General features: G+C 42.2%; 66 protein-coding genes and 1 pseudogene. 44 read left to right on the top strand and 23 right to left on the bottom strand.

Annotation, left to right across the window (positions count from 1 at the left end; translation table 11 throughout):
• Positions 1-129: 129 nt before the first annotated feature.
• From N473_RS14040 to N473_RS14030, 3 genes are all read right to left on the bottom strand, one after another.
• Positions 130-576: a hypothetical protein gene (locus tag N473_RS14040; RefSeq protein ID WP_063368463.1), complete on the bottom strand. Its 447-nt coding sequence runs from the start codon at positions 574-576 to the stop codon at positions 130-132.
• A 106-nt stretch (positions 577-682) separates the two neighbouring features.
• Entirely contained in the window at positions 683-1177 is a 495-nt protein-coding gene (locus N473_RS14035) for a hypothetical protein (protein WP_155735616.1), read from the bottom strand.
• Positions 1178-1522: 345 nt separating this feature from the next.
• The gene (locus N473_RS14030; protein ID WP_231099572.1) at positions 1523-2035 is read right to left on the bottom strand and encodes a M23 family metallopeptidase; all 513 of its coding nucleotides are present in this window, start codon (positions 2033-2035) and stop codon (positions 1523-1525) included.
• Between the two features lie 270 nt (positions 2036-2305).
• Here N473_RS14030 and N473_RS14025 point away from each other — a divergent pair, with 270 nt between their 5' ends.
• The 4 genes from N473_RS14025 to N473_RS26250 all read left to right on the top strand — a co-directional run bounded on the left by N473_RS14025 (position 2306) and on the right by N473_RS26250 (position 26919).
• Positions 2306-3793, top strand: coding sequence for a PfaD family polyunsaturated fatty acid/polyketide biosynthesis protein (locus N473_RS14025; protein WP_063368460.1), 1488 nt, complete (start codon positions 2306-2308; stop codon positions 3791-3793).
• Positions 3794-3808: 15 nt separating this feature from the next.
• Positions 3809-4921: an ACP S-malonyltransferase gene (gene fabD / locus N473_RS14020; RefSeq protein ID WP_063368459.1), complete on the top strand. Its 1113-nt coding sequence runs from the start codon at positions 3809-3811 to the stop codon at positions 4919-4921.
• A gap of 77 nt (positions 4922-4998) precedes the next feature.
• Positions 4999-6741 carry a carbamoyltransferase gene (locus N473_RS14015; protein ID WP_063368458.1) on the top strand — a complete coding sequence of 581 codons (1743 nt, stop codon included), beginning with the start codon at positions 4999-5001 and terminating at the stop codon, positions 6739-6741.
• Between the two features lie 81 nt (positions 6742-6822).
• Complete coding sequence (locus tag N473_RS26250) at positions 6823-26919, top strand: non-ribosomal peptide synthetase (protein WP_063368457.1); 20097 nt, start codon at positions 6823-6825, stop codon at positions 26917-26919.
• 145 nt (positions 26920-27064) lie between these two features.
• On the opposite strand, the gene N473_RS26525 is transcribed toward N473_RS26250, so the two are convergent.
• Positions 27065-27154, bottom strand: coding sequence for a ComC/BlpC family leader-containing pheromone/bacteriocin (locus N473_RS26525; protein ID WP_196766414.1), 90 nt, complete (start codon positions 27152-27154; stop codon positions 27065-27067).
• A 109-nt stretch (positions 27155-27263) separates the two neighbouring features.
• Positions 27264-27353 carry a bacteriocin gene (locus N473_RS27000; RefSeq protein WP_081221183.1) on the bottom strand — a complete coding sequence of 30 codons (90 nt, stop codon included), beginning with the start codon at positions 27351-27353 and terminating at the stop codon, positions 27264-27266.
• 358 nt (positions 27354-27711) lie between these two features.
• Here N473_RS27000 and N473_RS14005 point away from each other — a divergent pair, with 358 nt between their 5' ends.
• Together N473_RS14005 and N473_RS14000 are read left to right on the top strand one after the other, a co-directional pair.
• Positions 27712-28374: a DNA alkylation repair protein gene (locus N473_RS14005; protein ID WP_063368456.1), complete on the top strand. Its 663-nt coding sequence runs from the start codon at positions 27712-27714 to the stop codon at positions 28372-28374.
• A 79-nt stretch (positions 28375-28453) separates the two neighbouring features.
• Complete coding sequence (locus N473_RS14000; RefSeq protein ID WP_063368455.1) at positions 28454-28927, top strand: GNAT family N-acetyltransferase; 474 nt, start codon at positions 28454-28456, stop codon at positions 28925-28927.
• 90 nt (positions 28928-29017) lie between these two features.
• Here the strand turns inward: N473_RS14000 and N473_RS13995 are convergent, their stop codons facing one another.
• Positions 29018-29239: a hypothetical protein gene (locus tag N473_RS13995; RefSeq protein ID WP_063368454.1), complete on the bottom strand. Its 222-nt coding sequence runs from the start codon at positions 29237-29239 to the stop codon at positions 29018-29020.
• A gap of 538 nt (positions 29240-29777) precedes the next feature.
• On the opposite strand from N473_RS13995, the gene N473_RS13990 reads away from it, so the two are divergent.
• The 6 genes from N473_RS13990 to N473_RS13965 all read left to right on the top strand — a co-directional run bounded on the left by N473_RS13990 (position 29778) and on the right by N473_RS13965 (position 34866).
• The gene (locus tag N473_RS13990) at positions 29778-30431 is read left to right on the top strand and encodes a non-canonical purine NTP pyrophosphatase (RefSeq protein ID WP_063368453.1); all 654 of its coding nucleotides are present in this window, start codon (positions 29778-29780) and stop codon (positions 30429-30431) included.
• Positions 30418-31074, top strand: a complete 657-nt coding sequence (locus tag N473_RS13985) for a cupin domain-containing protein (RefSeq protein WP_063368452.1) — start codon at positions 30418-30420, stop codon at positions 31072-31074. The genes N473_RS13990 and N473_RS13985 overlap by 14 nt, the downstream gene beginning before the upstream one ends.
• Positions 31071-31793: an SDR family NAD(P)-dependent oxidoreductase gene (locus N473_RS13980; protein WP_063368451.1), complete on the top strand. Its 723-nt coding sequence runs from the start codon at positions 31071-31073 to the stop codon at positions 31791-31793. Before N473_RS13985 ends, N473_RS13980 begins: the two co-directional genes overlap by 4 nt.
• Positions 31794-31803: 10 nt before the next feature.
• Positions 31804-33054, top strand: coding sequence for a condensation domain-containing protein (locus tag N473_RS13975; protein WP_063368450.1), 1251 nt, complete (start codon positions 31804-31806; stop codon positions 33052-33054).
• Positions 33055-33060: 6 nt separating this feature from the next.
• A complete protein-coding gene (locus N473_RS13970; RefSeq protein WP_063368449.1) occupies positions 33061-34419 on the top strand; it encodes a cytochrome P450 in 1359 nt (452 codons plus the stop codon).
• 75 nt (positions 34420-34494) lie between these two features.
• The gene (locus N473_RS13965; protein ID WP_081221180.1) at positions 34495-34866 is read left to right on the top strand and encodes a hypothetical protein; all 372 of its coding nucleotides are present in this window, start codon (positions 34495-34497) and stop codon (positions 34864-34866) included.
• A 282-nt stretch (positions 34867-35148) separates the two neighbouring features.
• On the opposite strand, the pseudogene N473_RS13960 reads toward N473_RS13965, so the two are convergent.
• A pseudogene (locus N473_RS13960) lies at positions 35149-36051 on the bottom strand (IS5 family transposase).
• 328 nt (positions 36052-36379) lie between these two features.
• Here N473_RS13960 and N473_RS26245 point away from each other — a divergent pair.
• A complete protein-coding gene (locus tag N473_RS26245) occupies positions 36380-36544 on the top strand; it encodes a hypothetical protein (protein WP_155735615.1) in 165 nt (54 codons plus the stop codon).
• Between the two features lie 143 nt (positions 36545-36687).
• Here the strand turns inward: N473_RS26245 and N473_RS13955 are convergent, their stop codons facing one another.
• Positions 36688-37686 carry a sphingomyelin phosphodiesterase gene (locus N473_RS13955; protein WP_063368448.1) on the bottom strand — a complete coding sequence of 333 codons (999 nt, stop codon included), beginning with the start codon at positions 37684-37686 and terminating at the stop codon, positions 36688-36690.
• A 277-nt stretch (positions 37687-37963) separates the two neighbouring features.
• On the opposite strand from N473_RS13955, the gene N473_RS25875 reads away from it, so the two are divergent.
• Positions 37964-38320: a hypothetical protein gene (locus N473_RS25875; protein WP_081221179.1), complete on the top strand. Its 357-nt coding sequence runs from the start codon at positions 37964-37966 to the stop codon at positions 38318-38320.
• A 291-nt stretch (positions 38321-38611) separates the two neighbouring features.
• On the opposite strand, the gene N473_RS13950 is transcribed toward N473_RS25875, so the two are convergent.
• On the bottom strand, positions 38612-40828 hold the full coding sequence (locus N473_RS13950; protein WP_063368447.1) for a hypothetical protein: 2217 nt from the start codon (positions 40826-40828) through the stop codon (positions 38612-38614).
• A 303-nt stretch (positions 40829-41131) separates the two neighbouring features.
• Between N473_RS13950 and N473_RS13945 the strand changes: the two genes are divergently transcribed.
• From N473_RS13945 to N473_RS13925, 5 genes are all read left to right on the top strand, one after another.
• On the top strand, positions 41132-41743 hold the full coding sequence (locus tag N473_RS13945; RefSeq protein WP_063368466.1) for a LysE family translocator: 612 nt from the start codon (positions 41132-41134) through the stop codon (positions 41741-41743).
• 35 nt (positions 41744-41778) lie between these two features.
• Complete coding sequence (locus N473_RS13940; protein ID WP_063368446.1) at positions 41779-42495, top strand: sulfite exporter TauE/SafE family protein; 717 nt, start codon at positions 41779-41781, stop codon at positions 42493-42495.
• 138 nt (positions 42496-42633) lie between these two features.
• Positions 42634-44526 carry a hypothetical protein gene (locus tag N473_RS13935; protein WP_063368445.1) on the top strand — a complete coding sequence of 631 codons (1893 nt, stop codon included), beginning with the start codon at positions 42634-42636 and terminating at the stop codon, positions 44524-44526.
• Positions 44523-46226, top strand: coding sequence for a HEAT repeat domain-containing protein (locus N473_RS13930; protein WP_063368444.1), 1704 nt, complete (start codon positions 44523-44525; stop codon positions 46224-46226). Before N473_RS13935 ends, N473_RS13930 begins: the two co-directional genes overlap by 4 nt.
• A gap of 105 nt (positions 46227-46331) precedes the next feature.
• Complete coding sequence (locus N473_RS13925; protein ID WP_063368443.1) at positions 46332-46694, top strand: glyoxalase superfamily protein; 363 nt, start codon at positions 46332-46334, stop codon at positions 46692-46694.
• A 40-nt stretch (positions 46695-46734) separates the two neighbouring features.
• Here the strand turns inward: N473_RS13925 and N473_RS13920 are convergent, their stop codons facing one another.
• Complete coding sequence (locus tag N473_RS13920) at positions 46735-48093, bottom strand: hypothetical protein (protein ID WP_063368442.1); 1359 nt, start codon at positions 48091-48093, stop codon at positions 46735-46737.
• Between the two features lie 161 nt (positions 48094-48254).
• Here N473_RS13920 and N473_RS13915 point away from each other — a divergent pair, with 161 nt between their 5' ends.
• From N473_RS13915 to N473_RS13905, 3 genes are all read left to right on the top strand, one after another.
• Entirely contained in the window at positions 48255-48620 is a 366-nt protein-coding gene (locus N473_RS13915; protein WP_063368441.1) for a HopJ type III effector protein, read from the top strand.
• An 89-nt stretch (positions 48621-48709) separates the two neighbouring features.
• A complete protein-coding gene (locus N473_RS13910) occupies positions 48710-48955 on the top strand; it encodes a TIGR03643 family protein (protein ID WP_063368440.1) in 246 nt (81 codons plus the stop codon).
• A 227-nt stretch (positions 48956-49182) separates the two neighbouring features.
• The gene (locus N473_RS13905) at positions 49183-50814 is read left to right on the top strand and encodes a calcium-binding protein (protein ID WP_063368439.1); all 1632 of its coding nucleotides are present in this window, start codon (positions 49183-49185) and stop codon (positions 50812-50814) included.
• A gap of 72 nt (positions 50815-50886) precedes the next feature.
• On the opposite strand, the gene N473_RS13900 is transcribed toward N473_RS13905, so the two are convergent.
• A complete protein-coding gene (locus N473_RS13900) occupies positions 50887-51117 on the bottom strand; it encodes a hypothetical protein (protein ID WP_063368438.1) in 231 nt (76 codons plus the stop codon).
• Between the two features lie 247 nt (positions 51118-51364).
• Here N473_RS13900 and N473_RS13895 point away from each other — a divergent pair, with 247 nt between their 5' ends.
• The 4 genes from N473_RS13895 (at position 51365) to N473_RS13880 (ending at position 58881) form a co-directional block, all read left to right on the top strand.
• A complete protein-coding gene (locus N473_RS13895; RefSeq protein ID WP_063368465.1) occupies positions 51365-52540 on the top strand; it encodes an efflux RND transporter periplasmic adaptor subunit in 1176 nt (391 codons plus the stop codon).
• A gap of 6 nt (positions 52541-52546) precedes the next feature.
• A complete protein-coding gene (locus N473_RS13890) occupies positions 52547-55696 on the top strand; it encodes an efflux RND transporter permease subunit (protein ID WP_063368437.1) in 3150 nt (1049 codons plus the stop codon).
• A gap of 178 nt (positions 55697-55874) precedes the next feature.
• Positions 55875-58259: a hypothetical protein gene (locus N473_RS13885; RefSeq protein ID WP_063368436.1), complete on the top strand. Its 2385-nt coding sequence runs from the start codon at positions 55875-55877 to the stop codon at positions 58257-58259.
• A gap of 184 nt (positions 58260-58443) precedes the next feature.
• Positions 58444-58881: a hypothetical protein gene (locus N473_RS13880; protein WP_080760087.1), complete on the top strand. Its 438-nt coding sequence runs from the start codon at positions 58444-58446 to the stop codon at positions 58879-58881.
• Between the two features lie 5 nt (positions 58882-58886).
• On the opposite strand, the gene N473_RS13875 is transcribed toward N473_RS13880, so the two are convergent.
• Positions 58887-61157 (bottom strand): acyl-CoA dehydrogenase, encoded by a 2271-nt coding sequence (locus N473_RS13875; RefSeq protein WP_063368435.1) that lies wholly within the window; start codon positions 61155-61157, stop codon positions 58887-58889.
• Between the two features lie 200 nt (positions 61158-61357).
• Between N473_RS13875 and N473_RS13870 the strand changes: the two genes are divergently transcribed.
• From N473_RS13870 to N473_RS13845, 6 genes are all read left to right on the top strand, one after another.
• Positions 61358-63172, top strand: coding sequence for a M2 family metallopeptidase (locus N473_RS13870; protein WP_063368434.1), 1815 nt, complete (start codon positions 61358-61360; stop codon positions 63170-63172).
• A gap of 130 nt (positions 63173-63302) precedes the next feature.
• Positions 63303-64112 (top strand): ABC transporter permease, encoded by an 810-nt coding sequence (locus N473_RS13865; RefSeq protein ID WP_063368433.1) that lies wholly within the window; start codon positions 63303-63305, stop codon positions 64110-64112.
• On the top strand, positions 64109-65011 hold the full coding sequence (locus tag N473_RS13860) for an ABC transporter ATP-binding protein (RefSeq protein WP_063368432.1): 903 nt from the start codon (positions 64109-64111) through the stop codon (positions 65009-65011). Before N473_RS13865 ends, N473_RS13860 begins: the two co-directional genes overlap by 4 nt.
• 60 nt (positions 65012-65071) lie before the next feature.
• A complete protein-coding gene (locus tag N473_RS13855) occupies positions 65072-65548 on the top strand; it encodes a SixA phosphatase family protein (RefSeq protein WP_063368431.1) in 477 nt (158 codons plus the stop codon).
• 60 nt (positions 65549-65608) lie between these two features.
• Positions 65609-66061: a GNAT family N-acetyltransferase gene (locus N473_RS13850; RefSeq protein WP_063368430.1), complete on the top strand. Its 453-nt coding sequence runs from the start codon at positions 65609-65611 to the stop codon at positions 66059-66061.
• An 86-nt stretch (positions 66062-66147) separates the two neighbouring features.
• Positions 66148-66792, top strand: coding sequence for an NAD(P)H-binding protein (locus tag N473_RS13845; protein WP_063368429.1), 645 nt, complete (start codon positions 66148-66150; stop codon positions 66790-66792).
• A gap of 204 nt (positions 66793-66996) precedes the next feature.
• On the opposite strand, the gene N473_RS13840 is transcribed toward N473_RS13845, so the two are convergent.
• On the bottom strand, positions 66997-67407 hold the full coding sequence (locus N473_RS13840) for a hypothetical protein (protein WP_155735613.1): 411 nt from the start codon (positions 67405-67407) through the stop codon (positions 66997-66999).
• A gap of 200 nt (positions 67408-67607) precedes the next feature.
• Between N473_RS13840 and dld the strand changes: the two genes are divergently transcribed.
• Both dld and N473_RS13830 read left to right on the top strand, forming a co-directional pair.
• The gene (dld, locus tag N473_RS13835; RefSeq protein WP_063368427.1) at positions 67608-69323 is read left to right on the top strand and encodes a D-lactate dehydrogenase; all 1716 of its coding nucleotides are present in this window, start codon (positions 67608-67610) and stop codon (positions 69321-69323) included.
• A gap of 166 nt (positions 69324-69489) precedes the next feature.
• Complete coding sequence (locus N473_RS13830; protein WP_063368426.1) at positions 69490-70428, top strand: endonuclease/exonuclease/phosphatase family protein; 939 nt, start codon at positions 69490-69492, stop codon at positions 70426-70428.
• A 48-nt stretch (positions 70429-70476) separates the two neighbouring features.
• On the opposite strand, the gene N473_RS13825 is transcribed toward N473_RS13830, so the two are convergent.
• Positions 70477-71820, bottom strand: coding sequence for a serine hydrolase domain-containing protein (locus N473_RS13825; RefSeq protein ID WP_063368425.1), 1344 nt, complete (start codon positions 71818-71820; stop codon positions 70477-70479).
• A gap of 69 nt (positions 71821-71889) precedes the next feature.
• On the bottom strand, positions 71890-73326 hold the full coding sequence (locus tag N473_RS13820) for an MATE family efflux transporter (protein WP_063368424.1): 1437 nt from the start codon (positions 73324-73326) through the stop codon (positions 71890-71892).
• 265 nt (positions 73327-73591) lie between these two features.
• Here N473_RS13820 and N473_RS26940 point away from each other — a divergent pair, with 265 nt between their 5' ends.
• Positions 73592-73789, top strand: coding sequence for a DUF1289 domain-containing protein (locus tag N473_RS26940; RefSeq protein ID WP_081221177.1), 198 nt, complete (start codon positions 73592-73594; stop codon positions 73787-73789).
• A 462-nt stretch (positions 73790-74251) separates the two neighbouring features.
• Here the strand turns inward: N473_RS26940 and N473_RS13810 are convergent, their stop codons facing one another.
• Together N473_RS13810 and N473_RS13805 are read right to left on the bottom strand one after the other, a co-directional pair.
• On the bottom strand, positions 74252-75373 hold the full coding sequence (locus tag N473_RS13810; protein ID WP_063368422.1) for a response regulator: 1122 nt from the start codon (positions 75371-75373) through the stop codon (positions 74252-74254).
• A 17-nt stretch (positions 75374-75390) separates the two neighbouring features.
• Positions 75391-76470, bottom strand: a complete 1080-nt coding sequence (locus tag N473_RS13805) for an HD-GYP domain-containing protein (RefSeq protein WP_063368421.1) — start codon at positions 76468-76470, stop codon at positions 75391-75393.
• Positions 76471-76562: 92 nt separating this feature from the next.
• Here N473_RS13805 and N473_RS13800 point away from each other — a divergent pair, with 92 nt between their 5' ends.
• Positions 76563-80564 (top strand): PAS domain-containing hybrid sensor histidine kinase/response regulator, encoded by a 4002-nt coding sequence (locus tag N473_RS13800; protein ID WP_063368420.1) that lies wholly within the window; start codon positions 76563-76565, stop codon positions 80562-80564.
• A 113-nt stretch (positions 80565-80677) separates the two neighbouring features.
• Here the strand turns inward: N473_RS13800 and N473_RS13795 are convergent, their stop codons facing one another.
• From N473_RS13795 to N473_RS13780, 4 genes are all read right to left on the bottom strand, one after another.
• Positions 80678-81166, bottom strand: coding sequence for a GNAT family N-acetyltransferase (locus tag N473_RS13795; RefSeq protein ID WP_063368419.1), 489 nt, complete (start codon positions 81164-81166; stop codon positions 80678-80680).
• Positions 81167-81239: 73 nt separating this feature from the next.
• Positions 81240-81518 (bottom strand): hypothetical protein, encoded by a 279-nt coding sequence (locus tag N473_RS13790; RefSeq protein ID WP_155735612.1) that lies wholly within the window; start codon positions 81516-81518, stop codon positions 81240-81242.
• Positions 81519-81660: 142 nt separating this feature from the next.
• The gene (locus N473_RS13785) at positions 81661-82029 is read right to left on the bottom strand and encodes a hypothetical protein (protein ID WP_063368417.1); all 369 of its coding nucleotides are present in this window, start codon (positions 82027-82029) and stop codon (positions 81661-81663) included.
• A 49-nt stretch (positions 82030-82078) separates the two neighbouring features.
• Positions 82079-82363, bottom strand: coding sequence for a YciI family protein (locus N473_RS13780; RefSeq protein ID WP_039607989.1), 285 nt, complete (start codon positions 82361-82363; stop codon positions 82079-82081).
• Between the two features lie 268 nt (positions 82364-82631).
• Here N473_RS13780 and N473_RS13775 point away from each other — a divergent pair, with 268 nt between their 5' ends.
• The 4 genes from N473_RS13775 to N473_RS13760 all read left to right on the top strand — a co-directional run bounded on the left by N473_RS13775 (position 82632) and on the right by N473_RS13760 (position 94780).
• A complete protein-coding gene (locus N473_RS13775) occupies positions 82632-84071 on the top strand; it encodes a PepSY domain-containing protein (RefSeq protein WP_063368416.1) in 1440 nt (479 codons plus the stop codon).
• 12 nt (positions 84072-84083) lie between these two features.
• Complete coding sequence (locus N473_RS13770; RefSeq protein WP_063368415.1) at positions 84084-86180, top strand: TonB-dependent receptor; 2097 nt, start codon at positions 84084-84086, stop codon at positions 86178-86180.
• Between the two features lie 389 nt (positions 86181-86569).
• Positions 86570-92596, top strand: a complete 6027-nt coding sequence (locus tag N473_RS13765) for a carboxypeptidase-like regulatory domain-containing protein (RefSeq protein ID WP_063368414.1) — start codon at positions 86570-86572, stop codon at positions 92594-92596.
• 516 nt (positions 92597-93112) lie between these two features.
• Complete coding sequence (locus tag N473_RS13760) at positions 93113-94780, top strand: energy transducer TonB (RefSeq protein ID WP_063368413.1); 1668 nt, start codon at positions 93113-93115, stop codon at positions 94778-94780.
• 150 nt (positions 94781-94930) lie between these two features.
• On the opposite strand, the gene N473_RS13755 is transcribed toward N473_RS13760, so the two are convergent.
• Positions 94931-95800, bottom strand: coding sequence for a LysR family transcriptional regulator (locus tag N473_RS13755; RefSeq protein WP_063368412.1), 870 nt, complete (start codon positions 95798-95800; stop codon positions 94931-94933).
• A 176-nt stretch (positions 95801-95976) separates the two neighbouring features.
• Between N473_RS13755 and N473_RS13750 the strand changes: the two genes are divergently transcribed.
• On the top strand, positions 95977-96525 hold the full coding sequence (locus N473_RS13750; RefSeq protein WP_063368411.1) for a hypothetical protein: 549 nt from the start codon (positions 95977-95979) through the stop codon (positions 96523-96525).
• A gap of 9 nt (positions 96526-96534) precedes the next feature.
• Positions 96535-97164, top strand: coding sequence for a LysE family translocator (locus N473_RS13745; RefSeq protein WP_063368410.1), 630 nt, complete (start codon positions 96535-96537; stop codon positions 97162-97164).
• 279 nt (positions 97165-97443) lie between these two features.
• Here the strand turns inward: N473_RS13745 and N473_RS13740 are convergent, their stop codons facing one another.
• On the bottom strand, positions 97444-97887 hold the full coding sequence (locus tag N473_RS13740; protein WP_063368409.1) for a hypothetical protein: 444 nt from the start codon (positions 97885-97887) through the stop codon (positions 97444-97446).
• A gap of 209 nt (positions 97888-98096) precedes the next feature.
• On the opposite strand from N473_RS13740, the gene N473_RS13735 reads away from it, so the two are divergent.
• Together N473_RS13735 and N473_RS26240 are read left to right on the top strand one after the other, a co-directional pair.
• Positions 98097-98681, top strand: coding sequence for a DUF4879 domain-containing protein (locus N473_RS13735; RefSeq protein ID WP_081221175.1), 585 nt, complete (start codon positions 98097-98099; stop codon positions 98679-98681).
• 1033 nt (positions 98682-99714) lie between these two features.
• Positions 99715-99903 (top strand): hypothetical protein, encoded by a 189-nt coding sequence (locus tag N473_RS26240; RefSeq protein WP_155735611.1) that lies wholly within the window; start codon positions 99715-99717, stop codon positions 99901-99903.
• Positions 99904-100810: the final 907 nt, after the last annotated feature.

Genomic DNA, 100810 nt, shown 5'->3' with positions numbered 1-100810 from the left:
TATCTCATGTTCACCTAACGCTTGCCGTAAACGGCACAAAATAGCAGGCTAAAATTGGCGACGAAGGAGCACAGCCTGCTGTTTTGTGTCCTTGGTTTAACGGCCTTGTTAGCAACACATTTACTGCTACTAAAATTTAGTATCCTTTAATTCTTTTAACTTCATTGAACCGGAATTTAACCCTATTAAATTACCCGCCTCTCTTTCTTTCATCCCCTGTAACCAAGTTCCGATAAGCTTTCTCGTCACTTTTGGGTCATCATGCCCTATGCTAAGTGCAAAAGAAAATACCCATTCAATATACCCAGCGCCAGAAGTAAACTTTTGTTTAGCTGTAAAATGATAAAACCCTTTAGTGTGGGTTATGTTATCGCAAGGAAATTGAAGTACTTCAGACTTATCAAGTCGCTGCATTGTAACTGAACAAGATTTTGAGGTTATCTCAATTGTCATCTTACCCTGATGAATGTGGGAACCAAAATAAAACCCCTCCCAAGAGCCAGATAAGTCAGACCCACTGCTAGCAAAGCTGTGAAAAGTAGTTAGTGAAAATATAAAAATTAAAAAAGTCTTCATAATTCAAGTGTTGCTAACGCCTTAATAAACGGCGGAAAATAGCAGGCTAAAATTAGCGAAGAATGAGCGCAAGCCAACCTTTATGCGTCCGTTCTTGATTTATTTGTTAGGTGCACGGAGAAAGCCATAAATGATATCTATCATTGCCATCCAGCCCATCCTCCGATATGTCAGTAAGGTTTTTATAACCTATCTGAACAATGTACTTCCCAACTGAAATAGAAATTCGCGTTGCTTCAGGAAAGTAGTCTGTACAGCCTGCGATTACAAGTTTCCCTGTATTAGAAATGATTGTTGCTTCATTAACTAGATCATAGTCAGATTCATCAATAACTTGCTTCGATTCTTGAATATTAACGGTCACATGAACATCCATATTTCTTGCTGTTCCTATCCCGAGTGCTCCATCGGTTATAGCTAACTTTTTTTGGACTGCTTCTTCCGTCCAAGCTTCAGATAGATCTCCGACAGATTCATTATCATCTTGGATGTAGAACTGAAAATAGTCGGCAAATATTTCAAGTTCAAAACATTGCATAGTGCACCAAACATTTTTATCTACGACAAATGTCGCATAACAACAGCGTAATGTCTGCCGCATAACAACAGCTTTTCAAATACGCACTTTAATACCCTCAACAATAACAATAAGTTAAGCAAATGTCACCAAATTAGAAATGGTTAAAGTACGTCACTTGTCGTATAACAGTGATATTTGACAAACACTAAACACTGTATGTATACACATGCAAATAAATGAAAATGGAACAGCTTATGAAATCACCATTTTTATCCATGATTCAGGAACATATGTATACGCAAAAATATGCCAAAAGTGCTATTTCACATGAGCTCCGATGAATAACCGCCTTTGTCCAATTTCACAATTTATAGCACTCACAAACTCTCGATAAATAGACGAAAGAGCAAAATCAGTAACACACACTCACTCCACCAAAACCTTACTTGGATCTAAATAAAACATCTTTTTCCAGCCTTGGGTTTCAAGTGTTACAAGCCAAGGTAGTGGGATAAGAGACAAAATAGAATAATGTACGTGAGCGGGTTTTCCTTTGGCGTTGCCTGTATCGCCCAAAGTCCCAATGGGTTGACCCGAACTTAACCACTGACCAGAATGAGTTATAACACTCTCTAGGTGCGCATAATAATGAACCCGCCATTTAGGGCCGAGCACAATCATCACTTTGCCGCCTTTATTGAACTGTCCTGAAAATAAAACAACGCCGTCGGATGCCGACAGCACATCAATGCCTTTTTTCCCAAAAATATCTATGCCTTTGTGCACGCCCGAACTCCCCCACGGTTCATACCAAAAAGTCTCTTGATGCCAATCATGAACACTGGCACCACGTACCGGTATGTCTAACTTCTCGGGCAGTAATAAACCGATTAAAATGATGAAAGTCACAACAAAGAGTAAATACTTTAGATACCTCACACAGCAATCCTTAAATTTTTGCCAACCAATCCACATCAAAAACAGAACAATTTAGTTGCATAAAACGCACAAAAAAACACAACTTAGTAACTAACTAACCTCAAAAAGTAGATTAAATACTAAAACTCCTTAAAAAGTGCTGAATAACGCGCTGATTAAAATACAAACTAATAAACTAGTATTATAAAAATAAAATTTATTCCTCCATTTTGCTTTCATAATTATGTACCACCATGCGTTATAACTAAGATGATCCCGCTTGGAAATGGTATGCAGCACGCTATAGATCATGAAAATGTCCAGTTAACTGGTGTCGTTTGTGAACAAAAACATAACAACAAAAACCAACAAAGTACTAAAAGCACAAACAGCTTCGACTTAGCCAAGATTTCGCCAAACAACCTTGGCTGTGCAAATTTTCGCAAGGACTATGGTCTCAAATATGCTTATTTAGCAGGCGGTATGTATCGTGGTATTGCCTCTAAAGAGTTGGTCATCGCACTTGCAAACGCAGGCGTGATGGGCTTTTTAGGTACAGGCGGTAGGCAACTAAAAGACATTGAACAAGACATCATTCATATTAAAAGTAAGCTCACTCATGGCCAAGCATATGGGATGAATCTAGTCGCTAATTTAGACTCGCCAGATACCGAGCTTGCCACCGTAGCGCTCTATCTCCAACATGGGATAAAGTGTATTGAAGCCGCCGCGTTTATTCGCATTACACCCGCTCTGGTACTTTATCGCTTACAGGGTTTATACCAAGATGAACAAGGCAATGTGCGCTCTCGCAATAAACTGATCGCCAAACTCTCTCGCCCAGAAGTTGCCAATAGCTTTTTAAGCCCAGCACCTAAGCAAATCGTCCAACAACTGCTTGATGAGCACAGAATCACGGCTGAGCAAGCCAAATTAAGCCAATCCATTTTTATGTGTGACGACATCTGCGTTGAGGCTGACTCAGGCGGCCATACAGACAGAGGCCAGCCCGCAGTTTTACTGCCCGCCATCCAAAGCTTACGGGACCAAAAAGTCGCTGAGTTTGGCTTTTTGCATTCACCGCGAATTGGTCTTGGTGGCGGCATTGGCACGCCAAGTGCTGCCGCAGCCGCTTTTATGATGGGCGCAGACTTTATTCTCACGGGCTCTATCAACCAATGCACCGTCGAAGCAGGTACATCCGATACCGTCAAAAACATGCTGCAACACATCAATGTGCAAGACACTGAGTATGCGCCTGCTGGCGATATGTTTGAATCTGGCGCCAAAGTGCAGGTACTGAAAAAAGGCAGCTTTTTTGCGGCGCGTGCCAACAAGTTGTTTCAGCTCTATCAGCAATATGACTCGCTCGACGCCCTACCACAAAGAATACAAACGCAGCTACAAGATAAGTACTTCAACAAGAGCTTTGACGAGATCTGGCAACAAACCAAAGACTACTTGCTTGCATCTAAGCGCCCACACGATATCGAGCGCGCCGAAAAAGACGGCAAATATAAAATGGCCCGCGTGTTTCGCTGGTACTTTGCCCACAGCATCAAGCTGGCCTTTAGCGGCGATGAGCAAATGCGGGTGAACTTTCAAGTGCACACTGGCCCTGCTCTTGGTGCATTTAATCAGTGGGTCAAAGGCACAGAACTCGAACCATGGCAAAACCGTCACGTTGACAAAATTGCAAACAAACTGATGCAAGGCACCGCTGAATTGATGAATGCGAAAGTGCAACAACTGCTGGCTGCCAACCTCGCTTACAAATAAAAAAACGGAGTAGATATGAAAACATACATATTTCCGGGACAAGGTTCACAATACGTCGGTATGGGCAAACCGCTTTTTGCTGAGTTTCCTGCGTATGTTGAGCAAGCCAGTGACTTACTTGGCTATTCAATCAGCGAGCTGTGCTTGGCAGATCCCAACAAGCAGCTTAATCACACTCAATTTACTCAGCCTGCGCTTTATGTCGTCAGTGCCCTCGCCTTTTTACAACAGCAAAAACAACAAGGGCCTGCGGACTATTTGGCAGGTCACAGTTTGGGTGAGTACGCTGCATTATTTGCCGCAAGTGCAATCAGTTTTGAAACTGGGTTAAAGCTGGTACAAAAGCGCGGTGAGCTCATGAGCAAAGCCGCCCCCGGCGCCATGGCCGCTGTGCTGAATGTCAGCGAATTTGACTTAAATAACGCTTTGGCAGAGAACAACTTAAACACCATAGATATTGCCAATTTGAATGCGCCAGACCAAATCGTGATCTCAGGGCTTGCTGAAGACATTAACCAAAGCCAAGCTTGTATTGAGCAGCTAGGTGGTCGCTTTATCAAACTCAATACCAGTGGCGCATTTCATTCTCGCTATATGGCCCCTGCGCAAACAGAGTTTGCTGAATTTATTCAAGGCTTTGAGTTTAACACTTTGCAAACACCTGTGATTGCTAATGTCACAGCACAGCCTTATGACCATGCGGATATCGCTCAGCACTTAATAGCGCAAATTACCCAGCCTGTGCAGTGGACTAAAAGCGTTGAATACTTGCTCTCGCAAGGTGATATGGAGTTTTTAGAGCTTGGGCCAAAAAAAGTGCTGACTAAATTAGTGCAAAGTATTGAAAAGCAGTTTGTGAAGCCAGAGCAGTCCAGTGTCGTAAAAACCCCCTCAAATATTCAAGCAAATGTTACGCCGCAGCAGCAGGTTGCACACTGGAATAACACGTATCCAGTGGGTACCGAGGTGCTTATCAAAGGGCAAACAACGCCTTATAAGACCCGTACTCAAGCCACTCTACAGTTTGGCCACCGCCCTACACTTTATTTGCACGGTTTCGGCGGATACTTCCATTTAACTGATTTACGCCCTGCCCAGCAGCACGCGCGCATACCCGCAACGGCTTAAATCTACATGAATATAATCACTGGCCCAAGCAAGGCCATCAACAGAATAAAACTTAACCATAATATTGGACCACAGCGATGAAATATTACATTGGCTTAGCCACCTCATTTCACGACCCTGCAATTGCAATCGTTAACGCAAAAGGCGAACTCATTTTTGCCGAAGACGCAGAGCGCTTTTTAGGCTACAAACGTGGCCTATACTGCTTGCCAGACAACCCTTACTACATTGAAGAAGTACTGAAAACGCACTGCGCTGATTGCACCGAACTTGTGATTGCCAAAACATGGAGTAAAGGCCGCGAAAAAAGCACCAATATTTTAGAAAATGTGGTTTTAAGTATTTTAGAAACTTTCTCATTTAATATTGACGTCAACACCCGCGATATTAAAGATCAGTTCTACTTTGCTCGCGCTTCTCAGGCGGCGGCTGGCAGAACCCTATCTCGCTTTTTTGAAGCAGGTTGCCGCAACTTTATCGTTGGTAACTACCGAACCAAAAAACCAACGGATGTACGCTATCACGACCACCATTTAACTCACGCGGCAAATGCCTGTTTTAACAGCCCGTATGATGACGCGACCTGTATCGTAGTAGATGGCATGGGCGAAAAAAGCAGTATTGCTTATTACACCTACAAACATGGCAAAATTAAACCTGCGCCAATCAAGGTAAAACGCTCATTTAAGAGCTTAGGTTTGTTCTACACCATCATCTGTGAAAACCTCGGCTTTGACCCGCTCAAAGGTGAAGAGTGGAAAGTGATGGGCCTGGCCCCGTACGGTAAAAAAGACCAAAAGGTCTATGATTTACTGCGCTCATCTTTGCAGGTTAAAAACGGTAACTTTGCTGTTCCGAAAAACCTTAATGCCATCATGAAAGAAATCAAAAGCATGGCAAGAGAGCCAGGTGAGTCGGTTGAACGCTATAAAGACTTTGCTTACACAGGTCAGTTGGTGTTTGGTGAGATCTTCATGGATTTAATCAACGCTGCATACGAGTATGCGCCGTCTAAAAACCTATGTATTTCAGGTGGCTGTTCACTGAACTCCTCATTTATGGGCACCGCTCTTGAGCGCTCCAAATTTGACAACATCTTTGTGCCTTCAGCCCCTGCTGATGATGGCAATGCCATTGGTGCTGCGTTTTTAAGTTACCAGCAAGACAACCCAACTTGGCAGCCAAGTAAAACCGTGCAATCGCCCTACACAGGCTCGACAGTTAAAGAAAAATCACTGCAAAAGCTGGCGCAATATGGCCACTTAAAAGCCACAGATTATGGCGATGAGGTCTACAAAAAGACCGCAGAGTTTTTAGCACAAGGCAAAATCATCGGGTGGGCACAAGGTCGCGCCGAATTTGGTCCGCGCTCTTTAGGTAACCGCTCCATCCTCGCAAACCCATGTTTGCCAGATATGAAAGACACCATCAATGCCCGCGTTAAGTTCCGTGAAGAGTTCAGACCATTTGCACCATCTATCTTGCACGAGCACGGCGATGAGTACTTTGAAAACTACCAAGAGTCGCCTTACATGGAGCGTACTTTGGTCTTTAGAGAAGAAGTACGAAACAAGGTGCCTGCGGTTGTACATGTCGATAACACAGGTCGTTTGCAGTCAGTGAAAAAAGAGTGGAACGAACCTTACTATAACTTGATCAACAGCTTTAAAGAGATCACAGGTGTGCCTGTACTACTAAACACCAGCTTCAACATTATGGGTAAACCCATTGTGCATTCTGTTGAAGACATGCTCGCGGTGTTCCTGATGTCAGGCATCGACGTGTTGGTGATTAACAACACCATTTACGAAAAGAGCTAACAGTAAGCGCCCTAAATCAAGGGTGATTTAGGGCCTTTGCTTTGCACATTATTAGTTACACCCGTTTTACTGAGACAAACCATGAAAAACAAGCAAGATACTACGGCTAACAAACACACCTCAGCTCAACAAGAGATTGCCATTGTTGGTATATCGCTACGCTTTCCCGGCGCCAGCAGCAAAGAGCAGTTTTGGCACAACTTAGCAAACAAAGTAAGTAGTATCAGTGAGATCCCAGCGGCGCGCTTTCGATGGCAAGATGACTTTGACCCAGCTCCGAAAAAAGACGAACAAAAAATCGTGAGTAAATGGGGCGGATTTATCGACAATATTGACGGTTTTGATGCCGGATTTTTTGCCATATCCCCCAAAGAAGCGCAAAGCATGGACCCACAACAACGCCTGAGCATGGAGCTGGCGTGGCAATGTTTTGAAGATGCGGGTTTGTCTCCAAGCGCCTTCAAAAATACCAAAACGGGTGTGTACTTAGGTTGCAGTAATACCGACTATCAAGAGCTTGCCACGGGTAACATCGACCCGCATTTTTTAACGGGCATGTCGACCGGGGTTTTTGCCAATCGCATCTCCCATTATTTTAATTTCCAAGGCCCCAGCGAGACCGTCGATACCGCGTGTTCATCGTCTTTGGTTGCATTGCACAAAGCCATGAACGACTTTAATGCCGGAGAGATCAACGCAGCCTTAGTTGGCGGTGTTAACCTGCTTATCACCAAAAGTCGCTATGTGTCATTCAGTAAGCTCGGAGTATTATCACCAAATGGGCACTGCAAAACGCTAGATGCCAACGCCGATGGCTATGTGCGTGGCGAAGGCGTGGGCATGGTACTACTGATGCCATTAGAGCGCGCTGTAAAAGAAAACCTTACAGTGTATGGCGTGGTCAAAGGCAGCAGTGTCGGTCATTCAGGTCACACCAATACCCTCACCTCACCCAGTCCATTTTCGCAATCTCGTGTCATTCAAGAGGCCATCGACAATGCGGGGATCCATAGTGATGATTTATCTTACATTGAGCTACATGGGACAGGCACTCGACTTGGCGATCCAATCGAAATCCAAGGTCTAAAACGCGCTTTTCGTGCTACCAAATCTAAAAAGTCAGACGGAGACTCTACTTGTTATCTCAGCACAGTCAAAACCAATATCGGTCACTTGGAGTCCGCTGCGGGCATAGCAGGTATCATCAAAGTGCTTTTGAGTTTTAAACACCAGCAAGTACCGCCGCTACAAAACTTTGAAACATTGAACCCTAAAATCACGCTGGATAAATCCCCGTTTGCCTTGGCAACTGACTGTGTACCCTTAGAACAAAAGCATGTGCTTGCTGGTATTTCCTCATTTGGCTTTGCAGGCGTAAACGCCCATGTGATTTTGCAATCACCACCAGCCCAAATAGCAAATACCGCTAGTTTAGATATGCCAGCCGTGATTGTGCTCTCCGCCAAAAAACCTGAGGCCTTAATGGCGCGGGTCAAAGCGCTCAAGGCGTTTATTGAAGCGCAAAACTTAACCGATGATAGCTTGGCCGACTTGGCATTTACCCTACAAGTTGGCCGCGAAGACATGAGCCAACGCTTGGCTTTTAGTGCCAGCTCAATGGCTGAAGTAACAAAACAGCTTAATCTTTTTATTGAAGGCAAAAACGGCGCTTGGCAGCAAGGTAAAGCAGACAAAGACAACGCGAATACCTGTATAACAGCAGACAGTCAAAACGCCTCAGATGCACTAAGCCAATGGCTATCAGGTGCGATTGTTGAGTGGTCGGCACTTTATCATGATGCTAAACCACAGCGACTTGCCCTGCCCGGCTACCCGTTTAATCCAAAGCCATATTGGATAACCTCAAAAAAAGACGCGCCTAAAACCGAAGTTTTACACCCACTACTTCATAGAGCGTTACCTGCTTTTGATGAACTACTGTTTAGCTCGACTTTTACTGGTGACGAATTCTTTTTAGCTGACCACCAAGTCAATGGCAAGCGCCTGTTACCTGGGGTTTGCACGTTAGAAATGGTCCGTGCAGCCATCGCGTTATCCCACAATTTAGATGCGTCCCATGCCATTCAAATTGAAAACGTCAAATGGCTACGCCCTATCAGCATTGAGCAAGGGACACCCACTGAGCAAAACACCGTTTATGTGTCCCTTTGGCAGTCAGATAGTGCAATGCAATTTGAAGTGTGGCAAAAGCACGAAGGCGCCCAGCAAGTCTGTGCCTCAGGAGAGGTGCAAGTATCGCAGCAAAGCGCGCCCGTCACCTTATTTGAATTAACCACCGAGTCTGATCAGCTACTTACCCCGAGTGACGCTTACGCCACGTTTAAAAATATAGGCATAGACTACGGCACCCGCTTTCAAGGCCTACAACAGTTAAGCAAACAAGGTACGACAGCAACCGCCAAAGTGGCCGTACCTTCATCGTGTAGCCAAGGCTTTGGCCTATCACCGGCCCTTGTCGACGCGGCGCTGCAATCCTTAATCATATTTGCCGACCAATCACACGCAGCCCTGCCATTTGCCACCGAGCAAGTGTGTTTTTACAACGCACAGCAATTAAGTGCAGCACAGCACACTGAAGTCTGGGTCAAAGCAACGCAAACAAGCACCAACACAGATAACACACAAAAGTTTGATTTGGATATTTGTGACCTCGATGGCAATTTACTTGTGGGCATTAAAGGCTTTTCAACTCGAAAAATATCATTAGATGCTGTCAAACCAAGCACACAAGACTTGCTCACGCTCACACCTTGCTGGCAATCAGTCACACCCGACTTTGCAACGTCTCCTGAACTGCACGCAGCTTATTTTGGGCCACAGGCATTAAAACCAGGTTGGTTAACCGAGAGTAATGACACCAATCAGCTGGTTTGGCTGGCAACAGATGAGTACGCACAGCCGCTGGCTTTATTCCAACAACTCAAGCGCATGTTGGCAGACGGGTTTGATAGTAAGCCACTATCAATTACCTTAGTGACAAAACAAACACAAGCCGTTTTTGGCCAAAATGAACAAGTTAACTGCGAAGGTGCAGGCCTAATTGGCCTACTGCAAAGTGTTGCACAGGAATACCCAAGCTGGACGGTGCGCATCATAGATGCAGAGCAACTAGACTCAATCCCAAGTGAATTTACGTTGTTACCTGCGGGTTTGTATGCGCATCGCACCGGTCAATACTTGAGCTTTGAGCTGGCGCAGCACACCTTTCTAGATGCGACAGCTAACAAGGCGAGTCTGCAAAAACAAGGCACCTATCTCGTACTGGGCGGGGCTGGCGGTCTTGGCCAAGTATGGAGTGAGTGGATGATAAAGCACCACGATGCGCAAATCATCTGGCTTGGCCGCCGTGAACTAAACACCGACATTCAAAGCGATATTGATCGCTTAGCAAAGCTTGGTAAAGCCCCTGTATACATTCAATGTGATGCCAGTGACAAAGATGCGATGGAATGTGCATCTAAAAGCATCACCCGTCAATTTGGCGGTTTAAATGGTGTGGTGCATTCAATTTTACACCTAGAAGACCAAACGCTGGCAAACATGGATGAAGCGCAATTTAACCGCAGCTATCACGCTAAGCAGCAAACAGGTGAAGTTGCACTGGAGGTATTCAGCCAAGCAGATTTAGACTTTTTCTTGTTCTTTTCATCTATGCAGTCGTTTTCTCCTGCTGCGGGGCAAAGTAACTATGCCGCAGGGTGCGTATATCTAGATTCACTTGCTCGCACTTACCAGCATAAGTGCCCAGTTAAAATCATCAATTGGGGATACTGGGGCTCTGTGGGCGTAGTTCAAGATGAATACTACCAAAAGAAAATGATGGCTATGGGCATTGGCTCTATCGAGGCAGAGCAAGGCATGCAAGCTCTTGCGACCTTGATGGGCTCAAACTTAACGCAAGCGGGCGTGCTTAAAATCACACAAGCCGCACTAACCGATACCTTTAAGTTACAGAGCTTTAGTGCACAAGGCGCGCAGCATGCAATCGCCAAGCAAGGCTCTAAACATCAAACGCCTAAACAAGATAGCAAAGCGCAGGTTGACCTACACCAACTTTGCGCGGCGCTCCACCAAGCTGGCTGGCAACACCCAGCCCAGCGTGAACAAGCCCTTGCCATTTTGCCAGAGTACTTCCGTAAGTGGTGGACAGAGACCGAGCGCTATTTAGAGGCGCACCAGCTAATACAGAGTGGCGTTATTCAACCTGTTGAAGCAACCCATACTTCAACCCCATCAGAGAATCTACTAGATAATTGCTTGGCGAATTTGCCTGCCATTTTAAATGGCGAGATCAAAGCCACAGATGCGCTCTTTCCCAATGCATCCATGGCCTTAGTCGAAGCGGTTTATCAAAATAATCCGGTTGCAGATTATGCAAATGCGGTGTTGATTGAGCAGCTGCAAACCTACTTGACGACAGCCAGCTTGGAATCGATACGCGTACTTGAAATTGGCGCAGGTACCGGCGGCACGACCCGTTCAGTTTTACCAGCACTTAAGCCGTGGCAAGTTGAAGAATACGCTTATACTGATTTATCAAAAGCATTCTTTAACCATGCCAAGGCGCAGTATCAAACTGATTACCCATATGTTGACACCAAATACCTAGATATCAGCAAGCCTCTTGCAGGACAAAATATTAATATCGGTAGCTATGATGTGGTGATTGCCACTAACGTTCTACACGCCACACCGGACATTAAAAACACCCTGCAAAATGCCAAGGCTTGCTTAAAGCAAGGCGGTGTTTTACTTATCAATGAAGTGATACACACCTCCTTATTTACACATCTGACATTCGGCTTATTAGAAGGATGGTGGCTAAGCCAAGATAAGCACTTGCGCTTAGCAGGCTCGCCAATGTTGTCTATCGAAAACTGGCAACAAGCCCTTTTTGAAACTGGATTTGTAAACGCCTTTGCCGCTGGTGATGCAAGCTCTCCTCAGCAAGTTTTTTGCGCCCAGAGCGATGGCCTTTCTTTACAAAAAAGAACGCCCACACACACCAAGAACAAAGACAAAAAAGATAACCCCAAAGCAACACAGAGTATGAGCAGTACATCAAAACAACAGCCACAGCACAATGCAGATCCCTCTGCGCTGACTGAATTTGTCCACAATGCGCTATTTGACATTGCAAGTGCCGCCCTAGACATGGATCCTAACGAGCTAGACGCTGAAGAATCATTTGCAGACTATGGGGTAGACTCTATTTTAGCCATTCAAATGCTAGATGAGATCAACGCCAAGTTTAGCCTAAACTTGCCAGCAACCTTGCTATTTGATTACCCATCAATTGACACACTGAGTGCTTATATCATCGCAGAGCATAAAGAGCAGGTATTAGCGTTAATGCCAGTACAAAGCGACAGCAACGCATCTGAACAAGTGGGTGAAGCGCAGCTAAGCCCTGATAACACGCACAATTTGCGCAAGCACGGCTCACACAGCAAAACGGTGCAAGCAGAGCAAGAAAACTTAACAACGCAAGCACCTGTTCACAGTGGCAAAATCGCCATTGTGGGCATGAGCGGTCAATTTGGTGATGCGGACAATCTCGATGAATTTTGGACCATGCTGGCGGAAAAGCGCACCTCGGTCAAAGCACAAACACGGTGGGATTTATCACGCCTGAGCGCCAATCAGCAAAACTGGAGCAAATACGCCAGCTTACTGAATGACATCAGCTATTTCGATGCGCCCTTTTTCTCAATTACGCCGCAAGAAGCCATGTATATGGACCCACAGCAAAGGCTCTTTTTGCAACAAGCGTATAAAGCATTAGAAGACGCCAATATGATCACCAAAGTTGCTGGTCAAAATGTCGGCGTGTACTTGGGCTGTGCGCAAAGTGATTATGCTGGCTTGGCCGAAGAAGATGCGCCCGCACAAGTGTTTTGGGGCAATGCGGGATCGGTTATACCCGCTCGTGTCTCTTACTTTTTAAATTTAAAAGGCCCTGCTCTTGCCATAGACACCGCGTGTTCTTCCTCTTTGGTTGCCCTTCACAGTGCGTGCCAAGCTTTAAATAACAATGAGATCAGCAGCGCCCTCGTCGGCGGTGTTGCTACTTTATGCACGCCTAAATTTTCCATCCATGCGGGTAAAGCGGGCATGCTTAGCCCAGATGGTACCTGTTATACCTTTGACGATCGCGCCAATGGCTTTGTGCCCGGCGAAGGCGCAGGTGTGCTCGTACTGAAAAAACTTGAAGACGCCGAGCGCGATGGCGACCACATTTACGGTGTGATCCTAGGCTCTGCCACCAATCAAGACGGTACCACCAGCGGGATCACCGCGCCGAGTTCTTTATCACAAGAGCAATTGCACCGTGATATTTACACACGCTTTGATATCGCACCCGACTCAATTCAAATGATCGAAGCCCATGGTACAGGCACAAAACTGGGCGACCCCATTGAGTTTCAAGCGCTGACTCGGGCATTTAGAGCCCACACCGACAGCAACGAGTTTTGTGCGCTGGGCTCGGTCAAAACCAACATCGGCCACTGCCTAACCGCAGCAGGTGTTGCTGGGGTGATCAAAGCGCTACTTGCCATGAAGCACCGCACTATTCCTGCCTCGCTTCACTATGAGCAAGGCAACAGTCATATCAATTGGCATAACACGCCATTTTTTGTCAACCAAGAAGCCATCGCATGGCAAAGCGACAACGGACAAAAACGCCGTGCAGCGGTGAGCTCTTTTGGTTTTAGTGGCACCAACGCCCATGTTGTACTTGAAGAATATTTGACTCAGCCTATACAGCAGAAAAACACCGTTTCGCTGCCTGTGATCATCACGCTTAGCGCCAAAAGCAAAGAGTCACTCAATGACAAAGCGCACGCCTTGAAGTCATGGCTGACTCGTAAAAATATACAAGACAACGCCCTAACTAGCCTTGCCTTCACGCTACAAAGCGCCCGTGAAGAGATGGACTATCGCATGGCATTTACCGCAAGCACCATTGCAGATGTGCAAGATGGCCTGGCGCAATTTATAAACAAGGCGCGTGGTCACTACAAGCAAGGGGAAGTCAAACAAGGTAAAGAAATTTTAAGCGCACTGGATAACAGTGACTTTATACGTTGGATAGAGCAAGGCGACTTGAACAAGTTGCTGGCGCTTTGGGTTGTTGGTGCTGACATCGATTGGCCTTTATTGTACGCACAGCAAACGCCAGCGCTATTGCGTTTACCCACTTACCCGTTCGCTAAAACGTCATTTTGGCTACCAGAGAAAAGTACACATAAATCGGCTGAAAAATGCGAGCCAAGTGCTGCGTTCGACTTTAATGGTCCAAGCGCCAATGTGCAAAGCGCACAAGCTTTTGCACCTGTACCACACACACCAAGTGCACAAACATCCACTACACACTCCGCACTGCTGCATTACACCATAAACTGGGCGGATAAGCCGTTAACTTCTACTGAACCTGCAACATATCATCGTCAAGTTGTTCTGCTTGGTGATGACTTACCGGAAATATACTCGGTATCAAGCACGCGTCTAAGCTGCACAGCCATTGAAACTCAAGCGCAATTAGAAGCCTATACAAATGGTCTTATCAATTACTTTAAGCAGCTCGAACTGCAGCAAGGCACCATCACCAAAAAGACACCGAGCAAGTTACTTGTTCAAGTTGTGGTGAAAGACCAAACCGCGCTTTTATCTGCACTCAATGGTGTGCTGAAAACAGCCGCCATCGAATACAGCAACATTGAGACTCAGCTAATTGCCGTTGATGATGCAAATAATTTTGAACACCTTGTTGAGAATGAAGCGAAAAAACAAGACGCCTGCATACGCTACCAACAAGGACAGCGACAGGTTTTAACTTTTGACTTGCAAGCCTATCAGCAAGTTGACACCACCACTTTGCCTTGGAAAGAAAATGGTGTGTATGTAATAACAGGCGGCCTTGGCCAGCTTGGTCAAACCTTTGCCAAAGAAATCATCCAACATACTCAACAAGCACATATTGTGTTTGTTGGTCGCCGTGCACCTAACGATACGATTCAATCACACCTTGATGCACTTGGATGCGAGCCTTCAAGATTGAGCTATGTATCATTGGATATTGCCAATCATGATGACGTCAACGCACTTTTTACAAACCTCAAAGCCAAGCATAGTGGTATCACTGGCATAATTCACAGTGCCGGAGTGATCAAAGACCAACTGATAAGCAATAAAACGCCGCAAGAAGTCGCACAGGTGTTTGCACCAAAAGTGGCAGGCTTAATCGCTTTAGATGAAGCGAGTAAAACATGTGATTTAGACTTTTTTGTCTGCTTCTCTTCCATTGCAGGTGTATTTGGCAATATGGGACAGGCAGATTATGCCTGTGCTAACGCCTTCATGGACCGCTTTATGGCTGCTCGTCAAACGCTGGTATCACAAGGCATGCGCAGCGGTTTGAGCCTGTCGGTTAACTGGCCATTGTGGTCAGAAGGTGGCATGCAGGTTGACTCATTAACCACATCTATTTTGCAATCACAAGGCATTGAAGTCATGCCGAATGAGGCAGGTATCGACGCGTTTTATCGTATTTTTACCTTGCACAACATCCCTACTCAGCACTGTTTTTTATACGGCGATGCCAGCAAATTAACACAGCTTTGGCACAAACCTAGCACCACAACTCAGCGCATCAACACCGGCTCTGTAGAGGGTGGAAAAAGCCACGCCCAGATCCGTGACCACGTTAAATCAATTATTACCGACATCACTAAAATCGATGTGAAAGACTTAGACGATGAGGTTGATTTTAAAGACATGGGATTTGACTCCATCATGCTGATGTCTGTGGTGCAAAGGCTTGAGTCTGATACGTTTTTGAACATTGAAACTTTACCACCCGCACTGCTTTTTGAGATAAGCACCATCAATGAGTTATGTGACTATTTAGCTGCGCACCAACTGCCAACGCAAGTGGATGAGCCCGTGGTTCAAAGCACACCAGCGAGTGCAAATTTACATGGGCCTATGCCACTGTCAAAAGCCCAGCAAGGTCTGTGGTTACTACACAAGCAAAACCCGCAACTAAGCACTTACCACGTACCAATGGTTTTTGAAGTCAATGATTTGAATGTGGATTGCATGCAGGCTGCGCTTAACTGGCTCAGCCAAAAACACCCCATTTTGTCGGTGCAGCTTGCTGAAGTGGAAGGCTTGCCTCAGCAACAAATCACAGAGCTTACACCCACACTGGAGCAAAATCACACGCCAGTGTCGTCAAAATCAGCCTTGATTGATTTGATCCAAGCTGACATCAAGCAGCCATTCGCGATGACACAATCACACTCAGCACACAGCCCGCTGCTGTGGCGCGCAACACATTGGCAAATCAACGGCCAGCTCGATGTGGTGGTTTTAGTCTTCCATCACCTCATCATTGACGGTGTCTCTGCGACCCTATTGCTTGAACAATTATGGCAAACTTACCACGCTCTCGTCGCCAATGAACCGCTTGAGCAAGCTCAACCAGATACTGGCTTTTTCACCTACCTTGAGTGGGAAAAGAAGATGCTTAACAGCGAGCGAAGCACACAGCTAAAACACTATTGGCAAACACAGTTGCAAGGTGTTGAGTCTGAGCTGACATTAGCTGGCAAACAAGAAAAGCAAAGTGCGAACAAGCAAGCTAAGCGACTTGAGCTGGCGATGAATAACAATCAAGTGCAGCGTATTCAACAGTTTTGTAGTAGCAATAAAGTAAACCCTGCTGCGTTTTTCTTATCAGCGTTTCAAACTCTATTGAGTGCCAAAACGCAACGTGATGACATTACTTTGGGCGTGCCCGTGTTGCACCGCCCAACCAGTGATATGACCAAATCATTAGGCTTGTTTGTAAACCAACTGCCACTCAGAGGTTCAGTAAACCAAACGCACTCATTCTCGCAATTGGCACTACAAAACCAACACCAGCTTGGCGAGCTTATAAAACACAGCGGCTATCCATTTACTGAAATCGTCCGCGCAACGGGTGCGAAACGCGCGATGCACAGCCATCCTATTTTCCAAATCGGGTTTGCCTACCATAACTTCTTAAAACCAGATTGGGTTGAGTCTAATCAAGACTTAGTAAACGCCATTTGGCCTGAATGTGTGCAAGAACCTGAGCTAGATTTAAGCTTGGAAGTCACGCCTTTATCACACAGCTTTAAGGTTTCATTTAAATTTGATGAAGCCGTCTACCCATCCACTGTGATAGATGCATTAGCTAAAGACTATGCAAGTTTAATTGATGATGTGATGTTTGCAGGCGAGCAAGCACTTGGCAGCTTACCAGTCTTTGCTAACTTAAAAACCCTGCCTGCGGCTCAACCGACCCTAGTCGATTTGTTTGAAGCACAAGCCGCTATGCACCCAGAGCACATCGCCGTTTGCTTTGGTATGCAGTCAATCAATTACCGTCAGCTCAACGACAAAGCCAATCAATTCGCACACACGCTCTTAAATCACCCTGAATTTAAGCAAGGCACTGAAAACCTCATTGCGCTTTGTGCCAAACCTTCTATTGAGTTAATCGTCGCGATACTGGGGATATTAAAATCAGGTGCAGCCTATGTGCCACTTGATCCCAACTCACCTGCGGCGCGCATTCAACATATTTTAGAAGACGCCAAACCAAGTATTTTAGTACTTGGCGCAGAGATACAGCATGCAGGGGCCTACCAGCACCATCAAGTAATTAACTTGCAAGCTGCCCTTGCAACTACTATTCAAGTTGCCAATATCAATCGCGCATCTGCATCCAGTTTGGCGTACATCATTTATACATCGGGCTCAACAGGCAAGCCAAAAGGCGTTTTGGTTGAGCATCATAATGTATGCAGCTTGTTTAACAACACCCAATCGTTATTTGGTTTTAATGAACAAGATACTTGGTGCTTATTCCACTCTTATGCCTTTGACTTTTCGGTGTGGGAAATTTGGGGCGCGCTACTGCACGGTGGCAAGCTTTTGATCCCTGATGAGCTTACTCGTAAAGAGTCCGTGCGTTTCGCCAAGTTTGTCATCGATAACCAAGTGACTATTTTAAACCAAACGCCATCGGCATTTTACCCGCTGATGGACAACTTGCTGGCAAGCCCACACAATGCACTGCGTAAAGTGATATTTGGTGGTGAAGCACTCGATGTGAGCAAGCTGGCACCTTGGTTTGAGCAAGCACAGCCACAAGCAGAGCTTGTAAACATGTATGGCATCACTGAAACCACAGTGCATGTCACCGAAGTCACCATAGATTCGAACATGCTATATGGCGCACAAGCGCGCAGTATCATAGGCCGTGCCCTACCCGGCTACGAAGTGTTGTTGTTAGATGAACAATTTAACCCAGCTCAAGTAGGCCAAGTTGGTGAGATTTTTGTCGCAGGTTGTGGCGTGACTCGAGGCTATCACAATCAACCAGCTCTGACTGATGCACGCTTTATTACTCACAGTGATGGTAAACGCCTTTACCGCTCAGGTGATTTAGCCCGATTAAATGAGTCTGGCTTACTGGAATACATGGGCCGAGCCGATGACCAAGTTCAGATCCGTGGTCATCGCATTGAACTTGGCGAAGTCCAACATGCACTGCAATCACTGAGCTACATCACAGACGCCTATGTCACTAGCGCACAAAAGCAACGTGGACAAGTTTTGGTGGCCTATATCATTGCACCTGATGCGCCGTCTACAGCGCAAATACGTGCCGATCTACTGTTCAAGTTACCTGAATACATGGTACCTGCTTATTTTGTATTGGTGCCCCATTTCCCAATTACTTCAAACGGTAAGATTGATAAGCAGGCATTGTCGAAGCAGTTACCATTTGTGCCGTCACAAACGGCAATGCTAGAGGTAAAACCTAACGCCAGCACCCTCACTGCAACACCTAAACTAACTGAGCAATCAGAGCTCAAAGCAGCGGTTACGCAAATTTGGCAGCAAGTTTTAGAAGTCGACCACATCGCCTCCAACGTGCCTTTTTTTGAAGCTGGCGGTGATTCACTGCTGGCCAATGTGCTCACTGCTAAGTTCAAATCACAGTTAGATGTTGAGTTTCCGCTCACGCAGATTTTTCAATCCAGCACCATAGATGCGATGACAGACTTTATCGCCCAAGCGCAAAGTACGCATGCGCAAGCGCCTGTCCAAGAGATAACAAGCGATGCGGCTAATAGCAATTCTCACAATCAAGATAATCGCACTCAAGATATCGCATTGATCGGCCTGTCTTGCCAGTACCCTGATTCGCAGAACCACACAGAGTTTTGGCATAATTTGGTCAACGAAAAAGACTTTCTCAAACGACTCAGTGAGTCTACTGATCAAGGCGACATTACTTGGCTCGACTCTTGGGTTGAGGGCCAAGATCAATTTGACCCAGAGTTTTTCAATATCTCTGAAAAGAACGCCAAAACAATGAGCTACTCGCAACGCCAGTTGCTACTACATGCGTGGAAGGCCATTGAAGATGCAGGCTACTGCGCTGAAAACATGCCAAATACGGGGGTTTATGTGTCATCTTCTGGTGCGGATAACCCTGATTTAAATCTGCAAGACAAGTTTAAAGATGGTCAGTTTATTTTAAATGCACAAGACTATGTGGCTTCGACCATTAATCAACCCGGTACACTGCCAACCACCATTTCATATCACCTTGGTTTTACTGGCCCAAGTTTGTTTGTGCACTCAAACTGTTCATCATCTATGTCTGCCATCTCGTTGGCATGTAGTGCACTGAAAGCTGGCGAGATTGATTACGCCATTGTCGGCGCAGCTTGTCTTTACCCGCAACGTTACACCGGATATGAATACGAGAAAGGGCTCAACTTTGCAGGCGATGCGCGCTGTAAGGTGTTTGATGAACAAGCCGACGGCATGATTGGCGGCAGCGGCGTCTCTGTGATCGTATTAAAACGCGCCGATGGTGCAGTCAATGACGCTGATAACATCTACAGCCTCATTCGTGGTATCAAGGTAAATAACGACGGCAAAGACAAAGCAGGCTTTTTCGCTCCGGGCACCAAAGGCCAAATGCACGTCATAGAGCAAACTTTAAAAGCGTCAGACATCTCCCCTGCTTCAATCAGCTATGTGGAAGCCCATGGTACTGGCACTGCTCTTGGCGACCCCATTGAGTTTTCATCTTTGCAGCAGGTCTATCAGCAATATAGCGGCGACAAACAGTTTTGCGGCTTAGGTGCTGTTAAATCTAACTTAGGTCATACAGATACGTTGGCGGGCCTCACTGGCTTAATTAAAACATCATTGGCGCTTTATCACAAAAAGCTGCCAGCTTCACTGCATTTCAATAACGTTAATCCGCACATAGATTTAGCAAATTCACCCTTTTATGTGGTCGATAGCACGCGAGATTGGCACACGCCGTTGTTACCAAGGCGCGCAGCCGTGAGCTCTTTTGGTATTGGCGGCACCAATGCCCATGCCGTGTTGGAAGAAGCCTGTAATATCGAGCATCACGAGCTTGAAAACCAGCTGATACATTCACCGGCCATTATTGTGCTCTCTGCACACACGCAAGCAGTATTAGACAAGCAAGTCGCGCAATTACATGACTATTTGACTGCTAACAACTTAACTGAGCAAGACCTAACAAGACTCGCTTATACCTTGCAAATTGGCCGCACGGTGATGCCAATTCGCACAGGATTTGTCGTCAGTTCCATTGCTGAGCTGAAATCAAAACTCGCCGAGTACGTGCCAACAGCCACAACTAAGACAACGCACTCAATTGATTTAGCGCATGCGATAAGAGTTTTAGATCATCAAGAAATCTTAGCCCATTGGGTCGAAACCGGTTTCACAAACTGGGACTTTATCTATCAAGGTGCAAAGCTGCCAAAGCTCAGTTTGCCTACCTACCCGTTTGCACTCAAAACCATTGGTCTTGGCGATACACAAACCGTGCAAACACCTATAGTTGGTGATGATGAACAGGCTAAAGTGACGCTGAAAGCCCCTATTTGGGTCAAAAAAGCACAAACAGGCCAAGCTCATACGACAGCGACTGATACAAAGCATCACCTTGTTTTATGTGATTGCACTGCACACGCACAATTCAGTGAACTGCCAGATACGCAAGTACATTCATTGCACTCTGAACACTTCGCGATTGAGCAAAAAATTGCAGACTATGGCTTTCAACTGGTTGAGCTTATCAAGCACTTAGCAAAGACCAAAAAGCAGATAAAACTACAACTGGTCATTGGCGACAATGCATTCACCGATACTCAAGCGAACCTCTATACTTGCTTCCATGCGCTATTAAAAACAGCCAGCCTTGAGCACAAAACGCTGCAAACCCAATTGTTGGTATTAGACACAGAAGTAGTAGAAAGTAACGTTGCTAAGATACTCCGTGCAGAGCAAAGTGGCTTTGATGATAAATTTGTTCGTTACACCAAGGGTGAGCGTGAAGTATTGACCTATCAAGCAATTACATCAGCTGAACCAAAAATACCGTTTAAAGCCAATGGCGTTTACCTCATCACAGGTGGCTTTGGTGGCATAGGTCAGCACTTTATCAAGGCGATCAGTGCACAGCCATTTAATAAAACCATTATCGTGACAGGGCGTAAACCGCAAAGCCATCCTGAAGTGCAAAAGCAGTTAGTGGCACTGAGCACGTCAAATACCCAATTGCAGTACCAAAGCGTGGACGTTTCGCACAAAATGAATGTGCTTTTGATGGTCCGTGACATCCTTGCCAAATATGGTTCGCTGTGCGGTGTTATCCATGCGGCAGGCATTATTAAAGACACGCTTTTAAGCAAAAAAGATAAACACAGCTTTTCGCAAGTACTTGCCCCCAAAGTTTCGGGCGTGGTTGCATTGGATGAAGCCACTCAAGATTTAGCATTGGACTTTTTTGTCTGTTTTGCAGGGCTAAGCGGCGTAAATGGTGCTTTGACGCAAGTCGACTATGCCACTGCCAATGCCTTCTTAGATAGCTATATGCACTATCGCAGTGGACTGCAACAACGCGGTGAACGCCAAGGTATGAGCGCCAGTATCGACTGGCCGTATTGGCAAGACGGCGGCATGAAGATCAATCCTGATTTTAAAGACATGCTGGCACACACTGGTTTTACACCTATGCCTACACGCACAGGCATTGATGCATTTTACAGTGCACTACAATACCCTCAAACGCTCGTTGAATATACAAAAACGGCGCAGCCAGCCAATGTCAGCAGCACTCACAATGCACACCTATTTGACAGTATCGAGGCGCTCACTGCTGAGTTAAAAACGGGCCTGGTCGGCATTGCCGCTGACATTTTAGGGGTGGATGTCAACGAGCTTGACCCTGATACAGACTTAGGTGACTTTGGCGCAGACTCTATCGCTTTTATCACCTTTATCAACCAAGTGAATGCCAAATACCAACTAACGCTGTCGCCGAGCGTGCTGTTTATGCACTCTACTTTAAACAGTATTTTGACCCATATCTTGGACGAGCACAGCGATAAATTGGTTGGGAACAACTCAGATCATACTGAGCTTCAAAAGACCCAAGTTACTGAACAGACGAATGAAACGGATGATCGCATTGCGATCATTGGGATCAGCGCACAATTTCCACAAGCAAATAACATTGATGTATTTTGGCAAAACCTCGTCAATCAAACAGACTGTGTGACTGAATTTGACTGGGCAAGTGAAAATACTGATACCCGTTCACAACAACCATTACCAAAAGACATAAACTGGCTTGGTCGTCTTGAACGCAACCAACACTTTGATCCGCTGTTTTTCAATATTGCCCCAGCTGAAAGTGACCGTATTAAGCTCCAAGAAAGCTTGTTGATGTCACATGTTTGGCAATGTATTGAAGATGCAGGCTATGATCCAAAATCCTTAGCTGGCACCAACACTGGGTTATTCATTGGCTGTCAGGCTGGATATCACGAGGGCTTGATCACCTCCTCTGCTTATGCGCCAAATCGCATGAGTTACTTTTTAGATTTACACGGTCCTAGTGAAGGCGTTGATACTACCTGTTCGTCTTCTCTCGTTGCCATCCACAAGGCGGTACAAGCCATTCAAAATGGAGAATGTGATCAGGCCATCGTAGGCGGTGTGAATGTCATTGAGTCACCCAGTGCATCAATTGCCATGCATGACATTGGCGCGCTCTCACCCACAGGGCGTTGTCGCACTTTCTCGGCAGATGCCGATGGTATTGTGCGCGGCGAAGGCGTCGGCATGATCTTTATTAAAAAGCTAAATGAGTCAGAGCGTGATAAAGATCACATCTATGGGACGATTTTAGGCTCCGCCATTAATCACGGCGGCAAGTCTCAAGGCTTTACGGTCCCCAATGCAAAAGCGCAAACTCGCCTGCTCGACAAAGCTTGGCAAGATGCGGGCGTTGACCCAAGAACGCTAAGCTACATTGAGTGCCATGGTACCGGCACCTCGCTTGGCGATCCTGTTGAGCTCGATGCTCTCAAGGCCGCGTATAAAAAAATCAGCACGGCTACAGATAACGCGCAAACCTGTGCACTGGGATCTGTGAAAAGTAATATCGGTCACCTTGAAATTGCCGCAGGTATTGCTGGAGTGATCAAGGTATTGTTGCAGCTTAAACACGTAACTTTGGTGCCATCACTCCATGTGGATGAGCTCAACCCATATCTAGGCCTTGAGAACTCAACATTCAAAGTACAAACAGAGATGACACCTTGGCAAAGTGAGCAACCGCGCCGTGCCGGGGTAAGCTCATTTGGTATCAGTGGCGTAAACGCCCATATCGTACTTGAGGAATACAGCAAAAAAACTAATGTCGAGACCACAGCAGCAGATACTGAGTCTGCCATCGTGCTCTCAGCTACCAGCAAATCGGCGCTAGAAGCAAAAGTTAAAGCGCTCAATGCCTATCTTGAGCAGCAACCGACCGTGTCGTTCGAGTCCCTCGTTTATACGCTGCAAGTAGGCAGAACGGCGCATAAATACCGCACTGGCTGGACTGTTTCCTCTGTTGCGGCTTTAAAGCAAAAGCTCAGCGCTGAGCTTGAAAGCAATACTTTGATGATTAAAAAGGTACCAAGCACAAAAGCTGAGGCGATTGCAGATAACGATGTATTAAAGCTTGCCCACAATCCAGCTGCCCTGCTGCGCTTTTGGCTTGAAGGACACCCAATCAATTGGTCTGTGCTATACAAAAAACCGGTGCAAAAAATCAGCTTGCCAAGTACACCGTTTTTAACCACTGAGCCCCCTGCTACGCCTTGGCTACTGCTAGAGAATCAATGGCAAACGATGCCACTGATCTGCCCGCTAGATTGGCAAGCACAACTACAACCACTGCTTGCCAACAAAAAAGGGCTTATCGTCGCAAAAGATAAGCAAAGCGCTGAGCCACTGCGTGCTAAGCTCAACGGCTGTAACGTGGATATTGTACATTTTTCAGAGCTCGACACTTTGGTATTTAACCAAGATACGTTACCTAGCTTTGCCTACTTCATTGCCGAGCAAGCAGAAACAAAACCTGAGAATATAAAGCCTCTGTACGAATTTATACAGGCGATTTCCAAGTTTGATAAACACGCGATGCAGTTGTTTTGCGCTTTGCCAAATAGCCAAATTAACAGCAGCTATGAAGACATCAGCGCACTGCTCAGAAGCTACACCATGCGCAACCCTGCCCATGTTTGGAGTCTGGTTGAGTTTGCTGACAACGGTTCAGAGTGGGCTGACAAATTACTACAAGAGCTGGTTTGCCCGAGTTTAAACAGCGATGCCACTCAACCTAACCAAGTGAAGTATCAAGACCAATCTCGCTTTGGCTTAGCACTGAACAAAGCAGCTGTACCTGCAAATAATTCAGCCCTCAGTGGAAACAACTTTAAGCAACACGGGGTGTATTTGATTGCTGGTGCACTGGGCGAACTAGGCATGACATTGTGCGAGCAATTATTAACACAATTTAACGCCACCCTTATCTTGCTTGGCAGACGCAAAGAGGCACAATGTATTGACTCGCTCAATCAACTAAAAGCATCTAAACAAGGTCAAGTCCATTACTTGAGCGCAGATGTCGCTTGCGAGCAAAGCCTTGAAGAGGTTCACAAGTACATGGATGAACACAACTTGCAGCTAAATGGCATACTGCATTTAGGTACCGCCTTTAAAGAAGATGAAAACCACTGGGCTGACTTTGAACAAGGGATGCAAGTCAAAGTGCAAGGCTCAATCAATCTGGACAAGGTATTTGCACATACCGACCTTGATTTGTTTGTGATGTTCTCATCCATGGCAGTATTTGGCAGTTTAAATCACCTATCCTACTCATACGGTAATGGCTTTCAAAACGCATTTGCCCACGCCCGTCAACAACAAGTACTAGCAGGTGACAGGTATGGTAAAACGTTGGCCATTAATTGGGGATACTGGCATTCAAACGACCCTGTAAAAAGCATTGAAAATGGCTTTGCAGAAAAAAAAGGCTATCAGCTTATCACCATGCCTGAGGCGTTTAGCTTAATGCAAAGCTTATTAAGCAACGAAGTCACCAACATGGGCGCTTTGCTAAGCACATCGCCTGATAAAATCTATCACAATACTGTGCGCTTAATGAACCGAGAGGTTGCGCCCGCTGATACTGTCACACACTTATCAGATACACAGATTGAAGTAGAGAACAGCGCTGATATACGAGGTGCAGTGATCCAAATCGTCAGCAATGTGATTGGTATAGCAACAGATGAATTAGACCTAGATTGCGACCTATACGAATATGGCTTTGACTCTATCTCTTTACTGAAAACCTTTCAGCAATTAAAAGATCAGCTTCAAATTGAGCTGCAAGCAGACGCGTTTAAAAACATGAATACCATAGCGGCATTCATTGAAGACATTGAAAAGCTCTATGCTACGCAGCACACAGATAGCCAAAGTGAAGAAAGTCAGCAAAAACCTGACTTTATTTTAGACGCGGGCTTCACCCCTATCAATCAAACCACTGTTTTACCAAAGGCCTATGAAGGTGAAGTCAACTCGGTGCTACTCACTGGCGCAACGGGCTTTTTAGGCAGCCATATTCTTCAGCAATTAATGGATGAGACAGATGCCACCATCTACTGCATTGTCAGAGCGAGTTCGTTAAATGAGGCCAAGCAACGTATTGCGCACTCAGCCAAAAGCTACCAGCTCTCCCCTGATATGAGTCGTATTGTGCCCATACTTGGAGATATGGAAAAGCCCCAGCTTAGTTTGTCTGATAAAGATTGGCAAAGCTTGTGCGAACATGTGCAGCACATAGTTCACACGGCTTCTTACGTGAATCATATTCAGCCTTATTTTGCATTCAAAAAGTCAGTGGCGGGCACCAATCAGCTGTTACAAATGGCCACGACAAAATCGCTCAAAATGATGCACTTTGTCTCGAGCACGACAGCCAGTACACAAGTCAAAAATTCGCACTTTTCAGTGAACCCCATCGAAGACTTTATTGACGTCATTGATGCTGAGCTCATTTGTAGTGGCTACGGTCAATCTAAATGGGTGCAAGAGGAGAATATCCGCCAAGCTTCAGAGTGTGGAGTGCCCTACACCATTTATCGCTTTGCGCAGATCTCCGGGTCCTCACAAACTGGCATTGGCAACACCGATGATATTTTCCACCGAATTTTAAAAATGATGATGCGAGCGCCTGTACAGCCCGCAGATGTTCCGTATTTACTGGATATTATTCCGGTGGATAAAGCCGCTGCCGCCATCGTGCTCGGCATGAATGATGAGCAAAAACGCAATACTGTCTTTCATGTGGCAAACAAAACACCACTGCCTGTCACGCAGTTTTACGACATGGCAAAAAGCCAAGGCTTACACTTTGAGCAAGGTGAAAAGCATGCGTTTATTGAATCATGCAAACACTATATCGAACACGCAACGGAGGGTAATACCCAAGTCATTATGGATGGCTTACTCACGCAGCGACCAGGATATGATGAATATTTGTTTGAAGCGTACCTAATGCCAATGGCACCGTACGACAAAGACAATTATTTAGCGCTGGTCGAACAATACCAAGTTGGATTAGATAATTGGGAGGCGCTGTTTAATACCTATTTTAAACAGTGGCGAGAAGACTCACACTATCAGATAATTTGGTCCATCAACGAGAGCTGTTGATACAAAAAATGCTTGGCTAGGAATACTCGCCAAGCATTTTTATATAGGCAATCAATCAAACATTTGAGTGTAACTTTTTAATAAAGGCCACACTCTATTCAATGAAATGTCTTAAAATGATATTGAAGTATCATTAGATTTCTTTTTAACGAGGAGGTAATTCAACATTAGAAGAGCTAGAGCCTCCACTACCACCAGCCACTTTTTTTAATTCATCTGTTTTTAATTCTTTCATTTCAAATTCCAAATTTCTATAGCTTGATATTTCAACCAAATTTATTTATCCACCGATTAAGTAAACCAAGAGTAGCACCTTCATTGATTCTGACGTCGGTTTTCTGCATCTAGCGGGGAGGTAATTCCAAAGTGCCGGCTCCTGAACCACCTGTTCCACCGGTAACCTTTTTCAGCTCACTTGTATTTAGTTCTTTCATTTACGCCTCTTTATACAACCTATGGTAGCCGCTTTAATAAAATCAAGTATTCTACGCTAAAAGCAGCCTAACATTCTATTTTCACAAATCAATATACCATTTCACTGAAACAACCACAAAGCTCACATTCATTTTCAAAAAACCAGCGATAGTAAAAATAATTCATAAATTCAAGCAGGATTTGAATAAATATGAACTGTATATAAACTAAAGGTATTTAATTGGTGAGAGCTATTTCACCTTCCAAAAATAAAAATATAAACCTTTTCAAGCCTCACTTGTCATCTATTTATGCGTAACTTTGAGCTTTTCCTATAATTCAGCTACCGTGTTTTAAAACTACTTACTGAAATACACTATGCATATCAAAGACGCCGCACACCAAGCGCTTGCAAAGCTTGGCTACCCTGAACAAAAAATCAAAACAGCACAAGCTCGACAAATATCAGTAACTCTGTACCGTGCATTGCCTGATCATCATATCGATACAGTGTTTGAACACTGTGAACAGCTACTTGAGTCAAGAGAATGGATGATCAGTTTAATCGCCTTTGACTGGGCATTTAGAGTTAAAAAACAATATACCCCAAGCACATTTGAGGTGTTTGAACGCTGGCTATTCGAGTACGTGGCCGATTGGTATGACTGTGACGATTTTTGCACGCATGCTTTTGGTGAGTTGATTGTGCAGTACCCACAGTTAATAGATAAAACCCATGCTTGGGCTAAACATGACAATTTTGCTGTTAGAAGAGCCGTTGCCGTGATCTTAATCTACCCGTTAAATAAAGGAAAATATCCGCAAAGTGCGCCTTTAAACGCTGCCGACCTCTTGTTCAATGATGAGCATGATTTAGTGCAAAAAGGCTATGGCTGGTTACTCAAAGTGTTCTCTAAAACCTCACCCAATGAAGTCTTTGACTATCTCAAAACACATCACAAAGAGATGCCGCGTGTGGCATTTCGATACGCACTTGAGAAACTAGATAAGCAAGCCAAAGCTGAGTTGATGTCACTGTAAAGCCAAGCTGTTCCCGTTATGGTAATTTTCGCCGTTATCATTTATGATTTTGTTACTTTATAACAATTAAGAGCATCCCATGATAACGATAACAAAGCTCTGTGATAGATACCTTGAGCAGGTAAAACGCGTCCAAATCGAACAGGATCAAATTGAATTTGCAGGCACTGCGTCAGAGTTTTTAGAAGAAATATGCGACACCACACATTTGCATGTCATAAAACATCAAGAAGAGGTGATTGGTTATTTTAAGCTTGATCTCGCCTATGCGCAAAAATACGATTTTTGCCCAGAAGATGGCGTTGGGATCCGCGCATTTGTCATCGATAAAGGCCAACAAGGAAAAGGCTTTGGCAAGCAAGCTGCTGCTGCACTCTTCTCTTTTTTAAAAGCATTCTACCCACAATTTAATCAAATTTGCTTAACCGTCAACTGCCGCAATACGTTAGCTTATGAATGTTATAAAAAAGCTGGATTTACAGACACTGGCGAGAAGTATTTAGGTAGTCCAGCTGGGCCAAACTATATTATGAAGAGGTCATTAATTGACTAATAATGCTGATTGGCCGGGATTCAAATATAAAAAATGTCTTACCTAAGTTAAAAGTATGCACTTATAAAAAGTGCATACTCAATTCAAGACCTATAGATAGTCCACCTCTGCTAAACCACCATCACGACGACAACGATCTAAGTCAGCTTGAAACTGAGCCCTAAAGATAGACTTTGATGACCATAAATAATTATAGTTATTTTTGTCTATACAAGTTACCAGAATAGTCATGTATGCATGAGCCGTTGATTGCACACCGAGTGTCATCGCCACAGCTACTACCCCACCAAATAACATTGATTTTAATTTCATTTTATTAACTCCCTTGTTTAATCACTTTTTATAAACCGAATAAAACATATTAAAAAATTAAAAAGGCGTAAATACAAAAACACAACTTTACAAAAGTTTACCTAACAAATATTGAATAGAATAAAAATTTAAAATAGAAACATAGATTTAAAAAACAAATGAAGAAATGAAAAATACAATATAAATCAAGCACTTTATGACTTAGATAAATCATCTAAAAAACAAACTCACGGGCAACATAAGCAACTAAATCAGTAGTATAATTTGGTGTAATCTGTCTATCCAACCTAAATATGTGCATCTATTCTTTGTATCTCCAAGCAAAAAAACCTTAAAATACATACAGCTTTATCAAATATAAATGATTCCCATGGCATTTATGTGGCCAACAACACTGTATTTGATTTAACTCCCGTACTTCGTAGGAAACAATGACTACCAGCCATAAAATCAGATAACAAAAACTTTACACATTTCGTCCACATTTGCGCTATAAGCTGCATTGCAAGGTGTACAACAAACACTTCTGAGGATGTGTATGACTGAGCCATTTATTTACGACGAAATAGTCATTGCAAGCCAAAACACCGGTAAAATCATAGAAATTGAAGCCTTATTAAAACCATATTACCAACAAATTAGTTCGGCATATTCATTGGGCCTTGACGACATTGAAGAAACCGGAGACAGCTTTGCTGAAAATGCAGAACTTAAAGCACTATCAACAGCACGATCTACAGGGCGCCCTGCCATTGCTGATGACAGCGGCCTATGTATTGATGCACTAAATGGTTTACCGGGCTTATATACAGCGCGGTGGGCAAGTCAAGCAGGTGGTTTCGAATATGCGATTGAACATCTACTCACAAGAATGGCGTCCAAAAACGATCGGCGAGCACATATGGTGTGTGCGCTTAGCCTCGCTTATCCATGCGGGGATGTATACACCTTTATCGGTAAAGTACAAGGCACAATAAGTTGGCGAGCCAAAGGCAGTAACCGCATTGGATTTGAGCCCATATTTATACCACAGGGACTGAGTTCAACATTCGCTTCGATGTCCATTGATAAAAGAAATGAATTACACCCAAGGGCCTGTGCATTTAAACAGCTCAAAGCGCATTTTTTAAATACACCTAATGCCACGCTAGCTCAAATATACTGTGAGGAGGTGCTACATGCCACCTTATAAACAAGACCTTGAACTTAATCTTGCACCGGACCTGCAAATTGAACTTAAACTCAGTCTACAAAACACGATAAGCTCAATTCAGCTACAAGAAATTCAGGCACAAGTTCAATTCATATATGATCGAATATGCAACATAAGTGCTTCTGAGTTTTTGGTCATTATTCCTAATTTACTTTTTTCCCGCTTCAAACAACTTGACTATATTGAAATTAATGTCAGCTCTCCTTTGCTTGAATATAACCAAAAAGGTGAATATCAACGTCACACAATTGAGTGCGAAGTGCAACATTTTGGTACGGTCGATATTCTATTTGAAAATGATACGTTTGGCATTTATTTACTCAATATCGACGCGGGTCAGTCTATTCCAGCGCACATCCACCTACAAATGGATGAACATGAATTGGTACTTGATGAAGGTCTTTCTTTTAATACCGAAAAAATAGAACCTGGTAGCAGTTATGATTGGCCTAGAAGTACAGTTCACGGCTACGATAATTTTAGTGACAAACTGGCTACCATATTGTGTATAGATACCCCTAAATTTATACCAGAAGATGAAATTGTTGTTCACCATACCAGCTCTTTAGAATCAATATTGCCTACCAATATCAATTACTACCAAGGGATCACGACCACATGAGTAAAACAGTCTTAGTAACAGGTGCTAGCTCTGGCATAGGCTATCAAGTGTGCAAAAAGCTCCTTAAACAAGGTGATAGAGTCATTGGTGTCAGCAGAACCATAGATAAACGTCACCCGTTGAATGCGTTCGAACGTTTTATCCCATGGCGCTGCGATCTTGCTGATATTACGAAAACGCATACTCTATTCCAGTCAATACATGAAAGTGCCGGACCTATTGACGCTTTAATTTACGCAGCAGGTGTCTGTTATCACGAACAATTTGGACAAACTCAAGTTAAATCCATTACTGAACAACTGAATGTGAATCTCGTATCCGCTCTGTTACTTTGCGAACAAGCAATTCAACATATGCCGCAAAACAGTGCGATTCTTTTACTCAGCTCTACGCTTGCTGAAAAACCCATTGCCACTAGCGCCGTTTACAGCGCTTCCAAAGCAGGGCTGGAGCAAATTATGAAAGCATCGGCGATTGCTGGCGCTGCCAAAAAGATTAGTGTGAATGCATTAGCCCTTGGTTGTGTCGATACGCCCATGCTACGCCTACATCGAGACGATGATTTACAGCAACAGACGCGACTTGACGCACTCGCGGATCTACACCCATTTGGGCTTGGCACAGTCAACGACATTGCATTTATTATTAATAACTTACTATCTCAACCTTGGACAACAGGTAGCGTAATCAAGGTTGATGGTGGTCTCACCTTAACCTAGACAAACCAGTATGAATACAATCCCGATCACACTCTTACAAAATATGATGCTCGCTTTTTGCAGCGCAGCCCCTCATTTGCCTATCGCCAACGCAGGCGGCGTCATTAAATTTACACAGGTAGATGCCAATAAACTTGTCGAAGCACAAAAGGCTGTGATGGCCTGTCACGCAAGCTTTGACTTTTATTTTCAGCCAACACCCAGTGGCGTGGCGCAATATCAACATGCTCACTGTGAGCACACTTACCCCATCACCGATTTATCTGCACTTCCTTTTGAGTGCGCAGAGCAAGCAGCCCATGAAAAAGTAGAAAAGTTATTTACAACGCCTATTTCTGCATTTGAGTACCCGCTACACAGAAATGAAATTTTCATACTACCAAACAATCAAGTTTGGCTAGCCTTTTTGGCCAATCACTTAATTTGTGATGGATACAGTGCGTTTGCTTATTTAAAGCAAGTCGTAGACTACTACGATAAAGGTATCACGCCGACAAATACTCAGTTTGAACCAATTCAATATGCCACTGGGCAGGCGCAATACTTAACATCAAATCAGTATCAAAAGGACAAAACATTTTGGCTAAATCACTTAGCAGCACCGATTGAATTTAGGCTTTTTTCCCCCTCAAACCCATTAAAAAGTAAAGCGATACACCTTTCTTTACCTCGGTCGCAACTCGCACCAACCGTTGAGTTTGCAAATCAACATGAACTCAGTATATCAACACTGATGCTGACCCTTTGGGTGCGTCAATTAAACCGAGATTTCCCTCTACCTAACTCAAATCAATTGCGTGTTGGTTTGCCTGTTCACGGACGCAAAAAAAGTGAACGTAATTTAATTGCATTTATGGCAAATATGTTAGTTCATGAGTTTTCATTATCAGATGAACTAGATTTAGCAACGCAAGCGCAGCAAGTTTCAACACAATTAAAAAATGCCTATAGACATAAAAAACTACCGCCAGAGCTACTGTATGAAGACCTTAAATTGCCGCCACACATACCGTTGAGTGAGTTCAGGTTTGGCTATATGGAACTGGAGCAGCTCAGCGACACACCAGGCATGCCAACATCATTCAGCTACGAGTCTCACCAACATCACAGCCTGCCGCTACAGTTGAATATTATAAATTTCCATGGTGTGGATCAGGTAGACTTTTTAATCGAATACAACCCTCATAACCTCAGTGAAGAAGACGTGGTTAAGCATATCCAATCTCTCTTTGACGCCATTAAAAACATCGCCAGTAACTGATAAACAATGAAGCAAATACCAAAAGTAACCAACAAAGAAATCAGCAGGCTGGGCATCAACTTTATGGATGACCCTGCCAACTTTTTGATGACACTTGCAAGTAAATTTGGTGATGTACTGCAATTCAAACTCGGGCCATTTAAAGTCACTTTGCTCTCTAATCCAAGTATGATCCAAGAGGTGCTTATCGGTAAAGTAAAGCAATTTCCAAAATCTACCCGAGATACGAAAATTCTTAGCAAAGCCATCGGTCAAGGTATCGTGACTGCCGACCAGCAAACACATAAACCGCTGCGTAAAATCGCCCAACCAGCCTTTATGCATCGTCGCCTGCAAAGCTACCAAGGTGTATTTGAGCAATATGCTTTAGAATCAGTTTCTGAGCTTAACCATGATGAGACTGTCGACATAGCTACCCAAATGGAAAGGCTGTCTTTACAGATTACCTGCAAAACGCTATTTGGCTTGAGTAAATCTGAGTTTAAAAAAACCAGCGTGGTGTCAGATGCGATGAATGAACTGCATCATTTGCTCAGTAAAAACTTCGAAAGTGTAGTCAACTTTCCAGCTTGGTTTCCTTCGCCACTTAATCTAAGGATCAAAAGAACTCGTAAAACCATTGAACAAATCATTGATGAAATTCTCCACAAACGAAAGAGTGAACCCTTCGTAGATCACGGTGACTTACTGTCATCCTTACTTGAAGCAACGGATGAAACAGGCAACTCACTCACCAATGAAAATATAAAAGATCATCTGATCTCTTATTTTATCGTCGGCCATGAAACAACCTCAAATAGCTTAATGTGGTGCTGGTATTGTTTGGCAAAATATGAGGTTGAGGCCAATAAAGTATATAAAGAAGTTATCAATCACAACAGTGGTGAGCCGTTGTCCTTTGATAAATTCCCAGCGACTCTAGCATTCATAAAAGAGGTATTAAGACTATTCCCACCGGTCTGGTTAATTGGTGCTAGGCGTGCTCAAGAAGATACAAACCTAAATGGTTATAAAATAAATAAAGGCGATAAAGTATTTATCTCTCCTTTTGTTGTACACAGGTTAAACAGCAATTTTGATAGCCCCGAATGCTTTATTCCAACTCGCTGGGAACAGGGTGCAGGAAATGAAAAAGGCAGTTATATCCCCTTCGGAGCAGGACATAGAAACTGTATCGGACAGCACTTTGCAATGCAAGAGATGCTGAGTGTGCTAGTAACTTATTTAAGGCATGCAAGAATAAGTTTTCTAGACGATAACGTAAACCCATTAAATATTAACGCCAGATCAACTTTATCAAATCATGACGGACTAATTATGAAAGTTAATAAAGTAAATTTAAAAATAAAAAAATATCATAAATAGAAAATATTCTTTAAAAAACAAGTTAAAATAGGTACAATATAATTTCTTTCGAATTAGAAATGGATATTTAAAATAGTGAAATTTAAAAAAACGATTAACACTCTTTTAGTAGCAACTTCTCTTCTGTCCGTTCAGGCGTTTGCAAATAACTCTATTTTCCCAGAAGGACATATTTCAAAAATTGATACCTGGGTTTATGGCAGCGATGAATATGGCGTTTGGGTAACACTTGCTGCTGGTGCGACAGATACCGGAGACTGTGGGAATACTTACTATTTACCTCATACGAGTGACAACAAGCAGCTGGTTTATAGTGCATTGCTATCAGCTCAAGTTTCACAAACACGTGTTCGACTGCAAAGCACCACGGACTCGGCTGCAAAAAATAAATTAGGCATGTGTAGAGCAAGCAGAGTCACTTTATGTCACGACACTAGCTGTAACTAACAAAACAACACACCAAACTAATAGCAAAGGAATGGGCAAGGTAGGGATTGGCCTCATTTGATAGATGAATACAAATCAATCGCTATTTTCGAAAAAAGCAGACATAAAATACCAAGCATAGTGATGCTTCTTCACCCATTCCTTCTTTTTCGATGTTAAATATACAGGCTTTTCTGACCATCACCACTCTTTCATAGCGGTAAATAAATTAAAGCTTTCAACAAATAGGAGAGGATAATGGCCTTGTTGATCAAATAGGCCTTTACTGACGGCCTTGTCATTTTACCTATATTCAGGCATACCTAGCCTGTTCATCGTGTTGATCACCTTGGCTTTAATCATTACTTCTGTGTGTTGGCTGTTGAAGGTGCGGCTTGTTAATTTGTCACCCGTAAGCTGTTTAAAACGATAAACGCCCGTTTCAGCCACCGAACGCTCATGATAACCAGACTTTTCCTTCCAGTGTTTTAAACCAAATTGATGCATTAATATTATGGCGCTGTTTCTCGGATGACCTTTCTCCCAATATTGGGCATTTTCCCTTGGCGGGATCCGTGCCACGGCACCTTTAGCCGCAATTTCATCATAGCAATCACGCGTATCATAAGCTCCAGCGCCTGTAACTCGGTCAACATTTCGCCGTAAAGACCGCAGTAAATCACCTAACACTTCACCATCCGATACATTCACCATTGATAGCTCTGCACTGACAATGTCATGACTGGCTGCATCTATCGCTAAATGCAACTTACGCCAAGTTCGACGTTTGCTGGCTCGGTGTTTTCGAGTATGCCATTCGCCATGACCATAAACTTTGAGGCCAGTGCTATCGACAACAATATCAATAAATCCCTGCGTGGTTGGCTTGGTTCGGTATTGAACATCTAATGTCTTTCCTCGCTTGCACAAACAGCTGTAACCTGGGGAATGAATAGGTGCATCCATTAAATTGAGGAGTGAGTTAACGAACCCCTCAAGTGCTCGAAGTGGCAAATTAAAAACAGACCGAAGTGTCAGGCAGGTTTCAATTGCAAAGTCAGTATATTTATTTGAACGACCACGCCCACCATGTTTTTCTGCGGTTTGCCATTGTTGAATAGCGTCGTCGCTGAGTCAAATAGCAATATTGCCACGCTGTATCAACGCTCGGTTATAGGCAGACCAGTTCTTAATTTTTTTTGTCATGTTGGCTTAAGTTGCGTTATGTTTTTTGATCTGATCACGCAGAAGGTTAGAAGTTCAATTATTTAGGAAACAAGGCCATTCAGTGTTAAAAACAATTTTCAAAAAGAATTAAAAATATAAAGCTAAAAAACACCAAAACTAGAATCCATATGTAAGGGTTAAAGTACAACATACACCATACCAAAAAGTGTAAAACATTAAATTTTTTATTACTAAATAATACACTGTAACTTTGATAAAATAATGCAGAAAAATTTGAATTCATAACTCGTCATGTTAACGTGTGTTTTGATACATTCAAAATCAACAACACGAGAAGGAAAATTCAATGTCCGTAAAACTAAAAAAAATGAAAGTGAAAAACTTAAGCCAGTCAAGCAACATGATTGCACCCCAGCTAACAAAAGAAATTGCTGGCGGAACATCATCTAACCCATGGTATACAAACCCAAATTATGGCTGTAAAGTTAGACCAGAACAACAGATAAACTAAGGTTCATAAAAACTTTCGCCATAATTTATTAGTCGTTATGTTTATAATAAAGAATGGCGAATATACTTTAGTTTTTATCGTCAACTTACTAGCCAAAGCTCACCTGTGTAGAACTAGATGTAGTAAGAACAGCGTAGAGATTATCAAAACTCAAAATTTACTTGCACAGGGTAATGATCTGACAATTCATTATAGTAACCACTATGGTAATACCGGCCTGAATTCAGATTCCAATTTCCTTTTAAGTAACTCCAATACCAGTTTTTAGCCGCTTTTGGATAATGCACAACCATATTAGGGTTATTCTTCGGTTGTTTATAGTCTTGATGCCAAAACACATAGTCTAACGTATCATTGTAGTCTAGGTTGTAGTCAAAATAGTATGCGTTCGCTTTCGTAAACCAGTTATGTTTGGCAGAAAAAGAGCCAACTGCTGGGGTTTCAAAATTTAATTTGCTGCGCGCAGTTGAAAGCATATCCGCAATTTCATGCTGCTTACTCCACTCTACATTCATGTCTCCGCCAATTATCACGGGCTCACTGGTAGAAATGTTTTCAGCCTCAATAAATGTTTGAATTTCCCTTAGCTGTCCCATGCGAACACGATGCTCTTGTTCTGTATTTCCGTCATGCGTTGCTTGTAAGTGAGTGCCAACTAAATGATAGTATTGCCCGCCTTTATTGACCTTTACGTAAGCAAAGCCTTTGTTGGCCAGATAATCCCAACTACCGCTCAAACTATTTGTAAAAACATGTGCCTTCTGTGAAACAATTGGATATTTAGAAATGATGACCACCCCGCCGCGAATAACAAACGGGCTATTTGAACAATTCCCGGTTAAGCCATCCCAGCCGCTACCACTACAATCTTGCCCGACATTCGGCGTTTGATAAGGGTAAATATCTGATAGTACTGCCAACGCTTGCTCTGCATCACCATTAAATACTTCATTCACAATAATCACATCAGGGCTATCAGTGAGTGACTTTATAGCTGAAGGCAACCGCTCTGCCCTATTTGCCTGATCCCAATCTTGAACATTTAGCTGCATAATATTATATGCCATCACTTTTATCGATTGAGCCATACTATGTGTACTTAATAGCATTAAAGCACAGAACAGGGGTAATTTTATCTTCATTTTTTCTCCAATACTTCTTTGATTTATAGCTTTAATTTAAATAATCACTCATTAACGCAATAATAAGACGCGCCACAATGGTAAAATTTCAGCACTGGGAATATAAATTTGTGACATGTCAAATTCGTTTCTAAAACCCTTTATTTAAATTAAATTTTTTATTTATATTTATTTATTTTTTAAGTAATTTTTATGACATGGGAAACTGAATCAGTGATTAGATTTATAATCGGAGAAAGTCGGTAAAGAAAGAAGGGGAAGTGCATGTGAACACCTTATTTCAAATGCAGATGTTATCAGCTGTGCAACCGGCAGTCACACGCCTCTTTTTGACGGTAACTGGATAACACCCGGTACCCATATTGGTTTAATTGGAAACCACCATAAACAATACAGAGAGTGCGATACACGCACAGTTACCCAAAGTACAGTATTCGTTGATAATCGCTCAAACGTACTTTATAAGGCAGGTGAATTATTGATACCCATCAAAGCAGGCGTGATCAGTACTTACAATGTCAAAGCTGAGTTTACAGCACTTTGTCAAAGTAATACTTTTCAGCGTGAATCTGTTGGCACTGCACTCAGTGATTTCATAACCGCAAAGCTCGTTTATGACTTAGTTCAAAAGTAAAGCCAAGTGTAAGCTATGCCAGGTAGTCGATGTGAATCTTGACGCGATAAACGGCTTTATAACACACGAGTGTGCCATCAAGTTCATATGCATATCAATTACCATTACTGTGGTTTAACCTATAGTAAAAAAGTGCTTTATGACGATGATTTTTACATTCGCTATAAGTCTGGAGTAGAGTATAAGGTTTTGGCAGACAAACAACATATATGGCATTTATGACTAGACAAGCTCATAATCATATTTAGAAATAAGGCACCGTATTAATAAAGTGCCTTAAAAGGCCATAAACTAGACTTGCTGAACCGTTAAATATAAGTCTCTACACAAGCTGGCACATTCCAGTTGCAAGTTATTAGCATCTACAATATTTAAACTAAAATCGGATGCTAAAAAGGACTGTCCCCCCGTATTCTTTACCGAAGTAATATCGAGTAAAACATTTCCTTTTACAGGATCTGGCACGCCTATTACGGTAAGGTACCCTTTGATTAAGCCAAAGCCTGAGCTCCCATTTTTCATTGCAGTAATCGACACATGATATGTTTTAGTGCTGCTGTATACGAGTGGCCCTTGAAACTGCTCAAGATAGAAGTTTGCAAATTGCTCCGTTTTTACATCAGATGGGGCAATGAGGTTTAAGACCTGAGGCTGTTTATTTTCAGAGGATGTGACTACTCCTCCCATTACGAGGTTGTTAACCGTGAAATCTGGATTGTATGATGCTGTCGTACTCGTGATACCAGTATAAATCGACCATGGGGACTTATTGACCAATGCATTGCCAATCTTACTGTTAATAAAGGTTTTATTTTGTGCAGGCACAATATGAGCTGAGGATAAGTGCTTAGCCACTTGAGAGTTTATAAACGTAATCGGACAATCGTAGAGCCCATCAATAGAGGTCGTGCCATTAATTACTGAAGTATTAAACACTAACTGTGCATTTGGTAGAGTGTTTGTTACTTTATCTCCATAGCCACAATATACACTCCCTCCAGTAATTAAGTTACTTACTACAATATCTGACTCAGCACCGGGAGGGATAATTATTACACTATTTACCGAGGAAACCGTACAATCATTCAAACGGATCCCTTCTACACGCATATTGCTCGTTAGTTGTTCAGTAGCTTGATTAAAAATACTTAATGCACGAGATGCACCTGGCATATCATGACGCAACGAAATATCGATGTCCCGAAACTCAATCGCGCCATTTTCGCCCTCAACAGTCGACTTATTTAATGAAAAACCGGTTTTACTTTGTTTCGCACTACCAGAGGCTATAAGGTTCAACTTAATCCCAGCACATATGTGAGTACGGCCACCTATTAAATCCAAACTACCACCATTAGAAGTGCCCTTTTCATAAACAAGTATACGAGACAACTCTGTTGGTAAATCGTAGTTCTGGTTAAGAGTAAGATTAGCCTCTATGTCTTCACAACTGCCGTATGAACCTATATTTACCGTCGCCGCTGTAGACTCGGTAATCGTCCCAGACCGAACTGTAACGCCCGAAACACCATAAGCAAAAAAGCCCCTGTGAATATTCGACACTTTTAAACTATTGACTACCAAATCATCACCAGAGCACTGGCATACAAGGCCATACCCTAAGTATTCAAATGATGGATTAAAAGTCATTTCCGTGTTGTCTATCAGGATATTATCAATCACGATATCTCGAGAGCGATATGCTGAGCTTCTCCCATGCTTTTGATAATCAGATAAGTCCGTTGTTGCCCTCACCCCACTGACATTTTTACCCTGTACGGTTCCACCTCTCACTTTATGGCTGCCCTGCTCTTTGTGACAAATATATAACAAAGTCAGCGTGTCGCCGAGTTCTGCCTTTTTACCATTTGCATGTCCTTTTATTTGATCAAAGCTAAACCCATTTGTTCCCTTACATTCAAATAATATGGCAGGACCTTGACGAGGTGCAGATTCAATGACAGGTGGATCAACTCGCAGCTCAGACTCTCCCATTTTAATATCAATGTCATTGTGACCATCGGTTGAGAAATAAACAGGTAACCCTGCTGTCGAATTTGCTGCCGTTAACTTGTAAGCTCGTTTCGCTGACAAATCAAAAGTTAACTGATGTTTTAACGTATACGCCCAATATTTATTTAACGCGGAGGTATCATCTACTATACCATCGCCTATTGCCCCAAAAACACATGCATTAGTGTCTTTATTTGGACGGAGCACCAAACATATTGACAATGCTTCGTGAATTTCAAAGTTGGCACCGATGTAACGCCCAGCTATAAATTGACCATCAATGATATCGCTGTCATTACCTTTTATTTTTTTCAGTGAATAAACAGCACGACCACAACGGCTTTCTTCACTATTCCACACAACTTGAATAAGCGAACTGTCATTGCACATCGTACTGAGTGTCGTACTCGACTCCTCTTTCAATGAAGCAATGGCTTCACTCAGTGTTTTATATTGTCTTACTGGTTGAACAATTATGTTTTCGACTGTGACCACACTAAACTCCTTTAAATTTATATTTAGTTCTGATAGCTGTGATTCGAGACACAACCTCAGGTGGCACACGACAAACAGCACGTGTAATGTCTCGAACCAAAACCATTGTTATTAAATTGTTAAAAAACCTAAAGGACAATAATGCCCTAAACACACGAGATAACAGGTACACCCTAATTATTTATCGCGACAACAATGGAACATTTTGTAGAGTGCTTTTTCTTCAATGCTAAACCATTTATATTGATGACCCTTAAGTTGCAACTCGGACAAAAATTGTTCTCAACACTCATGGAGTATTTTGTGACCATAGAAAGTTATATTGCTTTATTTAGTGCCATGTTTATCGTGGGTATTATCCCTGGGCCTGCTGTGTTTGCTATTACCACAGCTTCAATGACTGGTGGTTTTCGACGAGGTGCCGCAATGACATTGGGGCTTATTATTGCTGATTATCTTTTCATACTTTTAGCAATTTCAGGGTTAGCTTTTATTGCTGATGCTTTGGGTGGCGCATTCACAATCATTAAATATATATGTGCGGCCTACTTAATTTGGATGGGTATAAAACTATTTATGTCCAAACCTACAGTAAATATGCAAAAAGCTCCCACTTCCAAGCATCATATCGATGTACTGGCGGGTTTTTTATTAACCATGAGCAACCCAAAAGCCATCATTTTTTATGTTGCGCTCTTTCCTGCTTTCGTTGATTTTCAGGCAATTACAATCACTGATATTTTCGGCATTTTTATGTGTGCTACCCTTGCGTTTGGCTCTGTTAACTTGGGGTATTCGTATCTGTTTGCAAAAGCAAAGTACTTTGTTTCAACGTCACAGAGAATGCGTATTTTCAATAAACTTGCAGGCAGTTTATTAGCAACCACAGGTGTGGCTGTCGCAATTAGGACTTAGCCTACAATAAACTCGAATTTCAGGGATAGGATAATATGGAACTATTGCTTGGACTGCTCGCATTTACCACATCATTAATTGCTGCCATTGTCGGATTTGGCGGTGGCATGCTATTGCTCGCCATTTTACCGATATTTTTAAGCCCAACATTGCTTATTCCTATACATGGCCTCACCCAAGTCACCAGTAATGTATCTCGAGCGTTGTTTTCACTTTCCGATGTCCAGTGGTCACTCCTCCCCGCTTTTTCGATAGGCTCAATCCTCGGCACACTGCTATTCGGTATGGTTTTATACAACATGCCTACAACCTATATCCCAGTCGCAATTGGCCTGTATATCTTATTAAATCTCTGGTATTCACCTTTTTCGAATTTTATTCAGCGCTTCGAAAACTTTTATATCATTGGCGCTTTGCAAACAGGCTTAGGACTCATTGTCGGTGCCACTGGACCATTATCGTTGACTGTACTGACTAAACAGCTCCAATCTAAAGACCAAGTCGTCGCTACCAGTGCCGTGTTTATGACGCTGAGTCACCTTGCTAAAATTCCAGTTTTTTTGCTGGTTTCATCCGAACTTCAGGCAAGTAGCTACCTAATTATTGCGATGATGAGCGGTGCGATATTAGGCTCTTACGTTGGTACTAAGGTACGTTTTTCAATAGATAATAATAAGCTTATCGGCGTGATTAAACTCCTGCTGAGCATCTTGGCAATCAACATGATAATATCTGTCTCCACCTCTCTCTAACAACATATTACTTACATTTAGTAAAGCACATCGTTACCCAGTTTAAACACAATACTAATGTCTCAAGCAATTAACTCCATACTCCATCCATATTCTTAGCATATAATAAAAAAGATTTAGATAAGATAGAGAAACGACATGCGCTTGATCCCATACGCTCTTTTGAGCTTAGCCACTTTAACTGGGTGTCAATTCAGCGAAAATGACACACCAGACGTTACAGTAGTAACACCTGCACCTGAAGTACAAAGTAACTTAGAAATCACAGAGATATCAACGGGTCCACTCGATATGCTGGCACCAAATGATACCGTCAAAACTTACTACACAGTTGATGTAACAGGTTTTGATAATGTGGACGTCGAAGTTCACTTTTACTTAATGCACTCAGACGAATTAGACTCGCAAAGTGAGCAAGAAGCCGCAATTGAAGACATTCAACAAATCGCTGTTGTTGAATTAGCAGGACTTTCATCAGGTACCAGTGAACATGAGATTGAGCTAACACTACCAAACGCGCTAGAAGGGGGTAACTACCATATTTTGGCGCAAATTGACCCGAATGATTTGCACGCAGAAGATATTGAAGAGGACAACCACCCTTCAGTTGACCACGAGCCGCACTTAGAAGGTAACTTCCCACATGCTGATATCGTCGTTCGCGAACAAGAAGGCCACGACTATAAATTGCTGGGGGCTGAATTTGGTCAAACTGCGTTGATCTTAGATACGCCAGATGTGAATAATGGCACAAGTGATCACCACTCTGATCTTATCGGTTACTTTGAAGCGGACTATGAGGGCACAAACTTAGGCCTGTCTCATATCAAAGCAGAAGTCATGGTTGCAGGTAACTGGGTTGAAACGCACTTTTGGGATGCAACAGCGGGTCAATACACTGACACACTTGCCCATGAGTTCAGAGCAGAATTACACGACGAACATATTGGTTTTGATATCGCACTAGAGCCTGAGTTAATCAAAAGCTTGCATGACAACTACAATGCCGATGCAGAAAATACACTAGAACTGAGATTTACTCTGATTGATGCCGCTCAAGATGCTGAGACAAACACAGACAACAACCAAGTACTCACCTCTATTCCATTTTACTTTTTTGAGCAGGAAGACGACACACAAGTACCTGCAAGTCGTTCAGCTAGATTTACTGAACACGCAATTGTGCCTGCTTCTGTGGGACTGGCGAATATCAACTTCCAAAGTGAATTTGATAAATCATACGGCGACAAATCTAAGTTCAGTGTAGGTGTAGACTTACAAGGTCAGCTATTTATCGTCCCTACAGGCGACCCAGGTGGCCGCATTACAGGTGAAGGTACAGTCGAAGCTTACTTTTTCAATGCAAAAAATACACTATTTAGTATTTCCTATAATGGTAGTGCTTATATCAGTGGCCTAAACACAGGTTATGAGTCTGAAATGATCATCTTCAATAATGTGGTCTTCGAAGATGAAAAGTTCACCGCCAAGTATGAAAAATCATGGGAAAAAAAATGGGAAGAAGACAAAACCTTAGCCCAGGCAACTTTCACGGTTGGTCCTATCCCGATTAAAGTAGAAGCTGGTGTCACTGGCAACCTAGGCTTTGAACTGACAGTAGGCTACAACGCTGAACTATATGCCGAAGGTGATTTATTCCACGTAGATTTTGGTGCTTTTGGTCGAGGTGGCGTAAACCTATTGGTTGCTTCAGCGGGTGTACAGGCGATCTTAACTTTAATTGATAACACATTTGCTATGGAATCAAATGCAGGTTTTGCCCTACTCACTAATAACAACGCTAACCCTCATATTTATTATGGTATTGAACTTAAAAATGACCTAGATGTTATTTCCGGTAAGTTTGGTTTATACGCAGAAACGTATGGTGTTAAATGGTGCAAAAAGTGGGGGATCCCTTATCCATGTGGTAAGAAAACATCTCGCTATGATCTTTGGTTATATCAAACCAACAGTGTGTTTGATAAATCTTGGACTATTTACTCCAAAGAAGGTGAAATCGATCTATGATCACGCTTAACAAAGCGATGCTAGCCAGTGCACTTTGTGCACTGGCTGTTTCAAATACAACTAATGCAAACTGCTCCGCACAATACAATTTTGAAATAGATACACACACCACGTTTAATTACGATAAAGTGAGCCAGCAAGGCCAACAAACCCACATTAAGCTCACAGGTATACTTTCAATCAAAGCTGCAGAGCATAACGATGAGACCGGTTGGTGGGCCATCAAAGCAGATCAGGTCACAGCTGGCCAGGGGCTTTTTGGATCAGAACTTGCGACCTACACACTCCCTTTCGCGTTCAAGCTGGCAGACAACGGGCTAGTTACAGACTTTTGGTTTCCGGTAAAACTTGAAACGCAAATACAAGAGCAACTCAAAGGTTTGGCGTATTATTTTCAGTTTCAACGCAACAGCCCCGAATTAGAAAAAAAAGAACAAGATACACTTGGGCACTATACAGTCTCGTATCAATTTAAAGATGCAGAGATCACTTTTAACAAACACACTTATGACCTACATAACGGATCACAAGCCGCCTTGCAAACTGTCAATGTGGCGTCGTCGGGTCATCACATCGCACCAAACGAATGTTTTTTTACGCACCGTAGAGGGCAAGAGGTACTGCTATTTTCTGGCCAATCGCAAAGCTTAAATTTAAAAACTAAACAACAGTATCAATTTAAACCTGCAGATTCAGCGTTCCCATCAGCCCTGTTTACCATGCCTGCAGAATTAGAAAACTGGCCAAGTGCAGAAAAAACACTCAGTACAGACGAGCTTGAACAACTCAAAAAGTCTCTACACAGCTTGGTGAGTAAAGACAATTTAACCGATATTTCTGCCTATGACTTAGCTAAGCAACTGAGTCAATTTGATGCCGTAATTAGCTCTCTAGAATCGGTGTTTTTGCAGCAAACACTCTCAGATGAAGTACAAATGCGACTGTTTAATGCATTAGGCCAGCTCGATAGCGCAAATAGCCAGCTACTACTTGGCCATATATTAGTTAAAGCAGAGAAAGATCCACTCATGCAATTTCGCGCGCTGCGCGCACTTTCACAGGGGCAAAGCCCACTCAGTCCAGCACTTGGCGCATTACTCACCGAGCAAATAGAAGCTGGCTTTTCAAGCTTAGATTCCGAGGTTACCAGCAGCTTTTATATGACCATTGGCGCCATGCTAAATAACAGAGCTGCAAATGCAGAGTCTCTAAAGCTGCATAATGTACTGTCTGAGCAATTATCATTAGTCACCGAAACCCATATCAAATCAGCGCTTATTACCAGTTTAGGTAATAGCCGAGATGAACAGCACTTTGACCAAATTGACAGTTATATACAGGATACTGATAAAAGCGTGCAACGTGCCTCGATTAGGGCACTGGGCATGATGCAAACTGAGCAAGCTTACTCGAGCTTAGAAAAACAACTTGCTAAGCCCCAGCATCAAAACCAAGTTACACTGTTAAAGGCTTTATCAAATTACCAACTTAAGCCAGCTGCCAGTGACGCAGTACTTGCCATTGCGGTGAATAACCCCACAGCAGAAAGTCGTTATGCAGCGATTCAGGCACTGGCAACACAAAAAAACCAAGATGGCATAAAAAGCACATTAAGATCAGCTTTAAAAAAGGAAACCTCAAAGCGCAATTTTAAGGCCATTGTTGAGCTGCTTCACAGCCCTGCGTCAAACACACCATAAACTTTCAAGTTATGGCTTCGTCTAATTTCTTGTTGGTCGAAGCCATACTTCATGACATGTCAGCGCTTCGCACTCAGGTAACTTATATTTACTTAGGACCAGTCCATGACACTCCATCCTTCCACCCCGATTGTTCGCAGCTTCGATATGCAAATGGCACACACTTTTTATATTGAATTTTTAGAATTTAAGGTAGATTGGCAACATCAACATCAAGCTGATTTACCTGTCTACATGCAGATATCTAAAGACGCCTGCACATTGCATTTATCAGAACATTTTGCAGATGCGTCTCCAGGTGCGAGTATTAGAATTGGCTGTGAAGACTTGAAAGCTTATCAAACACAGCTCATTCAAAAGCAGTATAAACATGCCAAGCCCTCCATCACCGAGCAGCTTTGGGGCATTGAGATGACCATATCAGATCCATTTGGTAATAGGCTTATCTTTTTTCAAACAGTTGAATGATGGGCGCTCAGAATCGCCCATCACATTTGATTTGCAATAATTAGTCTTTCATTTGCTCTATGGCAACAATCTCTGAGCGATTCATTGTGAGCTTATATCTTTCTAGCTGTGAGTCTTCGCCTGATTTAAAGCGCATCACTAAGTTAATTTGATATCGGCGCTCCACAGAATTTTTAGACACTTTGTGTCCTTCAAGGCTATACAGCTTTCCAGCGCCTTTTTTTAAATAGCGCACAAATGAGCTCATATTAAAGGTGATCCGCTGCTGTACTTCCTCATACCCGGGCAAAAACTCATCTATTTGCACTTGGTTTTTACAACTAAAGTGCAACAGGTTAGCTTCTTGGCGATTCTGTCTGCCACGCTTTTTAAGCAGTTTGTCGACATCCTCTGGGATATCCTTCTTTTTAATGTGCTCTAACCAAATGGTTTGTGTGCATACCGTTTCGTCATTAACTGAATTTTTAAATTTGTTGCGCCACTTAGGCCTGCCTTTTTGCACTTTACGCCAAGCCCATTGCGTCAGATCATCTTTAAAAGTTTCTCTCAAACCGTAGATCACGCCTAACAGTGCAATAAGGGCGACGGTAATTTCTTCAAAATTAGAACGCGCATTCAGCACCAAGTACATCACAAATGCCATGATCACCGCAGTCACTGCGCCACGAGCGAGACGCTTTAAATTGGCGCCCAAGTTGGTCGTTTCTTTATTAAACACGACGCCATACTCAATAAGCCTTTCCAATAAGCGCATCTTGTTAGTAATGCGATTTGGGTCATCAAGTGTCACTTGTGAGTTATAACTTTGCTTTTCACGGTAGAGGTTTTCTTGTTTACAAAAATCTATCACCTCCCCTCGCTCTTTGCTGAATTCGCTCGACTTCGGACCTCGTGCCAGTAATTTCAAAAAGGCTTGTTCAGTGTGCCAACTTAAATAATTGTCCGCATTTTGAAAGTAGGATTTAAGTCGGTTATCCGGTGGCGTGTAGCGTCTTAACTTCACCAAAAGCTTTGCGCTTTGCTCCACTAACTCCAAAGCGGCGGGGTAAAACTCTTCAGCTTGCTTGAGCTTCAAGGTTTGCTTAACGTCCGCATCTAATGCTATGCGAATTTGGTAGCAAAATAGGTTTAGATTTACGCGATAATCACTTTTTTGACCTTTGCTTTGACTTATAAAACGGCTGCGCACCAACGGCAAATGTAACTGCTCAGAATAATAGGCACTGTGGCATTTTATATTGGCATTAAAGTAATCGACTTCGTTTAAGGTGTTGGCGTTGATCCCCATATCGATTGGAATGGAAAAATATAGATCAAGCTGATTTGTCTCTTTGGGTAGGAGCTGATAGTTAATTTTAAATGATAGGCTTTCGTCTTGGCTTAGTTTTACTTTGCTCACTCGAATAATTTCCCTCCTATTTTTAACACTCGCTAAGTATAACACAAATCCTTTCCTAACATTGGTTTAAGCTGTTAAAAACTCAAGTATCACGACAAAAATTCATTATGCTCAGATTGCCAATACGAGGATAATACCCCTTTTATTTTGTAGGAATTAACATGTCAGATATACAACAAGAAACCCTTGCTGAGTTTATTGAACGCGTCACTCATCAGGGAGAGTCCGTTGAGTTTGATCACACCATTCAACTTATCGATAGCCTATATGACTTTACACCTTGTGCGTTTAAAAATGGTGAGCAAACTAATGAAGCTGGAACAAATCTAGGGTCATGCAAAATTTTTGCTTTTGCAAAACAGCACAAATTATCAAAGCAAGCCACCCTACACTGTTTTGGACAGTTCTACCGACACGATGTGCTTAACCATCCAGATGGGGATGACCATGGCAATATCAGAAACTTTATCAAATCTGGCTGGGACGGTATTTCATTTCAAGATAACCCACTCAGCGCACGTGTCTAAGGACATAATTTAAGGGTTCTACTCACAAAACAATTGATCGGTTTATCAGCCAATACGTACAGTTAACAAACTCAATTTTTGGCATCAAAATGGATCACGTAGATACATCAAGAATCATAGAAATGGCGTGGGAAGACAGAACGCCGTTTGAGGCCATACAGCGTTTGTATGGCCTCAATGAAAAAGCGGTGATTAAGTTAATGCGCACACAGCTCAAAGCGAGTAGTTTTAAACTTTGGCGAGAGAGGGTCTCAGGTCGAAAAACAAAACACCTGAGGTTGCGCTCACCTGAGGTAAACCGTGGATACTGCCCAACCCAATACAAACAAAGATAAGGCACTCTCCTTACATTCAAGTCAAAGGACAAGCAGAGGAACGGCTTGTCCTCTCTTAGTCAAGAGCTATGTTGGTTTTTAATTAGCTATAAATTGATAACCCCACTCCCTTAATTCATTTTCTTTGCACACTTTGCAACTAGCTTGGCACAGTAAAAAACCAGTCTAAACATTGGTTTAAATTATAAGCGCTCAATTATTCATACTACATGGTAAGGATCCACTCCATGCGTATTAAATTTTCAAAACTCACCAAAATGACAGCCGCACTGGCTGTTTCAATGGGCGTGCACACTGTCAGTTATGCGTGCACAGGCCTAGATAGCAGCATCAATGTCACCACCAATACCATACATAACGGCATGATGACCTATCTTTCATTTACACTCACCAATAATCGACACACATTGCATGCATTAGGTGGCGATAATTTCGTTAAAATGACGTATGGCAACACCTGCGAAATGTTCGATATCAGTAATTACAATGGTGTACAGGTCAATTTGAGTAATTATGGCAATACATACAACGGCCAAAGTCTGCATACCCACCAGCTTATCCATGGTGGCAATGGCGATGATGTCATTAGAACGGGTAATAAAGTAGATTATGTCTATTCAGGTGATGGTAATGACCAGCTATTCACCTTCGGCGATACAGATATCGTAGATGCAGGCGGCGGTATAGATTGTGCTGAAGTCGGCACTGCTGGCTCTATCGCTCAACGCCCTGAAAATCATGAATTATCGAGCTGTGCTAACTTCTCGACAATTATCAGTAAAACCCAAAGCTGTACTGGCGGCGGCGCGCTATTCACAGACTATTATGTCAATGGTGTTTGGGGCATTCAGTCAAAGATCAACAGTGTGAGCTACACGTTTGAGCAATATGGTGAACTGGTTTTTGTTAACGCAACGCTTGGTAACTCAACAGCCTGCTCAACCCCTAACACCTCAAATATCGACCTTATTTTTGCCAAATTGAGTAGTGGTAACGATACCTTGAATGCTTCAGCAGTTACTTACAACATGACGGTATACGGCCTTGAAGGTAAAGATAATATTACCACTGGCAGCGGCCATGATTGGGTATTTGGCGGGAGCAATAAAGATACCATACGCGGTGGTGCGGGCAATGACTGGCTGATGGGCGATTCACGTATTGAAACAGATAAACGTGGTGTTGTTTTTACGCTTCCCTTAGGCAGCTCGGCAACCGCGCAAGACAAAATATATGGACAAGATGGTCACGACGTGATTTTTGGTAATGGCCATTCGGATCACCTTGAAGGTGGTAATGGTGATGATCTGGTTTTTGGTAATGCCGGTGATAAAGATCGCTTACATGGTAACAGTGGCGATGATATCTTGGTTGATTCTGGCGGTAACAAATGGAAAAAACGCGCAAAGCTTTGGGGCGGAAGCGGTAACGACATCGTGTTATGTGAAGGTGGTGACTGCGAGCTCTTTGGTGGTGGCAGTGCAGACTTAGTGGCGAGTTTCTCTCAATATAATAACGACATCGGATTATACGGCGGTGCAGGTGGCGATACTCTGTATAACCGCGGAGATCAATATCCAGAAGGCACTGGCGGCAGCGGTAACGACCGATGCCATGGCCCATGTGATCTCATAAAATCAGCCGGCTATGGCATTGGTGGTGACAGCATTGAAGCCGCAGCTAATTACTCTGCAGGAGTAATGACAGCAACACATGAGCAAACATTGGATCTGCGAAATTTCAGTGGTAATCACAGTGATTTTAGTAAACTCATTGCTGATTTAGTTGACCAAGCAGCGCTCGATTACTGGCAAAATAATCGTCACCAGTCAATCTATGTGATTGAAGGTAAAAAGTAACTAAAACCCTTAACTTGGTAGCCACCTCTGTGCTACCAAGTTAGTGTAAATTAAACAACAATTCACGGTTATTTACGTCACCGCTTCTAAGTAAATTAAGTTATTCATTGCCTCTTCATTGGTACTACCACACATTTCCCTGTCTGCTTTAAAATCGCTACACACTTGAGGGCGCTCAGGCTTACCAAAGATAGAACATAAATTCTTGTCGTTTAAGTGTTCACAGCGAATGTTAGCAGCCTTGCCCAAAGAGCTGATACTTGGCGCGATACAGCATGCACCACAGCCTAATCTACAGTCCATAAAAAGCCCCCATTTAATCCAAAGGAACTATTATACCCGTACCGCTGTCCTCTGTATGTAATCTACACAAAATATATACCGCTTTTAGCAATTGTAAAAATGTAACGGGGTACGCAATGCTTTGTTACATATTGAGGTGATATCAAAACACCTTGAAATATCTATTGGCGTATTATTGATGGTAATTGATACGTTGATGATCATTACCAGCGTATCCAAATTGTCAATTCAGGAAGGAATTAACATCGTGGCTAGTAAAAAACAAATTATTTTACCGGGTGTGGTCTTGCTTGGCGGTATCGCAAGTGCAATTGCGTTTGCGTCGATGAAAACGCCCCCCGCTGAAAAAGAACAAAAAATCATTCACCCATTAGTAGAAGTAGCGCCTATTCAGGTGGCACCTCTAGAAATGTCCGTCAACTCTTACGGCATCGTGAAACCCAAATACAGCACCAAATTGGTCGCACAAGTCAGCGGACAAATCATTGACCTTTCTGCGCAATTTGTGAAAGGCGGATTTGTCAAAAAAGGCGATGTATTAGCACGTATTGACCCCAATGACTACGAAGCTGCACTCATTGACGCAGAAGCTACCCTTGCACAAGCGAGCTCTGCTTTAGAGATTGAACAAGCACAAGCACATGTTGCCAAAACAGAATGGGAGCGAATTAAAAATAATGCGAGCTCTACTATTCCCTCTGAGCTGTATCTAAGAAAACCACAACTTGCAGAGAAGCTGGCCAGATTTAAAGCAGCACAAGCGAGTGTAAAACGTGCAAAAAGAAACTTAGAACGCACGTATATCAAAGCGCCCTATGATGCCATCATTGAAAGTCGAGCACTCAGCCTAGGCAGTGTTGTTAATCTGGGTAGTTCGGTTGGCGTGCTAAATGCGATTTCTGTCGCAGAAGTCCGTTTGCCTGTCGCAGACAGCGATCTGCAACATCTCAAAGACAATGGCATCGACGCTAAAGTGACATTAATGGCCAAAGTAGCAGGCCAAGACGTTGCTTGGCAGGGTAAAATTGTGCGCAGCGAGGGCGTTATAGATAATCGCAGCCGCATGACCTACTTAGTTGCACAAGTTGAACGCCCTTATGACAACGCCCAAGCACCGCTTCGTTTCGGCGCTTATCTAAATGCACAAATCAAAGGCAAATTGCTGAATAACGCAGTAGAGATCCCACACCACCTCGTACGTGATGGCAAAGTCGCTATCTTAAATAAAGACCGTACTCTCACATTTAAAACGTTAAATGTCGTCAGAGAATATGATGGCTTGGTGGTTGCCAATCAAGGTCTTGAGTCAGGTCAACAGTTAATTACCTCCTCTTTAGAATTCCCAACCGAAGGTATGCAGCTTAGTGTGGATGATAGCCAAGTTGCAGCACCTTCTAATGCGTTAGCATTGAAAGAGGAGTAATACCAGATGGATACTCAAGAAAAAGGCCTAATAGCGTGGTTTGCACGTAATCCTGTCGCTGCAAACCTACTGATGATTTTTATTCTCGTCGGTGGATTGCTCACTGCATTTACAATTCAAAAGCAATTGTTCCCACAAAACACCAATTATTGGTTAAGTATCCAAGCCATCTACCCAGGTGCAGCCCCTCAGGAAGTAGAAGAAGGGATCACCATTAAGGTAGAGGAATCAATGGAAGGCCTCGAGGGCATCAAACGATTGATCACCTACTCCAATAGAGGCTATTCACAAACTTGGATTGAAGTTGATCATCAATACGACCCAAAAGACGTACTTGATGAAGTCAAAATGCAGGTTGATGCCATCTCAACCTTTCCTGCGGGTATGGAACGCCCTATCATTCGTAACGAAAAAAATGAACAGGAAGTCATGCTCCTGACACTCAACGGAGATATGAGCTTTGAAGAGCTTAAGCACCTTGGCAACAACTTGCATGATGAAATGCTGGCTTTATCTGGTGTAAATTTAGTTACTTTCAATGGCGGCCTTAATTACGAGATTGGCATTGAAGTCAGTCCAGATAAGCTGCGCGAATATGGTCTCACATTCAGAAATATCGCGGATGCGGTACGTAACTATTCTGCCAATATGTCAGCAGGTCAAATCCGCTCAGACAATGGCTACATCTCTATGCGAGTAGAAAACCAAGCTTATCGAGGTCATGATTTTGAGCAACTCCCTTTAATCACATTAGAAGATGGTGCGCAAATTCGTTTAGGTGATGTTGCCACCATCTCAGATGGCTTCGAAGAAGGCCTAATGTACTCTCTCTACAACGGCAGAAATTCACTCATCTACGAAGTACGCGCGTCTAAAGATCAAGATATTACAAACGTTGCAGGAGTCATCAAAAACTACCTCAATGAAAAACAAGGTCAGTTACCACAGGGCGTGAAACTAGAACCATTCTTAGATTTTACCTATTACCTTGAAGGCCGCCTCAACATGATGGTTGAAAATATGATCATTGGCGGTGTGCTGGTTATGCTTATGCTGGCACTCTTTTTAAGAATTAGGTTAGCATTTTGGGTCATGATGGGCCTACCAGTATCGTTTTTAGGCGCGTTTTTACTCATGCCAGCCGGTACTATTGATATCACCATCAACCTTGCCTCTTTATTTGCATTTATACTGGTACTGGGGATTGTCGTAGACGATGCCATTGTCGTCGGTGAATCCGCGCACGCTGAAATAGAAAAACATGGCCACAGTTTGGACAACGTCGTACGTGGTGTTAAACGTGTAGCAGTCCCTGCTACATTTGGTGTACTCACCACTATTGCCGCATTTTTCCCTCAAACGTTATCCACCGGGCCTGAAGCGGCATTTTCTAAAGCCATTGGTGGCGTGATCATTCTCTGTTTGATTTTCTCACTGATTGAGTCAAAGCTAATATTGCCAGCACACCTCGCAGCAATGAAAGACAAACCAAGCAACCCAAACAACCCATTTCACCGCCTGCGTGAAGCATTAGATAATGGCCTAAAGAACTTCATTGAAAACATCTATAGACCTTCTATTGAAAAGTGTATTCACTATCGCTATACCGTCATTGTCGGTTTCATCTGTATTTTAATTGTCAGTGTTGGACTATTTATGGGTGGATTTATCAAGTTTGTTGCCAATCCTAAAATCCCTCATGATTTCCCAAGCATACAAGTGGAAATGAATTTATCTTCCTCAGAATCTGCGACGCTTGAAACCATTAAAAAGCTTGAGGCCATGCTTTATCAAGTCGAGCAGCAAATTGAGCAAGAGCACAATCAGGTCATGGTTAAGAATTTTGCTGTCAACATGAATGGCAGGACCAATGCCACGATCCGCGCTGTGCTGGTTGAGCCTCATTTACGTCCAATTGATACTTTTGAGTTAAGTGCCCTATGGCGCGAGAATATGCCATTACTACCAGGCGTTAAAAATTTAAATATTCAAGACAGTATTTCTGATGGTGGCCGAGATGATGGAGATATCAGCTTCCGATTAGAGGGCAAGGACAAAGAAACACTCAAAGAAGTCGCACAAAGACTAAAAGATAAGCTCAGAACCATTGAAGGTGTGGGTGATGTTAACGATTCAATGCAATCTGCAACAGATGAAATTCAGCTTGAGCTCAAACCGCTTGCATACAGTATGGGGCTAACCCTTGCAGATGTAGCGTCACAAGTTAACTTTAGTTACTACGGTATTGAAGCTCAGCGGATCTTGAGAAATGGTGAAGAAATTAAGGTCATGATCCGCTATCCAGAGGCACAACGAGATGCCATCAGCGACATCCAAGACGTACGTATTATTTCACCTACTGGGGCTGAAATTCCCTTAGTTGAAATTGCTGACATCAAACAGGTAGAAGGCGTGAGTCGCATCCGACGTGAGAACTCTAAACGCACCGTGAGTGTTTGGGCGTCAATCGATACAGATAAAGCTGAACCTTTCAAAATAGCTGAACAAATTAGCGAAGAATATCTACCAAGCCTATTGGAAGGATATCCCGGTGTTACAAGTAGCATTGCAGGTCGCATTCAAGAAGAAATGGACAGCGTTGCCGAGCAATTCAGAGACTTTGCCATTTCAATGATGATCATCTTTGCATTACTGGCGATACCACTTCGCTCATACTCTCAACCTCTGTTGATCATGTCCGTCATTCCTTTTGGTGTTGTTGGCGCGGTGTTTGGTCACATGGTACTGGGCATGACGATGAGCGGCCTGTCTATGTTTGGTATTATCGCGGTCGCTGGGGTTGTCGTTAATGATTCACTGGTGATGGTTGATTTTGTCAATAAAGCCAGAGAGCAAGGGATGAGTATAAAAGAAGCCGTTGTTGAAGCTGGTTGTCGCCGCTTCAGAGCAATCTTGCTTACATCTCTAACAACGTTTATTGGTCTTGTGCCCATTATTATGGAAACCAGTTTGCAAGCACAGATTGTCATCCCAATGGCTGTGTCGTTAGCATTTGGTGTACTGTTCGCCACTGTCATCACATTATTGCTCATCCCATGTCAATACGTCATGTTAGAGGACATTAAACACCTCATTAGAAAGGTACTGCGCCGACAAAAAGCCGAGCAGCCTCAAGTGCCCTCGAACGTCAACTAACACGAGTACTTCACTTCCTGAACGAGCCCAGCATCACGCTGGGCTCTTACACTTAATTACAAACCCTAAACAATTGCCTACCTTGGTGTTCAGTTTTCATTCAATTAAATCCGCCTATCTTTCATGTGGTTAAATATTAACTACTCATACCAACAACAGCATATATTAAGGACTAAAAATGCGAAAATTACTCATAGCTCCATTAATCACTTTACTCACAGCCTGCGGAGGCAGCGATGGTAATGATAATTCAAGCAATACTATTCCGCCCCGACCAGACCAAAGTCAAAATCAACCTGTCGCTGATAATACTGCCCCCACAATAGTGATCACAGGCGAGACCATTGCGCTCTCTCAAGAGTCCATCACATTATCAACTCAGCTTGCTGACGCAGAGAACGATGACTTATCCATGAACTGGAAAAGCTCATTAGCCGATGTCACGTTTAAGCAAAACTCACTCTCTGAGACAATTGTAACCTTTCCTGCTGTGACTGAGAAAAAAAGCATAGTGATAACCTGTGAAGTATCAGACGGCATCAATCAAGCAGTAAGTAAAACCTTTAACATCACCCTTTACCCTGAAAGCATCGGTGCACACATCCAAATGGCTGATGAATATAAGTTTGAAGGCGGCAGTAATGTCAGCATTAATGTGCCTTTCGAAACAACGTCCACGATAAAGTCGGTCACTTGGGACATTGAAAGCTTTACTCCTGACTATCAAGAAGTGACTAATAGCTTAGCAGATACACATGGTGACTCCTCGCTTAACCTCCAACTTCCTGCAGTTACCGAAGTCATAGAGTTCTTCGTGACCATCATTATCGAAACAAACAATGGCGCGCACAAACAAACGGCAAAAATAAAAGTTTCTCCAGCTGATGGACCTGTATTAAATGTTTCTCTTGCAAAAGGATATGCAGTGTCTTCAAAAGCACATTTAAGTATCGTGCCGACGATTGCAAATTCTGCTGATATTATTCGTTATGCGTGGAGCTGGACCCCAGACCCAAAACCCACAGAGCCTTCATCTACAAAACGTATTTATCAATTTTACGCACCGAATGTTGAGCAAGAAACTGACTTTGACGTGTCACTAGAAGTCACGATGAAAGGTAATATTACAAAAACAGCAACCACAACAGTTAAAGTATCACCTATACCCGCTGACAATACGCTTACACTCTCTAGCTCTCACGCCCTTGCCGCTGCTGGCCAAACCGTCATTATTAAAAGTAACCTAGAAGATACCTCTGAGGTGGAGTCTGTAACTTGGGATATTGATGGTGGCTTTGATAAAAGCTTGCTAGTAGAAGCGCCTAATCAGCTTACAATAGAATTGCCAGAGCCTGACGACCTTAAAAAGCTTCATCATGTGCATTACGAAGTTAAATATAACTCTGGCGTTACCAAAACCGCTAAGATCCCTCTAGTATATCTCAGTAAGTCAGCAACAAGAGGAGAAATTCAGCTTAAAAATGAGTATCAAGAATTTGATATCTATCCACAACAAGAAGTGACTGCCAATTACACTCTCACAAGTAGTGTTCCGTTAGACAGTGTGCGCGTAGTTGCTGCATTTGGCACATATACTTATGACAAACTTGAATCTGAGTATCTTAATAATAATCTTGCAATTACAGTGCTAGATAATGACGTACCTTTGGCTGGTAGACGATTTTTCAAGGTCATCGCTAAAGCAGGGTTAGCAGAAAAAGAGTTTAATATCACTGCACACGCATACGACTCTTTACTTCGAGCCTATTCTGGCATCGACGAGGTATTTATTTCCGGTGACCGCATCTCTGTTTTCGGGCAATTAGTTCACGTGGACGATAAACGTGAGTATACGCCTAACTGGTCTTCAGATACTGCAAGATTTACATTTGAAAACCCACAAACGCTGACCAATGAAGCAATCATAAATGAGGCTTTTCGTCCGGAAGCTGGCACCATTAAATTGAGGTTATCAAGCCAAGATGAAAATGCGACCGCAACTCGTAGCGAGCTGCAAATCAGATTTGCTGACGACATAACTATCAAAGGAAGTAAATACCGCTGTACAGTGAAAGATCGTATTTTACAAGAGTGCGTCGATGAAAATGAACAACTGCATTTTGAACACCCACCGGCACAGCTAAAACAAGTGATCACACGAGGCAGTTATGTCTGCTTACTAGGTTATGACGGTCAAGTTCAATGCGATGGTGAACAAGGAAACCCCGTACTTGAAACCCCAAACTTAACCGATATCGTTAGACTCAATGCTGTTGGTCCAGAAACGGCATGTGGACAACGTCAAGATACGAACTGGCAATGCTGGGGGAAAAATGCAACAGAGATTGACAGCTTGCTTGAGATACCAGGTCAAGTACATCAGATATTAAACCTAAATGAACAAACTTGCCTAGTCCGAGATGGGCGGATGCAATGCTATCAAAGCGGCCAAAAAATCTTTGAAAGTACAGGTAAATTTGTATCAACGTTACTCGAAAGAGATGGTCAAATTTGTTACCAGCCTAAAAGTTCATACATTGTAAGCTGCCCACTCAGTCACTAAGCTAATGGACTCACCTCTGTCAACTCACAGGTGAGTCCCACAAAGAGCTTAATTACAAATCATTATAAAAATAATCTATTTATATTAATTTAAAATGGTAAGTTAGGTTATTTTAACTAGTCTTCTTTACAAACGCAGAGAATGCAGACACACTAGAACAAGTGTCTTGTAATTCTCTCGTATTATGAAATTTTCCTCTTTAATTATCGTTTTAATTACGTTTTTGTTAACTGCTTGTGGCAATGAAGAAGCTGGCCGAGGTGATAAAGATACTCCGGGCTTTGCCGCCACGATGTACTTTGACGCCCTTTACAATAAAAAAGATATGAAGGTGGCGTTAGATCTTGCCACACCAAGACTTGCGAGGATCATGCGTTCATACGGGACGCCCTCACAATTCACCAGAAATCTTGTTAACATGCAATTTGACCATGTCACAATAGAGCTCGATATGACCAATAAAAGTTTGAGAGAGCAATACGGTAAAAAAGCGAAAGTGAATCTGATTTTTACAGGGCAATTGCACGGAAATCAAGTCGACGATATGCGCAGCGTGCAAATGGTCAAACGTAAGGGCAACTGGTATGTAGATAAAATTAACCCAGACCCTTACGCGCGATAAGCGAATTAAGAAGCGCTCGATACATCGACACTGAGCGCTTCATCACACAACTGTAACCACTCTGCTAGCAATTGTTTGTCCCCTTCAGAAATAACCCCCGCTTCACAGGCTTCTCCCAATTGCTCTGTCACCGATTTATCGTATAACTTCACACCCTGCTTTTTTTGCCATCTTAAGAAGTCGTGATACGCAGAGGTCACTTTTTTCGACAAACTCAGTGCCGACTCCAACTTTTCTAACCCAAGCATCTTTTGACTAGGACATAATGCGCTGATCCTTAATCGCGTAGTGTGGTTTTCATATACACTCGCACACAATGCTTTGACCTGCTCATCAGACATCTCTTGAGCGCGAGTGCCAAAAGGGAAAAATATACGCTTAGCGATGCTTCGAAACCCTCTAGGTAAAAAGTTATCGACAAAGCTTTTCATCGCGCGACTGTAACTAGATAAGTGATAAGACATCGCAACGTGCAGCAACGGTAAGTCCCCACACTGATGCCCATCATCCTCATACTTTTTCAAAGCACAAGATGCTAAATATAAATGACTGAGCATATCTCCAAGCCGAGCCGACTGCATCTCACGATATTTGAGCTTTCCACCAAGCTTCAACATGGCGATATCACTTAAAGAGGATAACACTTGGCTGTACCAAGTCAGTTTTTGATAATAACGGGCCACATCACCGCTCACAGGGCTTCGTACAAATCGCCCTACAGTGAGTCCATTGAGCAAGGCTTTTACTGCATTTTTGCCTGAGTGAGCGATATGCTCAACAAGTAATTTATCGAATACCTTCAAACCCTGCTCAGGATCTGCCATCTGCGCCGCTTCCATCTCTTGCAAAATAAAAGGGTGACAACGACTCGCCCCTTGACCGAATATCATCAAGTTGCGGGTGAGTATGTTAGCACCTTCGACTGTGATGCTAATTGGCATGCCAGCATAATGGTTAGCTAAATAGTTGAGCGGCCCTTTTTGTATTGCCTTACCACCATGAATATCCATCGCATCATTGATCACCATTCTTGCTTGCTCTGTTAAATGATATTTGGCAATGGCCGTTATCACCGATGGTTTTTTCTTCAAATCCACCGCAAGCGCCGTGTTCTCTCTCGCGGCTTCAATACTGTAAGTTAACCCATAAATTCGAGCCGCCGCACTTTGTACCCCCTCAAATTGGCCTATTGGCTGCTTAAACTGATAACGAAGTTGACTATAAGCTGACGTCGATTTTGCGCATAACTGCGCTGTACCGGCGCTCAAAGCAGGCAGAGAAATCCCTCGCCCTGCACTTAGGCAAGAGACAAGCATGCGCCAGCCTTTTCCTACGCCACTTTCACCTCCAATCACCCAATCAAGGGGAATGAAAACGTCCTTACCAGAAGTCGTACCATTCATGAACGCCAGACCCATTGGGTCATGACGCCCTCCTTGTGTAACCCCTTTATGTGAAGTTGGGATCAGTGCACACGTAATGCCGCGCTCAACTTGTTCGTCCAGTAATTTATCTGGGTCATACACTTTAAAAGCCAAGCCCAGTACATCCGCCACAGGGGCAAGCGTAATATAACGCTTCGACCAGGTCACCTTTAAACCCAATACTTCTTGACCTTCGAACTCTTGACGACACACCGTCGCATGGTCTGTGATCCCACCGGCATCTGAACCTGCATGCAACGACGTCAATGCAAAACATGGCAATACTTCACCGCTTGCCAATTTTGGTAACCACTGTTCCTGCTGTGCCTGTGTGCCAAAGTGTAACAGTAATTCCGCAGGGCCCAAGCTATTTGGCACCATCACTGTAACTGCGGCTGACAAGCTACGCGTCGCAATAGTAGACACAATGACAGAGTTAGCCTGAGCACTAAATTCCTTTCCCCCAAAACTTTTTGGAATAATCATCGAGAAAAAGCCTTTTTCACGCAGAAATTGCCATGTTTCTTTGGATAAATCGCCCCGAGCCGTGATGTCAGTCTCGTCAAGCATCGCCATCAACTCTGACAATTCGTTATTTACAAACGCTTGCTCTTCATCTGATAAGCGAGGTTTACCTGACTTCAACCACATGTTCCAGTCAGGCTTGCCGCTAAATAAGCTGGCATCCCACCATGTATCCCCGGCTTTCATTGCTTCTTTTTCAGTGTCAGAGAGTTCAGGTAAAGCACACTTAAAATAATTAAATGTCGGTTTTGAAATCCATTTTAGGCGTATATCTTTTACCGCGAATATAACCCAAACTGCAATAATTAATAATAAAATTAGCCACATGAGCGTTGTTCCCCAACTAAGTATCAAAGATAAGTATGGATGAAAAACACGCTAACTCAATAATTCACTCGCTTTGTTGATCTAGAAGTAAAATCAGCGGTTTTGAGTGCGATTTCCCTTCTGGTTTGACGTCATATAATTGAGCACATTAGCAGACGCTGCTATCATCACCGCTCTATATAACAGAAAGTGAAAACACAATGTCAGCAAAATTTAAACTCAGCCTAAGCGCAATTTTTGTCGCTGGGGCACTCTCACTGAGTGGCTGTAACTCTACAACAACGACAGAAAAACTAACTGAAAAAGACGCTGAAATATTCCTAGCCGAAGCCGAAAAACAACTACAAGATTTATCTGTTAGAAGCGGCAGAGCAGCATGGATTTACGCTAATTTTATTACTGAAGATACCGCCGCGCTATCGGCAGAAGTAGGCAGAGAGTACACAGCAGCGCTGGTTGCACTTGCTAACGAAGCCGCTAGATTTGATGACTTAGAATTAAACTACGATAACCGCCGAAAGCTTGATAAGTTAAAGCTTAACTTAACACTCCCTGCGCCTAAAGATCCGCAAAAGACCGCACAGCTTGCAAAACTATCTGCTGAACTAGATGGCCTCTATGGTAAAGGTAAGTACTGTAATAACGGTACTTGTATGAGCCTAGGTGACATGACAGCTAAAATGGCCACGAGCCGAAATTACGAAGAGTTGTTAGATATCTGGCAGGGCTGGCGCGAAGTATCAAAGCCTATGCGTCCGCTTTATAAAGACCTTGTGTCATTAGCAAATGAAGGCGCTAATGAGTTAGGTTATGCTGACACTGGTGCAATGTGGCGTAGCAAATACGACATGCCAGCAGATGATTTTGCCAAAGAACTCGACCGTATTTGGGGTCAAGTGAAGCCGCTGTATAACTCGCTACATTGCCACGTGCGCGCAAAGCTTGGCGAAAAATATGGTGAAGACAAAGTACCACAAGACCAGCCTATCCCTGCACACCTGCTAGGTAACATGTGGGCGCAAACTTGGGGTAACGTGTATGACTTAGTGGCACCAGAAAATGCCGACCCAGGTTATGATTTGACCCAGCTTCTTAAACAGCATAACTACGATGCAATTAAGATGACCAAAGGCGCTGAGAAGTTCTTTACCTCTATGGGCTTTGAACCCCTACCTGATACTTTTTGGACACGTTCACTATTCTTAAAGCCACAAGATCGTGATGTTCAATGTCACGCATCTGCTTGGAACTTGGATAATAAAGATGACCTGCGCATCAAAATGTGTATCCAGCAAACCGGTGAAGAATTCTCAGTTATTCACCATGAGTTGGGCCATAACTTCTATCAACGCGCCTATAACAAACTGCCTCTTTACTATCAAGAAAGTGCCAATGATGGTTTCCACGAAGCCATTGGTGACACCATCGCACTATCGGTTACGCCGGGTTACTTGAAGGAAATCGGTCTACTTGAACAAGTACCGGATGAATCTAAAGACATTGGCTTATTGATGAAAATGGCGATGGACAAAGTTGCATTCATTCCATTTGGTCTGCTCGTCGACCAGTGGCGCTGGAAAGTCTACTCAGGTGAAATCAGCCCAGAGCAATACAACCAAGCTTGGTGGGAACTACGTGAAAAATATCAAGGTGTAAAAGCGCCGGTAGCACGAACAGAGAATGACTTTGACCCAGGTGCAAAATATCACGTACCGGGTAATGTGCCATACACTCGCTATTTCTTAGCACATATCTTGCAATTTGAATTCCACAAATCACTATGTGAAATTGCAGGTAGTAAAGAAGCAATCCACCGCTGTTCAGTTTACAACTCAAAAGAAGCTGGTGAGCGCTTGAATACCATGCTTGAAATGGGTAGCAGCCGTCCTTGGCAAGAGGCCCTAGAAACAGTAACAGGTAATCAGCAAATGGATGCGACTGCAATTCTAGATTATTTTGCGCCTTTACAAGCTTATCTTGATGAGCAAAACAAAGGTCGTCAGTGTGGTTGGTAATAATTAACTAAAACACCATAGCGCAGCACCTTGCTGCGCTATTTGTTTCTACTGCCATATTCTGCAACACTTTTTTGCTTCCTCCTCTGATAAATTCAAGCTAATGTATTGATCCGAATGAGGAGATCTTATGAATTTTCAACGCACTTGGTTATTTGGCCAATTTGAGCTTACGCGTCTATTTGCCACAAAGCGTGGTTGGCTCGCTATTACCGCATTTTTTCTTGTCTGGCTTATGGTCTTGCGCTATCCCATCTATAACGCGGTACCATATATTAATAGCTATGAATTTTCAGACATTGTCGGGCAAGTCGCAGGCACCGTCGGTCTGTCTGATTTAATATCCTGGCCTGAAGCAGAGCTTGCAATGTTCTGGCTCATTGGCCTATTTACTTTCCCTATGTTCGCTGTATTTGTCACCGCAGATCAAACCGTCGAAGATAGAAACAGAGGTACTTTAAGGTTTTTAACCATGCGCAGCACACGACTAGAAATATTACTTGGTCGATTTGCAGGGCAAGTGATGATACTAGGGTCACTTATCGCCCTTGTCACCATAGCAACACTTGCCATGATGCTCTATCGAGATGCGAGTTTACTGCCATCAGCTGTGACTAAATCCGTTGCGATTTGGGGCAAGCTGCTACTGACCTGCCTCCCCTTTATTGCGCTGATGAGTTTACTAAACCTTGTCACTAACTCAGCAAGAATGAGTATCGTCTTTTCGATATTGTTTTTTACTTTAGTGGCGTCTGTGATCAGCTATCTCGGCGTGCAGTATCCAATGCTTGACTGGTTAAATTACCTTATACCTGGGCATCAAGTTACCGAGCTTACCGGTTGGCGAAATACCCCTGTATTTGCTTATTTACTCCCAGCATGCCAAACACTGGTGTTGCTTGGTATTGGACATGTGTTACTAAAAGGGAGAGATTTATGAGTACAGTGATTGAAGTAACCTCTTTGAGCAAAACATTTGGTACAAAACAGGCGCTGAACAATGTTGCATTTAAGATAAACAAAGGCAGCACGGTGGCGTTAGTTGGCCCAAACGGAGCGGGTAAAACAACTTTATTCAGCATTATTTGCGGATACTTAAAACCAACTAACGGGTCAATTAATGTCCTTGGTCACAACCCCGGCGATGCTAATTTGTTTGGCAAGATCTCCGCACTGCCTCAAGATGCGCAACTTGACCCAAAATTTTCAGTCGCAAAGCAACTGAGCTTCTTTGCTCAGTTACAAGGTATGTCGAACAAAGCGGCCGAAGCTGACACACTGCGCGTGTTAGAACTAGTCGACTTAGTCCATGTTGCCAACTCAAAAACTGCCGAGCTATCTCACGGCATGCGAAAACGCGTGTGTATTGCACAGGCACTACTGGGCAACCCCCAAATTGTGCTGCTTGACGAAGCCACCGCCGGACTAGACCCGAAAAATGCCAAAGCAATCCGTACCCTCATTGCATCTTTACAAGGTGATATGACGTTCATTTTGAGCTCACACGATCTCAGTGAACTCGAGCGACTCTGTGATACCGTGCTTTATCTGGAGCAAGGCCAACTCTCAAGCCATCAAAGCGATCTTTACCAAAGTGAACAAGGCAGCTTTGTTACTTTGCAAATGCTTAATCTAGACACACCAATGAAAGATAAAATTGCACAGCTCAGTGGTGTAAAAAATATCAAACAAACCCAATCTGATGAGCTTGTTATTGAATATGCCAAGCAAGATGAGCCGTTTGATTTATCTTTACTTACCCTGATCCATGAAAACAGTTGGACTTACAAACAACTGGTCAACGGCAGAACACTTGAAAACCAATTATTTGTTGATTAACAACATCATTAAACGTATTACGGACAATGCTGTGTGTATTTACTTACAAATGAGACATATATGAAAACACTCAGGCTGGTCCGTCATGCAAAATCAAGCTGGAAAGACTCATCCCTTGATGACTTTGATAGACCACTCAAACCAAAAGGCATTGCTCGGGCAAATAAACTAGCAGCCACGCTCGGGCCATTGCCAGATACGCAAATTGTGACAAGCCCAGCAAAACGCGCAATAGACACTGCCAAAATTTTACACCACGGCTTGGCGTCCAAAAATGTTCTGCTGCGTTGCAATGCGCTCTATACCTTCGACCCAGAGTCATTAATAGACGCAATTATGCAGTGTGATGAATGTTTTAATGATATTTGTATTGTCGCCCATAACCCTGCTATCACAGCTGTGGCAAACCTCTTGGGCGCACCTAATCTCAATAATGTTGTGACGTGCGGCTATGTTGAATTGAGCCTCAACACATACAGCTGGGAACAGGCCGCCACTACAAAAATCAATTATATTAGACACTTATATTTAGATTAAGACTTGACCACCCTTTTTTAGGAACTAGTATATTTGGTAAATAACATCGTAAGGAAAACCATGCAGTTTGTTCAACTAACTAGTCAAAGTACAGGACTTGCAGCGCTATTTGATGAAATTGATACGTTAATGAATAGCCTCTACCCCGCAGATGCCAACGATCTAGTGCCTATCGACGAAGTAGATAATTCCAATACTTATCTTATCGGTCATTACCATGAAGAGGAACTCGTCGCCTGTGGCAGTTATATCGTTAAACAAGATTACGCGGAATTAAAGCGCATTTACGTCAAGCCCTCTCAACGAGGTAAGGGCTTGGCAAAAGCCATCGTACAACACCTCCTCACGAAGGCCAAAATACACGGGCTCAAGCAAGTCAAACTCGAAACCGGCGATCAACAACATGCTGCAATTAAGTTATATGAAGCGCTTGGATTCGAATTCTGTGATGCGTTCGGGCAATATAATCAAGAGCCCTCTTCAGTTTTTATGCAGCTTTCATTGAAACATTAAATACATACCGAAAAGTGCTTGCTAATGCGAGCTTCACTGTATCTAATACGCCAATAACACAGTACACAACGAAGTGAAAACGAACAATGAAAACAGCAATTGTACTGGGCGCGACAGGCCTAATTGGTAAGAGCTTGGTACAGCAGCTTGCAGAGCAAGCAGAAGTTGAAAAAGTCGTCGCCATTACCCGGCGACCCGTTGATTATCCATCAGATAAGATAACAAACCAGGTGGTCGACTTTGATAACCTGAGTCAATTCGCCCACACTTTTCAAGGTGATGTGCTGTTCTCTTGCTTAGGCACCACCAAAAAACAAGCTGGCTCGATTGCAAAACAAAGAATCGTCGACTTAGACTATCAACTTCAAGTTGCTAAACTTGCCGCCCAAAACCAAATCAAGCACTATTTTTTAGTCTCTTCCAGTGGTGCCAATGCAAATAGTCACAGTCCATACCTCCAAATGAAAGGTGAACTTGAGCAACAGGTGAAGCAGCTGCACTTTGATACGGTCAACATCTTTCAACCTTCATTACTTATAGGGCAAAGATCAGATATACGCATAGCGGAAACCCTCGGAAATTACCTGTTACCGACTCTCTGTAAACTGCCTTGGCTGAAGAAATACCGACCAATCTCTGGGCAACAAGTTGCGAAAAAAATGGTGGCTGTGGCTATGACAGAGCACAAAAGAACACAAACCTATGCATTGGATGTGCTGTTCGATTGCTAACAGTAACCACTAGGCGGGACGTGATTGCTTTTATGGCAGTGATGAACGGGTATTGGTTAAATGCGATTGACATATGCTGTGTGCAAAATGATAAATGTCCCAATCACCTTGACGTTCAATATCAGCCACTGAAAAATTTACGACTCACGAGCACTTCATCAAACGCATCGTCAGCCAATCTGGCGCACCGAGCTTAGTTTAAACTTAATTACGGCCAGTCTGCGTAGCGTAGCCTGCGCACTCACACTGAATCTCAACACCTTGAACACGTACCCGCCACCTAAGCTTAGTGTCTGACTTTTTAGTGTTTGCGTTAAATTTATGGGTAAGATTACGCGTACAGGCTGATTTTTCTTTTACAGATAGCGACGCTGTTGAAACCACCAATGGATACCCCTGCTCGACACATGCCCCCATGACAAACTTATTTTCGTCTTGCATCACATTGTAAACACCATTCGACATATTGGTCTGGGTCACTTTTTTTGGCTGGTTTTCATTGCTTTGCGAGTTCTGATTACCCTCACACCCAATTAACATCGCACACCCCAAGATCCACAATGGCATCCGTAGTGCTTTATCTCGCTCCTTGATTGGCATATTAAATTCTCTCATCTTAGGCCTGCATAACTTAGATATTAGTGTAGAACCCTCATGCAGTTGTGCCGTTAAATTTCTTCATCTACCGTGACTTTTCCTTTAAAAGGTACTTATTAACATGCAAATCATTGGTTTCACTCCTTCTTAACCTTGCTGTATACTAGTCCCCAATCCCTCGTCAAGAATGCAAAAGTAGATCAATTTCCGAGAACAGCATGACCAATAACGCTTCGAATACCGCCCTTATACAAGAACTCAAGTCTATCGTTGGTAATAGCTTTGTACTGACTGATAACACAAAAAAGCAGCCATATACCAAAGGATTTCGTTTTGGTTCAGGCGAAGCACTAGCAGTAATAAGACCCGCTACTTTATTGGAAATTTGGCAAGCACTTAAAGCCTGTGTTACCGCTGACGTCATTGTTATCATGCAGGCAGCCAATACTGGCCTGACAGGTGGGTCAACACCCGATGGCAAAGATTACGATCGCCCGATTGTCATCATCAGCACTATGCGCATTGATAACATCCAGCTTATCGACAATGCCAAACAAATTGTTGGCCTAGCAGGTAGCACGTTATTTGGTCTAGAAGACACATTGGCCCCCCATGGCCGTGAACCGCATTCTGTTATTGGTTCATCATGTATAGGCGCTTCCATCGTTGGCGGGATTTGTAACAACTCAGGCGGTGCATTAGTGCAAAGAGGCCCAGCCTATACTGAGCTGTCTTTATACGCGCAAATAGACGAGCAAGGAAACTTATCACTGGTTAATAATCTCGGTATAAACCTTGGAAATACGCCCGAGGAAATTCTGACTAATTTGCAAGAACAAAATTACACAGATGCCGATGTGCAATTCCCAGAGCTGCGCGCATCCGATGATGAATACCATGAGCGTGTCAGAGATGTGGATGCAGATACCCCCTCGCGATTCAACAATGATGGACGTCGTCTTTATGAATCTTCAGGTTGTGCTGGTAAACTCGCGGTCTTTGCAGTGAGATTAGACACTTACCCAGTGCCCGAAAAGCACCAAGTATTTTATGTTGGCACTAACGATCCTGCCGTTTTAGCGCAAATACGTCGCGACATTTTATCTAAGTTTGACAACTTGCCGGTATCAGGCGAATACCTGCATAGAGACTGTTATGACGCCTCGAAGAAATACGGTAAAGATACCTTTTTGGTCATCGACAAACTCGGTTCTAAATACATCCCCAAAATGTTTGGGATCAAACGCACCGTGGATCGCATTGCTGATAACTTTAAGTTTTTACCCAATAAGTTTTCTGATCGCATCATGCAATACTTAAGTTACTTATGGCCTAATCACTTACCAAAGCGCATGGATGAATACCGTGACCGTTATGAACATCACTGGATTGTAGAAATGAGCAATGATGGTGTAGCTGAAGCCAAGGCTTATTTTGATGAGTTCTTTAAAACCAATGAAGGAAATTACTTCGAGTGTACCGAAGAGGAAGGTGAAAAAGCCATTCTGCATCGTTTTGTCGCCGGTGGCGCGATTGGCCGAATGCAAACCATGAATAGCAAAGAGATGGGGGCAATCATGACCATTGATGTTGCATTCCCTCGTAATGAACAAGACTGGTTTGAAAAATTACCCCCAGAAATTGACGAGCAAATTGCTGTAAAGCTCTATTATGGCCACCTTTTCTGCCATGTTATGCACCAAAACTACATCATGAAACCGGGTGTGGATGCAAAAGCCGTCAAAAATAAAATCTTGGAAACATTCGACAAGCGTGGCGCTGAATATCCAGCAGAACATAACGTAGGACACGAATATTTCGCCAAAGACGCATTAAAGTCTTTTTATAAAAAGCTTGACCCGACGAACTCATTTAATCCGGGGATCGGCAAAACCAGTAAATGTAAACACTGGCATGAACCTACTGATAAATAATCTTTTTCGCTGCAATACTTAATCGGTATTGCAGCACACCTCTTTCAATACTCACCACTGAGTTAAATGACACTTTATTCGCGATGAATAAAAATATTTATATAATCTATTTGCAATATTTTTGATACACTATATCGCTATTAGAAATATTCAAGTTATTAGAATTATGAATCACACTTTCAAATCCAGTGCACTTGCACTATGTGCGCTACTTACTAGTGCTTGTAACGCAACCAACCCAAACGAAAAGCCACAAGATACAGGGCTGCGTATTGTCACTTGGAATATTGAACATCTAGCTGCTGACAACAGCAAAGGTTGTAAACCTAGAACAGAGCAAGAGATCACTGCTTTACAACACTATGCAAAATCACTTGATGCTGATGTTATCGCCTTTCAAGAAGTCGGCTCTATTAAAGCGTTAGAGACTGTGTTTGATAAGTCGCAGTGGCAACTCATTTTATCTGACAGAAAAGACAGCCCAAGCTACACATGTCGTGGCAATGGGTTGACATCAACACAACAAAAAGTGGCTTTTGCTGTTAAAACGTCCCTAAACGTTGAAAAAGTCGTTCATCATAAGCAATTTTCTGACATTCAAATGGGCTTAAGAAGCGGTTTAGAAGTCCAAATTGGCTATCAAGGCAAAACTATTGACCTGCTGAATGTGCACCTGAAAAGCGGCTGCTTCGTAGATGACTACCGTCGTTCAGACAAAAGGTCATGTAAATTATTGGCCAAGCAAGTGCCATTACTGGATAACTGGGTTGAAACAAAAAGTGCTGAACAAGCGAACTTCATCGTGCTTGGAGATTTTAACCACAGGTTAACCGCACCATATAACCGCGTGAGTCGCGACCTGTACCACCCTAATGGACTTGCAGATAAGGCACCAAATGACTTGTCTAAAGCGACTTTCTTTAATGCCAACCAAATGCTGACTGGGTGTCACCCGTACTACCCAGCACCAATCGACCACATTTTGGTATCAAATACATTGAAGCAAAAATATGTTCAAGGCAGTGTTAAGTTTCACTACTTTGACAATATGAAACCAAAAGAAATGCTCAGCGACCACTGTGCATTGAGCATTGATTTAAACTAAGTTTAGTTTTGAATGCTGGCGGACAACTCACTGCTGTCCGCCTATATTTTACTTTTCTAACTGTTCAATCACATTCAATACAGACTTAAACACACGTTTGTTTGCCAGTCCAATATGTTGATTTACCGCCGCGCCATAAGCACCAAAGCGCACCACAACCAGTTCTTTGGACGGAATAATAACCAGATACTGACCTCGATGACCACGCAATGACACCGTATCTTTTGGTAATCTAGGCAACCAAAAGCTCATATCATTCAACCACAATTGACCACCGTAATGTTTATCCACGCCATGACTCATCATCACCTCGTTTAGCCAAGCTTCAGAGACAACTTGTACACCTTGCCAACGTCCTTTATTGATAAATAACTGACCTATTTTGAGCCAGTCATGCACGCTCATAAACATCCTAGCACCGCCTCTTAAGTTGCCTGCTTCATCGAACTCAGCGATTGCATTATTAATACCTAATGGTGCAAATAAATGTGTTTGGTATAAGGTGTTGAGTGTTTGAATATCCCCGCCTGATGCATCCATCAAAGCTCGGCTCAATAACTGAGTTGTGCCCGTGGCATATTCAAATTTACTCCCTGGCTGATAAGCTTTCGGCAACTGCGATACGTAATTAACCGAGTCTCCAGTGTGATACCACATAGGTGCTAAGTCTTCGTAACCTTGGACATCAGGGGTTTCAGCCCATTTTACGCCAGAACTCATATTCATCAGATTTTGTACAGTCACTGCATGCTCACCAAAGCGCAGTGGTTGATGCAAACTGAGCTTTCCTTGGTCGACCAATAATCCGGTCAATAATCCTGTCAGTGTTTTAGCCATTGACCAACTTAGCATCCGTGAATCACCATGGTGATATGCATCATACTGCTGTGCAACCAACTGACCTTTATACATGACAGCCACAGCAAAAGTATTATCACTCCAAGTGTAGTCCTTGTGATTAGTCGCAAAAAATGACGCTAAAGACACATCATCACGCAGCGCTTTTTCTACCGGTGTACTTGGTGTTTGCGCTGGAAAATCAAGATCCGCTGTTTGCGCATACAGTTGTGCCGGCGTCAAGTCATGAAGTAATGTACAGCCCAAGCCTTCACGAAAGACAGATGTGCGAGTGAGCGTCATACCATCTACTTGAGTCGATAGCGAGACCTGTTTAGCTGTACTATCAACGTCTATAAACAATTCACCGGATACAGCCCCAAGTGCCTCCGGGATCACTCGCTGTTTAATAAATTCAATCGGCTCGTCAGAAATAAAATGCCTAGAGCACAATTGATTAGCACTATAGCCTAGCAACACATTGGGATCCGACTTACAGCCGCTCAGTAACACAAGCGATGCAATTCCCCCCAGCAAAAATTTAGTCTGTTTCATATTTATACCTTTTATTATTCTTCTGTGTTATGACGAATAACTGAACAATAAATACAAAATACAGACAGGCTAGCTGATGACAGCTCGCTTTGAGAGGCTTAATTGCTCACGCTGCACTACACAATAGGCTAATAAACCTATGCCTAATAACATATTCGCAAGCGCAAGCCCCCACACGATGCCTGTGAAGCCCGCGATATAAGCACCAAAAAATGCAAATGGAATAGACAAGCCAAATAGTCTGATAATACTGACATTCAACGCTGCCATGCTGCGACCAGTGGCATTACAACAACTCACATACAGCATGGCTGCGGCCAGCGCAATATATGACAAAGGTAATACGGTTAAAGCAAGTTCAATGGATTGACTCACAAAGGTTTGTTTACAAAACCCCACACCTAATAAATCTGCAGCAGAAAAAAGGACAACAGACACCATCAATTGCCACACAACACAGGTCAAAATAGATAATTTGATCCCGCGTCTTACACGCAATGATTTTTTGGCTTCCCAATTTTGCCCAACAAAAATAGGTAATGAAGTCGTCAGTACCATGGGCAATAGCAAAGCGAGAGGCTCCAAGCGCATCACAACACCATATGCAGCAACCGCCTCACTGCCTTGTGAAGCGACAATAACCATCAAAACCGACTGCGCAATAGGCGTAAGCAACTGCATTGACACGATTGGTGCCAAAAGGCGTGTTAAACAACGAAAGCCCTGACGGCTTTGCACTGACAGCAAATTAATCTTGATAGAAATATTTTCTTTAACGACCAGTGAATACAAAGCCCAAAAACACCCAACGGATGCCGCTACTAAATGTGCGATGCCTAATTTTTCCAAGCCAGTTAACGCTATATTGGACGTCGCCCAAGGTGAAAACAATCCCGCACTGACACTCACTTGAACAGAGGCAAATACCACTAGCAAGTGTGCCGCAGCGCGCATGTTACCGAAAGCCCGCAAAACGCCAAATATAACCATGATAAGGAAGAAAAACACCACAGCAGCCAAACGATACTGCATATAACTACGCAGGGAGGCCCACACATCGCCTCGTTGAGGAAAATCTGCAAAACCAAGTAAGTTTAATATGGGTAATAAATTAAACCATATACACAGCGCTAATATCGCACCAACCAGCGTGGTAAAAATCAAACTCACCGCGGCCAATTCCTCAACATGTCGAGCTTGCGTCAAACGCGTTGCTACCACAATGCCAAGCCCAATCGCAAAAGCGAACAAAGTTGCTTGTATTGGCAGCGTAAAGCTCATTGCAGTTAACTCTTCAACGCCCAATCGAGATGCAAAATAGAGCTCTATCAGATCAGCACTAAACAGCGCTAAAATTGCCCATAACATTGGAATGGTTAGTTGTTTAAGTACTGCACTGGTCGACCCCGTTAAGATCCAGCGCTTTCTAACCGCTCTAGCCCGCTGTTTTAAACATGGTTGGGCGGATGGACTTGTTATAAAACCCTGTGTTCGACTACTTGCCATAATGCGAGGTTCACTCCTTGCTTTTTATTCTTTATAACGACGGATGCTATTGTTTTTAATTATGATTTCAAAATAGCTGTTCCATGTAAGAATCAAGACCTACAAAGTGCGACATAGTTCCCCAAAAAAACTTTAAAGTCGACCAAATAGCTTATTATTCGGACAAGCCACAACCGCATATGTTCACCTCGCAATACCACACTTTTCAGAGTAATAAAAAAGCGTCATACTATGGCCAGTAACCAGTCAGTTAAGTAGTCAGTTCATGGTACACAAAGCCACAGCATCCATTTCTTCTCCTTGTATTCGCAATTGTTGTCTTGATGATAAAGACATATGTGTTGGATGTATGAGACACATTGATGAGATTGTCGGCTGGGGTAGCAAAAGCACACTGGAAAAAGAAACTATTTTGGCGCGCTGTGAGCTTAGAAAACGAGAAAAAACAGAACAAAAACCCTGATCTACTCTCACCAACTCAAAGACATAAAGTCGCCTTATATCGTCATGCAGGAGAGCCCCTAAAAAACACCGGCTTTGCAAAAGCCACTTTTTAAATATAAACCCTTCTAGCAGAAAACTTGGAGATGAAGTAATCGTTCCCATCCTTGTTCGATACACAATTAATGACCTGCCACAGCGCAGGCAATAAAGTTATGATTATAAACGTAAGTCTTGTCAGCAGAGGTGAAATGAAATTCGAAAAAAACCTGAGTTTCAAATGACTTTATTCTAAAGTACATTTAAAAACCCTTTTAAACTACTTTGTTAAATGAAATAGCTTAAAAACATAACGCAAACGACCTTATAAAGTGCTCTCAACCTTATATATCAAACCATTAAAAAACCAAACCGATATTCTTATCACAATGATTAAATACATATTTAAAACAAAATATACTTCCCAATAAAAAACCCTCAGTTATTAATCAATTAACTTATCAAGTTTGATAAAAAAGTCGTTGAAGGTAGCCGACATATCTTCAGAGTGTTCTTGGATCTGTTGCAAATCATCCTTGGCGCTATCTAATGTTTCTCTCAGGGTTTGCTCTTGAGCATCACTCACCCCAAAAGACATCATGGAATCTTCTACATCAAAAATAAGTCGCTCAACTAACTCTTGGCATGCGCTATTATAATTTTTAAAGACTAACTCAATATCCTCTAAATCTTTACTGGCAACCTGACTTAACTCCCTAAGCCCCTTATTTTTAGCCTGAATTGCTTTAATATTTGTTTCAAGGCTTTTTAACCTCGCATCCGCACCTCGCACAACTAAAGCTAAAATATCATTAAAACGACCATATTTTTCTTCATCGTCAATTGGCATATTTTTAATCAATAACGAACAATAAGCGCTGTTAAAAAAGCTGCGTTTTTCAATATTAATCACAGTCTTACTATCTCGACCTTTTTTTAAGAGCTCACTCTCCAGAGGGTTAATTGCGCCACAATTACTGAAATCACGAAACTCCCCTAATAAACCCAATTGAACCGACGCGTGTAAATGCAAGTTTTGACAAGTCGTTAAAATAGCCGTAGATAAATCAGACAGCGTATTGCATTGATAAGAGTTTTCTATGAATTCAAGACACAGCCCTAATTCACTGCAACTGGTAATTGCAGTCATAGTGACTTCTTCAGCCACTTCACAGCTGACCTTTAACGTGTCGATTTCACTGCTGTATTTCACCAGACGTTCAATGCGAAAGCTTAACTCTTCGACATCAAAAGGCTTGGTGATATAGTCATCTCCCCCCGCTTTAAAGCCTTCTAGCTTGTCTTCGACATCATCTTTAGAAGACACAAACAAAACGGGAGTCTGAGAGTTAGAAGGGGCATTTCGAATTGCTTTACAGACCTCATACCCATTCATACCAGGCATAACAACATCTAACAAGATGGCATCATATTTTCGCTCATTAAACAATGCGAGCGCCTCCTCCCCGTTGTACGCTGAAAAATACTCGTGAGCTTCACCTAACATTGTTTTAGCAATGTCATGATTTACTTCGTCATCATCGATTAGTAAAATTGAGTACGACATACGCCCCCCAAAAGTGCCTAGTCTCGATATTTCTGAGAAATATCAAAAAATACATCTTCTTTTGCTAAAAATTCATCCAATAGCTCTGGATCAAAATGACTGCCTCGCCCTTCTCTCATGATGGCAATCGCTTTATCATGCTCCATCGCATCTTTGTAAACACGTCGACTAATAAGCGCGTCATACACATCAGCAATAGCCATCATGCGGGCACTGAGCGGAATGTCTTCACCTTTTAACCCCTCAGGGTAACCCGAACCATCCCATTTCTCATGGTGGTAATGCGAGATCTCTTTCGCTGTTTGTAAAAAGCTATCCGTTTGCCCTAACGCCGACTCGGCTGTTTCAATGGCATTACGACCATACACGGTATGGCTTTTCATTATTTCAAATTCATCAGCGGTCAACTTTCCGGGCTTTAGCAAAACGTTATCCGGGATCCCCACCTTGCCGATGTCATGTAGTGGTGCTGACTTGTAAAAGTTATTGATTATTTCCGGTGTTAAGATCTCTTTGTACTTATCTTTCTCACATAAAATCGTTGCAAGTAGTTTGACATACAGTTGTGTGCGACGAATATGATTTCCGGTTTCCTGATCCCGTGTTTCTGCCAAGCTTGCCATGGCCTGTATCGTCACGTCCTGCAAACGTGACATTTGCTCTGTCCGCTTTTGAACTTCTTCTTCCAAATAATCATTTTTGTTTTTCAGAATATCTTTGGACTCTTTGTTTAACAGGTGAGTATTTAATCTAGCCAGCAAAATTGGTGGGCTGATTGGCTTATTAATGTAATCACAAGCGCCCAGTAGGAAGCCCTTTTCCTCATCTTCAACACTGGTTTTTGCGGTTAGGAATATGACAGGGATTTCTCTATGAATATCATGAGATTTCAGGTATTTAATCACTTCATAGCCATTCATTTCTGGCATAACCACATCAAGTAAAATAATATCTACATCGTTTTTTTCAACCACAGAGATTGCTGCTTCACCACTTTTTACCGCTAAAACACGATATTTGTCTTTTATGATTTCAGTCATGAAAGCCAAGTTTTCTTTCACATCATCCACCACTAACACCGTTTTAAGCTGTTCCATAGTCTCTTCTATACGTTTTGTTGCACAAATGTTCACCACACTCAAAAATATAGGTCTATTATTACTGAAACGCCAAGCACGGACTGGATTAGATGAAAAATTTAAGAGTCAGCTTCTTTATCACTTTCTCGATAATGCTGCTGGTTAGTATCGGGATCTGGCTTATGTCACATTACGTGCGCACAGAGGTCAGTGCTCTATCAGAAAAACAAACCCAGTTATTTAAGCTCACCGAGCTTTCCCATGAACTAAAGCTCAGTTCAGATAACTTAACTAATTTTGCAAGATCTTACGCTGTAACAGGCAATGATAAGTGGCAGCAGTTATTTAGTTACACACTACTAGTCCGTGATGGGAAAGTGAGAGCCGAAAATGCCAACACCTATGACTATTGGGACAGCCTAGCTGCACCTCACTCCAGCGTCCCAGAAATCATTAGAGTCAATGATGGGCATAATATTATTGAACGTTTTCAGCAACTCGGCGCACAAGACTTTGAACTGTTGCAAATGCAAAACGCGCTCTCTACTTCTAATTCACTTGTTAGCCTCGAACGACGCGCATTTAATGCCATTCAAGGTATTCATAAAGACACTTATGGAAATTGGGTTAAAGACTCAGATCCTGATTTAATTAGCGCTCAAAAAATTCTTTTTAGTGATAATTACTTAGTCGAAAAATCTAAAATTATGTCAGCCATCGGTGAGGCGCATAGGGCCATTACATCTAGGCTAACTGCAGAATTAGAGAGCCACCAAAATAGCCTCAATACCGCATACATGATGCGGAATATTTTTAACTTAATACTGCTGTTAAATATAGCACTGTCATTTTACTTACTCTGGAAGCTGTACATTAACCCTGTCGCTTCAATTCAAAAACAAGTCGTCAGTAATGTTGAGCAAGGTAATTACAATTTCACGCTCGACGAATCCGTTAAGGGGGATCTCTCTGATTTATCGAAATCGATGAACAAATTACTCAATGACCTGTCTGAGCAGCTTGAATTCAACACCATTATGAAAGATTTTGGCCTTGCACTCAGAGGCAAGAAAAACCCCAATGATTTAGGTGAAGAGCTACTGCAATTTTTGGAGCAGCGCTTATCGGTGCCATTGTTGGGTTTGTATGTTTTTGAAGAACAAAAAGTACTCACTCGAGTAGCTGGTACAGGCTACAGCAGTAACTGCGCTAGAACCTACAGTAATTATGACTCAATTCACTTTCATGTTTTAAGTACGCAAAAGCCTTACTCGATGAAATTTGAAAAAGAGCAATACGCCATTGAACTCAATGGTGAAAAGCTCTCTATTTGCGAACTATATTATTTTCCCTTGGTGGTTAGTAATGACAGCATCGGGTTACTCGAGCTCGGTAGTCTTGTTGAGTTAACTGACCAAGACTATAAATGGATAAAATCTGTGATCAATGATTTAGCTGTCAGTTTACAGTTAACCCAAAACATCGACTTACAGTCAAAAGCAGAAAAGCGCATTGTCGAGCAACTAGAGCTCAACAAAAAAATCCTCGATGCTATCCCCAGCCCAATGTACTACAAAAATAGTTCAGGCAACTATTTAGGCGTCAACAGTGTATTTCATCAGTACTTTGGCACCTTTGATGCGGACGTACTTGATGCCACAGCAGAAGATATTTTTAATTACGACATTGCCCAAGTGTTCGAGCAATCTCACCAAGATCTTATTGATGGGAAGTCTAACCAACACTATGAAATAAAAATTGAAAACTCCGAGGGTGAGCCTCGTAATTTTATTGTCTATGAGGCGGTGTTTACCAATGCAGAAAACCAATTAGCCGGTGTCGTTGGTTTACTGCTGGATGTGACTGAGCGTAAACAAATGGAGCTTGAACTGAGGCTCGCTAAAGATAAAGCCGATGAAATGAGTACTGCAAAAGGCGAATTTTTAGCAAACATGAGCCATGAAATTCGTACCCCTATGAACGCCATTATTGGTATGAGTCACTTAGCCCTTAGAACAGAGCTCACAACTCAACAGTCTGGCTACATTAACAAAATAGACCAAGCGGCAAAAAGCTTACTTGGCATTATCAATGATATTCTGGACTTTTCAAAAATCGAGTCTGGCAAACTAGAAATTGAAAATATCGACTTTTCTCTGCAAGAAGTGATGGACAACGTGGTTAATATCAATGTTATCCGAATGCAAGAAAAAGGCTTAGAGATGCTATTAGACATCGCGCCAGATGTACCGATAAGTCTAGTTGGCGACCCTTTAAGATTAGGTCAGGTACTCATCAACCTCTGTGGCAATGCCATTAAATTCACAGAACGAGGTGAGATCACTATTTGTGTGACCACCATCGAGCAATTAGATGAGCAAACCACCCTCAAGTTCACCGTTAAAGATACCGGCATCGGTATGTCAAAAGAGCAGCAGAACAAGCTATTTAAAGCCTTTTCACAGGCCGATGGCTCCATCACACGTAAATATGGCGGTACCGGTCTCGGTCTCAGCATCTCGAAAAAATTGGTAGAGTTAATGGACGGCACTATAGGCGTGCACAGCGAGCAAGGGCAAGGTTCTGAATTCTTCTTCACCATTCGCTGTGGCTTACAATCAGCTAAATTAACTAATGTTATTTGTCCAGATAGCCAACTCGCTGGCAAACATGTGCTGGTCGTTGATGACAATGAGAGTGCGCGTGCCATTTTAACCAACCTTCTCAAAGCAATGAAGTTCCAAGTCACTTGCGCAGCGAGTGGGTCCGGTGCCGTAGAACTCGCGCAAGGCAGCGACTTTGATATCATATTTATGGATTGGAAAATGCCCCATATGAGCGGCATTGACGCCATTCAACATATTCGGGCGCTCGAATTACAAAAAGAACCCAAATACGTGCTTGTTACCGCTTATGGCACAGACATCGGCATGAACTCTGAAATACATGATCTGATAGATGCCATTATACTCAAGCCAGTCAACGCATCCGTATTACTTGATGCAATCATGGAGTCATTCCAATTGAGTGGTCAATCCATCAATTCTGCCACTCAAGAGACGCACAGTGATGGTGTTCCTTCTTTTGACAAGCAAAAAGTACTACTCGTAGAGGACAATAGTACCAATCAAGAAATTGCCAATGAGATGTTAAGCTCATTAAATTTAGACGTTACCATTGCTGACAATGGACAAATCGCCGTTGATAAAGTGAAGAACAACCAGTTTGATATTGTTTTGATGGATATTCAAATGCCCGTTATGGACGGATACACAGCGACCAAAAAAATCCGCGAGCTCAGCCAATTTGATAAGTTACCCATTGTCGCCATGACCGCAAATGTGATGAAAGAGGATTTACAAAAATGCGAATCGGCAGGCATGAATGGGCATATAGGTAAACCAATTAATTTCAATCAAATGGCTGAGACTGTACATCAGCACTTATACGGTAAAACGGCCACAACTAAGCAAGCCGAACCGCTGAATATTCCCCCCAAAAAAGCTGAACAAAATAACAAACAACAACCAGCAGTAAAACTGGAAGGCGTCGATATTGAGCGTGCTATTAAGCGTTTAGGGGGTAATGAAAAAGCGTTCTGGAGTATCATTAAAAAGTTTGCCAGAAATCAGATCGAAGAGACTATTAACCTAAACCAAGCGCTTGTAATCGGCGACTTAGAACACGCTGAACGCATTGCTCATTCACTCAAAGGAGCCAGTGCAAACTTATGTATTGATCAGCTATCTAAGCAGGCTTCGGACATTGAAAGTGCCATTTCCAAGCAGCAAAGTGTAGACCCTGTAGATGTTGAAGCGTTAACTGACTTTTTAAGAAATTTACATAAGCAATTAAGTGAGTTGCAAACAGAACAAGCGCCACCCCCTCCCTCGTCCAATGTTGTCAGCTTAAAGGTAACAAGAGACGACTTTTTAGAGCTTGAAGAGCTTTTACTTAGCTGCGACACCCAATCTGTTGAAAAAGTACATGAGCTTAAAGCAAATCATAAAATTAGTGAGTCTACCTGTAACCAGCTCATTGAATTAATTGAAGATTTTGAATTTGATCAGGCCAGAGAGGTCATAGCAAAATTGTTAGAGCAATCTGCTTAAGATTTCGCTACATCACATGTAGTCGTACGAGGTCTGGGTAAAGAAAACTAAATACGGTAGGTTAACAACAACGAATTGCCATGTTTAGTCCACTTTACAGGCCTCTGTGATCATCATGATGTAGGACTAATATACACATTGTTACGAATGACAGTCCCTGAAAAGTCAAACGTGAGTTCACCGACCTGTTTAAACCCTAAGCGCTGGTAAAAATGATTAGACGCATTTTCAACCCAAGTATACAACCAGAATTGTGCCCCCCACCGCTGTGATATGGCATCTAAAAGCTGCTTGCCAATACCTTGCCCTTGAAAATGAGTGTGTACATAGAGCTTTTCAACTTCAAAGCCATAGTGTTTATCTTGATATTGTGAAACCAAATTCACCACAGAAAACCCAATAACGGCGGTATCGTTCAAGCAAACCAAAACACCGTATTCGTCGCTCTGTATGAGTGCTTCGAAATACTCATCGGTAAAATGGCTCAATGCAAAATCGGCATAATCATCACGCATGCCGTCCGTCGTATAAGTTGTTAACCATACCTGCAATGCCAATGCCGCTAGACTTCGCGTATCTTGTAATTGTGCTTCTCTAATCATCTCAACTTTATATTTATTTTCGTATTTATATATTTCGTACTATGCACGCTGACTGATGTTCACTGAATAGCGCTCAGCTTTGATTGTTTAATATCACAATCTCTTCTAAAAAGCCGGCATCAGAAACCGTACTATAACTCAACGCATTAGGGCCTGCGTACATAACCAGATCATACTCTTGCTCGTTAGTGCGCAGCGCTGTCTCTAATCTAGCTAAAATGGGTTCACCAATTTTATAACGTTCCCCTCTGAAAACTCTTTTTAGCACATTCAGTTGCGCTAACTCAATTTGCTTTTTCAGCGATGCCTTTGAGAACCTTTCCTCTAAAGGGCGAATACCATGTTTATTCATAAGCCCCGTAAACTGGGTAAAGTAGCTATCGCGCACCCACTGCTGGATTAACCAGTGCAGACCACCCTCCAATAACGAACATCCCATAAGTTAATTTAGTGTCTAGCGCACCGGTGTCATCCGCAAGCTACTCCAATCTACTTTACAGATCACTTTTTTGCGCTCGGACCATAAATTCGGATTGTTCAGAGGATATACGGGATAATAATTGTTCAGCATGCGCATTAGCCAAGTGAAAGACACGCCTTTTCGGTAACGTAATTACCTCAGGAGTGCCTTCAGGTCGGCTTCTGATGGTATGTAGCGCAACTTTATGCGCTCCCAACTCATAAGGAATAACAAAATAATGTTTCTCGTCAACACCCTGCACTTTTGAGGGATAAAATGACGATAACAGGAGAAACCCCACGACAGTATCTTTAAACACAACAAATCGTTCGTTTATCTGTGTGCCAACTTGACCAACCTCTCCAGCTAACGCTTGGAGTTTACTCAGTACTGTTTTTTGCATTTGTCATACATACCTGTATCAACTTAGCATAAATGGTCGCTCAAGTTACTTAAAGCAAATAACTTAGCTCCTTTTTAGACTTTGTTGGCACAAATTCAGTAATTTGATATTCGGCAATACCCGTTTTAAAAAACGGATCTTCATTCAATGTTAGTTCTAGCGCTTCTTTAGAAGAAGACTTTGCTAAAATAACACCTCCCGTACGGGGCTCGATTGGGCCCGACATGAGAAAAATACCATCGTCATAGCAGCGGTCTAAATACTCTTTATGCAGTGGTAAATACTTCTCAACTTCAGATAAGCCAACAAGATAATTAAGCGTGACGATAAACATGGCGTGTTCCTTGTGTTATTGATTAGGCGCACTCTTTGCGCTGCCAAACTGGATAATTTAAAGACAAATTTTAGTACCCATTTTAGCACAATGATAAATGTAACAATCGAAACGCGAACTGTATAGTCTTACTTTACATTTACTTACAACATATGAAGTTTTAGCACTAATGAAATGATTCAAAGTATTGTGCGACAATTTGTCACATACCTAGCTGCAAATTAATTACATATAATCCAACAATTATCCTCAATATAATAATAATCAAATGCTAAAACAGTTGATAACTTGGCATAGAAGAATTGCACTATTTTGTTTCATTCCCTTTGTTATTTGGGCTCTATCAGGCTTATTGCACCCAGCGATGTCGCACTTTGCAAAAGCGCCATTTATTCAATCCAGTCCGGTCAAAATAAATAAAAGTGATTTAAAAAGTTACACCGAGCTACAAGTTACACTAACGCAACAGGGAATTTCTGAATTCAGTCATGCAAGTTTAGTGGAGTACCATGGCGACCTCTTTTATCAAGTGATGGAACAGTCGCTCAATCATCTTGATGTACATTATCTGCCGCTGAGCGAGTCACAACTACACCTGACAGACATTGATTATGCTCAGTACCTCGCCAAAAGGTGGAGTAAACAGAATATCCTCGACGCCCAGCTCATCACACAATTTAGTGCGGCTTATCCTGAAATAAATAGAGTATTACCCGTTTACCGCATACAACTGGATAATGGCAATCACATGTATATCGATACGCTTGCAAAGCGGATCACAGCCCATAACACCCCTCTGAGAGATACCCTTTCATATTGGTTTAAACAACTTCATACTTGGCAATTCGCTGGCGATAGACATAGCCCATGGCGAATTGTACCAATGCTCATGATAAGTACCGCACTATTGGTGATGGCTACCCTAGGTTTAATCGCATACAGTGTGCTCTGGCCAAGGATAAAATCAAATCAGCAGTCGATTAGGTCATTTCATAGAGGGACGGGACTCATATTGAGCTTTTGTCTACTGGGGTTTTCAAGCAGCAGCACACATATCTTGATCGACAAATTATTTGTGCAAGAGTTTAGAACACTACAACCCAATAACCAAATGGCCACTTTGGATATTCACCACGACCCTGTACAGGCCCTGCTCAGTGCGCAAGGAGATAACTTTCAAGTAGTCAATATCAATGGGCAGATCGTCAGTCAAATCGTGTCTTTTGAAAAGCGAGCAATGCATTTTTCATATTGGGACACCCAGCAAACCACCTATGACAACAACAGCTTTGTTCAATCTATACTACTTGAGCAACTTGAAATTTCAGGTCTCCTTAATCACAGCGAAAAAATTGATAAATTCGGACCAACTTACGGATTCATCAACAAACGTTTGCCTGTACAGCAACTGAGTTTTGAACATTCACCAGAAGTACTTTACAGCGTAGAGCTTCATACTGGCTATATTGCTGCGGTTGATGATCGTTGGCAAAAAGCACGCAGTTGGCACTTTGGATACCTGCATAAATACCACTTTTTAAACCCCCTAGGTAAGGGCTTGCGTGATAGTATCATCACAGCGATCTGCCTTGGTCTCGTTTTAGTTGCTTTAACAGGTACTTGTATGTACTTTTCAAAACTACTTCGCCAGCGTCGTGCGAAACTGCAACGTAACTTAAAAAATAACGAATTATTAGAAAATAACTAAGGAACAAGCATAATGAAATCTGGCTTTTCTTATTCCCTCATTGCCATTGCACTTTTGCAGGCTGACGTGGTTTGGGCGCAACAACAAAATGATGATATTGAAAAAATCATTGTCACAGCCAGTAGGACTGTAAAAGCCAATACTGACTTAGCGCTCAGCGCTGGCAGTGTATCAACCGAAGTGATAAGAAATGATAACGCGCAACATGTGTCAGAATCACTCGAAACCATTTCAGGCGTTTTACTCAATCAACTGTCCGGTGGACAAGGCCACAATGCCGCGATCCGTATGCCGATAAATTTTGGGGGGTATACGCTATATTTACAAGATAATGTGCCTTTACAATCAGCCGCTTTTTATAACCATAATGCCCTTTGGTGGGCAAGTACTAACTCCTCCGTTTCTCGTTTAGAAGTCATTAAAGGGGCTGGAACCAGTCTATATGGTTCTGGCGCAGTTGCTGCAACCGTCAATGTCATTTCAGCTCCGATAGACGAAGATAGCCGAGAGTTCGGTATCACATTAGGTGAAAGTAGCTATCAAAGAGTGAACGGTAGTACGACATACAACATTTCAGACTCAAACGGTATTCGAGTGAGTGCCGCCTACTTAAATAATGAAGGGTGGAGAGATCACAGCAGTGTCGAGAAGTCAGAGCTCAATGTGTTGCATGAACTACAAATTGACGACAAACAAAGCTTAAAAACAAGCTTGATTGCATCTACATTAGATCAGCAAATGCTAAACACATTAAGTGAAGAAGCATTTTTACAAGATCCGACACAATCTGGCCTGCAACCAGCAGTACTCGCCATTGATCCTCGCAGAAAAACGGACTACCTGAGAGTTAGCTCAGAATATGTATATGATGATAACGACCTTTATGCCTCAGTGATCCCCTATTTTCGTTATCGCACGAATGATTATATAGCAACTTGGCAGCCAAGCATGCCAAATATTGAATCCAGCGTCAGAAGCATTGGCCTATTAGCCTTAACCAACTTTAGACACAGCGTAGATTTTGAAACCACATTTGGTATAGATTTAGAGCGCTCAGAAGGGGATGACTTTTCATACCAACCAACTACAGTAACAACGACTGGCTGGGGGGCTGCCACCTACCCTCAAGGCCATATATTTTACAAAGACTCAACAACCTTCACTGGGATCTCGCCTTACATTCAGCATACAGGCCAATTAACAGAACAATTAAACTATGCACTAGGCCTAAGGTACGATCATAATAAGTATCAGTTTGATAACACACTGCCCACTTATGATAACGACGGGTTTGGCAACCGCTCTATTGCAAGCCGAGAAGATACTTTCAAACACTTGAGTCCAAAAGCCAGCTTAAATTACAGATTAGACGCGCAATCTAGCATTTATGCACGCTATGCAAATGCAATTCGCATCCCGACAGCGTCAGAGCTCTATCACCTTAAATCCAAGGAAACAAGCTCACAACTAGGTTCAATCAGTGAAGAAACATCCGATACCTATGAGATGGGATACAAAGCCAACTTTGAAAATCTTTCTATTGAGCTCGCATACTATGTAATGGACGTTAAAGAAGCCATTGTCACTGCGACTGATGGATATGGCGCTAGTTTCCGAGTTAATGCTTCTGAAGTTCGACATCAAGGCTTTGAGTTTGGCACTACCTATACATTTTCTCCAACATGGTCCTTAGCGCTGGCTTATAGTCAATCAGACCATGAGTTTGTGCATTATATTAAAGGCAATAACTTCGTTAAAAACGAAGAAGATGATTTATCCAATAACAGTCTAGTTATGGCACCGGAATATGTTGCTAACCTCCGCTTAAATTACGACAGCCAATATATTGCTGGGTTAAATATCACTGCTGAAATAAAGAGCATTGGAGATTATTGGATGGACTCTGAAAACTCTCGTCAACATAGCGGTTATACCATTGCAAATTTAAAAGCAAATTATCAAGTGACTGATACACTAAAATTGCATGCTAGGATAGCCAATATCACAGATAAAACATATGCTCTACAAGCTGAAATTAGATTTAACAAAGAGCGTATTCAACCTGGCGCCCCCCGTATGGCTTATGTTGGATTGAGTTATACATTTTAGTGATACATCTCAATGTAGATTAATACTGTAAAAGGGGTTCCAAAAAATTGGACCCCTTTTTAAAAACAGCCTGATTGAGTATATAAATATTATCCCCTAGCTTTCTCCTATTATACTTATTTATATTAAAATACGCTTATAAAACACTCTATATCAACAACTCTCAATAGCGGCCCAAAAGTCATTTCCAGCTTCTAAAACCGACTAAATTTCAAGAACATTTAATATAAAATTAGATAAAATTAAAAAACTAATAAAAGCACCCATAATTAGCTAAATGTATATTCAAAAAAATCTACTAAATGATATATTACTGCCTTTATAGAACTGAAAAAAATCATAAATAAAAATGCTTAAAATGTTCAAAAAAGAGACATCAAGGATATAAGATGACATTGAGTAACTTAAGGACAAAACGTAAAGTGTTAGCTTGCCTAGCACTTAGTACACTATTAAGTGCTTGCGGCGGCTCTGACAATAGCACTAAGAGCTTAGAAGATAATAATTCGGGCTCTCAATTAACAGACGAAAGCAGTACTTCAAATAGTAACAGCACAGACAACAACCAGAACGCTTCCGACAATAGCAATCAATCACCTCAATTAAATATCACTGGCAGCACAAAAGTTTTAGAACAAGTGCCCATCACGTTGCAAGCAAACGCAACAGATACTGATGGTGAGATAAGCCATTATAGTTGGCGTTATGACGAGGAATTATTCACAGCACAAGACAAGCATGCTTCGACGTTAACCATAACCAGTAAGAACATTCTAGCGCACGTAGACACTGAAATCTCACTGACAGTTACAGACAACCATGGTGCTCAAACAACCGCATCGCATCATTTGACTGTAGAAGCTTTGGCTAATTTAGCGCCCTCTCTCGATATCATTGGCCCTGAATCAGTCTTTGAAGAAACAGCATTTTCGCTCACCGCTGACGCGCTTGACACCGATGGACAGATCACCTCGATACACTGGGAGCATAACTCAGCACTAGCTCTGAGCCTAGATGGCACTGATTCTTCAATACTCACCATAACAACACCTAATATATCTGAAAATCAGACCATTACTTTTACCGCTTCTGCACAAGACAATCAGGGCGCAACGAACTCCACTAGCCACACAGTGACTATCAAAGCATTAGACAATGTTGGCGCAGATGTGTCCATTAATGGTCCTGACAGCATCGAAGAAAAGCAAAGCTTTGTCCTGCAAGGTACAGTACGAAGTCTTGATGACAGAGAAATACAAAGCTATCAATGGTTTTACTCAGGCGAGCTTGCATTAACCTTAGATGGGACCCACACGCAAACCCTAACTGTGAACTCGCCAGATATTCAAGAGAATACGCGTGTTACTTTTAAACTTGAAGCTACCGATGACCAAGGGCTCAGCTCCAGTACCACTCACACCGTCGAAATTAGTGCCATCACTCAGCAATTAACGCTTACTGGTAAAGTGACAGATCAACCGATTGCTTATGCGAATGTAGAGCTCACATTTGATGGGCAAACCTTTACGACACAAGCTGATGAAACGGGTGCATATCAGCTGGACATCGTGTATGACGAGTCACAGTCAGCCGAGCTTGCCAAACTCAGAGCAACCGGCTCTCATGCGCAGAACAATGCCCATGTTGAGTTTATCTCTCAGCTTGGCGATTTAGCGCATCTCACGCAAAAAGCAGGTGAAGATAAGCAACTAGATGCCAATGAGGAGTTTGGTGTGAATGTGACCAATATAACCACCTCTGAATTTGCATTAATTAAAAGGCAGGTAAACCAGCTAAAAACAGCCGGTGAGCTGGAAAAAGCCCGAAAAAGTGTCGAACCTGCTGAGAAAATGCGTTTAGCTAAGCTGATAAAAGCCATCGTCGATCACAATGTCACATTGCCTTCAAACGTTAAAAATACCCTTGAATTAGTACAAGATGAAGATACCGCTGATAGCGCAATAGCACAATTGGAAGAAGAGCAAGCCGAGTTGCTGGCGAAAATCCAAACGGCTATCGAGCAAGATAGTGACTTAGTGCAAGCAGCAACAACCATAGCTGCAGGAGACTACTACCTCTCTGAAGCGCGATTTTTTAACGGTGTCGGCTTGGCTTTAAAATTAGAAGCCGACGGCACGGGTTTTGTTGCAAATACCAACGACAGTGATTTTACTTGGCAAAAAGTAAACAACACCATCAATATTGTATTCAATACGCCAACACAACTCACCGGAGTCAACTTAGATTTATTTGGACTTAGTCTGAACATCATAGAAAGCCAGAATAATGCGCATACTGTAGAGACAGTACTGCTTTCAAATAATGCCGAGCAAGGACCCGCTCCTTTTATCGCTAAGCTGGCAAATAAAAGTGCATTTATTCAGCCAGAACGAGACAACTTCAAAGGTGAATGGTCATTACAACTTTCACAAAGTGACTCCCCATTAAAGTCACTACGATTGAATTTTATCAATGACAGCCAAGTTGAGCTCAATAACGGTACTGAGACAATGACTGCTAGCTGGGGTTTAATCGACAACGGCCAAACAATACAAATAAAGCACCCACAACGTACATTAACTCTAAATATTGTCAGAGAGTTCAAGTTAGGCTTACAAGTACTAGTAAACAATGGCAAAGTACTATCAGGCGTGATGGTGCGCCATCAAAATATTGACTTTGATGATATTAACCACGCAAAAACATGGACACCTTTTAAAACAAAAGGCGACAAACAAGCTTTTGTAGTAGACGAAGAGAACAACTTTCATTTTAACTGGCAGCATAATGTCAAGGTTGAAAATCAACAGGGCAAGTTAACACGAAATCACTACCAATTCTCTGAGCAAGACCGAGCATTTTGTGATGTTGCGCTAGCACAATGTAAAATCACCAAGAGCCAAACATACGAGTTAATCGCATCATCTGGTAACTTAATTGCGATTCAACACACCGCTTTTGAGCATACAAGTGATTCTGTGGTTCAAGTTGCGCGCTCTGTGCATATTTACAAGCTCACTAATAAGCCAATTAATAAACCTAAGCAGTTTGATGAAACCTTTTTCAGCAACACAACCGCCCCTCATTTATTTGTAGGCGCAGTTGAATTATCTGCAAAAAGATACTCTACGGCTGTTACACTAAAACAAATAGAAAATTGTCCTCCACAAACACAAAATGATTGCCGTCCTAAAATACAATATGATGACGAGACTTATTGGGCTGAACTCGCTGATGGCCATCTTAAATTAACCAACACAGTTAGTAATGCGGTTGTATATCTCACTATTGGTCAGGCAAACCAAGAAGGCTTTTCTATCTGTGTCAATAATTTTGACTGCGGCCCTCGCAGTGGTCGTCAGTTCAAATTTGAATGGCCTCATTTAAATATAAATATCAAGCAAACCGGCCAAGGTTCTGTAGTCCCCACGGTGACTGCGTTTAAGTATGGTAAGGACTTTGAGCTTGTGTTAACACCAGAGGAAAATAATGAGCTCATCTACGTGCGTGGCTGTGATGGTGAGCTTATTGATGAAGGGCTAAACACATCAATATTCAAAATCACCAACCCAGTCGAAGACTGTGAAATAGAGGTAGACTTTTCTCCCCGTCCTCTTCACCTAGGTGAAACCACAGTGATGATGGACAGTACAGACCAATTTAACGTTCCTCTACACTTTATTTTTAATATTAATAAAGATGGACAAGGCACTTTTGAACCTGAGCTAAGACTAACCAGATTTTCAACAGTTCCTAAGTTCACGATAAAGAAACATTCTGAGACCGAATACGTAGCCACGTTCGAAAATACTTCACCTAGCATCCCAATCAATAGGCCGGTTACACGTGAAGATAGGCCTAAAAACATTGAGGTAACAGGCTTTAAGCTTCTTTACGAAGGAGAGCAACTATCCATATCTTGGGCACAATACGATGTCCGTAAGGGATCTCAATACCTAGAACCGATAAATGTCACCGCGACAAAGCAAATTACACCAACCCAATTAGGTGACAATATTGTGGGTAACTGGGCTTTGTCATTGGGTCACTACATCGAATCCAAATCATTTAATGAGCAAAATACCGTCTCGCTCACGTTTAACCAAGATGGAACTGGCAGCCTCAACATGGGCAGATACATGCCTCAACACTTAGAGGATAAAGCGTTCCCATTCAATTGGGCAATGACCCCAGAGGGCTTAGTTGAATTGACCGCTAATAACAATACAGATTATGCGCAGTTGAGAGTGGTCTCTGAGCACAACGGTGTCCATGTGTTATCTATAGAACAGTCTTCAATTGCATTGGACGATCGACAATATTTCGACTGGCTCAGAGTTGGAATTGGTGCGTTTATTAAAAAAGCAGACACACCATTTAGCTTCGCGGATATTGCTGGTAACTTATCAGACGACTGGGGGAGTTTCACCCTCTATGATAATGGTATCGCAAGAAGGGCAGATTTAAATGGGGCCGAAATAACCACATTAGAGAATAACAGATTGTCTGTTAGAGCATACAGAAGCCTTGGCTTTGATCCAACTTGCACTGCAACATCTGCACACTGCACATTAGGCTTTGAGAGAGATTATGAATTAATTGCACAAAACGGTCAGCAGTTTTACGTTTATCGATATGTCAATGATACAAGGCACCTTTCTATATTAAATACTGATAATACACCATCAAAAATTAACCACCTGTCAATTATGAAGGCAGAACGTTACTTTATAAGCGCGTTAAAGTTATACGAACGAACAGAGCATGGCATAGATATTTGGGAGCTTGGGTCAATCGAATATATACATGATGGCGTTAAAGGCTCAAAGAGTGCTTATATCCGCAACCGCGAAGTAATGTATTCATTTAGCTATTTGGACATGATTAAAGTGTCTACCGGGGAGCCAGTCAATTTTTTTCCTATCGAGAGTAACTCAAATGGTATTTGGTTTTGTGAATACCCCAGAGGTGGCGAGTGTAGTGAACAAAACAAACGCTTTTTAGAATACACCGTACCTGCACACCCTATCACAATCAATGTAGATGGCCCTGGCACTGTGACGTCAAATTTACAAAACGGTACCATCTTGCATGAGCGTTACCTAGAGCTAACAGTATCTGCAAAGGAAAGTGGCTTTTATGTTAGTAGTATCGAAGGCTGTGGGCTCAAATATCGAGAGCATAATGCGCGCTATTTGACATATGGAGCCAGAGACATCAAGAAATCGTGTGAAGTCAATATAAAAGTTGAGAAAATACCCGACTCTATCGCGGATAAAATCGGCGTAACTGATCCTGCATTAAAAGCCTGTATCGATAACTATAAACATTATAACCCTAACGTTCTTCTATATGGCAAAGCGTTAAAATGTATAGGCAATGATGAGCATAATACAGTCACCGACCTAAGCGGCCTAAGTAACTTTATTAACCTATCGGCACTGCAATTTAATTCAATGGCAGTAGCGCTGGATAACAAGGCGATTTCAGAGTTAAGTAAGCTTTATTGGCTGCAATCTCTGTCAATACAGAGCTCACTTACAACCGATGTGGATATGAGTTCATTACAAAGACTCAGATATCTTTATCTTCGGGGTCAAAACACGCCTAACCTAACGCTCACGCCAGCGCCTAATTTAGGACATGTAGGAATTGAGAGTAGTGTACTAGAAAACTTTGTGTTGTCTGATGCTGCAAAGCTTAAGAGCTTGTCTATAACGAGTGATAAGTTAAAAGCCATTGACCTTTCTCAAGCACAAGGTTTACAAACATTAAGATTAAAGCAGAGCATAATCGATACCCTTGATCTGACGCATAACACAAGTCTAATAGACGTCGATATTTCTCAAAGTGGGATTGCACAAATCTCAGGTGTGACCCCAAGTCATGCACTTGCTGACTTAGATGCACGATTATCAAAACTGACAAGCTTAGACTTATCTCAATATGCTCAGCTACAAGTGCTTAATATAGCGCAAAACCAGTTTACGACATTGGATATTACCAAGGCAGAAAAACTTAAAAAGTTACTCATTAACAATAATCCTATGACATCTCTGGTCACTACACAGGGCAGCCAACTAGAAATGCTCAATATTGACGACACTCAAATCGACACACTTAATACTTCGCATTTACTAAACCTGCGCACTTTGAGTGCGGATAATACTAAGTTAAAGGAACTCCAACTTACAGGTTTACGAAAGTTAACTTTGCTAAGTGCATCGGATAACACCCTTACTGAACTGGACTTGTCTGACGCTGAGAAGTTATGGAGCGTTTATTTTAAGAATAATACGCTGCAATCGATTATTCCTGGGCCAAATACAGACATCACTATGTATTTGGAAGGCACACAAGTCAGTCAAGAGGCACAAGCAGTCATAGATCAACAAGGGTATACAATTAGAAATTAATCTATTTTTAAACTCTAAAAGCCGCTAGCAAGCGGCTTTTTTTATGATTGAAGAGACAAACCGGTTCATTCCAGTACACACTTACTAAGTACCATTGAGAAGTTAATTATTTACACTTCAACTTTTCACTCTAAATAATGATAGGCTTTCAGTTACAACGACAGCGCTCAACAAGCAATAATTTTATCTCTTTGTATTGCTGTTCAAACTCTGTTTTTCATGAAATACCTAACACTAAACCTTACTTAACGCACAATTAATGTCTTTGCACATATAAAGCGTTCTCAGCTGTAGCAGATAAGATAGGTTGTTGCTTTATATTTGCTTTATATTCAATTTCTAATTCGAGCTTAAAGGCACGTTTGGAACAGATAAAAAACATGATGCGTGCCTCTTTAAAAACAACGGAAACGTTGATATTGATTTATTTTTGCCCATAGTCCAAACCATTTACTATGCTTCAACACACCGCCGCCAAATGCTAAAATTTGTGTGTATAACACAGGGGGAGTAACAATGAATAAACAAAAACTCACCTTAGCACTGCTGACTTTTACGATACTAATGGGGTGCGAGTCCTCTCCTCCTCCAGTTACAGAACTGCCTGCTGACAATGGCTCACCAGAGGCGGTGACGCCAGCAGAAATGGCACCAGAAATAGTGACGGCTCAAGAACAAAATGACATCACAACAAGCTCCCCTCCCGTTGAAATCAGTTGCGAACCTCTGAAATATCACTGTCACTCACAGCGCAAAGCACCCGCGCTCAGTAATGAAACCGACGAGAATTTATCCGCCGCATTAAATATCGCAGACCGAGGTTTTGCGATATCCGCTGCTAGAAGGTTGGAAAGCGTTAAAGCTAAAAATGATTATGAGCAGGCTATACTGCATTACCATTTAGCCAATCTAAATACGGAAATAATGGGTAAAAACGCTGTCGCTCTAGACTACATTTTAAAAGCGATAGACAGTGGCAATTTACCTGCTGAAGAATACAAATCAGCACTTTACCTTGAAATTATGCTTCTAGTTGAACTAGGTTGGTTCGACATGAGCGAGGAAAAAGCATTACAGTATTTCGCTTATATCAATGAGCCATTTGATATGGATATCTTCGAGTTGTTTGAACAAATCGCTCAACAGAAACGAGACCAAAAGCGTCACGACTTGTTACTCGAAATTCAAACCATGTTTGATGAGCAAGAGCAACGACAAGCTGCCCAAGAAATACTGGATGAAATACAATCACGAGTAAACAAACACCGTTTAACCCATTCACAGGTTGAGTTGCAAATTAACAAAACTCGCAAACTCAAAGACAACTCAACATGCCGGGTAATGACCTACCAATGTCATAGCCAGCGTGCACAAAAGTCACCATCAGGCCCAGTTCAAAAAGCGCTTAAAAAGGCGAAAAAACTGCTCAAAGACAATAGTCTTATGGAAGCAAAAAACCTACTTGAGTCCATCAAGCCCAGCTCTGACTTTGACGCCGCTATGGTTAATCGACGATTAGCTTATTTGTATAGTGATGCCAAACTACATGAATTGTCTATAAACCACGCCAGAACAGCGTTAAGCGGTTACATTCTCAATGCAGAAGACCATCGATATTTAATGAGACTGGAAATAATTGATCTTTACTATTTAGGTGAATTCGAGCAGGCCAAGCAAAAACTTGAACAACATCTGAATTACGACGAATCAACCTCAGACACATACATGGAAGGCTTATTGCTGAGAATCGCCAAGCTACAAAATAATCGTCAATTTTTCAGAGCGTTACAGAATAAGGCGCTTCAAAGTCCTGAAAGAGCGGAACTATTATATATGTATCAAGCATTTTCGCATTTTGGAGACATTCAAGAAAGAACACAAACCACGCAGATACCTAATGACAATAAGCCAAAAGTTATCTACCAAAAAGAATATGCATATCCAATGGAAGCTGCCAAAGAAGGCATTACGGGAAGCATCATATTGAAATTTGACTTAAACACTCAGGGTGAGCCTATCAATATCAGAGTAATGAATGCCACTCCGAAAGGCTATTTTGAAGAAGCGGGGATCAAGGCACTGGAACAATGGCGCTATAAAGTTGAACTCGATGATGCTGGTAACGTCATAGAAGGGAACGATCTAGAAGTGCATTTCACATGGAATATAGGCCACAGTCAATAAACGTCACTCTCGTTTTGAAGTATCACAATAATAGGTGATAAGCACAAAAGTGAAAAAGCCCCAGCAATGAAGTAACCCCACAAATGCTAGGTTTTTTTTCGAGTACTTTGTGCTTACTTGCTCCTGAAATCTTCACTTCTTTAACAATATCTATCTGATGTCTTCTAACAATTGATTTAACCATGTTGGTGCAGATTTTAAGCTCAGTAAGTACACTTGCTCGCTGTACGCTAGGTTATCTGGGCAAGTTGGTAATGCGGTCAACTGCCATTCCCTAACAATGTAATCAGGTAAATAGGCTAATGCCAAGCCACTTTTCACAAGCTGGCTGAGTACAGCATAATCATTAACGACCCATTTTATATGCCTAGCTAGTTTTGGTGCCAGCCAACCATCACATCCGACACCTCTTTGCTCTCCGCAAAATGGCGAAGTATCTGGCGCGGCAAAGGGGAACTTGATTAATTCCGTTAAACTGATTTTTTTGTGTTGCCGTAAAGGGTGATTATGCCCCATTGCAATCTGCATCGTTAACTTACCAAGCTGTGTTAAATGAACGTCATGTGGCAGTTCTTTAATTACCTCACCCGTTACTATTGCCAAGTCCACTTCACCGGCGAGCAATTTATTGACTGCACCAGACTCATATTGTGTATCAAACACTAATGAGAGATGCTTAGTATGCTGGGTTTGGCGCGCTAACACACTCGCCCATTTGAATTGTAAAATACTGGACGCCGCTACAACACAGCTTATCTCCCTACTCCTTTGTTTCAAATGACTTTTTGTATCATCAGCCAAATTTACCAATGCCGCAGCTCTTGGTTGCAACGTCAAACCCTGTTCGTTTAAACGCAATGACTTTCCTACTCGGTCAAACAACTTTACCTGTAAAGAGTTTTCTAACCGTTTGAGAGATTTTGACAACGCACTGGGTGAAGTATTTAGGATCTGAGCCGCTTTTTGCAGGCTTTGTTGCTGCGCGATAACTAAAAACTTGCGTAGATCTGCTATTTCCATTTTGGAATTTATAACCACAACTTAGAAACGATTTAGAACTTAAAATAGCATACTCTAGACTCACTCAAACATTTTTAAATGAATGGCTTCCAATGAAACACGCTTTTATTTGCTTATTACTTATTTGCTTTTGTGGGTCTCTTCGTGCGCATGACCACTCAATAGGCATACATGGCATGGCTTTATTTGCAATTAATGACCGCATATACGCTTCTCATCTCCCTATGCCAAATGGGAAGCATGCCGTACAATGTATTTTTGAGACACAACTACCAAGTCAATTTAAAGCGCTTTTGATGCCCCTTTTAAAGACAAAGCAACTGGTCACTATCCAACCACAAAAGTTCTCTTTAAATAAACTTAGATCAGGTGAGCTTACTCAATTTTCAGGAGATATATTTATTGGCCACTTTGAGCGTTCAGGTCAAATAAAGTACACTAATGTTAAATTCAAAGTGCAAAATATTCTGTTAAATAAACCTGTACGTCCAGTTCAACATAACGGACAGTTTTATGCGTTGGGACTCGGTCGAAACACCTGTTTACTAGTACATAAAATTGGTCAATCTCCGAGTTTTGACCAAATAATAACGGCTCATTGTGACTATCATGCTGGGGATATAACAGAGCTGATCAGCTCAAAAAACGGGCCTGTCACAGAATTTGAATGGACTGACATTGTTGGTGCACAAACTCTATACATAGAAACCAAAGATTTTAAATAAGGACACATTATGCCTTCCATTGAAGTACTCGTCGCCTTTTCCGTTGTCTGCTTTTTACTCAGTATTACCCCAGGCCCTTCTATTTTATATATCATGGCGCGCAGTATTAGTCAGGGGCCAATCGCCGGTGTATCAGCAGCAAGTGGCATGGCAATAGGTTCCTTTGTCTATGTAGTTGCAACAGTGTTAGGGTTAGCAACCATCTTTAAATACTCCCCTATCGCTTACACGGGATTAAAAATTGCTGGTGCTATATACTTGATATATTTAGGTTGGCAGTATTTTAAGCCAGCCGAACAAACAGCTGATAACCCTTCAATGAGCAAGAAAAATAACTTTGCTATTATGAAGCAAAGCCTAGTTGTAGAACTTACCAATCCCAAAACAGCCTTATTCTTTTTAGCTTTCTTACCCCAATTTGTTAATAGTGAAGACACACAAGTATCAACGCAACTACTGGTACTGGGTGTGATATACTCGCTCATCACCTTATGCTGTGATATTTCAATCGCACTACTTTCGGGTAAGCTTGGTAGCTGGCTTAATAAAAACAATCACTCAAACCACTGGCAGGACAAATTAGCTGGCAGCGTGATGTTTATATTAGCGGGCGTGATTGGCTATGAAAGCATTAAATAGATATATGATAAGCAGGCTTTAGTTACTGTGCATTATTTAATAATCAGCTTATGCTTTGGGTGTCAAATAAAACAATGATTGGCACTCTGCGCCCCCTATCACTATTATCATAAACACATAGAGGCAGTAACAACTGCCCCATACGCACGATAAGCAACTGATTATTTTGTCACATTTTATAGGACATTTTCTAAAAATTCCGTTGGATAAAACTAATGTCCCCAAATCGACCTAATATTAGCGTGTACCTATCAACATGCCTTCTTTGCTAATAAACAACTATGCCTTAATACTCACACCTTCGCTGCTTTGTGTAAGCATAAAACTTTGCCCATGAAGATCTTTCACTATTGCTAGCCTATTTTTAAGAAACTCAGCATTCTTTATATCACCAATGCTTTCACTAAATTCTATCGACTGCTCAATCTGACCAATGTAGTCGGTTTTCACATCCCCCATTTCAGCTTGATGTCCGTCAAGGTGGATACGCCCACCGGGTAAAACCATTGGAACGGCTAAATCTGCAACACCTGACCGAACCATCGCGTTATATTCGTTTGGTGAAATATTATGCATATTAATGGTTTGCTCTACTTCTGGCTTCCTTTCATGACTGCCTGTTACTGATTCAATATTCTGCTGATAGCCGTTTACTCGCGGCTGATTTTGACCACCATAAGGGTTAGTGGCGGCAATGTTTTGCCCCATTCCTTGAATATTCATTGTACACCTCTGTACTTTTATTGATCACATTTCATACTAAGCATTTTTCGATCCACAAATAAAAAATTATTCATTTTACTTTAAATACACTTTATATAAACATAAAACCTAGGCTTTAAATTGCCTTACACTACGTAGATTCAATAACTTAGTACAATCATCATTGAAATCTGCACTTTTCCAAGGAATAAATCAGAAAGAGGAAAATTATGTATAACTTTAAAAAAATCTCCCTAGCCACCACTCTGTTTGCCAGTACTTTAATCGCAGGTCACGCGAATGCAGCAAATATCGAACGTGGCATTGCTGTTGATGTTCCAGAAATAGATTTACAAATATTAGACGGAGAATTTTTAGACAAGTCTCAGCTACAAAACTTTGCTTTGTCGAGAGAAAGTCAATCAGATATCAGCATTCAAGGCCCGGCTAGTGGCATAAGTTATTATGAAGTGTTTGCTGTTGGTTCTAGTAATATGGGCTGGGAATACCCGTCTAGTTCTGATTTCTCAACGACCAAAGACCATGGAGGTAATCAATTATTAGTAGCTGTTATCCAATATGGTTACGGAAACCCAAACAAAGCGACGATGAATGGTTTACAAAAAAGTTACTCAAACAGTGAGTATTTGTGCGGCTCTATGAGTAACTTGCACATTTGTAAAACGGGTGAAACTGTAACTGGCTTCCTGTATTACTTTGACTTCAGTGGGCAGCAAAGTGGTCAATTTAATACTTCATCAAACTCAATTGCTTCACCGTTTGGCCATTGGAGCGATTCAATTTATATCAAATAACATGAGAATGTACTGAAGGGGATCTATATCCCCTCTTTAATACACGCTACCAACGTATTGCAATACAATTAAGACTGATGCCTAACTTAGTTTTTCCCTTGATAAACCATTACCAGTAAATTGATGACAAAAAGAAAGAATCCAACCAGCCCTATCAAAAACTGAGGCCCAGGTTTTTCGAAGAAAAACTCTGAAATAGAAAAGCTAAAAAACAAGGTAAAAAACTGAATTATTGGATAGGTAATTGTAATTTGTATTTTTCGTAAGCACTTAATCTTGACATGTATGCCACTTAAACTAGTGCCATCAAAATGATTAAGCCTTCATAAATAACTGTCTCCTGTATTCAGTTTAACTATTTTACCAAAGTGCTTTTGAGTAAACATCATTACTCTGATTGATATATTTCCATTTAAGGTCATTCACCCAACTAACCTGAATCTGAAATACATACTGTACATAATTTCACAAGCCCCCCTTCTAACATGATTTTACGAAGACATTACTTATCACAACTTCAGCAACTGCCTATACATATGAGGCCTAAGTTGAAATGGGTGTCATCTCTATTTCTATTTCATCTCTATTTCTAAAGCAACATTTTGGTGGCTGACGTTGGTATTTTTTCTTCAAGTTCTTTAATCCACTTGAGATCAGACTAATCCATACTGCCATATTTAGATTTTTACTTATGGTAATTACTCTGTCTAACATTATCCTTATGGCATATATCGTGGGCGGTCATAACATCTAATTCTCCCTCTTTCAAAATTGCAAATATCTGATTTTCTGTGCATCTGGACTTTTTCATATTATTTTCCATATAAAGTTAGTTAAAATGAACACCCTATTTTTAATATTATGAATTTATACAAGGTTCAAAGTGCAAGTTAACACATATTTAAAACACATTTAAAAAAACAAAAGAAAACAAAAAATAAACACATATTAAAATAATTTACACATTTTAGTTTTTTTAATAACATAAGCATAGATTTTAGAGAGTCATTTGAACAATTAAGGCAGGAACCTTATGAAGTTAAAATTAACTAAAAAGCAATACAAACAGCTAAATAAAAATACACAGTCAGTATGTAAAGAGGCAACACCTTTAATAGCTGGAGGATGGGTTTCAACTGTATGTACCGATACAGCTGTTACAAATCGCTGCTATACAATTGAAGAAAGAACCTGTAATACTTGCAATACAGCAATGTGTTAATCTCAGTATTAAGTTATTAAGGGGGAAATTACCCCCTTTTTAGATAAAAATATTAAACGTAGTATCTTTTTTATTAACTAGCTTTTATTCACATTTCTATTTTTATTGCCTAATTAGAATTAAAAGTAACGTACATGTCACTTCGAGTAAATTACGCGAATACAATATAAAAATACACCACGTATAAAAAGAGGTACCTCCCCATAAACTGAAACAGTTCATAAGTAGAATTTCGATCAATATAAGAAGGAAATTATACGGTGCGAAAAAGTAAGTTCACTGAAACACAGACAGTCATCATGATCAACGAAGCTGAATCGGGTGTGCCTGTACCGGAAATATGCCGTAAACATTTTCAAGTAAGGGAACCACTCGATTCAATTTATATTATAAGTTACACTTTCGAATTTATTACTGCATAGAGTACAAACATGCCCACTGAAACATGCGCACATGTCGCTATAAAGTAAAATTTAAACCGCCTTGATATACCATGCTTCCAAAAGATATACGCTAACGGAACTGTTATAAGTGGACTAAACACAAAAACAAGCCCACCCCATAATCCCAGTAACGCCTTTAAATTTATATCACTAGTTAATTCATCCACTAGGTAACTAATACTTATTAACAAGGAAATAACTATGATAATTTCGACAAAAACATTGAAAAAGTTAATTTTATTTCTCACTAAAACTGCCTACTTGGACCCGTCGTTTGGTGAAGAAGATACATGATACATAAAGAGACATGACACCCATCTCTATTTATACCACAACTACACCACAGTATGCTTCAAAGCAGAAACAAACTTCTTCAATCATGCTGAATGTAAATTGACCACCAGATAAAGTGCTCGGCTTTATAATTTGGCTGGAATTTAAAAAATTAAAAATGACACCCATCT

This window comes from Pseudoalteromonas luteoviolacea CPMOR-1, assembly GCF_001625685.1.
Taxonomy (GTDB): domain Bacteria; phylum Pseudomonadota; class Gammaproteobacteria; order Enterobacterales; family Alteromonadaceae; genus Pseudoalteromonas; species Pseudoalteromonas luteoviolacea_K.
The sequence above is the reverse complement of the archived record's forward strand: the minus strand, read 5'-3'. Positions and strand labels throughout refer to the sequence as shown.

What these genes read in the sequence shown, in the direction of transcription:
- N473_RS14040 (WP_063368463.1), bottom strand. Translation starts at nt 576, where the DNA reads ATGAAGACTTTTTTAATTTTTATATTTTCACTAACTACTTTTCACAGC.
- N473_RS14035 (WP_155735616.1), bottom strand. Translation starts at nt 1,177, where the DNA reads ATGCGGCAGACATTACGCTGTTGTTATGCGACATTTGTCGTAGATAAA.
- N473_RS14025 (WP_063368460.1), top strand. Translation starts at nt 2,306, where the DNA reads ATGCAGCACGCTATAGATCATGAAAATGTCCAGTTAACTGGTGTCGTT.
- fabD (WP_063368459.1), top strand. Translation starts at nt 3,809, where the DNA reads ATGAAAACATACATATTTCCGGGACAAGGTTCACAATACGTCGGTATG.
- N473_RS14015 (WP_063368458.1), top strand. Translation starts at nt 4,999, where the DNA reads ATGAAATATTACATTGGCTTAGCCACCTCATTTCACGACCCTGCAATT.
- N473_RS26250 (WP_063368457.1), top strand. Translation starts at nt 6,823, where the DNA reads ATGAAAAACAAGCAAGATACTACGGCTAACAAACACACCTCAGCTCAA.
- N473_RS26525 (WP_196766414.1), bottom strand. Translation starts at nt 27,154, where the DNA reads ATGAAAGAATTAAAAACAGATGAATTAAAAAAAGTGGCTGGTGGTAGT.
- N473_RS27000 (WP_081221183.1), bottom strand. Translation starts at nt 27,353, where the DNA reads ATGAAAGAACTAAATACAAGTGAGCTGAAAAAGGTTACCGGTGGAACA.
- N473_RS14005 (WP_063368456.1), top strand. Translation starts at nt 27,712, where the DNA reads ATGCATATCAAAGACGCCGCACACCAAGCGCTTGCAAAGCTTGGCTAC.
- N473_RS14000 (WP_063368455.1), top strand. Translation starts at nt 28,454, where the DNA reads ATGATAACGATAACAAAGCTCTGTGATAGATACCTTGAGCAGGTAAAA.
- N473_RS13995 (WP_063368454.1), bottom strand. Translation starts at nt 29,239, where the DNA reads ATGAAATTAAAATCAATGTTATTTGGTGGGGTAGTAGCTGTGGCGATG.
- N473_RS13990 (WP_063368453.1), top strand. Translation starts at nt 29,778, where the DNA reads ATGACTGAGCCATTTATTTACGACGAAATAGTCATTGCAAGCCAAAAC.
- N473_RS13985 (WP_063368452.1), top strand. Translation starts at nt 30,418, where the DNA reads ATGCCACCTTATAAACAAGACCTTGAACTTAATCTTGCACCGGACCTG.
- N473_RS13980 (WP_063368451.1), top strand. Translation starts at nt 31,071, where the DNA reads ATGAGTAAAACAGTCTTAGTAACAGGTGCTAGCTCTGGCATAGGCTAT.
- N473_RS13975 (WP_063368450.1), top strand. Translation starts at nt 31,804, where the DNA reads ATGAATACAATCCCGATCACACTCTTACAAAATATGATGCTCGCTTTT.
- N473_RS13970 (WP_063368449.1), top strand. Translation starts at nt 33,061, where the DNA reads ATGAAGCAAATACCAAAAGTAACCAACAAAGAAATCAGCAGGCTGGGC.
- N473_RS26245 (WP_155735615.1), top strand. Translation starts at nt 36,380, where the DNA reads ATGTCCGTAAAACTAAAAAAAATGAAAGTGAAAAACTTAAGCCAGTCA.
- N473_RS13955 (WP_063368448.1), bottom strand. Translation starts at nt 37,686, where the DNA reads ATGAAGATAAAATTACCCCTGTTCTGTGCTTTAATGCTATTAAGTACA.
- N473_RS13940 (WP_063368446.1), top strand. Translation starts at nt 41,779, where the DNA reads ATGGAACTATTGCTTGGACTGCTCGCATTTACCACATCATTAATTGCT.
- N473_RS13935 (WP_063368445.1), top strand. Translation starts at nt 42,634, where the DNA reads ATGCGCTTGATCCCATACGCTCTTTTGAGCTTAGCCACTTTAACTGGG.
- N473_RS13930 (WP_063368444.1), top strand. Translation starts at nt 44,523, where the DNA reads ATGATCACGCTTAACAAAGCGATGCTAGCCAGTGCACTTTGTGCACTG.
- N473_RS13925 (WP_063368443.1), top strand. Translation starts at nt 46,332, where the DNA reads ATGACACTCCATCCTTCCACCCCGATTGTTCGCAGCTTCGATATGCAA.
- N473_RS13915 (WP_063368441.1), top strand. Translation starts at nt 48,255, where the DNA reads ATGTCAGATATACAACAAGAAACCCTTGCTGAGTTTATTGAACGCGTC.
- N473_RS13910 (WP_063368440.1), top strand. Translation starts at nt 48,710, where the DNA reads ATGGATCACGTAGATACATCAAGAATCATAGAAATGGCGTGGGAAGAC.
- N473_RS13905 (WP_063368439.1), top strand. Translation starts at nt 49,183, where the DNA reads ATGCGTATTAAATTTTCAAAACTCACCAAAATGACAGCCGCACTGGCT.
- N473_RS13900 (WP_063368438.1), bottom strand. Translation starts at nt 51,117, where the DNA reads ATGGACTGTAGATTAGGCTGTGGTGCATGCTGTATCGCGCCAAGTATC.
- N473_RS13890 (WP_063368437.1), top strand. Translation starts at nt 52,547, where the DNA reads ATGGATACTCAAGAAAAAGGCCTAATAGCGTGGTTTGCACGTAATCCT.
- N473_RS13885 (WP_063368436.1), top strand. Translation starts at nt 55,875, where the DNA reads ATGCGAAAATTACTCATAGCTCCATTAATCACTTTACTCACAGCCTGC.
- N473_RS13880 (WP_080760087.1), top strand. Translation starts at nt 58,444, where the DNA reads ATGAAATTTTCCTCTTTAATTATCGTTTTAATTACGTTTTTGTTAACT.
- N473_RS13875 (WP_063368435.1), bottom strand. Translation starts at nt 61,157, where the DNA reads ATGTGGCTAATTTTATTATTAATTATTGCAGTTTGGGTTATATTCGCG.
- N473_RS13870 (WP_063368434.1), top strand. Translation starts at nt 61,358, where the DNA reads ATGTCAGCAAAATTTAAACTCAGCCTAAGCGCAATTTTTGTCGCTGGG.
- N473_RS13865 (WP_063368433.1), top strand. Translation starts at nt 63,303, where the DNA reads ATGAATTTTCAACGCACTTGGTTATTTGGCCAATTTGAGCTTACGCGT.
- N473_RS13860 (WP_063368432.1), top strand. Translation starts at nt 64,109, where the DNA reads ATGAGTACAGTGATTGAAGTAACCTCTTTGAGCAAAACATTTGGTACA.
- N473_RS13855 (WP_063368431.1), top strand. Translation starts at nt 65,072, where the DNA reads ATGAAAACACTCAGGCTGGTCCGTCATGCAAAATCAAGCTGGAAAGAC.
- N473_RS13850 (WP_063368430.1), top strand. Translation starts at nt 65,609, where the DNA reads ATGCAGTTTGTTCAACTAACTAGTCAAAGTACAGGACTTGCAGCGCTA.
- N473_RS13845 (WP_063368429.1), top strand. Translation starts at nt 66,148, where the DNA reads ATGAAAACAGCAATTGTACTGGGCGCGACAGGCCTAATTGGTAAGAGC.
- N473_RS13840 (WP_155735613.1), bottom strand. Translation starts at nt 67,407, where the DNA reads ATGAGAGAATTTAATATGCCAATCAAGGAGCGAGATAAAGCACTACGG.
- dld (WP_063368427.1), top strand. Translation starts at nt 67,608, where the DNA reads ATGACCAATAACGCTTCGAATACCGCCCTTATACAAGAACTCAAGTCT.
- N473_RS13830 (WP_063368426.1), top strand. Translation starts at nt 69,490, where the DNA reads ATGAATCACACTTTCAAATCCAGTGCACTTGCACTATGTGCGCTACTT.
- N473_RS13825 (WP_063368425.1), bottom strand. Translation starts at nt 71,820, where the DNA reads ATGAAACAGACTAAATTTTTGCTGGGGGGAATTGCATCGCTTGTGTTA.
- N473_RS13820 (WP_063368424.1), bottom strand. Translation starts at nt 73,326, where the DNA reads ATGGCAAGTAGTCGAACACAGGGTTTTATAACAAGTCCATCCGCCCAA.
- N473_RS26940 (WP_081221177.1), top strand. Translation starts at nt 73,592, where the DNA reads ATGGTACACAAAGCCACAGCATCCATTTCTTCTCCTTGTATTCGCAAT.
- N473_RS13810 (WP_063368422.1), bottom strand. Translation starts at nt 75,373, where the DNA reads ATGTCGTACTCAATTTTACTAATCGATGATGACGAAGTAAATCATGAC.
- N473_RS13805 (WP_063368421.1), bottom strand. Translation starts at nt 76,470, where the DNA reads ATGGAACAGCTTAAAACGGTGTTAGTGGTGGATGATGTGAAAGAAAAC.
- N473_RS13800 (WP_063368420.1), top strand. Translation starts at nt 76,563, where the DNA reads ATGAAAAATTTAAGAGTCAGCTTCTTTATCACTTTCTCGATAATGCTG.
- N473_RS13795 (WP_063368419.1), bottom strand. Translation starts at nt 81,166, where the DNA reads ATGATTAGAGAAGCACAATTACAAGATACGCGAAGTCTAGCGGCATTG.
- N473_RS13790 (WP_155735612.1), bottom strand. Translation starts at nt 81,518, where the DNA reads ATGAATAAACATGGTATTCGCCCTTTAGAGGAAAGGTTCTCAAAGGCA.
- N473_RS13785 (WP_063368417.1), bottom strand. Translation starts at nt 82,029, where the DNA reads ATGCAAAAAACAGTACTGAGTAAACTCCAAGCGTTAGCTGGAGAGGTT.
- N473_RS13780 (WP_039607989.1), bottom strand. Translation starts at nt 82,363, where the DNA reads ATGTTTATCGTCACGCTTAATTATCTTGTTGGCTTATCTGAAGTTGAG.
- N473_RS13775 (WP_063368416.1), top strand. Translation starts at nt 82,632, where the DNA reads ATGCTAAAACAGTTGATAACTTGGCATAGAAGAATTGCACTATTTTGT.
- N473_RS13770 (WP_063368415.1), top strand. Translation starts at nt 84,084, where the DNA reads ATGAAATCTGGCTTTTCTTATTCCCTCATTGCCATTGCACTTTTGCAG.
- N473_RS13765 (WP_063368414.1), top strand. Translation starts at nt 86,570, where the DNA reads ATGACATTGAGTAACTTAAGGACAAAACGTAAAGTGTTAGCTTGCCTA.
- N473_RS13760 (WP_063368413.1), top strand. Translation starts at nt 93,113, where the DNA reads ATGAATAAACAAAAACTCACCTTAGCACTGCTGACTTTTACGATACTA.
- N473_RS13755 (WP_063368412.1), bottom strand. Translation starts at nt 95,800, where the DNA reads ATGGAAATAGCAGATCTACGCAAGTTTTTAGTTATCGCGCAGCAACAA.
- N473_RS13750 (WP_063368411.1), top strand. Translation starts at nt 95,977, where the DNA reads ATGGCTTTATTTGCAATTAATGACCGCATATACGCTTCTCATCTCCCT.
- N473_RS13745 (WP_063368410.1), top strand. Translation starts at nt 96,535, where the DNA reads ATGCCTTCCATTGAAGTACTCGTCGCCTTTTCCGTTGTCTGCTTTTTA.
- N473_RS13740 (WP_063368409.1), bottom strand. Translation starts at nt 97,887, where the DNA reads ATGAATATTCAAGGAATGGGGCAAAACATTGCCGCCACTAACCCTTAT.
- N473_RS13735 (WP_081221175.1), top strand. Translation starts at nt 98,097, where the DNA reads ATGTATAACTTTAAAAAAATCTCCCTAGCCACCACTCTGTTTGCCAGT.
- N473_RS26240 (WP_155735611.1), top strand. Translation starts at nt 99,715, where the DNA reads ATGAAGTTAAAATTAACTAAAAAGCAATACAAACAGCTAAATAAAAAT.